The 109,790-nt window shown below is 66.1% G+C and carries 110 protein-coding genes, 1 other RNA gene and 2 pseudogenes (1 of these 113 running past the window's edge); 77 read left to right on the top strand and 36 right to left on the bottom strand.

From position 1 onward, the window contains the following. Positions 1-1,083 precede the first annotated feature (1,083 nt). Positions 1,084-2,031 (top strand): isoaspartyl peptidase/L-asparaginase family protein, encoded by a 948-nt coding sequence (locus AC1DR6_RS15915; RefSeq protein WP_476830227.1) that lies wholly within the window; start codon positions 1,084-1,086, stop codon positions 2,029-2,031. Between the two features lie 74 nt (positions 2,032-2,105). Further along, positions 2,106-3,560, top strand: a complete 1,455-nt coding sequence (locus AC1DR6_RS15920) for an AMP nucleosidase (protein ID WP_476830228.1) — start codon at positions 2,106-2,108, stop codon at positions 3,558-3,560. A 112-nt stretch (positions 3,561-3,672) separates the two neighbouring features. Here the strand turns inward: AC1DR6_RS15920 and ubiB are convergent, their stop codons facing one another. Then, positions 3,673-5,229 carry a 2-polyprenylphenol 6-hydroxylase gene (ubiB, locus tag AC1DR6_RS15925; RefSeq protein ID WP_476830229.1) on the bottom strand — a complete coding sequence of 519 codons (1,557 nt, stop codon included), beginning with the start codon at positions 5,227-5,229 and terminating at the stop codon, positions 3,673-3,675. A gap of 178 nt (positions 5,230-5,407) precedes the next feature. Beyond that, positions 5,408-6,169, bottom strand: a complete 762-nt coding sequence (ubiE, locus tag AC1DR6_RS15930; RefSeq protein ID WP_476830230.1) for a bifunctional demethylmenaquinone methyltransferase/2-methoxy-6-polyprenyl-1,4-benzoquinol methylase UbiE — start codon at positions 6,167-6,169, stop codon at positions 5,408-5,410. 126 nt (positions 6,170-6,295) lie between these two features. Here ubiE and mutM point away from each other — a divergent pair, with 126 nt between their 5' ends. After that, positions 6,296-7,192 carry a bifunctional DNA-formamidopyrimidine glycosylase/DNA-(apurinic or apyrimidinic site) lyase gene (gene mutM / locus AC1DR6_RS15935; RefSeq protein WP_476830231.1) on the top strand — a complete coding sequence of 299 codons (897 nt, stop codon included), beginning with the start codon at positions 6,296-6,298 and terminating at the stop codon, positions 7,190-7,192. A 4-nt stretch (positions 7,193-7,196) separates the two neighbouring features. Here mutM and AC1DR6_RS15940 read toward each other — a convergent pair whose 3' ends face one another. Beyond that, positions 7,197-7,766: a lipocalin family protein gene (locus tag AC1DR6_RS15940; protein ID WP_476830232.1), complete on the bottom strand. Its 570-nt coding sequence runs from the start codon at positions 7,764-7,766 to the stop codon at positions 7,197-7,199. A 192-nt stretch (positions 7,767-7,958) separates the two neighbouring features. On the opposite strand from AC1DR6_RS15940, the gene AC1DR6_RS15945 reads away from it, so the two are divergent. The 9 genes from AC1DR6_RS15945 (at position 7,959) to AC1DR6_RS15985 (ending at position 21,621) form a co-directional block, all read left to right on the top strand. Continuing rightward, the gene (locus tag AC1DR6_RS15945) at positions 7,959-8,732 is read left to right on the top strand and encodes an enoyl-CoA hydratase (RefSeq protein ID WP_476830233.1); all 774 of its coding nucleotides are present in this window, start codon (positions 7,959-7,961) and stop codon (positions 8,730-8,732) included. A 121-nt stretch (positions 8,733-8,853) separates the two neighbouring features. Then, on the top strand, positions 8,854-9,846 hold the full coding sequence (locus tag AC1DR6_RS15950) for a threo-3-hydroxy-L-aspartate ammonia-lyase (RefSeq protein ID WP_476830234.1): 993 nt from the start codon (positions 8,854-8,856) through the stop codon (positions 9,844-9,846). Between the two features lie 202 nt (positions 9,847-10,048). Next, positions 10,049-10,315, top strand: coding sequence for a 30S ribosomal protein S20 (rpsT, locus tag AC1DR6_RS15955; RefSeq protein WP_076439953.1), 267 nt, complete (start codon positions 10,049-10,051; stop codon positions 10,313-10,315). 780 nt (positions 10,316-11,095) lie between these two features. Continuing rightward, positions 11,096-12,616, top strand: a complete 1,521-nt coding sequence (dnaA, locus tag AC1DR6_RS15960; protein ID WP_476830235.1) for a chromosomal replication initiator protein DnaA — start codon at positions 11,096-11,098, stop codon at positions 12,614-12,616. A 270-nt stretch (positions 12,617-12,886) separates the two neighbouring features. Continuing rightward, positions 12,887-14,002 (top strand): DNA polymerase III subunit beta, encoded by a 1,116-nt coding sequence (gene dnaN, locus AC1DR6_RS15965; RefSeq protein WP_476830236.1) that lies wholly within the window; start codon positions 12,887-12,889, stop codon positions 14,000-14,002. A gap of 13 nt (positions 14,003-14,015) precedes the next feature. Further along, entirely contained in the window at positions 14,016-15,140 is a 1,125-nt protein-coding gene (gene recF, locus AC1DR6_RS15970) for a DNA replication/repair protein RecF (RefSeq protein ID WP_476830237.1), read from the top strand. Between the two features lie 39 nt (positions 15,141-15,179). After that, positions 15,180-17,018, top strand: a complete 1,839-nt coding sequence (gene recQ / locus AC1DR6_RS15975; RefSeq protein ID WP_476830238.1) for a DNA helicase RecQ — start codon at positions 15,180-15,182, stop codon at positions 17,016-17,018. Positions 17,019-17,292: 274 nt separating this feature from the next. Continuing rightward, on the top strand, positions 17,293-19,731 hold the full coding sequence (gene gyrB / locus AC1DR6_RS15980) for a DNA topoisomerase (ATP-hydrolyzing) subunit B (protein ID WP_476830239.1): 2,439 nt from the start codon (positions 17,293-17,295) through the stop codon (positions 19,729-19,731). A gap of 267 nt (positions 19,732-19,998) precedes the next feature. Beyond that, on the top strand, positions 19,999-21,621 hold the full coding sequence (locus AC1DR6_RS15985) for an ABC-F family ATP-binding cassette domain-containing protein (RefSeq protein ID WP_476830240.1): 1,623 nt from the start codon (positions 19,999-20,001) through the stop codon (positions 21,619-21,621). 125 nt (positions 21,622-21,746) lie between these two features. On the opposite strand, the gene AC1DR6_RS15990 is transcribed toward AC1DR6_RS15985, so the two are convergent. The 4 genes from AC1DR6_RS15990 to AC1DR6_RS16005 form a co-directional block, all read right to left on the bottom strand. After that, on the bottom strand, positions 21,747-22,676 hold the full coding sequence (locus AC1DR6_RS15990; protein ID WP_476830241.1) for a glutaminase: 930 nt from the start codon (positions 22,674-22,676) through the stop codon (positions 21,747-21,749). A gap of 67 nt (positions 22,677-22,743) precedes the next feature. Further along, complete coding sequence (locus AC1DR6_RS15995) at positions 22,744-23,937, bottom strand: diguanylate cyclase domain-containing protein (RefSeq protein WP_476830242.1); 1,194 nt, start codon at positions 23,935-23,937, stop codon at positions 22,744-22,746. A 137-nt stretch (positions 23,938-24,074) separates the two neighbouring features. Further along, the gene (locus tag AC1DR6_RS16000) at positions 24,075-24,869 is read right to left on the bottom strand and encodes a class I SAM-dependent methyltransferase (RefSeq protein ID WP_476830243.1); all 795 of its coding nucleotides are present in this window, start codon (positions 24,867-24,869) and stop codon (positions 24,075-24,077) included. Positions 24,870-25,017: 148 nt separating this feature from the next. Then, on the bottom strand, positions 25,018-25,773 hold the full coding sequence (locus tag AC1DR6_RS16005; RefSeq protein ID WP_476830244.1) for a Crp/Fnr family transcriptional regulator: 756 nt from the start codon (positions 25,771-25,773) through the stop codon (positions 25,018-25,020). Between the two features lie 216 nt (positions 25,774-25,989). Here AC1DR6_RS16005 and AC1DR6_RS16010 point away from each other — a divergent pair, with 216 nt between their 5' ends. Beyond that, positions 25,990-26,271 carry a hypothetical protein gene (locus tag AC1DR6_RS16010; RefSeq protein ID WP_476830245.1) on the top strand — a complete coding sequence of 94 codons (282 nt, stop codon included), beginning with the start codon at positions 25,990-25,992 and terminating at the stop codon, positions 26,269-26,271. A 138-nt stretch (positions 26,272-26,409) separates the two neighbouring features. Beyond that, complete coding sequence (locus tag AC1DR6_RS16015) at positions 26,410-27,321, top strand: transglutaminase family protein (protein ID WP_476830246.1); 912 nt, start codon at positions 26,410-26,412, stop codon at positions 27,319-27,321. 43 nt (positions 27,322-27,364) lie between these two features. Here AC1DR6_RS16015 and AC1DR6_RS16020 read toward each other — a convergent pair whose 3' ends face one another. The 3 genes from AC1DR6_RS16020 to AC1DR6_RS16030 are packed head-to-tail and all read right to left on the bottom strand — an operon-like array spanning position 27,365 to position 29,788. After that, entirely contained in the window at positions 27,365-29,017 is a 1,653-nt protein-coding gene (locus AC1DR6_RS16020) for a histidine kinase dimerization/phosphoacceptor domain -containing protein (RefSeq protein WP_476830247.1), read from the bottom strand. Then, positions 29,017-29,577 carry a sigma-70 family RNA polymerase sigma factor gene (locus tag AC1DR6_RS16025; protein ID WP_476830248.1) on the bottom strand — a complete coding sequence of 187 codons (561 nt, stop codon included), beginning with the start codon at positions 29,575-29,577 and terminating at the stop codon, positions 29,017-29,019. The genes AC1DR6_RS16020 and AC1DR6_RS16025 overlap by 1 nt, the downstream gene beginning before the upstream one ends. After that, positions 29,564-29,788 carry a NepR family anti-sigma factor gene (locus tag AC1DR6_RS16030; protein ID WP_476830249.1) on the bottom strand — a complete coding sequence of 75 codons (225 nt, stop codon included), beginning with the start codon at positions 29,786-29,788 and terminating at the stop codon, positions 29,564-29,566. The genes AC1DR6_RS16025 and AC1DR6_RS16030 overlap by 14 nt, the downstream gene beginning before the upstream one ends. Before the next feature lie 204 nt (positions 29,789-29,992). Between AC1DR6_RS16030 and AC1DR6_RS16035 the strand changes: the two genes are divergently transcribed. Further along, positions 29,993-30,787, top strand: coding sequence for a response regulator (locus tag AC1DR6_RS16035; RefSeq protein WP_476830250.1), 795 nt, complete (start codon positions 29,993-29,995; stop codon positions 30,785-30,787). Between the two features lie 58 nt (positions 30,788-30,845). On the opposite strand, the gene AC1DR6_RS16040 is transcribed toward AC1DR6_RS16035, so the two are convergent. Then, the gene (locus AC1DR6_RS16040; protein WP_476830460.1) at positions 30,846-31,058 is read right to left on the bottom strand and encodes a hypothetical protein; all 213 of its coding nucleotides are present in this window, start codon (positions 31,056-31,058) and stop codon (positions 30,846-30,848) included. Between AC1DR6_RS16040 and AC1DR6_RS16045 the strand changes: the two genes are divergently transcribed. The 3 genes from AC1DR6_RS16045 (at position 30,981) to AC1DR6_RS16055 (ending at position 33,191) form a co-directional block, all read left to right on the top strand. Beyond that, the gene (locus AC1DR6_RS16045; protein WP_476830450.1) at positions 30,981-31,703 is read left to right on the top strand and encodes an extensin-like domain-containing protein; all 723 of its coding nucleotides are present in this window, start codon (positions 30,981-30,983) and stop codon (positions 31,701-31,703) included. The genes AC1DR6_RS16040 and AC1DR6_RS16045 overlap by 78 nt on opposite strands. Before the next feature lie 363 nt (positions 31,704-32,066). Then, positions 32,067-32,567 carry a DUF992 domain-containing protein gene (locus AC1DR6_RS16050; protein ID WP_476830251.1) on the top strand — a complete coding sequence of 167 codons (501 nt, stop codon included), beginning with the start codon at positions 32,067-32,069 and terminating at the stop codon, positions 32,565-32,567. 294 nt (positions 32,568-32,861) lie between these two features. Further along, positions 32,862-33,191: a response regulator gene (locus AC1DR6_RS16055; protein ID WP_476830252.1), complete on the top strand. Its 330-nt coding sequence runs from the start codon at positions 32,862-32,864 to the stop codon at positions 33,189-33,191. 46 nt (positions 33,192-33,237) lie between these two features. Here AC1DR6_RS16055 and AC1DR6_RS16060 read toward each other — a convergent pair whose 3' ends face one another. Continuing rightward, positions 33,238-34,086, bottom strand: a complete 849-nt coding sequence (locus AC1DR6_RS16060) for an SDR family NAD(P)-dependent oxidoreductase (protein ID WP_476830253.1) — start codon at positions 34,084-34,086, stop codon at positions 33,238-33,240. A 166-nt stretch (positions 34,087-34,252) separates the two neighbouring features. Here AC1DR6_RS16060 and AC1DR6_RS16065 point away from each other — a divergent pair, with 166 nt between their 5' ends. After that, the gene (locus tag AC1DR6_RS16065; protein ID WP_476830254.1) at positions 34,253-36,469 is read left to right on the top strand and encodes a protein-disulfide reductase DsbD family protein; all 2,217 of its coding nucleotides are present in this window, start codon (positions 34,253-34,255) and stop codon (positions 36,467-36,469) included. A gap of 68 nt (positions 36,470-36,537) precedes the next feature. Here AC1DR6_RS16065 and AC1DR6_RS16070 read toward each other — a convergent pair whose 3' ends face one another. Beyond that, complete coding sequence (locus AC1DR6_RS16070) at positions 36,538-37,743, bottom strand: penicillin-binding protein activator (RefSeq protein ID WP_476830255.1); 1,206 nt, start codon at positions 37,741-37,743, stop codon at positions 36,538-36,540. A gap of 183 nt (positions 37,744-37,926) precedes the next feature. On the opposite strand from AC1DR6_RS16070, the gene rsmI reads away from it, so the two are divergent. The 3 genes from rsmI to gshB all read left to right on the top strand — a co-directional run bounded on the left by rsmI (position 37,927) and on the right by gshB (position 40,237). Then, entirely contained in the window at positions 37,927-38,835 is a 909-nt protein-coding gene (rsmI, locus tag AC1DR6_RS16075; RefSeq protein WP_476830256.1) for a 16S rRNA (cytidine(1402)-2'-O)-methyltransferase, read from the top strand. Beyond that, on the top strand, positions 38,832-39,227 hold the full coding sequence (locus AC1DR6_RS16080) for a YraN family protein (protein WP_476830257.1): 396 nt from the start codon (positions 38,832-38,834) through the stop codon (positions 39,225-39,227). Before rsmI ends, AC1DR6_RS16080 begins: the two co-directional genes overlap by 4 nt. A 71-nt stretch (positions 39,228-39,298) precedes the next feature. Further along, complete coding sequence (gene gshB / locus AC1DR6_RS16085) at positions 39,299-40,237, top strand: glutathione synthase (RefSeq protein ID WP_476830258.1); 939 nt, start codon at positions 39,299-39,301, stop codon at positions 40,235-40,237. 1 nt (position 40,238) lies between these two features. On the opposite strand, the gene AC1DR6_RS16090 is transcribed toward gshB, so the two are convergent. Continuing rightward, positions 40,239-41,018, bottom strand: coding sequence for a HesA/MoeB/ThiF family protein (locus AC1DR6_RS16090; protein ID WP_476830259.1), 780 nt, complete (start codon positions 41,016-41,018; stop codon positions 40,239-40,241). Positions 41,019-41,167: 149 nt separating this feature from the next. Here AC1DR6_RS16090 and AC1DR6_RS16095 point away from each other — a divergent pair, with 149 nt between their 5' ends. From AC1DR6_RS16095 to AC1DR6_RS16145, 11 genes are all read left to right on the top strand, one after another. Then, on the top strand, positions 41,168-42,169 hold the full coding sequence (locus AC1DR6_RS16095) for a BMP family lipoprotein (RefSeq protein WP_476830260.1): 1,002 nt from the start codon (positions 41,168-41,170) through the stop codon (positions 42,167-42,169). Positions 42,170-42,189: 20 nt separating this feature from the next. Then, entirely contained in the window at positions 42,190-42,927 is a 738-nt protein-coding gene (locus tag AC1DR6_RS16100) for an MBL fold metallo-hydrolase (RefSeq protein WP_476830261.1), read from the top strand. Beyond that, positions 42,924-44,465 (top strand): ABC transporter ATP-binding protein, encoded by a 1,542-nt coding sequence (locus tag AC1DR6_RS16105; protein WP_476830262.1) that lies wholly within the window; start codon positions 42,924-42,926, stop codon positions 44,463-44,465. The genes AC1DR6_RS16100 and AC1DR6_RS16105 overlap by 4 nt, the downstream gene beginning before the upstream one ends. Beyond that, a complete protein-coding gene (locus tag AC1DR6_RS16110; protein ID WP_476830263.1) occupies positions 44,465-44,890 on the top strand; it encodes a VOC family protein in 426 nt (141 codons plus the stop codon). The genes AC1DR6_RS16105 and AC1DR6_RS16110 overlap by 1 nt, the downstream gene beginning before the upstream one ends. Continuing rightward, the gene (locus tag AC1DR6_RS16115) at positions 44,887-45,987 is read left to right on the top strand and encodes an ABC transporter permease (RefSeq protein WP_476830264.1); all 1,101 of its coding nucleotides are present in this window, start codon (positions 44,887-44,889) and stop codon (positions 45,985-45,987) included. The genes AC1DR6_RS16110 and AC1DR6_RS16115 overlap by 4 nt, the downstream gene beginning before the upstream one ends. 157 nt (positions 45,988-46,144) lie before the next feature. Further along, positions 46,145-47,119, top strand: coding sequence for an ABC transporter permease (locus tag AC1DR6_RS16120; RefSeq protein WP_476830265.1), 975 nt, complete (start codon positions 46,145-46,147; stop codon positions 47,117-47,119). Position 47,120: 1 nt separating this feature from the next. Beyond that, positions 47,121-47,531: a cytidine deaminase gene (locus AC1DR6_RS16125; RefSeq protein ID WP_476830266.1), complete on the top strand. Its 411-nt coding sequence runs from the start codon at positions 47,121-47,123 to the stop codon at positions 47,529-47,531. A 36-nt stretch (positions 47,532-47,567) separates the two neighbouring features. After that, positions 47,568-48,380 carry a purine-nucleoside phosphorylase gene (locus tag AC1DR6_RS16130; protein WP_476830267.1) on the top strand — a complete coding sequence of 271 codons (813 nt, stop codon included), beginning with the start codon at positions 47,568-47,570 and terminating at the stop codon, positions 48,378-48,380. 2 nt (positions 48,381-48,382) lie between these two features. Further along, the gene (gene deoC / locus AC1DR6_RS16135; RefSeq protein WP_476830268.1) at positions 48,383-49,159 is read left to right on the top strand and encodes a deoxyribose-phosphate aldolase; all 777 of its coding nucleotides are present in this window, start codon (positions 48,383-48,385) and stop codon (positions 49,157-49,159) included. Then, positions 49,159-50,484: a thymidine phosphorylase gene (gene deoA, locus AC1DR6_RS16140; protein WP_476830269.1), complete on the top strand. Its 1,326-nt coding sequence runs from the start codon at positions 49,159-49,161 to the stop codon at positions 50,482-50,484. The genes deoC and deoA overlap by 1 nt, the downstream gene beginning before the upstream one ends. Then, positions 50,481-51,422, top strand: a complete 942-nt coding sequence (locus tag AC1DR6_RS16145; protein WP_476830270.1) for a 2-hydroxyacid dehydrogenase — start codon at positions 50,481-50,483, stop codon at positions 51,420-51,422. Before deoA ends, AC1DR6_RS16145 begins: the two co-directional genes overlap by 4 nt. Before the next feature lie 4 nt (positions 51,423-51,426). Here AC1DR6_RS16145 and nth read toward each other — a convergent pair whose 3' ends face one another. Then, positions 51,427-52,149, bottom strand: a complete 723-nt coding sequence (gene nth, locus AC1DR6_RS16150; RefSeq protein ID WP_476830271.1) for an endonuclease III — start codon at positions 52,147-52,149, stop codon at positions 51,427-51,429. Between the two features lie 20 nt (positions 52,150-52,169). On the opposite strand from nth, the gene AC1DR6_RS16155 reads away from it, so the two are divergent. Beyond that, positions 52,170-52,697, top strand: a complete 528-nt coding sequence (locus AC1DR6_RS16155; protein ID WP_476830272.1) for a DUF2244 domain-containing protein — start codon at positions 52,170-52,172, stop codon at positions 52,695-52,697. Positions 52,698-52,891: 194 nt separating this feature from the next. Further along, positions 52,892-53,788, top strand: a complete 897-nt coding sequence (locus AC1DR6_RS16160; protein ID WP_476830451.1) for a methylated-DNA--[protein]-cysteine S-methyltransferase — start codon at positions 52,892-52,894, stop codon at positions 53,786-53,788. A 3-nt stretch (positions 53,789-53,791) separates the two neighbouring features. On the opposite strand, the gene AC1DR6_RS16165 is transcribed toward AC1DR6_RS16160, so the two are convergent. Beyond that, positions 53,792-55,495, bottom strand: coding sequence for a hypothetical protein (locus AC1DR6_RS16165; protein WP_476830273.1), 1,704 nt, complete (start codon positions 55,493-55,495; stop codon positions 53,792-53,794). Positions 55,496-55,587: 92 nt separating this feature from the next. Continuing rightward, complete coding sequence (locus AC1DR6_RS16170; protein ID WP_476830274.1) at positions 55,588-56,766, bottom strand: fumarylacetoacetate hydrolase family protein; 1,179 nt, start codon at positions 56,764-56,766, stop codon at positions 55,588-55,590. Between the two features lie 209 nt (positions 56,767-56,975). On the opposite strand from AC1DR6_RS16170, the gene ugpB reads away from it, so the two are divergent. The 5 genes from ugpB (at position 56,976) to AC1DR6_RS16195 (ending at position 62,178) form a co-directional block, all read left to right on the top strand. Next, positions 56,976-58,301, top strand: a complete 1,326-nt coding sequence (gene ugpB / locus AC1DR6_RS16175; protein ID WP_476830275.1) for a sn-glycerol-3-phosphate ABC transporter substrate-binding protein UgpB — start codon at positions 56,976-56,978, stop codon at positions 58,299-58,301. A gap of 159 nt (positions 58,302-58,460) precedes the next feature. Beyond that, positions 58,461-59,342 (top strand): sn-glycerol-3-phosphate ABC transporter permease UgpA, encoded by an 882-nt coding sequence (ugpA, locus tag AC1DR6_RS16180; RefSeq protein ID WP_476830276.1) that lies wholly within the window; start codon positions 58,461-58,463, stop codon positions 59,340-59,342. 151 nt (positions 59,343-59,493) lie between these two features. Continuing rightward, on the top strand, positions 59,494-60,243 hold the full coding sequence (locus tag AC1DR6_RS16185) for a creatininase family protein (RefSeq protein ID WP_476830277.1): 750 nt from the start codon (positions 59,494-59,496) through the stop codon (positions 60,241-60,243). After that, positions 60,243-61,091, top strand: a complete 849-nt coding sequence (gene ugpE / locus AC1DR6_RS16190; RefSeq protein ID WP_476830278.1) for a sn-glycerol-3-phosphate ABC transporter permease UgpE — start codon at positions 60,243-60,245, stop codon at positions 61,089-61,091. Before AC1DR6_RS16185 ends, ugpE begins: the two co-directional genes overlap by 1 nt. 7 nt (positions 61,092-61,098) lie before the next feature. Then, a complete protein-coding gene (locus tag AC1DR6_RS16195) occupies positions 61,099-62,178 on the top strand; it encodes a sn-glycerol-3-phosphate import ATP-binding protein UgpC (protein ID WP_476830279.1) in 1,080 nt (359 codons plus the stop codon). A 112-nt stretch (positions 62,179-62,290) separates the two neighbouring features. On the opposite strand, the pseudogene AC1DR6_RS16200 reads toward AC1DR6_RS16195, so the two are convergent. The 5 genes and pseudogenes from AC1DR6_RS16200 to rph all read right to left on the bottom strand — a co-directional run. Next, positions 62,291-62,587 (bottom strand): annotated as a pseudogene (locus AC1DR6_RS16200) (type II toxin-antitoxin system VapC family toxin); the annotation flags it as partial. Then, positions 62,584-62,817, bottom strand: coding sequence for a type II toxin-antitoxin system Phd/YefM family antitoxin (locus AC1DR6_RS16205; RefSeq protein ID WP_476830280.1), 234 nt, complete (start codon positions 62,815-62,817; stop codon positions 62,584-62,586). The gene AC1DR6_RS16205 and the pseudogene AC1DR6_RS16200, both read right to left, overlap by 4 nt. Before the next feature lie 56 nt (positions 62,818-62,873). Next, the gene (hemW, locus tag AC1DR6_RS16210; protein ID WP_476830281.1) at positions 62,874-64,073 is read right to left on the bottom strand and encodes a radical SAM family heme chaperone HemW; all 1,200 of its coding nucleotides are present in this window, start codon (positions 64,071-64,073) and stop codon (positions 62,874-62,876) included. Further along, the gene (gene rdgB / locus AC1DR6_RS16215; protein WP_476830282.1) at positions 64,070-64,717 is read right to left on the bottom strand and encodes an RdgB/HAM1 family non-canonical purine NTP pyrophosphatase; all 648 of its coding nucleotides are present in this window, start codon (positions 64,715-64,717) and stop codon (positions 64,070-64,072) included. Before rdgB ends, hemW begins: the two co-directional genes overlap by 4 nt. Positions 64,718-64,860: 143 nt before the next feature. After that, complete coding sequence (rph, locus tag AC1DR6_RS16220; RefSeq protein WP_476830283.1) at positions 64,861-65,577, bottom strand: ribonuclease PH; 717 nt, start codon at positions 65,575-65,577, stop codon at positions 64,861-64,863. 145 nt (positions 65,578-65,722) lie between these two features. Here rph and hrcA point away from each other — a divergent pair, with 145 nt between their 5' ends. The 3 genes from hrcA (at position 65,723) to AC1DR6_RS16235 (ending at position 67,786) form a co-directional block, all read left to right on the top strand. Then, on the top strand, positions 65,723-66,808 hold the full coding sequence (gene hrcA / locus AC1DR6_RS16225; RefSeq protein ID WP_476830284.1) for a heat-inducible transcriptional repressor HrcA: 1,086 nt from the start codon (positions 65,723-65,725) through the stop codon (positions 66,806-66,808). A 32-nt stretch (positions 66,809-66,840) separates the two neighbouring features. Further along, positions 66,841-67,461 (top strand): ankyrin repeat domain-containing protein, encoded by a 621-nt coding sequence (locus AC1DR6_RS16230; RefSeq protein WP_476830285.1) that lies wholly within the window; start codon positions 66,841-66,843, stop codon positions 67,459-67,461. A gap of 64 nt (positions 67,462-67,525) precedes the next feature. Then, the gene (locus AC1DR6_RS16235; RefSeq protein WP_476830286.1) at positions 67,526-67,786 is read left to right on the top strand and encodes a DUF3297 family protein; all 261 of its coding nucleotides are present in this window, start codon (positions 67,526-67,528) and stop codon (positions 67,784-67,786) included. Positions 67,787-67,919: 133 nt separating this feature from the next. Here AC1DR6_RS16235 and AC1DR6_RS16240 read toward each other — a convergent pair whose 3' ends face one another. Both AC1DR6_RS16240 and AC1DR6_RS16245 read right to left on the bottom strand, forming a co-directional pair. Then, positions 67,920-68,453, bottom strand: coding sequence for an N-acetyltransferase family protein (locus AC1DR6_RS16240; protein ID WP_476830287.1), 534 nt, complete (start codon positions 68,451-68,453; stop codon positions 67,920-67,922). Continuing rightward, entirely contained in the window at positions 68,450-69,049 is a 600-nt protein-coding gene (locus AC1DR6_RS16245; RefSeq protein WP_476830288.1) for a helix-turn-helix domain-containing protein, read from the bottom strand. The genes AC1DR6_RS16240 and AC1DR6_RS16245 overlap by 4 nt, the downstream gene beginning before the upstream one ends. Positions 69,050-69,196: 147 nt before the next feature. Here AC1DR6_RS16245 and lepA point away from each other — a divergent pair, with 147 nt between their 5' ends. From lepA to tam, 3 genes are all read left to right on the top strand, one after another. Then, positions 69,197-71,002 (top strand): translation elongation factor 4, encoded by a 1,806-nt coding sequence (lepA, locus tag AC1DR6_RS16250; protein WP_476830289.1) that lies wholly within the window; start codon positions 69,197-69,199, stop codon positions 71,000-71,002. An 81-nt stretch (positions 71,003-71,083) separates the two neighbouring features. Beyond that, positions 71,084-71,845: an SDR family NAD(P)-dependent oxidoreductase gene (locus tag AC1DR6_RS16255; protein WP_476830290.1), complete on the top strand. Its 762-nt coding sequence runs from the start codon at positions 71,084-71,086 to the stop codon at positions 71,843-71,845. Positions 71,846-71,926: 81 nt separating this feature from the next. Continuing rightward, a complete protein-coding gene (tam, locus tag AC1DR6_RS16260) occupies positions 71,927-72,709 on the top strand; it encodes a trans-aconitate 2-methyltransferase (protein WP_476830291.1) in 783 nt (260 codons plus the stop codon). Here tam and AC1DR6_RS16265 read toward each other — a convergent pair. Genes AC1DR6_RS16265 through AC1DR6_RS16275 form a run of 3 tightly spaced genes read right to left on the bottom strand, consistent with a single transcriptional unit; the run spans position 72,706 to position 75,240 of the window. Continuing rightward, positions 72,706-73,470, bottom strand: coding sequence for an ABC transporter ATP-binding protein (locus AC1DR6_RS16265; protein ID WP_476830292.1), 765 nt, complete (start codon positions 73,468-73,470; stop codon positions 72,706-72,708). The two genes, tam and AC1DR6_RS16265, sit on opposite strands and share 4 nt — an antisense overlap. Then, positions 73,458-74,210, bottom strand: coding sequence for an ABC transporter permease (locus tag AC1DR6_RS16270; protein WP_476830293.1), 753 nt, complete (start codon positions 74,208-74,210; stop codon positions 73,458-73,460). Before AC1DR6_RS16270 ends, AC1DR6_RS16265 begins: the two co-directional genes overlap by 13 nt. A gap of 4 nt (positions 74,211-74,214) precedes the next feature. After that, positions 74,215-75,240, bottom strand: a complete 1,026-nt coding sequence (locus tag AC1DR6_RS16275; protein WP_476830294.1) for an ABC transporter substrate-binding protein — start codon at positions 75,238-75,240, stop codon at positions 74,215-74,217. Positions 75,241-75,398: 158 nt separating this feature from the next. Between AC1DR6_RS16275 and AC1DR6_RS16280 the strand changes: the two genes are divergently transcribed. The 6 genes from AC1DR6_RS16280 (at position 75,399) to AC1DR6_RS16305 (ending at position 79,644) form a co-directional block, all read left to right on the top strand. Beyond that, on the top strand, positions 75,399-75,866 hold the full coding sequence (locus AC1DR6_RS16280) for an Lrp/AsnC family transcriptional regulator (RefSeq protein ID WP_476830295.1): 468 nt from the start codon (positions 75,399-75,401) through the stop codon (positions 75,864-75,866). Between the two features lie 68 nt (positions 75,867-75,934). Then, the gene (locus tag AC1DR6_RS16285; RefSeq protein WP_476830296.1) at positions 75,935-77,209 is read left to right on the top strand and encodes a phosphopantothenoylcysteine decarboxylase domain-containing protein; all 1,275 of its coding nucleotides are present in this window, start codon (positions 75,935-75,937) and stop codon (positions 77,207-77,209) included. Positions 77,210-77,211: 2 nt separating this feature from the next. Beyond that, on the top strand, positions 77,212-77,685 hold the full coding sequence (gene dut / locus AC1DR6_RS16290) for a dUTP diphosphatase (RefSeq protein ID WP_476830297.1): 474 nt from the start codon (positions 77,212-77,214) through the stop codon (positions 77,683-77,685). Then, on the top strand, positions 77,682-78,128 hold the full coding sequence (locus AC1DR6_RS16295) for an RrF2 family transcriptional regulator (protein WP_476830298.1): 447 nt from the start codon (positions 77,682-77,684) through the stop codon (positions 78,126-78,128). Before dut ends, AC1DR6_RS16295 begins: the two co-directional genes overlap by 4 nt. A gap of 95 nt (positions 78,129-78,223) precedes the next feature. Then, entirely contained in the window at positions 78,224-79,195 is a 972-nt protein-coding gene (gene cysK, locus AC1DR6_RS16300) for a cysteine synthase A (protein ID WP_476830299.1), read from the top strand. Continuing rightward, positions 79,192-79,644: a GNAT family N-acetyltransferase gene (locus tag AC1DR6_RS16305; protein ID WP_476830300.1), complete on the top strand. Its 453-nt coding sequence runs from the start codon at positions 79,192-79,194 to the stop codon at positions 79,642-79,644. The genes cysK and AC1DR6_RS16305 overlap by 4 nt, the downstream gene beginning before the upstream one ends. A gap of 7 nt (positions 79,645-79,651) precedes the next feature. Here AC1DR6_RS16305 and AC1DR6_RS16310 read toward each other — a convergent pair whose 3' ends face one another. From AC1DR6_RS16310 to AC1DR6_RS16320, 3 genes are all read right to left on the bottom strand, one after another. Next, positions 79,652-80,518 carry a VOC family protein gene (locus tag AC1DR6_RS16310; protein ID WP_476830301.1) on the bottom strand — a complete coding sequence of 289 codons (867 nt, stop codon included), beginning with the start codon at positions 80,516-80,518 and terminating at the stop codon, positions 79,652-79,654. 121 nt (positions 80,519-80,639) lie between these two features. Next, positions 80,640-81,875 (bottom strand): NAD(P)/FAD-dependent oxidoreductase, encoded by a 1,236-nt coding sequence (locus AC1DR6_RS16315; protein ID WP_476830302.1) that lies wholly within the window; start codon positions 81,873-81,875, stop codon positions 80,640-80,642. Beyond that, on the bottom strand, positions 81,875-82,924 hold the full coding sequence (locus AC1DR6_RS16320; RefSeq protein ID WP_476830303.1) for a YihY/virulence factor BrkB family protein: 1,050 nt from the start codon (positions 82,922-82,924) through the stop codon (positions 81,875-81,877). Before AC1DR6_RS16320 ends, AC1DR6_RS16315 begins: the two co-directional genes overlap by 1 nt. A gap of 161 nt (positions 82,925-83,085) precedes the next feature. Between AC1DR6_RS16320 and AC1DR6_RS16325 the strand changes: the two genes are divergently transcribed. Beyond that, on the top strand, positions 83,086-83,787 hold the full coding sequence (locus AC1DR6_RS16325) for an outer membrane protein (RefSeq protein WP_476830304.1): 702 nt from the start codon (positions 83,086-83,088) through the stop codon (positions 83,785-83,787). Between the two features lie 117 nt (positions 83,788-83,904). Here AC1DR6_RS16325 and recR read toward each other — a convergent pair whose 3' ends face one another. The 4 genes from recR to ffs all read right to left on the bottom strand — a co-directional run bounded on the left by recR (position 83,905) and on the right by ffs (position 87,052). Then, positions 83,905-84,510 carry a recombination mediator RecR gene (gene recR, locus AC1DR6_RS16330; protein WP_476830305.1) on the bottom strand — a complete coding sequence of 202 codons (606 nt, stop codon included), beginning with the start codon at positions 84,508-84,510 and terminating at the stop codon, positions 83,905-83,907. 150 nt (positions 84,511-84,660) lie between these two features. Beyond that, on the bottom strand, positions 84,661-84,981 hold the full coding sequence (locus tag AC1DR6_RS16335) for a YbaB/EbfC family nucleoid-associated protein (RefSeq protein WP_476830306.1): 321 nt from the start codon (positions 84,979-84,981) through the stop codon (positions 84,661-84,663). Positions 84,982-85,017: 36 nt separating this feature from the next. Further along, positions 85,018-86,880: a DNA polymerase III subunit gamma/tau gene (locus AC1DR6_RS16340; RefSeq protein WP_476830307.1), complete on the bottom strand. Its 1,863-nt coding sequence runs from the start codon at positions 86,878-86,880 to the stop codon at positions 85,018-85,020. Between the two features lie 75 nt (positions 86,881-86,955). After that, an RNA gene (gene ffs / locus AC1DR6_RS16345) (signal recognition particle sRNA small type) lies at positions 86,956-87,052 on the bottom strand. A 245-nt stretch (positions 87,053-87,297) separates the two neighbouring features. Between ffs and rpmH the strand changes: the two genes are divergently transcribed. The 21 genes and pseudogenes from rpmH (at position 87,298) to AC1DR6_RS16450 (ending at position 103,456) form a co-directional block, all read left to right on the top strand. Continuing rightward, on the top strand, positions 87,298-87,432 hold the full coding sequence (gene rpmH / locus AC1DR6_RS16350) for a 50S ribosomal protein L34 (protein ID WP_054210375.1): 135 nt from the start codon (positions 87,298-87,300) through the stop codon (positions 87,430-87,432). Between the two features lie 54 nt (positions 87,433-87,486). Next, a complete protein-coding gene (gene rnpA / locus AC1DR6_RS16355) occupies positions 87,487-87,915 on the top strand; it encodes a ribonuclease P protein component (RefSeq protein ID WP_476830308.1) in 429 nt (142 codons plus the stop codon). A gap of 36 nt (positions 87,916-87,951) precedes the next feature. Then, complete coding sequence (gene yidC, locus AC1DR6_RS16360) at positions 87,952-89,847, top strand: membrane protein insertase YidC (RefSeq protein ID WP_476830452.1); 1,896 nt, start codon at positions 87,952-87,954, stop codon at positions 89,845-89,847. 185 nt (positions 89,848-90,032) lie between these two features. Beyond that, positions 90,033-90,664 (top strand): annotated as a pseudogene (locus AC1DR6_RS16365) (CatB-related O-acetyltransferase). A gap of 22 nt (positions 90,665-90,686) precedes the next feature. Further along, positions 90,687-91,340, top strand: coding sequence for a ribosome biogenesis GTP-binding protein YihA/YsxC (gene yihA / locus AC1DR6_RS16370; protein WP_476830453.1), 654 nt, complete (start codon positions 90,687-90,689; stop codon positions 91,338-91,340). Positions 91,341-91,523: 183 nt separating this feature from the next. Then, positions 91,524-91,853 carry a DUF423 domain-containing protein gene (locus tag AC1DR6_RS16375; protein ID WP_476830309.1) on the top strand — a complete coding sequence of 110 codons (330 nt, stop codon included), beginning with the start codon at positions 91,524-91,526 and terminating at the stop codon, positions 91,851-91,853. 160 nt (positions 91,854-92,013) lie between these two features. Beyond that, positions 92,014-92,910: an acetylglutamate kinase gene (argB, locus tag AC1DR6_RS16380; RefSeq protein ID WP_476830310.1), complete on the top strand. Its 897-nt coding sequence runs from the start codon at positions 92,014-92,016 to the stop codon at positions 92,908-92,910. Positions 92,911-93,151: 241 nt separating this feature from the next. Further along, entirely contained in the window at positions 93,152-93,907 is a 756-nt protein-coding gene (locus tag AC1DR6_RS16385) for a pyrimidine 5'-nucleotidase (protein WP_476830311.1), read from the top strand. Positions 93,908-94,020: 113 nt separating this feature from the next. After that, positions 94,021-95,217 carry an O-succinylhomoserine sulfhydrylase gene (gene metZ, locus AC1DR6_RS16390; protein WP_476830312.1) on the top strand — a complete coding sequence of 399 codons (1,197 nt, stop codon included), beginning with the start codon at positions 94,021-94,023 and terminating at the stop codon, positions 95,215-95,217. A 266-nt stretch (positions 95,218-95,483) separates the two neighbouring features. Then, positions 95,484-96,071 carry an imidazoleglycerol-phosphate dehydratase HisB gene (gene hisB, locus AC1DR6_RS16395; RefSeq protein ID WP_476830313.1) on the top strand — a complete coding sequence of 196 codons (588 nt, stop codon included), beginning with the start codon at positions 95,484-95,486 and terminating at the stop codon, positions 96,069-96,071. Then, positions 96,071-96,559: a DUF2628 domain-containing protein gene (locus tag AC1DR6_RS16400; RefSeq protein WP_476830314.1), complete on the top strand. Its 489-nt coding sequence runs from the start codon at positions 96,071-96,073 to the stop codon at positions 96,557-96,559. The genes hisB and AC1DR6_RS16400 overlap by 1 nt, the downstream gene beginning before the upstream one ends. Continuing rightward, positions 96,556-97,212 (top strand): imidazole glycerol phosphate synthase subunit HisH, encoded by a 657-nt coding sequence (gene hisH / locus AC1DR6_RS16405; RefSeq protein ID WP_476830315.1) that lies wholly within the window; start codon positions 96,556-96,558, stop codon positions 97,210-97,212. The genes AC1DR6_RS16400 and hisH overlap by 4 nt, the downstream gene beginning before the upstream one ends. Next, a complete protein-coding gene (gene hisA, locus AC1DR6_RS16410) occupies positions 97,200-97,937 on the top strand; it encodes a 1-(5-phosphoribosyl)-5-[(5-phosphoribosylamino)methylideneamino]imidazole-4-carboxamide isomerase (RefSeq protein ID WP_476830454.1) in 738 nt (245 codons plus the stop codon). Before hisH ends, hisA begins: the two co-directional genes overlap by 13 nt. A 3-nt stretch (positions 97,938-97,940) precedes the next feature. Beyond that, positions 97,941-98,315, top strand: a complete 375-nt coding sequence (locus tag AC1DR6_RS16415) for a hypothetical protein (RefSeq protein ID WP_476830316.1) — start codon at positions 97,941-97,943, stop codon at positions 98,313-98,315. Then, a complete protein-coding gene (locus tag AC1DR6_RS16420) occupies positions 98,312-98,599 on the top strand; it encodes a hypothetical protein (RefSeq protein ID WP_476830317.1) in 288 nt (95 codons plus the stop codon). Before AC1DR6_RS16415 ends, AC1DR6_RS16420 begins: the two co-directional genes overlap by 4 nt. Continuing rightward, positions 98,596-99,360 (top strand): imidazole glycerol phosphate synthase subunit HisF, encoded by a 765-nt coding sequence (gene hisF / locus AC1DR6_RS16425; RefSeq protein ID WP_476830318.1) that lies wholly within the window; start codon positions 98,596-98,598, stop codon positions 99,358-99,360. The genes AC1DR6_RS16420 and hisF overlap by 4 nt, the downstream gene beginning before the upstream one ends. 163 nt (positions 99,361-99,523) lie before the next feature. Further along, a complete protein-coding gene (locus tag AC1DR6_RS16430; RefSeq protein ID WP_476830319.1) occupies positions 99,524-99,859 on the top strand; it encodes a phosphoribosyl-ATP diphosphatase in 336 nt (111 codons plus the stop codon). Between the two features lie 91 nt (positions 99,860-99,950). Next, positions 99,951-100,928 (top strand): type I pantothenate kinase, encoded by a 978-nt coding sequence (gene coaA / locus AC1DR6_RS16435; RefSeq protein ID WP_476830455.1) that lies wholly within the window; start codon positions 99,951-99,953, stop codon positions 100,926-100,928. A 143-nt stretch (positions 100,929-101,071) separates the two neighbouring features. Continuing rightward, complete coding sequence (locus AC1DR6_RS16440; RefSeq protein WP_476830320.1) at positions 101,072-101,518, top strand: YqaA family protein; 447 nt, start codon at positions 101,072-101,074, stop codon at positions 101,516-101,518. 67 nt (positions 101,519-101,585) lie between these two features. Further along, the gene (locus tag AC1DR6_RS16445) at positions 101,586-101,936 is read left to right on the top strand and encodes a RidA family protein (RefSeq protein WP_476830321.1); all 351 of its coding nucleotides are present in this window, start codon (positions 101,586-101,588) and stop codon (positions 101,934-101,936) included. Positions 101,937-102,088: 152 nt separating this feature from the next. After that, positions 102,089-103,456 carry a coiled-coil domain-containing protein gene (locus AC1DR6_RS16450; protein WP_476830322.1) on the top strand — a complete coding sequence of 456 codons (1,368 nt, stop codon included), beginning with the start codon at positions 102,089-102,091 and terminating at the stop codon, positions 103,454-103,456. 6 nt (positions 103,457-103,462) lie between these two features. On the opposite strand, the gene AC1DR6_RS16455 is transcribed toward AC1DR6_RS16450, so the two are convergent. Further along, positions 103,463-104,611 carry an aminotransferase gene (locus AC1DR6_RS16455; RefSeq protein ID WP_476830323.1) on the bottom strand — a complete coding sequence of 383 codons (1,149 nt, stop codon included), beginning with the start codon at positions 104,609-104,611 and terminating at the stop codon, positions 103,463-103,465. 285 nt (positions 104,612-104,896) lie between these two features. Here AC1DR6_RS16455 and AC1DR6_RS16460 point away from each other — a divergent pair, with 285 nt between their 5' ends. The 3 genes from AC1DR6_RS16460 (at position 104,897) to AC1DR6_RS16470 (ending at position 109,161) form a co-directional block, all read left to right on the top strand. Beyond that, complete coding sequence (locus AC1DR6_RS16460; protein ID WP_476830324.1) at positions 104,897-106,381, top strand: cobyric acid synthase; 1,485 nt, start codon at positions 104,897-104,899, stop codon at positions 106,379-106,381. 160 nt (positions 106,382-106,541) lie between these two features. Beyond that, on the top strand, positions 106,542-107,138 hold the full coding sequence (locus AC1DR6_RS16465; protein WP_476830325.1) for a TetR family transcriptional regulator: 597 nt from the start codon (positions 106,542-106,544) through the stop codon (positions 107,136-107,138). Positions 107,139-107,196: 58 nt separating this feature from the next. After that, positions 107,197-109,161: an SDR family NAD(P)-dependent oxidoreductase gene (locus AC1DR6_RS16470; protein WP_476830326.1), complete on the top strand. Its 1,965-nt coding sequence runs from the start codon at positions 107,197-107,199 to the stop codon at positions 109,159-109,161. Here AC1DR6_RS16470 and AC1DR6_RS16475 read toward each other — a convergent pair. Continuing rightward, on the bottom strand, positions 109,085-109,790 hold the 3' portion of the coding sequence (locus AC1DR6_RS16475; protein ID WP_476830327.1) for an NAD-dependent epimerase/dehydratase family protein. The gene runs 224 nt beyond the window's last position; the window shows 706 of its 930 coding nt (coding positions 225-930); the start codon falls outside the window, past its right edge; the stop codon is at positions 109,085-109,087. The genes AC1DR6_RS16470 and AC1DR6_RS16475 overlap by 77 nt on opposite strands.

Below are 109,790 nucleotides of genomic sequence, written 5' to 3' on the forward strand. Positions count from 1 at the left end.
GGTTGACCCGGTGCGGGGGCCACGGCCGGCGGCGCGGCATTGGGAGCCGGCGCGGCAGGAGGCACGGCCGGGCGGGCATTCGGCGCCGGGGCGCCTGCGGGCGGCGCCACAGGGGCCGCACCGGGTGCGGCTGGCGCGGGGTGTGGAGCCGGAGCGCCGGCCGGCGGAACCGGTGGGGTTGCCCTCTGTTCGAGGGCAGGTGGCGTGGGGCGTTGCGCGGGGGCACCAGCCGGCGGAACCGGGACTGCGTGCGGCTCGGGAGCCGGCGGCGTCGCCCTGTTGGCGGGCGGCTGCGCGGGCACGGGAGGCCGTTCCGGCTGAGGACGCGCAGGCACTTCAGGACGCACGGGCTGAGGAGCCGCAGCCGGCGGCTCCGCGCGGGGCGGAACCGGCGCGGCAGGACGTTCCACGGGAGCCTGACGCGGTGCGACGGGGGCTTCGGGCCGCTCGGGCCCCGGTGCGCCTGGACGCATCTGGGGAGCGCGCGGCGCTTCGGGTGCCACAGGGCGCTCAGGTGCGACGGGCCGCTCCGGAGCGGCTGGGCCGGGGCGCCCTGGCTGGCCGGGCAAACCGGGCTGGCCGCCGGCACCGGGACGTCCCGGTTGACCGGGCTGTCCGGGCTGACCCTGATGCGGGGCGGCCGGGCCGCGCGGCGGACCGGCAGGCTGCTCGCGCTCCTTGTCCTTCTCGCCCGGCGCCGGTGCCTGGGCGAGCTGCGTGCCCAGCGGCGTCAAAGCTTGCCCGGTCTGAGACAGGACAAGGGCCGGCAGAACCGTTCCGACCAGCAACCAGCTTTTCGTGCGCATCCGATATCCATTCCTTGTTGCGACGTGGCGGCTATCAGGGTCCCGGCGGCCTGAACCCGCGATGAAGCAAAAACGGCGGGAATCGGGCACGGTTCCCATAGGGAATGTAAATGACGGTTTGCGTTCTGGGGCGGACGTCCTGCTGCAAACCGAGTGAGAGGGGGGTGGCATGCCGCCGAGGGCCTGCTAAAAGCCGCGCCTTCCGGCTTCCGTCGGACAAGCCGGCTCGGCGGCGGCCACGGCGCACCGTAAAGACAAAGTTCAAGGCTCAATTCGAATGACACTCGCTCTTGCGATCCACGGCGGCTGCGGCACCTTGCCCAAGTCGGAGATGACCGAAGCCGAATGGGCGCAGGCGCGCTCCGACCTCGCCACCTCCCTGCGGGCAGGCTGGGCGATCCTGAGCAAGGGCGGGCCAGCCGTGGACGCCGTCGAGGCGGCGGTGCGGGTGATGGAGAATTCGCCGCATTTCAACGCCGGCCATGGCGCGGCCTTCAACAGCGATGGCGAGCATGAGCTCGATGCCTCGATCATGGACGGGGCGACGCTGGCCGCCGGTGCGGTCTGCGCCACCAAGCGCATCAGGAACCCCATCGTGGCCGCCAAGGCGCTGATGCTGCGTGGCGACGCGCTGCTGCTGACAGGCGCCGCGGCGGATATCTTCGCCGAGCATGAGGGCATCGATACCGTCGAGAACGACTATTTCTCGACCGAGCGCCGGCGCAAGAACCTGTCCTCGATGAAGATCCGCGAACTTGTCGGCAGCGCAGCGGGCGCAAGCGAGGCCGAGAAGCACGGCACGGTCGGTGCCGTCGCTTGCGACGCCCAAGGCCATCTCGCCGCCGCGACCTCGACCGGCGGTTACACCAACAAGCCAGCGGGCCGCGTCGGCGATTCGCCGATCGTCGGTGCCGGCACCTATGCCCGCGATGGCCGCGTTGCCGTGTCCGGCACCGGCAAGGGCGAGTACTTCATCCGTTACTGCGTCGGCCACGAGATCGCTTCGCTGATCGCCTATAAGGGCCTCTCGCTCGCGCAGGCCACGCAGGAGGTTCTGGGTGAGCTTTCGGCGCACAAGATCGGCGCGGGCCTGGTCGCGATCGACGCGGACGGCACGGTCGTCGCGCCCTACAACACCGAAGGCATGTATCGCGGCTGGGTGACGCCGGACGGGCTCGTCCATGTCGCGACCCATGGCGACATCGAGATGTCCGGGCAGGCGTAAGCCCTCCGGCGCGCCGGTTGTCAGAGCCGCTCGCGGGCGTCTAGAACGGCGCCAGCAGAAGGATACCGACGCCGATGACCTTCGAAACCGCCGTAACGCCTGAGGCCGCCGTCGATCGGCTCGAACGCCTCTACGACGAAGCGCGCGGGGCGTTGCGGGCCGATCTGCAGCGCTTCTTCGAAACCGGGACGCCGCCTACGGCGGAAGAACGCGAGCGCTATCGCTACCCGATGCTGAGGGTGACCTATGAGCCCTCGAAGCTGCCCGAGGCGACGCGGCGGGGCTATGCGAAGTTCGCCGCGCCGGGTGTCTATTCGACGACGGTGACCCAGCCGGCCGAGTTCCGCGCCTATCTGCTCGACCAGCTCGAGCCGCTCGTCGCCGAATACGGCGCGACGATCGAGACCGGCATCAGCGAGCAGGAAATCCCCTACCCCTACGCGCTCGAAGGCGGCGACGAGCTCGGCCGAGGTCAGGTGACGGCGGCGCAGCTCGCGCGCTATTTCCCGACGCCGCTGCTCTCGCTTGTCGGCGATGAGGTCGCGGACGGCTCCTATGAGCTGATCGAGGGCGAGCCGCGGCCGCTCGCGTTGTTCGATGCCGTGCGTGTCGATTATTCGCTGCGCCGGCTGGTGCACTACACCGGCACCGACTGGCGCGCCGTGCAGCCCTGGGTGCTACTGACCAACTATCACCGCTATGTCGACCAGTTCGTGCGGCTGGGCCTGGCCGAGATCGAAGCCGGCACGGCCGAGGCGCTGGTCGCGCCCGGCGGCATCCGCATCGACCGCGAAGGGCTCGATGTCTCGGCCGCCGAGCGGGTCATGTCGGCGCCTTGGCACCGCTTCCAGATGCCAGCCTATCACCTGATCCGCGCCAATGGCGAAGGCGTCACGCTGGTGAATATCGGCGTCGGGCCGTCGAACGCGAAGAACATCACCGACCATCTTGCGGTACTCCGGCCAAATTGCTGGCTGATGGTCGGGCATTGCGGGGGCTTAAGGCAGACGCAGATCATCGGCGACTACGTCCTCGCCCATGCCTATCTCCGGCAGGACCACATCCTTGACGAGCTGGTGCCGCCGGATGTGCCGATCCCGGCGCTGGCGGAAGTGCAGGTCGCGTTGCAGCAGGCAGCGGCCGAAGTCACCGGCGAGCAGGGCGACCGGCTGAAACAGCGGCTGCGCACCGGCACCGTGGTGACGCAGGACGACCGCAACTGGGAGCTGCAATGGACGAAGGAGCGGCGCCGGATCAACCTGTCGCGCGCCATCGCCGTCGACATGGAATCGGGCACCATCGCCGCGCAGGGTTATCGCCTGCGGGTGCCCTACGGCACACTGCTCTGCGTCTCCGACAAGCCGTTGCATGGCGAGATCAAGCTGCCGGGCGCGGCCAACGCCTTCTATGAGCGCGCCGTCGGCGAGCACCTGCGGATCGGGCTCGCGGCGCTTGAAAAGCTTAAGGAAGCCGGCGCGACGATCCATTCGCGTAAGCTCAGGAGCTTCGACGAGCCGCCGTTCCGATGATCAGGGTACGTCATGCTCGGGCTTGACCCGAGCATCTCAGGCCGGAAAGCGCACCCTGTCCTGCGAGAGCTTCTCGGGTCGAAGCTGCGCTTCACCCGAGAATGACGGGCAATCACCCGAACACGCCGTAAGCCACCAGTGCCGCGATCACCCACAGCGCGATTGCGCTCCAGCGGTTGCCGCGTCCCTCCGCCCGGCCGATCGCCGCGATGCTGCGTTCGTCGAGCGCAAAGCCGTGGCGCGAGGCGTCCTCGAGCTGGCCAAGCACGCGTTCGGCCCGGCCGATCGTTTCCGGCAGGACGGCCAGCGAACCCAGCAGCGAGCGGGCGCCGCGTCCGGCATCCTGCAACCGGCCCAGGGGACCGAGGTTCTGCGTGATCCATTCTCGAACGACCGGATCGGCCGTGCCCCACATGTCGAGATGCGGGTCGAGCGAGCGGGCGACGCCCTCGACCACCACCATCGTCTTTTGCAGCATGACGAGCTCGGTGCGCGTCGCCATGTCGAACATGCCGGTGATCTCGAACAGCAGGGTCAGGACCTTGGCCATCGAGATCTGGTCGGCACGCTTGTCGTGGATCGGCTCGCCAACGGCGCGGATCGCCTGGGCGAAATCCTCGACATCGTGGTGGGCCGGGACATAGCCGGCCTCGAAATGCACCTGCGCGACGCGGCGATAATCGCGGGTGATGAAGCCGAGCAGGATTTCCGCGAGGAAGCGCCGCTCCTTCAGGCCGAGCCGCCCCATGATCCCGCCATCGACCGCGACGAGCCGGCCTTGCGCATCGACGAACAGGTTTCCCGGATGCATGTCGGCGTGGAAGAAGCCGTCGCGGATCGCGTGCTTCAGGAAGGACTGGATGATGTTGCGCGCGAGTTCGGGCAGGTCATGGCCTGCCGCGCGCAAGCCCGCGATGTCGGAGAGGCGCACGCCGTCGATCCACTCGTCGACCAGCATCTCGCGGGCGGTGAGCTGCCAATCCGGCTCCGGCACGCGGAAATCGGCATCCTCGCGGGTGTTCTCGGCGAATTCGGAGAGGGCGGCGGCCTCCAGCCGGAGGTCCATCTCCATCGTCACGGAGCGCGCCAGCGTCTCAACCACGCCGGTCATGCGCAGGCGGCGCGCCTCGGCCGAGCGCTGCTCGGCCAGCTCCGCGCCGAAACGCATCGCGCCGAGATCGCGATTGAAACGGTCGCGGATGCCGGGGCGCAGGATCTTGACCGCGACTTCGCGCCCATCCTTCAGCCGCGCCCGATGCACCTGCGCGATCGAGGCGGCCGCGACCGGCTCGCTGAATTCCGGAAAGATCGTCTCCAGCTTTACGCCATGGGCGGCTTCGACGATGGCGCGCGCCTGCGCCATCGGGAAGGGCGGCATCCGGTCCTGTAAGGCCGACAGGTCCTGCGCGATCTTCATGCCGACGACATCGGGCCGCGTCGCCAGGAACTGGCCAAATTTGACGTAGGAGGGTCCGAGCCGGGACAGCGCCGTCGCGAGCCGCTTGGCCGAGGAGCCGGCGCCGCGCCGCTCGATCAGCCGGCCGAGCCTGATCATGCCGCGTGCCAGCGGCGGCAGCACGGACGGGTCGACCAGCGACAGAGCGCCTTCGCGGGCCAGCACGAAGCCGACCCGGGCGCCGCGCATGAGGTGGAAAAGGGAGGAGATCATGCGGGGACGGCCTCGGACGTCGTGAGCACGGCATTCTCCCCCGCAGCCCTCATCCTGAGGAGCGCCGCAGGCGCGTCTCGAAGGATGCTAAAGGAGGTACAGGAGCAAGCTGGACCATCCTTCGAGACGCGCCCCTGCGGAGCGCTCCTCAGGATGAGGGCTGTGACGAAATCTCCGCTCACAGCTTCCAGCCGGAATGCAGCGCCACAACGCCACCCGTCATCGGCGTGTATTTGGCCCGCCGGAAGCCGGCATCCTCGATCATGCCGGCGAACACGCTCGGCTTGGGGAATTTGCGGATCGATTCCACCAGATACTGGTAAGGCTTGGCCTCACCCGTCACCATGCGGCCCATGGGCGGGATCACATTGAAGGAATAGGCCTCGTAGACCTTGTCGAGCAGCGGAACGTCGACATGGCTGAATTCGAGGCACAGAAAGCGTCCGCCACGCTTCAGCACGCGGTAAGCCTCAGCCAGCGCCTTGTCGATACGCGGCACGTTCCGGATGCCGAAGGCGATGGTGTAGCAGTCGAAATGGTTGTCCGGCAGGCCGAGCTCCTCGGCATTGCCCTGGACGAAGCGGATGCGGTCGTCGTCGGGGAAACGCTTGTCCGCGCGCTCGCGCCCGACGCGCAGCATGTCGGCGTTGATGTCGAGCACGGTGACGTCGGTCAGTGGCCCACCGGCCTCCAGCGCGGAAAACGCGACATCGCCCGTACCGCCGGCTACGTCGAGATGATGGAAAGGCCGATCCCTGGCCGGGTTGATCGCGGTCAGCAGCGCGCTTTTCCAGACGCGGTGGAGACCCGCCGACATCAGGTCGTTCATCAGGTCGTAGCGGCCCGCGACCTTGTGAAAGACGTCGTCGACCTTGGCCTGCTTTTCGGCGAGCTTCACGGTCTCGAAGCCGAAATGGGTCGTATCGGGAGTTGCTGTCACGATCGGGGCGGCCTTGTGCACATCTGACTTGTTTTCGCCTGAGCCGATGCATAGCCAAAGGCGGCGGGCTTGTCGCGGGCCCTCTCGACGCAGGCTTTACAAGCCGGCCCTACAGGACAATCAAGGATGCCCGAACTCCCCGAGGTCGAAACCGTCCGGCGCGGGTTGGAGCCTGCCATGCTCGGCGAGCGCTTCGCTCGTGTCGAGCTGCGACGGCCCAACCTGCGCTTTCCGCTGCCCGAGCGTTTCGTCGAGCGCCTGACCGGGCGGCGCGTCGAGGCGCTGTCGCGGCGGGCGAAATATCTGATCGCCGACCTCGACGATGGCGAGGCGCTGATCATGCATCTGGGCATGAGCGGGCGCTTCGTCGTCGAGGCGCCCGGCACCCCCCCGGTCGAACCCGGCGCCTTCTATAACGAGATCGGCCGGCACCTGATCCACGACCATGTCGTGTTCGAGATGGGGAGTGGCGCGCGCATCACCTATAACGACGTGCGCCGCTTCGGCTTCATGGACCTGGTTCCGCGCGCCGAGCTGGCCACCTCGAAGCATTTTGCTGGAATGGGGATCGAGCCGCTCGGCAACGAGCTTTCCGGCGAGACGCTGGCCCGGCTGTTCGCGGGCAAGTTCGCGCCGCTGAAGGCTGCCTTGCTCGACCAGCGACTCGTGGCGGGGCTGGGCAACATCTATGTCTGCGAAGCGCTCTTCCGTGCCGGGCTCCACCCGGAAGCGGAAGCCGGGACGATCGCCACCGCGACGGGCCGCCCCCGCGAGAAAGCCCACGAACTGGCCCGGATCATCCGCGAGGTGCTGGAGGAGGCTGTCGCCGCCGGAGGCTCGACCTTGCGCGATTTCGCCCATGCGGATGGATCACTCGGCTATTTCCAGCATCGCTTCAAGGTCTATGACCGCGAAGGCAAACCGTGCGTGACGCCCGGCTGCGGCAGGTTGGTGAAGCGCCTGGTCCAATCAGGCCGCTCCACCTTCTATTGCGAGAACTGCCAGCCCAAAAGGCCGCGCTAGAGACTCAGCGTCGCGGTTGCTCCGGGAATTCGAGCTTGGAGACGTCGTAGCCGAGCGCGGCGGCGCGGGCGACGAGGCGCTTGCGCTGGCCCATGCCGATCTGCGGATCGCGGGCGAAGATATACAGGTCCTTGAACTCCGGATCGGCCGAGATGAACCAGCTGTAGTCGTCGGCGCGGTCCAGCACCCAATAATCGCGCTGCACCGGGACGACGCCATAGAGCTTATAATCGACGCGCAGCTTCGCGTTGAAGCCGGGGTCGAGGATCATGCCGGGACCACCGACCGTCTTCAGCTCACCGGCGGGGCTGCCCTTCCGGCAGGAATCGAGGACATCGATGCCGCCCTTGCGGTCCGGCCCGTATTCGGTCGCGCCGGCGACGCAGCCATCGGTGATGGCCATGGGGCGGCGCGCGATTTCTCGCCAGGTGCCGGAATAGAGGCGCGTAACATCGACGCGCTTGCGCGGCTCGGGCGCCTTGCTCGCGCTTGTCATGGTGTTTCCGGGCAGATTGGCACCAGCGCATCCGGCCAGCGCAATCGCCGTCGCGGCAGCGATCAGAATGGATTTCACGAGCGGCCTCCGTTTCGGAGAGCCGCCGAGATGCCGGCTCTTTAGAAGGCAATACGCACGGCTCCGTCCGGCGGATCCATGGCCCCTTCTCAGGCATGATCGGCTTTGCCCATCCCGGATTTCGCGGCCTCCCGTGGACTTGGCCCGTGCCGCCCCGCTAAAGCTGACGGCACAGATCATCGGGAGGCCGCCATGGGCTATGAGACCATTCTCGTCGAGACGAAGGGCAAGGTCGGGGTCATCACGCTGAACCGCCCGCAGGCGCTGAATGCGCTGAACGGCCAGCTGATCGGCGAGGTCAATGCGGCGTTGGATGGGTTCGAGGCGGATATCGGCATCGGCTGCATCGTCATCACCGGCTCGGAAAAAGCCTTCGCCGCCGGCGCCGACATCAAGGAAATGCAGAGCCGAACCTTCCCCGGCACCTATCTCGACGACAAATTCGCCGATTGGGACCGCATCGGGCAGCGCCGCAAGCCGATCGTCGCGGCGGTGGCGGGCTTCGCATTGGGTGGCGGCTGCGAGCTCGCCATGATGTGTGATTTCATCATCGCCGCCGATAACGCGAAATTCGGCCAGCCCGAGATCAATCTCGGCGTCATTCCGGGCGCCGGCGGCTCGCAGCGCCTCACCCGCGCGGTCGGCAAGGCCAAGGCGATGGATCTGTGCCTGACCGGCCGGATGATGGACGCTCAGGAGGCCGAGCGCTCCGGCCTCGTCGCGCGCATCGTGCCGCTGGCGGAGCTGATGACCGAGACGCTGAAGGCGGCCGACGCCATCGCCGCGAAGTCGCTGCCGGCCGCGATGATGGCGAAGGAGGCCGTCGACCGGGCTTTCGAGGTCACGCTGCATGAGGGGTTGCGCTTCGAGCGCCGGATCTTCTCCTCGCTGTTCGGCACGCCCGATCAGAAGGAAGGCATGGCCGCCTTCGTCGAGAAGCGGAAGCCGGAATTCCGCAACAGCTGAGCTGATGATCGGGCGCTGCTCGCGACCGATCAATCCCATGCATGGCGGAGACGCCGATCTTTGACTTGAACACGGCGCGGTCCTGCCGGCACGATGCGCCATCAGAAGCAGGACGAACCGCATGACCGCCGCCAACAGCCTCGAAGCGCCAGAGGGCCTGACGCTTCCGACCTATGCCGATGTCGAGAGCGCCGCTACGCGCCTCAAGGGCGTCGCGCATCATACGCCGGCGCTGAGCTCGGCGACCGCCAACCGGCGCACGCAGGCGAGCCTCGTCTTCAAGGCCGAGAACCTGCAGCGCATGGGCGCCTTCAAGTTTCGCGGGGGCTACAACGCGATCGCCATGCTCTCGCCCGAGCAGAAGAAGGCCGGCGTGCTGACCTTCTCCTCGGGCAACCATGCCCAGGCGATCGCTTATGCCGGCAAGCTGCTCGGCGTGCCCACCACCATCATCATGCCGGAGGATGCGCCGACCGCGAAGGTCGAGGCGACGCAAGGCTACGGCGGCGAGATCGTCCGCTATGACCGCTACACCCAGGACCGGCTCGAGATCGGCAACCGCCTTGCCGCCGAGCGGGGCCTGACGCTGATCCCGCCCTTCGACCATGCCGGCGTCATCGCCGGCCAGGGCACGGCGACCAAGGAGCTGATCGAGGATGCCGGCCCCTTCGACATCCTGCTGGTCTGCCTCGGCGGCGGCGGGCTGCTGGCGGGCGCGGCGCTCGCCGCCAAGGCCCTCAATCCCGATTGCCGCGTCTTCGGTGTCGAGCCGGAGGCCGGCAATGACGGGCAGCAATCGCTGCGCAGCGGCAAGATCGTGAAGATCGGCGTGCCCAAGACCATCGCGGACGGTGCGCAGACGGCCTTTCTCGGAGACCTGACCTTCCCGATCATCCAGCGCGATGTCGAGGACATCCTGACCGTCAGCGATGCCGAACTCGTCGACACCATGCGCTTCTTCGCCGAGCGGATGAAGCTGGTCGTCGAGCCGACCGGCTGTCTTGCCGCGGCGGCGGCCCTGACGGGCAAGGTGCCGGTGGCGGGCCAGCGCGTCGGCGTTATCATCAGCGGCGGCAATGTCGATCTGGCGAGCTTCGCACGCTTCATCGCCTGAGGTCGTTTGCGCCAGCGGCGCGATTTCCGGCTCGGGCGGCTCAATCCGGCGTTGACGCCCCGGCCCTGAGCGATTATAGCCCCTCCACTCGCGACGGCCTGCGAAAGCTTGTCCGTCGCGTCCGCTTTTTAATCAAACAGCGTTCAGGTTCCCCGGCAATGACGCCAGGCGCGGGGACGCGGTGAAGACGAGGACGTATTCGATGGCCAATACGACGTCGGCCAAGAAGGCTACGCGCAAGATCGCCCGCCGCACCGAGGTCAACAAGGCGCGCCGTTCGCGGATGCGCACCTTCCTGCGCAAGGTCGAGGAGGCAATCGCCTCCGGCGACAAGAGCGCCGCGGCCGAGGCCCTGAAGGCCGCGCAGCCGATCATCATGCGGGCTGCGCAGAACGGCGTGGTTCACAAGAACACCGCCTCGCGCAAGGTCTCGCGCCTGGCCCATCGCGTCGGCGCGCTGGCCTCCTGAACCGACCCATTTGCCGCCTCGGCGGCTTTCGAAAACCCGGCCTCGCGGCCGGGTTTTTTTCGTTGGCTTCAAGCCCACTGTGGCGCCAGCGCCACAACGCCGACAGGACGATCCGAGGCTCATTCTCAAGCGGATTCAGCAAGCTTTCCACGCCGTTAGGCGCTTGACTCTCCGGGCTGTTTCGGGGCGCCCGGATGGCCTCCCAAGGGGACTCTGCCGCTCAAAAAAAGGCTAAGTTTTTCATTATCTTAGTGGGCAAAGCATTTTGGAAAGCGGAATCGCGGCGACTCTGCGGCAGCGATAGGCCCTGGCGGAAAAAAAAGATTCGCGGGCGGGACAAGCCAGCGAACTAAAGAAAATCTTAAGTTCCCCAACCTTTTGCACGCTTCCCGCAGCGGTTGCGGGGTGAGGCGCGGAGCCCGACTCCCGGACTGTCGCGGAGTGGGCTGTTGCAGCCCGTCGAGGGCGCCCTGTAAGGTCTTTTTATCGCCGGGCGGGCAGAGATGGCCGCGGCGGCGTATTCCAGAGATTTGCGGTGTTTTGGCTCGCGACCATGGAGGTTGGAGGATGCGGCTCTTTGTCTTTCTGAGTTGAGATGAAGTGCGGCGTCGTCCAAGGGCGAGCCTTCCAAGCGTAATCGACAGAGTAGGGTCAGGAGACCTGCGCAACCGCAAGGCGGCGCCGGACGCGACCCTTATTGACCGGACAACAGTGCCGGGACGGTGGCCGCCTTGCGGCCGCCTCTCCCAAGGCGCGCATGTAAAGCAGATGGGGCGATTGATGTTCGAGCGGCATGAATTCGGAGAGATGGTCGAGGCGACGCCGGTGGTGGTGACGATTGTCGACGACGCCGCACCGGCCCGCGCCGACGAGGCCTCTTCCAAGGACGCCTGGGAGCGTGTCCGTCGCCGCCTTCGGGCCGAACTGGGCGAGGATGTGTTCTCGAGCTGGTTCGCGCGTCTCGAACTCGCCGGCATCCTGGAAGGCGTGGCCTATCTGAGCGTGCCGACCCGTTTCCTCAAAAGCTGGCTCGAGGCGCATTACGCCGACCGGCTGCGGCTGAACTGCGCAGCCGAGCTGCCCGCGCCCAACGGCGTGATGCTGTCGGTCAGGCAGGTCGCTCGCGACGGCGCCGCATCGGCCATGGCGGAAAGCCCGTTTCGGGGCCGGACCGCACCGGCCGCAATGCCCGCCAAGGCGGAGGCTTCGACGCTCGCCGCTCTGCCCGGCGGCCAGGCCGGTGACCGCGATACGGTCGATGCCTGCGGCACCGCGCTCGACAATCGGATGAGTTTCCAGAGCTTCGTCGTCGGCAAGTCGAACCAGCTCGCCTTCGCGGCGGCCGAGCGCATCGCCGCAGCGCCCGCCGGCCAGAGCCCGTATAATCCGCTCTACATCCACGCCGGCGTCGGCCTCGGCAAGACGCATCTGCTGCAGGCGATCGCTCAGGAAGCGCGCCGCCAGGGCAAGCGCGTCGCCTATTTCACCGCCGATCGCTTCATGTACGGCTTCGTCGCGGCGCTGAAATCGCAGACCGCGCTCGCCTTCAAGGAGAAGCTGCGCGGCATCGACCTGCTCGTCGTCGACGATGTGCAGTTCATCCAGGGCAAATCAATCCAGCAGGAATTCGGCCACACCATCAACGCGCTGATCGACGCCGGCAAACAGATCGTCGTCGCCGGCGACCGTCTCGCCAACGATCTGGAGGCGCTCGACGAGCGCATTCGTTCGCGGCTCGGCGGCGGCCTGATGGTCGAGGTGGGCGATCTCGACGAGACGCTGCGCGCCACGATCCTGGGTGGCCGGCTTCAGGCGCTGCAGAACAAGCATTCAAGCTTTCAGGTCAGCCCCGATGTCGTCGCCTATGTCGCCCGCGTCGTCGCCACCAACGGGCGCGATCTCGACGGCGCCGCCAACCGGCTGCTCGCCCATGCCACGCTTTCGGGACAGCTGGTGACGCTTGAGACGGCCGAGGCCGCGATCCGCGACCTGGTGCGCACCCGCGAGCCGCGCCGCGTCAAGATCGAGGACATCCAGAAGCTCGTCGCGACGCGCTACAATGTAAGCCGCGCCGACATCCTCTCCGAGCGCCGCACCGCCGCCGTGGTGAAGCCGCGCCAGATCGCGATGTATCTCGCCAAGTCGCTGACTCCGCGCTCCCTGCCCGAAATCGGCCGCCGCTTCGGCGGGCGCGACCACACCACGGTTCTGCATGCCGTGCGCAAGATCGAGAAGGCGATCGGCGAGGACCGTTCGCTTCACGACGAGGTCGATCTGCTGAAGCGCATGCTGCAGGAGTGAGCGCGCGCTCAGCGTCGCGGGAGCGCGAGCCCCGTCGTCTTTGCGAGCGAAACGAAGCAATCCAGTATCATGGAACTCTACGTCCCCTGGATGGCTTCGCTTCGCTCCCAATGACGCTGTCTGGTGGCATGGAAACGGGCCCCCGGACGTTTGCGTGGGCAACTGGCCCTCCGGCCCTTGCGCCGCTGGCGTGCGTCCTGCAATGTCGCGGGCCCTTCCGTTGCCCGCGGCCTTCAAGCCCGGCGCCATCACCCAGAAGACTCAGAGATTATGAAGGTCACGGTCGAACGTTCCACGCTGCTGAAGTCGCTCGGCCACGTGCATCGCGTGGTGGAGCGCCGCAACACGATCCCGATCCTGTCCAACCTGCTGCTCAGCGCCGGCGAGGGCGGCCTTCGCCTGAAGGCGACTGACCTCGACATCGAAGTGGTCGAAACGATCGCGGCGGACGCAGCCGAGCCCGGCGCCACCACCGTCCCGGCCCATACGCTGTACGATATCGTTCGCAAGCTGCCGGACGGTGCGCAGGTCTCGCTCGAAACCACCGGCGACACTGGGCTCGTGCTGCGCTCGGGCCGTTCGCGCTTCCAGCTGCAGACGCTGCCGGAAAGCGATTTCCCCGACATCACGGCAGGCGAAATGGCACATCGCTTCGCGCTGCCGGCCGGCGAGCTGAAGCGCCTGATCGACAAGACCCAGTTCGCGATCTCGACGGAGGAGACGCGCTATTACCTGAACGGCATCTACCTCCACACCATCGAGGTCGAGGGAAAGCCGGTGCTGCGTGCCGTCGCGACCGACGGACACAGGCTTGCCCGCGTCGACACCGCAGCCCCGCAGGGTTCCGTTGGGATGCCCGGCGTGATCGTGCCGCGCAAGGCCGTCGCCGAAATCCAGAAGCTGCTGGAGGATGGCGAGAGCGAGGTCACCGTCGAGCTGTCCGCCACGAAGATCCGCGTCGCCACCGCCGCCGTCGTCCTGACCTCGAAGCTGATCGACGGCACCTTCCCCGATTATCAGCGCGTCATTCCAAGCGGCAACGACAAGCGACTGGTCGTCGACCGGAGCGAATTTTCCGCGAGCGTCGATCGGGTCTCGACGATCTCGTCCGAGCGCGGCAGGGCGGTGAAGCTTTCCATGGCCGATGGACGCATGACGCTGTCCGTCACCAACCCCGATTCCGGCTCGGCGACGGAAGAGGTCGAGGTCGAATACGAGGCAAGCCCGCTCGATATCGGCTTCAATGCCCGCTATCTGATGGACATCGCAGCCCAGCTCGACGGCGACACGGCTTTGCTGAAGCTCGCCGACCCCGGTTCGCCGACCGTGATCCAGGATCGTGAAGGCGCATCCGCGCTCTACGTGCTGATGCCGATGCGCGTCTGAGGACACCTTAGTCGTGACAGCCGTCCATCGGCTGATCTTGCAGGATTTCCGTTCCTACGAGGCCCTCGATCTTCCCATCGAGGGCCAAATCGTTGCGCTGGTCGGCGAAAACGGAGCCGGAAAGACCAATATCCTCGAAGCGCTCTCGCTGTTCGCGCCGGGCCGTGGCCTGCGCCGCGCCGAGCTGACCGCGATGGCGCGCCAGGGCGGGGACGGCTCGTTTGCGGTGTCGGTGACGCTCGCCGACGAGGCGGGCCGGCTCGGCGTCGGCCTGAGCCCTCCGGATCCTGAGGGACGGCGCGCGCGACTGACACGGATCGACGGGGAGCCGGCGGGGTCCGCCATCGCCTTCAGCGAATATCTGCGGCTGGTCTGGCTGACGCCGGATCTCGACGGGTTGTTCCGGGGCGCGGCCGGCGACCGCCGCCGCTTTCTCGACCGGCTGGTTCTGGCGATCGACCCCGGCCATGCCACGCGCTCGAACGCGCTCGAACGGGCCTTGCGCTCGCGCAACCGCATTCTCGAGGAGAGCTCGGGCCAGGCCCAGTGGCTCGATGCGATCGAGCGGGAGATCGCCGAACTCGGCATCGCGGTTGCCGCCGCACGCGCCGAAACCGTGGCACGGCTGACCGGCATCATCGCCGAGACGCAGGACGCCGCTTCGCCCTTTCCCCATGCGTCGATCGCCTTGTCCGGCGAGATCGACGATCTGGTCGCGCGCTTGCCCGCAGTCGATGCCGAGGATGCCTATCGCGATCTGCTGCGTCACGGCCGTCATCGCGACCGGGCGGCCGGGCGCACGCTGGCCGGCCCGCAGGCCTCCGATCTCAACGTCCGCCATGGACCGAAGGACATTCCCGCCGGCCTCGGCTCGACCGGGGAACAGAAGGCGCTGCTGATCGGCCTTGTGCTTGCCCATGCGCGGCTGGTTGCGGCGATGAGCGGTCTGAAACCCCTCGTGCTGCTCGACGAAATCGCCGCCCATCTCGATCCGAAACGACGCGCGGCGCTTTACGAAGGCCTGACCGGCCTCGGCTGCCAGATCTGGATGACCGGGGCGGATGCGGCCTTGTTCGGCGACCTGCCGCCCGGTTCGCAGCGTGTTCGGGTTGAGGCGGGCGGCGCCGTCATCGAATAGACTGGCCATGGCCGCGATCCTGCGGCACACCCTCAGCCCATGTCCTCACCTCGCGAATCAGACGCCCGCGCGGTCCTGAAATCCGTTTTCGGCTATGATGATTTCCGCCCCGGCCAATGGGAGGTGATCGAGGCCGCCTTGTCGGATCGCGACGTCTTCGCGGTGATGCCGACGGGCTCCGGCAAGTCGATGTGCTACCAGCTGCCAGCGCTGGTCGCGGGCGGTTTGACAGTGGTCGTCTCGCCGCTGATCGCCTTGATGCGCGACCAGGTCGGGCAGCTCGTGCGCGCCGGCGTGCAGGCAGCCTCGCTCAACTCGATGAACACCGAGGCGGAGGCTGCGCAGGCCTGGGACCAGCTCAATGCCGGCACCTTGCGCCTGCTCTTCGTCTCGCCGGAGCGGCTGGCGGGCGAGGGTCTCGTCGCCCGGCTCAAGCGCCTGGGCGTGACGCGGCTCGCCATCGACGAGGCGCATTGCGTCTCGCAATGGGGCCATGATTTCCGCCCGGAATACCGTCTGCTGGCCAAGGCGCGCGACGCTCTGGGCGGAGTTCCCGTCACGGCGCTGACCGCGACAGCCGACCGCCAGACGCGTAACGACATCGCTCAGCAGCTCTTTCCGCAGCCGCCGCATCTGGTGCTGCATTCCTTCGACCGGCCGAACCTGAAGCTTTCCTTTGCGCCGAAGGATCAGCCACGCCGGCAGATCGACGACTTCCTGCGCCGGCACCGTGGCGGCTCGGGCATCGTCTATTGCGCCTCGCGCACCAAGACCGAGCGGCTGGCCGAGGGCCTGCGCGAAAAGGGCTGGAACGCGCTGCCCTACCATGCCGGGCTGGACCAGACCGAGCGCAACCGCAACCAGGACGTCTTCCTGCAGGAGGACGGGGTTGTCGTCTGCGCCACGATCGCCTTCGGCATGGGCATCAACAAACCCGATGTCCGCTTCGTCGTGCATCACGACATGCCGAGCTCGACCGAGGGCTATTATCAGGAGATCGGTCGCGCCGGCCGCGACGGCCTGCCTGCGGATACGCTGACGCTCTACGGCGCGGACGACATGGCGCTCCGGCGCCGGCAGATCGACGAGAAGGCGATCGACGACGAACGCCGCGCCATCGAGCACAAACGCCTTAATGCGATGATCGATTTGTGTGAAAACGCGCTCTGCCGCCGCTCGGCCCTGCTGGCTTATTTCGGCGAGCAGGTCGCAACCTGCCGTCACGGGCAGGCGGCGTTGCGCTGCGACCTCTGCGGAGAAGGCGCCGCTTCCCTCGCCGATGTCACGCTCGATGCGCGCAAACTGCTCTCGGCGGTGATCCGTACCGGCCAACGCTTCGGCGCCGGTCATCTCGCCGACATCCTGACCGGCACCACCACGGATGCGGTGCGCCGCCAGAACCATGACGGGCTGAAGACCTTCGGCGTCGGTCAGGACAAGCCTAAATCCTCGTGGATGGCGCTCACCCGCAAGCTCTTCGCAGCCGATGCTCTCGCGGAAGCCAGCACCGAGCATGGCGGCTTCCGCCTGACGCCCAAGGGCGAGGACATCCTGTTCGGACGCGAGAACATCGCGCTGCGTGCCGATCCGCAGGCGCCGGCGCGCGCCCGCCGCTCCGACCGCGAGGCGGCTCGCGCCGACGGGTTGGACGAGGGCACCGCGGCGCTGTTCGAGCATCTGCGCAAGCTTCGCCTCCAGATCGCGCGGGAAGAGGGTGTGGCGGCCTACATCATCTTCACCGACCGGACCCTGATCGCGATGGCGCGCGAGCGGCCGGCGGGCCTCGACGAGATGCGCCGCATCGACGGCGTCGGCGAGCGCAAGTTGACGCAATATGGCGAGGCCTTCATCGAGGCGATCGGCGAATTCGCCGGGTAAGCACACAGTCATTGCGACCCCTCGGGTCCTGCCTTCGGCATGCTCAAGGACAGGCTCCGCGAAGCAATCCAGGAGGACGAGGTGCGACGCTCAGCCCAGCCCCCTGGATTGCTTCGTCGCTTCGCTCCTCGCAATGACGATGATGCCATGCCAAAAAGCGCATTCCTCGCGCACGCACGCGTAGGCGCGTGAAAAAGACATCGTTTGCGCGTATATTCGCGGTTCGAATCAAGAATAATCGCGGGCGCTCGCTCGCCCGCTTGGGAAGTGTTTCATGACCGACGCCGCGCCGACGCCCCAGCCCGACGACTACGGCGCCGATTCCATCAAGGTCCTCAAGGGTTTGGACGCGGTTCGGAAGCGCCCGGGCATGTATATCGGCGACACCGACGACGGCTCGGGCCTGCACCACATGGTCTATGAGGTCGTCGACAACGCCATCGACGAGTCGCTTGCCGGCCATGCCAATCTCGTCACGGTGACGCTGAACGCCGATAGTTCGGTCACCGTGACCGATAACGGACGCGGCATCCCGACGGATATCCACACCGAGGAAGGCATCTCGGCGGCCGAGGTCATCATGACCCAGCTCCATGCCGGCGGTAAGTTCGACCAGAACTCCTACAAGGTCTCGGGCGGCCTGCACGGCGTCGGCGTCTCGGTGGTGAATGCGCTCTCGACCTCGCTGAAACTGCGGGTCTGGCGCGGCGGGCGCGAGCACTTCATCGAATTCCACCACGGTGTCGCGATCGCGCCGCTGGTCGCCGTCGGCCCCCAGGGCGACAAGCGCGGCACGGAGGTGACCTTCACCCCCTCGCAAGAGACCTTCACCATGGTGGAGTTCGACTACAAGACGCTGGAGCGGCGCCTGCGCGAGCTCGCCTTCCTGAACTCGGGCGTGCGCATCGTGCTGACCGATGCCCGCCATGCCGAGGTCGTCCGCGAGGAGCTGATGTATGAGGGCGGCGTCGAGGCCTTCGTGCGCTATCTCGACCGGGCCAAGACCGGCGTACTCGACAAGCCGATCACGCTCTCCTCGGAGAAGGATGGCATCACCGCCGATGTCGCGCTGTGGTGGAACGACAGCTACCACGAGAACGTGCTGTGCTTCACCAACAATATCCCGCAGCGCGATGGCGGCGCCCATCTGGCGGGCTTTCGCGCCGCGCTGACGCGCCAGATCACCGGCTACGCCGAAAGCTCAGGCATTTCCAAGAGGGAGAAGATCTCGCTCACCGGCGATGATTGCCGCGAGGGACTGACCGCGATCGTCTCGGTCAAGGTTCCCGATCCGAAATTCTCCTCGCAGACCAAGGACAAGCTGGTTTCGTCCGAGGTGCGGCCGGTCGTCGAGAACATCGTCAACCAGGCGCTGTCCGAGTGGCTCGAGGAGCATCCGGCCGAGGCCCGGCTGATCGTCGGCAAGGTCGCGGAAGCGGCCATGGCGCGCGAGGCCGCCCGCAAGGCGCGCGACCTGACCCGCCGCAAGGGCGCACTGGATATCGCCTCGCTGCCGGGCAAGCTGGCCGACTGCCAGGAGCGCGACCCCGCCAAATCCGAACTGTTCATCGTCGAGGGCGACTCCGCCGGCGGCTCGGCCAAGCAGGGCCGTGCCCGCGAATATCAAGCCGTGCTGCCGTTGCGCGGCAAGATCCTCAACGTCGAGAGGGCGCGCTTCGACAAGATGCTGTCGTCGGAGCAGGTCGGCACGCTGATCACAGCGCTGGGCACCGGCATCGGTCGCGGTGCGGCCGAGCAGGGCGGGTTCAACCTCGCCAAGCTGCGCTACCACAAGATCATCATCATGACCGATGCCGACGTCGACGGCGCCCATATTCGCACCCTGCTGCTGACCTTCTTCTTCCGGCAGATGCCGGAGCTGATCGATGCCGGGCACCTCTTCATCGCGCAGCCGCCGCTCTACAAGGCGGCGCGCGGCAAGAGCCATGTCTATCTCAAGGACGAGCGGGCGCTCGAGGAGTACCTGATCGATTCCACCATCGACGGCGCGATCTTCCGCACCAGCGGCGGCGCCGAGCGTGGTGGCGCGGATTTGAAATCGCTGATCGAGGAAGCGCGCAACGTCCGCAACACGCTGGCGCAACTGCATTCGCGCTATGACCGGCGGGTGGTCGAGCAGGTGGCGATCGCCGCCGCGCTGCACCCGGTCAGCGAAGACAATGAGGCGCAGGCGAACGAGGCGGCCGTGAAGGTCGCGAAGCGGCTCGACCTGATCTCCGACGAGCTGGAGCGCGGCTGGGAGGGCAAGGTCGTCGATAGCGGCTTTGTCTTCACCCGGATGGTGCGCGGCGTGAAGCAGGCGGCGACGATCGATGTCGGTCTGCTCGCCAGCGCGGAGGCGCGCCGGCTCGATGCCGCCGCGGTCTCGCTGCAGGAAGCCTATTCCAAACCGGGGACGCTGAGCCGCAAGGGCGATTCCTTTGCGATCAACGGGCCGAGCGACCTGTTCGACGCCGTCTTCGCCATCGGCAAGAAGGGCGTCGCGATGCAGCGCTACAAGGGGCTGGGCGAGATGAACCCGGAACAGCTCTGGGAGACGACACTGGACCGCGACGTGCGCTCGCTGCTGCGGGTCAAGATCGACCAGAACGACGAGGCCGACGACCTGTTCGTCAAGCTGATGGGCGATGTCGTCGAACCGCGCCGCGAATTCATCCAGACGAATGCGCTGAACGCAACGGTCGATATCTGAGCGAAGACGGGCTTTCGCCCGACGACGAGTCGTAGCCTTTCCTCGCTCGCCGTCATCGCGTAGAGGGCTGTCTCATCAGTTCGGCCTCTACCCGTCATTGCGAGGAGCGAAGCGACGAAGCAATCCAGAAGGACCGGGTGAGCGTCAGACCCAGTCCTCCTGGATTGCTTCGCGGAGCCTGTCCTTGAGCCTGCCGAAGGCAAGACCCGAGGCTTGCAATGACGGGTTCGGCATCCCCAAGGTTCCCCCCAAGGTCTCCCACACGTCATGATCCGTCTCGAAAACATCAGCAAACAGAACGGCAAGCAGATCGTCTTCATCGAAGCGTCGGCAGGGTTGCTGAAGGGCGAGAAGGTCGGGCTCGTCGGTCCCAACGGCGCCGGCAAGACCACGCTGTTCCGGATGATCACCGGCGAGGAAGCGCCCGACGAGGGTGTAGTCTCGACCGATCGCGGCATCACCATCGGCTATTTCAGCCAGGATGTCGGCGAGATGACCGGGCGCAGCGCCGTCGCCGAGGTGATGGACGGGGCTGGGCCGGTCAGCACGGTCGCGGCCGAACTCGCCGAGCTCGAAGCGGCGATGGTGGACCCCGCGCGGGCCGACGAGATGGAAGAGATCATCACCCGCTATGGCGAGGTGCAGGGGCGCTTCGAGGAACTCGACGGCTATGCGCTCGACGGCCGGGCGCGCGAGGTGCTTGCGGGCTTGGGCTTCAGCGAAGAGATGATGGAAGGCGATGTCGGCGGGCTTTCCGGCGGCTGGAAGATGCGCGTCGCGCTCGCCCGCATCCTGCTGATGCGGCCCGACGCCATGCTGCTCGACGAGCCCTCGAACCATCTCGACCTCGAAAGCCTGATCTGGCTGGAATCCTTCCTCAAGAACTATGACGGCGCCGTGCTGATGACCTCGCATGACCGCGAGTTCATGAACCGCATCGTCGGCAAGATCATCGAGATCGATGGCGGCGCGCTGACGAGCTATTCCGGCGACTATGAATTCTACCAGCAGCAGCGGGCGCTGGCCGAAAAGCAGATGCAGGCGCAGTTCGAGCGCCAGCAGGCGATGCTCGCCAAGGAGATCGCCTTCATCGAGCGCTTCAAGGCGCGCGCCTCGCACGCCGCGCAGGTGCAGAGCCGGGTGAAGAAGCTCGACAAGATCGAGCGCGTCGAGCCGCCGCGTCGTCGCCAGACCGTCGCCTTCGAGTTTCAGCCGGCGCCGCGCTCCGGCGACGACGTCGTCAGCATCAAGGACGTGCACAAGAGCTATGGCAGCCGCAGCATCTATGATGGGCTGAACTTCCAGATCCAGCGCAAGGAGCGCTGGTGCGTGCTCGGCGTCAACGGTGCCGGCAAGTCCACCCTGCTGAAGCTCGTCACCGGCACGACGGAGGCCGATGCCGGCACGGTTCAGATCGGCGCCAGCGTCAAGCTCGGCTATTTCGCCCAGCATGCGATGGAGGTGCTGGACGGCGAGCTCACTGTGTTCGAGGCGCTGGAAGACCGTTTTCCGCAGGCCGGCCAAGGCTCGTTGCGCTCGCTCGCTGGCTGCTTCGGCTTTTCGGGAGACGATGTCGAGAAGCGCTGCCGCGTGCTGTCGGGTGGCGAGAAGGCGCGGCTCGTCATGGCGATGATGCTGTACGACCCGCCGAATTTTTTGGTGCTGGACGAGCCGACCAACCATCTCGACATCGCGACCAAGGAGATGCTGATCACCGCACTCTCGCAATATGAGGGCACGATGCTGTTCGTCAGCCACGACCGGCATTTTCTGGCCGCGCTGTCGAACCGCCTGCTGGAGCTGACGCCCGAGGGCATCCATGCCTATGGCGGCGGCTATACCGAATACGTCGCCCGCACCGGGCAGGAAGCGCCGGGTTTGAGAAGTTGATCGAAAAATGCCGTCATTCTCGGGCGAAGTGAAGCGCAGACCCGAGAATCTCTGGCAAGAGGAGGTTCTGGATCCCCTCCGGCATGAGATGCTCGGGTCAAGCCCGAGCATGACGAGCCCTCTTCCTACCCCGCAAACACCGACCAGCCGGTCGCGTCCGCCAGCCGCTCCAGCGCCAGCGTTCCGAGCAGGGAATTGCCGTTGGCGTTGAGGCCCGGCGACCAGACCGCGATCGCCGCCTTGCCCGGCGCGATGGCCAGGATGCCGCCGCCGACACCGGATTTCCCCGGCAGGCCGACGCGAAAGGCGAAATCCCCGGACGCGTCGTAATGGCCGCAGGTCAGCATCAGCGCGTTGATGCGCCGGGCGCGCTGGGCCGAGACGACGCGCGAGCCGCCCGGTTCATAAGCACCGCCATGCATCAGGAAGCGGCCGGCCATTGCGAGCTGGCGGCAGCTCATCGCGATGGCGCATTGGTGGAAATAGACACCCAGCGTCAGCTCCGGGGCATGCGCGATGTTGCCGAAGGACTTCATGTAGTTGGCGAGCGCGATATTGCGGAAGCCGGTCACCTGCTCGGCATGCGCAACCGCCTCATTGATAGCGATGTCGTCGTCATCGGCCAGATAGCGTACGAAGCGCAGTAATTCGCCAATGGCGACGCGCGGCTGATGTCCGGCCAGATTGACGTCGCAGACGACGATCGCTCCGGCGTTGATGAAGGGGTTGCGCGGCACGCCCTGCTCGCGTTCGAGCTGGACGATGGAGTTGAAGGCCGAGCCGGAAGGCTCCCGGCCGACACGGCGCCAAAGTGTGTCACCGACCTTGCCGAGCGCCTGCGTCAGCGCAAAGACCTTCGAGACGCTCTGGATCGAGAAGGGCTCGTCGCTGTCACCCGCCTGGTGAACATGGCCGTCGGCCATGACGACGCAGATGCCGAAGCGGCTGGGGTCGATTCCGGCAAGTGGCGGGATATAGCTCGCGACCTCGCCGCGCTCCGGCGCCTCGCGCATCTCGTCCGCAATAGTGCGGACCAACTCAGCGATATCCGCCAACACCCTGCTCCCGCCGCCGCGAAGTCGGCAGAGGCAAGCCTTATCGCGCTGCCGAGGTCAAGCGGCGTCAATGCAGCTGGTGCAGCCCCGGGCCGGAGCCATGCTGACCGAGCCGGATGTTCTGCCCGGCGATGACGCAAAGCGACTTGCCGCGCGATTTCGCCTGGTAGAGAGCGGCATCCGCGACATTCATCAGCCCGGCAAGGTCGGTGCCGTGGTCAGGGGCCAGCGCGATGCCGACCGAGGCGCCGATCGCGATGACGAGGCCGTTGTCGAGTTCGTAGGGCAGCGAAATCTCGCCCACGAGCCGCTCGCCAAGCTTCTGCAATTGCGACTGCTCGGCCTGTTCGGTCAGCACGACGAATTCGTCTCCGCCGATGCGCGCCGCCACGTCCGTGCTGCGCACAAGCCCGCGCAGCCGCTCGGCGACCAGTTGCAGAAGCGCGTCTCCGGCCATGTGGCCATGGCCGTCATTGACAGTCTTGAAGCCGTCGAGGTCGAGATAGATCAACGCCAGCCGCCTGCCCTCGGCCACCGGCTCGAAACGGGCCTGGAATGCCCGGCTCAGGCCGGCGCGGTTCGACAGGCCGGTGAGCATGTCGTGGCGGGCATGAAAGGCGTTCTCGCGCTCGGCCCGCATGGTCGAGATCAGCATGCCGTTGAGCTTGTAGGCGGCGACCGTCATGCTGAAGAGGTAAAACGGGATCTGCATGAAGGTCACCAGCATGATCGGCTGGTCGACGAAGGCGGCCGCAAGGCAGCAAGGGCCGAGCGTCAGCGCGATCATGATGCCGGCCATGCGCGGCGCGCCGAAATTACGGAAGCAGATGCCGCCGACCATCGCGGCGGCCGACAGGCAGGCCAGCGCCGCCGCGACCCAGTCGCCGCTCGTCAGGCTGAGAAAGGTCCCGGCACCGATACCGGTCGCCCAGGCGATGCCGAGCCAAAGGTAGAGGTCGGTCGGCGTCGAGCGGCCTTGCTCGGCTCGGCTACGCGCGGTGGCGAGCACGAACAGACGCGTGAAGCAGCACAGAACCTCGAAGGCGCACCAAAGCTGAAAGGGCAGTGTCGGAATGCGCCAGGCGATCAGGAAGGAGACCGCCAGCGAATTGAGAACGCCGCCGGCAAAGATCGGGAGCGTGCCGAACAAGCTGCCGATCAACGCCGTGCGAATGTCGAGCGGGACATCCGGGCCGGCGTCGACCAGCCAGCGCGTCGCGCGCCAGCGTGGCAGGCTGAACCGCAGGGTTGAACCACTCATAGGCCGGTCGAACTCCATGCCGACGAACAGGCAAGCTATCGGTCTGATCGGCCGCGAGGTCTTAACCGGCTTCGGTTACGATTCCGTATTGATCGGTGGTTGCATTGTCACGCAGAAGACCGCGTGAGCCGTGTGCGTCACTTCGCCTGGCGATAGACCCAGACACGGGCCGGCGGGATATTGCGCAGGACCCAGTCGGACACGAAAGCCTTGAGCCCCGAGCCGCGCCGCGGGATCGGCGAGATCACCGAATAGGTGAACTGGATGAAGGGCGCGCCTTCCACCAGCAGCGGGAAGGCTTCGCGCGCCAGGGCACCGCGCGTCGCGGGCGGGCGATTGAACAGCGGCAGGCTGGAGACGACCGCGATCGCTTTTTCAGGGAGATGGCCTGCAAGCGTTTCCGCGAGCGCATAGGCGTCGCCCTCCACGACAGTGGCGCGTGGAAAGCGCTTGCGCAGCAGATCGCAGAACTCCGGGCTGTATTCGACCAGAACCAGCCGGGCCTCGTCGATACCGCGCTCGATCAGCGCCTCGGTGACGGGGCCGGTGCCGGGGCCGATCTCGATGACGGGACCGGGTTGCTCGGGATCGACGAAGGAGGCCATGCGGCGCGCCAGCGCCGGCCCCGACGGCGTCACCGAACCGGTCCTGCGCGGATCGTCGATCCAGGATCTGATGAAGCGCGCCTCGTCGCCGAGCTTGGCCTTGGCCTCGCTGACGCGGTTGCGCAGCTTTTGCGTCTTGCTGCGGACTTCGCTTTCAACCTTGTAGCGGACGGCGGCGACCTTGAGCTTGGCTTCCGCGACGCTGTCGACGAGATCGGCGGCGGTCATACGGACCTCACCTTCGAGCCGGCTGGCGACACGCGACTGCCCGAGGCGAGCCGCGATCGAAACCGCGCGCGGAGGACGATGTCGTGTCGTCGAAGCCATGCTACCTCTTTGGCACGCGAGGAACGGGCGCGGCGAGCATGGCTCCCGGCCCATCGCGGCTTTGCTCGTCTTGCGACGTTACCGGCCCGGCATATGGGGTCAAGCCGGCCGCGCCAAGTCTTTTTGCGGCGCTCACGTCCCGCCAGCGTCAGATCAAGGGCCGCGGAGCCTTCGGTTGATCGTAGATCGCCGCCATCTGCGTGGTCAGCCGCGGATTGAGGAGGGTCAGACGACCGCCGACGAGCGAAAACAGGCCGGCCTTGCGCAGCCGCGACCAGGTCTTGCTGGTATGGACCAGCGACAGCCCGAGCGCGTCCGCAAGTTCCTGCTGCGAGAGCGGAAACGCGAAGCCGCCCTCGCTGACCAGCTCTAGCGCCTGCGCTCTGTGAAACAGCGTGATCACGAGCGCCGCGATCCGCTCGCCCGCATTACGCTGGCCGACCGAGGTCAGATTGTCGTCGATCATCGACTCTTCGCGCGACCCGAGCCAGGCCAGTTCGTAGGCCAGGCTCGGCATCTTGACGAAAAGGTCCCAGATGCGCTTGCGGGAAAAGGTGCAGAGTTCGACATCCGTCAGCGCCTCGATGCCATGCTCCGCCCCGATCAGCAGCGAAGCCTGAAGGCCGACGAGATCGCCCGGAAGCAGGAAGTTGAGGATCTGCCGGCGGCCATCGGGCAAGGATTTGTAGCGAAAGGCCCAGCCGGAGAAGAGCGTATAAAGCTCCGCATCCTCCTGGCCGGGGTGGATGATGTCGCTGCCCGCCGGCACGAGGCGGTGATCCGTCTTCATCGCCTGGATGAAGCGAACCTCCTCGTCGGACTTGTCCTTGAAGGCCGGCTTCAATCGCAGGGGGCATGCGAGACAGGGCGGACCGGCGCGCCCCGGCCTCATGGTCTGGTTCATCACTGAGAGAAGCCCCCAAGCCGCCGTCTTTCCAAGCGGTGGCACCTGTGTCGCGCCGCGCTATAGCACGTTCCTCAGGGATCCACGAGCAGGCGTCTTCACGCAAAGGAAGCGGCCTGACGATCGTAAAATGCGCGTTCTGGAACCTTTAGCGTTGATGAGGCGTTTTCCTGCCATGAAAGCCGGCCGGGAGGCCGGAAGCTCTGGGAGATCAAGATGCTGAATAACAGCTTCGCTCCGGCCAAGCGTGCCCTGGTGTTCTTCGGCTGCATGGGCGCCGTCGTCGGTGGCCTTACGTTCGGCTCGGATTTCCAGATTTCGACCGACCAGAGCTCGACAACCGTTGCGATCGCTCGCGGCGTCGATCCCACGCCGGGCGTCGCCCAGGTGGCTTCAGTCAATCGTTCGGATCGTACCGAAAGTGCAGCCAAGCGCGCCATCCCGAGCTCCTCGCAGCAGGCGATGGCTGCAGCACCGCAGCCGACCTTCTATCGTTAAGGCGAAATTATTCGCCTAGGCGCGGAACCTTATATCCCTCCGGCGGTTTCATCCCCGCGCATCCTCGCGCATGACTTCAAAGCCGCCATTTGGCGGCTTGTTTTTTGATAGCTTCCCAGCTGTCGTTGCGGAACGATGATGCATCTGCGCATTCGCCATGCCACGACCTATCGCTACGGCCAGCCGGTTGAATTCGGCCCACACCGGTTGATGCTACGGCCGCGCGACAGTTTCGATCTGCGCGTCGTCGATACGGCTCTGACCATCTCGCCTGCAGCGCAGCTGCGCTGGCTGCATGACGCTTATGGCAACCCCGTCGCAATTGCCGAATTCGGCTCTTCTGCCGATACGCTTGAAATCGTCAGCGAACTGACGCTCCAACGGTTCGGCTCCGCTGTTCCCCATGCGCAGCTGGTGCCGGAAGCCGTTTTGAGCGGCATTGCCTATACGGATGGCGAAAGCGCGGTCCTCCAGCCCTATTTCGAGCTTGCGGCAGCCGATCCGGATGGCGTGCTCGACCGTTGGCTTGCGAATTTTCGCTCCCGGATCGGCCAGGGGTCCGGCCATGTTCTGCGCGATCTCGCCCACTCCATCTACGGCGAGCTGAGCTATGCCATCCGATACGACGAGGGTACGCAGCATCCTGCCGATACCGTGATGATGGGGCACGGCTCGTGCCGCGACTATGCCTGGCTGTTCATCGAGCTGGCCAGAAGGCTGGGCTTCGCTGCCCGTTTCGTGACCGGCTATATTCAGGATGTCACGCCTGACGCGTCTGGAGTGGTTTCACCGGTTGGGCTGACGCATGCCTGGGCCGACGTATTCATTCCGGGTGACGGCTGGATCGAATTCGATCCGACCAATGATCTCGTCGCCGACCGTCAGTTGCTCAGGGTCGCGGTGGCACGGGTGCCGGAGGATGCCTCACCTGTCTCAGGGAGTTTTATTGGACCGCCCGGGTCGTTTCTGGGGCTCAGCGTGGGTGTCTCGATCGAACCCATTCCGGGCCCCAGCGAGGAGCCGATCCTCCGCGCGTCGACGGCTGCCTGAGCCGCGTTCGCGACCAAAGCGGCAACGCGGTCGCCAAGTTGCCTCAGCTTTCGTGCCGGACCCGCCAGCGACCGAGCATCCGTCCGTTCGGAGCGGCACTCTGAACCGCCTGGATTTGCGAGAGCAAACCGGCGAACAAGCGCGGTGGCTCGCTGTGCCGGATATCCCTGTCCGCCTCGAGCCCGATCTCGACCGTATCGGCGTCGACATCCTCGACCGTCAGCACAATCGAGACTCCGGGTGTGCTGCGCAGGACACGCGAAGCAACATCGGCCACGACGAAGCCTAGCGGAATGATGCGATCTACCGAGAGCGTCGCCTGCGTCTCGATGTGGCTGCCGATCGCCTGATCGCGCGCCCGGATCAGATTCGAGATCATCGTAACCACATCTTCGAGGAAAACGTCGACCCTGACTGGCTGCATCTCGCCATCGGCAAGTGTGAAGCGATAGGCGGCGGAGAGCACATGGACGCGGCATTCGGCGTCGGCCAACGCCAGCCGCGCCTCGCTTTGATAGTCACGCTTGCTGAGCCCGATATAGCTCTGCACCACCTGCAGACTATTCTTGACCCGGTGATGCAGCTCCCGGACGAGGAAACGATTGTCGTCGAGCGCGGTCTGGAGCCGGCGCTGCCGCACCTCCTGCTCGTCGACCATCGTGTTGAAGGCCTCGGCGACACTCCGGATGTCGCTCGGCATGTCTGGTGCCACCGGCGCCCTGGCGCCGCGTGCCGAAGCGCGCGCACGCGCTGCGGCCTCGATGCCCCGCAGCCAGCGCAGACAATGCTTCTCGAGTGCGCGCAGATAAACCGCGCCGAGTAGCGCCAGCGTGAGAAGCGGCGCCAGCAGCAACATCGCGAACTGGATGCGAGCCGCGCGTTCACGCGTATCATCGAAGCCTGCCACCACATAAAAGCCAGGCTCGGCCACGACGCGCGCCGCATAAGCGCGCTTCGTTCCACTCTTGCCGTAACCCTGCCACCGCCCGCCATCGACCGGTATCTGATTGTCCGGCGGCAGCCAGCTGCTGTCGCCGCCATCGCCGCGGCTTGCGACGACCCCGCCATCGCGAGACACCAGGGCCACTCTCATACCCTGGCCTCCGTTGCCGAGGTCGAAGACGCTTTCGAGAATCTGCGGCTCGATCAGCAGAATTCCGTCCTGGAGGTCGCCCGATTTCGCATCCGGATTTTCGGCATGGACGACGAGATAACGCTGATTTCCTTGAGTGACCTGGCCGTAACGAGCCTGCGCGAGCTCGGTGCCGCTCCAAGGTGCGACCGGCAGCTGCCCACGGAAGCGATCGGCCAGCTCTCGCAGCGGCCCGCGGCCGATCGCCGGATCGCGGCTCGCAACGCAGCTGCGCCCATCAGTCATCCGCAACAGCACAGCCGCATAACCCTGCACCTTGGTCAGGGTGGCGAGCGCGGCCTGATCGCAGGCGTCGCCCGACAGCTTGCTGGCGCTTGTTACAGTCCCGATCGCCAGCAAGGACCGCAGCGCTCCGCGATACCAGACACGGGTCCGGACCGCGAAATCATCCGCCGCCTGCACCTGAGAGGCCGCGATAGCGTCTGTGATGGAGCGATAGGCCGTCGCCGCAGCCAAGGCCGTCACGCAAGCGATAGGCAGCGCGATGGCGATCAGGAGCGCGAGAAGGCGGCCCCTGACAGTGCTGAAACGAGCGAGACGCATCAATATCCGACGGTTTCGGAACCCATTCTCTGTATGGCGGCCGCACTGGTGCGGTCAGGTCCGAGATCGTCGACACTGCCGATCGACAGGAGTTCGGCCAATTTGGTGCGCGCCCGATTGACGCGGCTCTTGATCGTCCCGATTGCCACACCGCAGATCTCGGCGGTTTCCTCGTAGGACAGGCCGGTTGCGCCAACCATGATCAGCACTTCGCGCTGCTCCTCGGGAAGCTTGGCCAGCGCCTTGCGGAAATCGGCGAGGTCGAGGTGACTTTCCTGATTGCCATGCGTCGCCATGCGCTCGGCATAGGTGCCCTCACTGTCCTGCACCTCGCGGCCGCGCTTACGGTAAAGCGAATAATAGGTGTTGCGCAGGATCGTAAAGAGCCAGGCCCGGAGGCTGGTGCCGGGCTCGAACTTTTCGGAATTGCCCCACGCCTTCAGCAGCGTGTCCTGAACCAGATCGTCAGCCAGCTGCATCGAGCCCGAGAGCGAGGCGGCGAATGCCCGCAGATTCGGGATCTCTTTAATCAGGCCGTCCTTGAAATCATTTGCGCTCATCGGACGAAGCTCCGGCTGCGCGCTGTTCGGTCGCTTCAAGCTGCGCCAGCAGCACGAGGAACTTGTCTGGCACCGGCGCACTGATGATGTCGTCGTAATGCGCCTTGAGCGAGCGGCCGATCGACTCCTGCACCCTCGGATCTAGAACCATTTCGAGGTCATCATTGTCTCTTAACCCCGGTTCGGACATCGCTGAATCCGCATTCGTCATGTCAGCCCTCGCGCCGCGCGCCTGCTTTTCCAGCCGATCACGCCAGTTACACCACGGCGAAGCCGACCCAGGGCCGTTATGGCAACACCAATGCGCTCTAATAACAGGGGTTTGCCTAAAAGGTTCCGGAAGCGATAAAAAATAATTCTCTTGTCACGCGCGGTTCCTAAGTCATTATCCCGGCAAGATAAAAAGGACGTCTTCATGTCGATCGCCAAGGAAATCGCGCCCCATCTGCCCTATCTGCGTCGCTTCGCACGCGCGTTGAGCGGCACGCAAGCCAGCGGCGATGCTCATGTCGTCGCGATGCTTGAAGCGCTGGTCGCCGATCCTTCCGGATTCCCGCGCGATGTCGATCCGCGCATCGGTCTCTACCGTGTGTTCCTGAAGCTCTGGTCTTCCACGGGCATCGACAGCAGCCAGCCTGTCGTCGAACTCGGGCAGGCGCCGGCCGAGCGCAACCTCGAGGCGCTCACGCCGCGGCCGCGTCAGGCCTTCCTGCTGCGGACCGTCGAGGGCTTCTCGATCGACGAGGTCGCGGGGATCATGAACCTGTCCGCGAACGACGCGGCGTCGCTGATCCAGACAGCCGGCCAGGAGATCGCCGAGCAGGTCGCCACCGACGTGCTCATCATCGAGGACGAGCCGATCATCGCACTCGACATCGAGACGATGGTTGAGGAGCTCGGCCACACGGTGACGGGTGTGGCGCGGACCCAGCGGGAGGCGATCGCGCTGGTGGCGAAGAAGCGTCCCGGACTGGTGCTCGCCGACATCCAGCTGGCCGATGGCAGCTCCGGCCTCGATGCGGTCAACGAGATCCTGGCCTCGATCGATGTGCCGGTGATCTTCATCACCGCCTATCCCGAGCGTCTGTTGACCGGCGACCGTCCGGAGCCGGCCTTCCTGATCACGAAGCCGTTCCAGCCCGAGGCTGTGAAGGCCGCGATCAGCCAGGCGCTGTTCTTCGATCGGCGTGCCGGCCGCAAGGCGGCCTGAACTGCCCTTAGCTCCGATCCAGCCATTCGAGAACCCGCGATCTTTCGCGGGTTCTTTTTTAGGTCGCCAGGATCGATTGAACGCCGGTCCATCCGCAAGCAACCTCGCTCGCTTTCTTGTTTTGCTGCGCGCCCTCGTCGTCATGCTGGGCTGCGCGGGGTCGCATGCGGGTTTCGCCGAGGCCAGGATAGCGGTGATAGGCGCACCACTCCCGCCGCAGCGGCCAGCCGAACTGGGGCGACGCCTGCCAGATCGACCGGCCAGCGATCAACCGGCCTCTCCGGCGCCGGCCCCCGTATCGGAGCCCCAGCCGCCCCCCGCCTCCTCACCGGCAACGCCGGCGGTATCGAGCTGCCTGGCCGAACTCAAGGCGGTTTCCGGCAACAGGCTGCGCGCGGCAGAGCCGTCTTCGCTGAGCAATGATCCGGCCTGCCGGGTCGAGGAGCCGGTCGTGGTCGAGGCCTTGGCCGCCGGCGCGCAGGGTAGCGCCATCGCCTTGGAGCCGCCTCCAACCTTGAGTTGTGCCATGGCCAAGACGGTGGGAGCCTGGCTCGGCACCACAGCCCAGCCGCTCGCTAAAGGCCATTTCGGCTCGGATCTGACGGCGCTCAGAGTGGGGGGCGGCCAGGAATGTCGGCGGCGGAATCGCAAAGCGGCCGGTCCGGTCAGCGAGCACGCCACCGGGAAGGCGCTCGATATCTTCGCTTTCAGGATTGGCCTGGGCCGGGAGGCCCGCGAAATCTCGGTGGAGAAGCCTGCGCACACAACAGACGGACCGTTCCTGACAGCGATCCGGCAATCAGCTTGCGGGGCGTTCATGACGGCGCTGGGACCGGGCTCGGATCCAGAGCATGCCACTCATCTGCATATCGACATCCAGGAGCGGCGCTCGCGCGCCTCACGCTTTTGCCAGTAGCCCGTCAGCCGATTGAACGAATGTTAGAGACGCATGACCACGACAGGCGGGATCGCGATGTCTCGCGCGGACCTGCGACCACAAGGGCTGGCCGGGCGCGGCGCGCCGCCATGACATCGAGAGCGGCATCCCGCTCCAGGCCGGCGCTGCGCAGATCCTCGAGTTCCCAGAATGGCGGCGGCGAACCGGTCCGGTTCATGGATCGACTGAATACTGGGGTTTCCGCTTGCAGACGACTCACGGCCATTGCCATTCCCATGCCAAGATGAAGCGTCAACTCAAGTCGAGTCCTGTGGTTCCAATGTGCCGGAACCGTGGACATGGTGGGGCGTTCCGTTCCGTTTTCTGGCCAGGAGCATCGAGATGAGCAACAGGCATTCCCGCTTCGGCCTGCCATTGGCGGCATTGGGCTGTCTTCTGACGTTCTCGCTGCCGGCCTGGGCCCAGTCCGGCCCGCCGGCGGGACGGCTGTCCTGCACGATCGGCCCGAATTCGGCCGCCGTGGTGAAGTCGCAGAAGCCGATGGCGTGCCGCTATCATCCGCGGCGCGGCCCCATCCAGTATTACACCGGCACCGTGCGTCAGTTCGGCGTCGATCTCGGTGCGATGCGCGGAACGCGAATGAGCTGGCGCGTCTCCGGTCCTTATGCACGCGCCCCGTTCGGCGCCCTCGCAGGGACCTATAAGACGGCGGAACGGCCTGCCACGGCCGACGGCACCGTCGGGACACCCATCCTGGTCGGCGGGAACGGCAACGCAGTCTCGCTGCGCCCGCTCGCGATGCAGACGCTGCGCGGCGTCAATATTGCCATCGGCGTGACCGAACTCGAGCTGGCTCTGAACACACCGCGCAGGCGCCGCTAGGACAGGCAGCGGCGACGCGAGGGTCCAAAGCGTGAATTTCCCATCGGCCGAGACGGTGACGGGTCGCTCATCGCCGTGAGGCCGATTGGGTGGCCGGTTGTCGTTACGGTTTGATAACTTTGGTGGCGCAGATTCTCAGTTGAATTTGCTACAAATAAAATCCGAAGCGCGTTGCTTCAGGAACATCGCGGGCGATCTCACGTTGAGTTCGCGAATCCCTTGATGGGGAGTGGGACACCATAATCGATGGCCGATATTTGTGTCCTTATCGTCGAAGACGATCCATTTATCGCCATGGATATCGAATCCGCCGTTGCTGAACAGCTCGGCGACCATGCCGAGGTGATCGTTGTGGAGACCGTCGAGGCCGCGCGGCTGGCTGCGAGCCGGAGACTGTCCTGCGCCCTGCTCGACATCGACGTCATCGGCGGGAAAACCTTCGATGTCGCCGATACGCTCCTCAAAACAGGCATCCCCTTCGCTTTCGTTTCCGGCTCGGCGCCTCACGACGTGCCGACGCCATTGCGTTGCGCTCATTTCCTGCGCAAGCCGTTCTCGACGCGGGACATCGCGGCCTTTGTGGTCACCGCGATCGGCGGGTTGCCGGCGAAGACCGCCGCCTGACCACGATACCAGCGTCTGCCTTCGCCGACCCAGTTCCGGTGGCGACTTATCGATCCCCGCTGAATGCCTTGAACGCCGCGCCATAGCCCTCGTGCCAGCGCGACAACGGCGGCCTGTTCTCGATGATGTCTCCCATCGCCCAGGCCATGCGCTTCTGGTCGGTCGCCCGGGTGGTTTCGCCGTCCGGGCACAAGATGTAGAAATCGCCTGCCCCGATCCTTTCGAGCATGAAATCGACGGTCTGCTCCGGCGTCCAGGCGCCTTCGGGTTTCTCGATGCGGCCGCGCGCGGTCAACGGCGTGAAGACGAAACCCGGGATCAGCAGATGCGCGCCGACCCGGCAGCCGGGCGTGTTGCGCAGTTCGTGCTGAAGCGCCTCGGTGAAGACCTTCACGCCCGCCTTGGCGACGTTATAGGCGGGGTTACCGGGCGGGGTGGTGATACCCTGCTTAGACCCGGTGTTGACGATCAGCGCGGGCGCGCCATGGGCGACCATGCCGGGACCGAAAATCTGCGTACCATTGACGATGCCGCCGAGGTTGACCGCAAGCGTCTTCTGCCAGGTCTCGTCGGGACCGAAGACACTGCTTTCGCGCTGGATTCCGGCATTGTTCATCAGCAGATGCACGCCGCCGAACCGGGACGTCACCGCCTCGTGAAGCGCCATGACATCCTCGCGCCGCGAGACATCGGCCGTCAGCGCCAGCACATTCGCCTCGCCGACCAGCGTCGCCAACACCTGGCCGGCAGCGCGTAGCGCTTCGCCGTCGGTGTCGGCGATGGCGACCTTCATCCCAAAGCCCGCAAAAGCGCGCGCGGCGGCAAAGCCGATGCCGGACGCTCCCCCGGTGACCACGGCGACATTGGCGGCGATGAGAGCAGGATGGAGCGTCATGACGATCTCGTGTTGCCGGGCGGCGATGCCGGGGAGGCGGAGATAAGAGGCCGCTCGCGGCGACATCATGACCTGAGCTTGTGCACGCCATGATGGGTGCGGCATGACAGGCGGCCTCACCGGCTTGTCATTGGTATCGGTCCGTAGCTTGAGGCAAGGAAACGGAATGCAGAGGATCGCCGAAGCCCTGACCGTCACTGGAACGGCCTGCGTCACCCCGCGGAGCCGGTTTCTCCGACGCGGCTGGCAAGTGGGGCTGGTCGCGCTCGCCTTGTTGTTGCCGGCGGCATCGGGACGGGCGGCCGAGTCGGAGGCGGTGACATCTCCGCGCGTCGTCGCGACGCTGATTTCCGGCCGCGACGCGGTCACGCCCGGCGAGCGCTTTCGCGTGGCGCTGGTGCAGAAACTCTCGCCGCATTGGCATACCTATTGGCAAAACCCCGGCGATTCCGGCGAGCCGACGAGCCTGCGCTGGTCCCTGCCGCCGGGTGCCACAGCCGGCGAGATCGCCTGGCCGGCGCCCAGCGCGATCCGCGTCGACCCGCTCGTCAATTTCGGCTTCGAGGGCACCGTCGTCCTGCCTATCGAGATCACCGTGCCTGGAGACGCCAAGGTCGGCGAGCCTTTTGCCTTTGAGGCGAAGGCGACCTGGCTTGTCTGCGAGAAGGTCTGCATTCCGGAGGAAGGCTCGTTTTCGCTGAGTCTGCCTGTCGCAGCCTCAAGCCAGGTCGACCCGGTGGCGACGCAGACCATCGAGGCCGCGCTCGCCGCCCTGCCGCAACCGGCCGGTTTTCGCGGTTCGCTGAAAGGCGAGGGAGACGGCCTCTCGCTCGCCTTGCCGGGCCTCCCGGTGGATGCGCAGGATGTCAGGTTCTTCCCGCTTTCGGACACGCTGATCGACCATGCCGGGGAGCAGAGCTTCACGCCGGGCGCTCAACCGGCGCTGGTCCTGGTGCGCTCGGGCGCGTTCAAGCTGGAGCAGCCGGAGATCACTGGCGTTTTGACGTATCGGCAGGGCGGGCAGCGCCGATCGCTGAAGCTGGTGGCCGATGCCGATCCCGCGCTGATCTCTCAGGCGACGACCGCTGCCGAGGCTTCGCGTCCGGCCGTCCTGCGGGTGCCGGTGGCGCCGGAGGGCGCGGATCTGACCTGGCTCACCGCGCTCGCTTTCGCCTTTGCCGGAGGGCTGATCCTCAACCTGATGCCCTGCGTCCTGCCGGTGCTGTTCATCAAGGCTCTGGGCTTCGCGCAGACGGCCCATCGCAGCCGGGCGCAAACGCGCGAGCAGGGACTGCTCTTCCTGTGCGGCGTGCTGCTGACATTCATGCTGCTCGCCGGGGCGGTGATCGCGCTTGGGGCCTTTGGCACCAGCGTCGGCTGGGGTTTCCAGCTGCAATCGCCGCCGCTGGTCATCGGGCTTGCCGTGGTGATGGTGCTGATCGGGCTCAATCTGATCGGAGCGTTCGAGATCGGCGGCTCGGTCGTGGGCGTCGGCGACGGGCTGGCCCGTCAGGACGGTCGGCTTGGCGCGTTCATGACGGGCGTGCTCGCGGTCGTCGTCGCGACGCCCTGCACGGCGCCCTTCATGGGCGCGGCGATGGGCTATGCGATAACGCAAGTTCCCGCAGTCGCGCTGTCGGTCTTCATGGCGCTGGCGCTCGGCTTCGCGCTACCGGTGATGGCTCTGTCCTTTGCGCCCGGACTGTTGCGGCTGGTGCCGAGGCCCGGTCGCTGGATGCTCGTGCTGAAGCAGGGCTTCGCTTTTCCGATGTTCGCCACCGCGATCTGGCTGATCTGGGTTGCGGCCGTGCAGACCGGACCGCAGGGGGTCCTGGCCGCGCTGCTGGCAGTACTGGCAGCCGGTTTCGTGGTCTGGCTCGTTGGCGTCACGCGCGGTCCGCTGCCGCGCCGGGTCTTCGGGACGGCGCTTGCCATCGTGATCGCGCTGAGTGCCGCTTGGTTTACGGTCGAGACCGCCGTGCCGGGGACGAGCTCGGAGGCGCGAGCGGGCGATGTGCAGGCGTGGTCGCCGGAACGGGTGGCGGCGCTGCAGGCGCAGGGCAAACCGGTGTTCGTCAACTTCACCGCAGCCTGGTGCATCACCTGCCTCGCCAATGAGCGCGTCGCCCTCTCGCGGCAGGAGGTCAAGGACACCTTCGCGACGCTCGGCGTGACTTACCTCAAGGGCGACTGGACCAACCGCGATTCGCGCATCGCCCAGGCCTTGGCGGAGCAGGGCCGGGCCGGCGTGCCGCTCTATCTGTTCTACCCCGGCCGCCGCGATGCGCCGCCGGAAATCCTGCCGCAGCTGCTGACCCCCGACAGTGTCGTCGCGGCAGCCGAGCGGGCGGCCGGCAAGGTAAAAGCCGCCGCAGCGCTCTGAGCCGCGCGACATCGCTCCGAAGGCCCTGCCGAAATCAGCGCGAAGCCGTGACGGAGACGGGTCGAACGCTATTGCGAGCGCGGGCCCAGATCGCGCGGGGCGGCGTTGATCGTGACGATCTGACCGTTGCGCATTTCCAGTACCGCCAGACCGCGCTCGACCTGCCCGTCGGCACGGAAGCGGAAGACGCCGTCGGCCCCCGCAAAGCCCGACGCATTGGTCAGCACGGCCTCGGAAAAACGCTGCGACCCTTGCGTGCGGGCCAGCGCTGCCGAAAGCGAAACCGCATCATAGGCCAGCGTCGCGGTGCGCGGCGGCGAGGCGTTGAAACGCTGCTGGTAACGGGCGGCGAAGGCATTGAACCCGGCCGTATCGGGCGAGGCGAACCAGCCGCCGGCGATCGCGGGGATCTGCGCCATGGCATTATCGTTCCAGACGCCGGTGCCGAGCGGCTTGACCTTACGCGGATCGTAACCCGCCTGTTGCAGGGCCTGGCCCAGCGCCGGCATCGCGTCCGCACCGGCCGGCACGAAGAGCGCGTCAGCCTGGCCGAGCGAAGGCATCAGCCGCTGCACGGCGGCCTGCATTGCGGCGGGATCGGCGCCAAAGCGCTCGATCACGGCCACCCGCGCGCCGCGATCCGCGACCGCCTGCTGGAAGGCCGCCTCGACGACCTTGCCATAGGCGGTATCGGGCACCAGCGCCGCGAACGATTTCCGGCCCTGCTGAGCGGCATAGGCGATGACGCGGTTGACGTCGTTCTCGGGCGGGAAGGACAACAGATAGATGCCGCGCGCGGCGACGTTCGAATCGCTGGAAAAGGCGATGACCGGGCGGTTGGCGGCGCGCGCGACCTGCCCCGCAGCCTGCACGGCCGGCGCGAACAACGGGCCGATGACCAGTTCGGCGCCTTCGGCGATGGCCTGCTGAGCGGCGGCCCGCGCGCCTTCGGCGGTTCCGCGATCGTCCTTGACCAGCAGCGTCAGGTCGGCGTTGGGAAATTCGGCGAGCGCCATCTCCGCGGCGTTTCTCATCGCATTGCCGACCATGCCGCCCTGGCCTTCGGCCCCGAGAGGCAAAATCAGCGCAGCCTTGACCTTGCCGGTGCCGATCGTCTGGCCACTCGGCGCGGCCGGCTCGGCGCCGCCGCCAGCCTCGAAACCAGGAACGCCGGAGGTTCCGCCGCCACAGGCGGCCAGCATCAGGCTGAGCGAGCCGGCGAGCAGATGCGACTTCAACCGCAAGGCCGATGCGAAGTGCCGATGGTGCAACACGGACGTTCTCCCGTCGTGGCCGGAGAGACGATTTTGTCTCGACCCGGCATGCTGGCCCGGAGGCCGGTCGTCATCCCCTCGCGGGACTGTCGTGCCAGTGCTCCATGCTATTTTCAAGTTGTTAACTATGGGTTGCGGCATGCTGACGTGGCGCGGGCCGCCGCGCTGTGGCAGCGTCGCACGATGACGACCGCAGGCCCTCCCCGTTCCACCAGCTACGTCGCCTTTGGTCTCAAGGCCGAGGCTGAGCCGCTCGCGCCCGGCCTGCATATCGTCGCGACGCCGATCGGCAATCTACGCGACATCTCGTTTCGGGCGCTGGCGACGCTTGCCGCCGCCGACGGAATCCTGGCCGAGGATACGCGCACCTCGAAGGTGCTGTTGGCGCATTATGGCATCGCGACGCCGCTTTACGCCTATCACGAGCACAATGCCGAGCAGATGCGGCCGAAGATCCTCGGCAAGCTACGCGAAGGCGGCAAGCTCGCGCTGATCTCCGACGCCGGCACGCCGCTTGTCTCCGATCCCGGCTACAAGCTCGTCGCTGAGCTGGTGGCTGAGGGACTGCCGGTAACCGGTATTCCGGGGCCTTCCGCCGTGCTGGCGGCGCTGGTGCTGGCCGGCCTGCCGACCGACCGGTTCTTCTTCGAAGGTTTTCTCCCGCCGAAATCGGCAGGGCGGAAGACGCGTCTGACCGCGCTCGCGGCCATCCCCGGCACGCTGGTGTTCTTCGAATCACCGCGCCGGCTCACCGAGATGCTGGCGGATGCGGCCGCCGTCCTCGGCCCTCGCCCCTCGGCCGTGGCGCGCGAGTTGACGAAATTTCATGAGACCGTGCAGCGCGGCACACTGCCGGAGCTTGCCGCGCATTACGAGGACGACGAGGAGCCGCGCGGCGAGATCGTGGTGATCATCGGACCGCCCGGGGCCGACGCACTGATGCCGAGCGACGACCTGATCGACGAACGCCTGCGCGAAGCGCTCGAGAAGGTCTCGCTCAAGGAGGCGGTGGCGCAGGTCGCGGCCGAGACCGGGCAGCCGCGCCGCAAGGTCTATGCGCGCGCCCTCGAACTCACCCGCGACGCGCCGTGAGCGGGGCCGCCGCCGATCCGGACAGACGCAGCCGCCGGGCCCGCCGCTCGGGCCTGACGGGGCGGCGCGCCGAATGGCTCGCCATCCTTTGGCTGATGGCAAAGGGCTACCGGCTGCTGGAGCGCCGATTCGGCGGCAAGGGCGGCGAGATCGACCTGGTGATGAAGCGTGGCCGCACCGTCGCCTTCGTCGAGGTCAAGGCGCGCGGCCGGCTGGAGGACGCGCTTCACGCGCTCACAGCCGAGAAGCAGCGGTTGGTCGAGCGGCGCATCCGGCAGTGGCTGACGCGCAACCCCTGGGCGGAGGGCCATGATTTGCGGGCCGACGCGGTGTTCATGGCACCGTGGCGGCGGCCGCGCCATGTGCCCGCTGCGTTCGAGCTTGTCCTGTGACGCAGGGCGACCTACTTGCGAGGTTCGCGGCGCCTGTCCGATAAGAACCGGCCGCAACAGGAAGCCTGCCGATGACCCTTTCCGTCGCCATCCAGATGGACCCGATCGAGCGCGTGCGGATCGCCGGGGATACCGGCTTCGCCCTGATGCTGGAGGCACAGGCGCGGGGCCACTCGCTGCACACCTACACGCCTGACAAGCTCTCGCTGCGCGACGGCACCATCACGGCGCGGATGCGGCCTGTCACGGTGCGCGACGTCGAAGGCGATTATTTCACCCTCGGCGACGAGGAAAGGGTCGATCTCTCGACGCTGGACGTGGTGCTGCTGCGGCAGGACCCGCCCTTCGACATGGCCTATGTCACCACCACCCATATGCTGGAGCGAATCCACCCCAAGACGCTGGTGGTCAACAACCCCGCCGAAGTGCGCAATGCGCCGGAGAAGATCCTCGTCACGCATTTCCCCGAGCTGATGCCACCGACGCTGATCACCCGCGACCGCGCCGAGATCGAGGCGTTCCGCGACGAGTTCGGCGAGATCGTGATGAAGCCGCTTTACGGGCATGGCGGCGCGACGGTGTTCAAGACAGGCAAGGGCGACCCGAATTTCGGCTCGCTGTTCGACCTGTTCAGCAACCTCTTCCGCGAGCCCTGGGTGGTTCAGGCTTTCATCAAGGAGGTCTCGGAAGGGGACAAGCGCATCATCCTGATCGACGGCAAGGCGGCCGGCGCGGTCAACCGGGTGCCAGCCGTGGGCGACCTGCGTGCCAACATGGTGCGGGGTGGGGCTGCGCGACCGACCGATCTGTCGAAGCAGGAGCTCGCGATCTGCGAGGCGATCGGCCCCGAGCTCAGCCGTCGCGGCCTGCTGCTCGTCGGCATCGACGTGATCCACGGCAAGCTGACCGAGATCAACGTCACCGCGCCGACCGGGGTGCGTGCGATCAAGAAGCTCGGCGGGCCGGATCTGGCAGCGCAGCTGTTCGACGTGATCGAGGCCAAGCGCTGACTCAGCCGGCGCCGCTGCCGTTCAGCGGGTTCTCCTCGTCCCAGCCATAGCGCAACGTTTCGAAGCGCATGGTCAGCGCGTCGAGCAGCAGCAGCTTGCCGACCAGCGGCTCGCCGAAGCCGGTGATGGCGCGGATGGCCTCCAGCGCCATCAAAGAGCCGATGATGCCCGGCAGCGCGCCGAGGATGCCTGCCTCCGCGCAGGTCGGGATCGTGCCCGGCGGCGGCGCGTCGGGAAAGAGGCAGCGCCAGGTCGGGTTGGGCTGGCCATCCGGGCCGGTCTCATGCGCGCGGATCGTCGTCACCGACCCGTCGAAGCGGCCGAGCGCGCCCATCACCAGCGGCTTGCGCTCGTAAAAGCAGGCATCGGAGACGGCGTAGCGGGTGGCGAAATTGTCGGAGCCCTCGACCACAACGTCATAGAACGCGATCATCGCGCGGGCATTGTGCGGATCGATACGGGTGACGTGCTCCTCGACGATCACCTCCGGGTTGAGGTTGCGCACGAATCGCGCCGCGGCGACGACCTTGTGCGCGCCGATATCCTCGGTCGTGAAAATCGTCTGGCGCTGGAGGTTGGACAGCGAGACGATGTCGTCATCGACGATGCCGATCTTGCCGACACCCGCCGCCGCCAGATACTGGATCAGCGGCGCGCCCAAGCCACCGGCGCCGACCACCAGCACGCGCGCGTTCTTCAACCGCTGCTGGCCCGGCCCGCCGATCTCCGGCAGGACGATATGGCGGGCATAACGCTCGATCTCGTCTTCGCTCAGACTCATGCCCAAGGTTTAGGCCTGCGCGACGGGCCCGGCAATCGCCCTGTCCGATCCGGAACCGGCTAGCGACTTGGCCAGGCTGCCGGCTCGTGCCATCGTAAGCCATCGAGGGGCCGGGCAACGGCGCCCGGCGTCGACAGGGGATCAGTGGCATGCGGTTGGCTTCTTTCGCGGCGGCGTTCGCCGGCGTTGCGCTTTCGGCGATGACGGCTTTCGCGCAGCAGGCGATCAAGCCGGCGGTCGTCTACGACAAGGGCGGAAAATTCGACAAATCCTTCAACGAGGGCGTCTTCATCGGCGCCGATCGCTTCAGGAAGGAGACTGGCGTCGAGTTCCGCGATTTCGAGCCGACCAACGACGCGCAGATCGAGCAGGCTCTGCGCCGCTTCGCGCGGGACGGCAATTCGCCGATCATCGCCGTCGGCTTCAGTCAGGCGACCCCGCTGCAGAAGGTCGCGGCCGAATTTCCCGATCTGAAGTTCACCATCATCGACATGGTGGTTGACCTGCCGAACGTGCAGTCGGTCGTGTTCAAGGAGCAGGAGGGCTCCTATCTCGTCGGGCTGCTCGGGGCGATGGCCTCGAAAAGCGACAAGCTCGGCTTCGTCGGCGGCATGGACATTCCGCTGATCCGCAAATTCGCCTGCGGCTATGTTCAGGGCGTGAAGGCGGCGAAACCGAATGCCGAGATCTTCCAGAACATGACGGGTTCGACGCCCGCCGCCTGGGCCGACCCGGTGAAGGGTGGTGAACTCGCCAAGTCGCAGATCGATCGCGGCGCCGACGTGGTCTATCACGCCGCCGGCGCGACCGGCATCGGCGTACTGCGCGCGGTGACGGACGCCGGCAAGCTCGGGATCGGCGTCGATTCCAACCAGAATTCGCTACACCCCGGCAAAATCCTGACCTCGATGCTGAAGCGCGTCGATGTTGCCGCCTACAACTCGTTCAAAGCGGCGCGCGACGGCAGCTGGAAGCCGGGACTTTCGGTGCTGGGCCTGAAGGAAGGCGGCATCGACTGGGCCTTGGACGACAACAACAAGGCACTGATTACGCCCGAGATGAAGGCCGCCGCGGACAAGGCCAAGGCCGACATCATCGCCGGCACCGTGCAGGTGCACGACTACATGTCGGACCAGAAATGCACGATGTGAGCGGACTGTAGGCTTCCGAGGTGAAGATCACGGTTCTCGGTTCGGGCGACGCATTCGGTTCGGGCGGGCGCTTCAACACCTGCCTGCATGTCGAGACGACCGAGAGCGCGATCCTGCTCGATTGCGGCTCTTCCAGCATGACCGCCCTCAACAAGGCGGGGATTGCGCGCAACGGTCTTTCGGCTGTGCTTTTTACGCATTTCCACGCCGACCATTTCGGAGCCTTGCCGGCCTTTCTCCTCGATGCGCAGCTGATTTCGCGGCGGACGGAGCCTCTGACGATCGCCGGCCCTCGCGGCATCGCGCAACGGACGGCCGCGATGATCGAAGCGAATTTTCCGGGCTGCTCGTCCCTCGACTGGCGCTTCCCGCTGAATTTCATCGAGGTTTCGCCCGGCGATCCCCAGACCATCGCCGGAATAGCGGTCGAAGCGTTCCCAATGGACCATGACCAGCGGGCAGGCCCCTGCCAGGGCTACAGGCTGGCGCATGGCGGCAAGGCCTTCGCCTATTCGGGCGATACCTGCTGGACCGAAAGCCTTCTCCCGCTGGCTGACGGGGCCGATGTCCTCCTGCTCGAATGCTGCACCTGGGACGTCAGACTCCCGGGTCATCTCGACTACCGGACATTGACGGAGAACCGCGCTCGACTTGCGACACCGCGCATCGTGCTGACGCATATGGGTCCATCGATGCTGGAGCGGAGCGAGGCCTTGGCCGAGGAGCGGGCTCATGACGGTCTGGTGATCGCGCCATGAGCACGCACGATCCCGCCATGCCTGCCATCGCGCTCATCGGCATCTCGAAGCGCTTCGGTCCGGTCGCGGCCAACAGGGACGTTTCGCTGGCGGTCGCGGCCGGCTCGATCCACGGCATCGTCGGCGAGAACGGGGCCGGCAAATCGACGCTGATGTCGATCCTGTACGGCTTCTACGAGGCCGATTCCGGCGAGATCCGGATCAAGGGCGTGCCCACGCGCATCCGCTCTTCGGCGGACGCGATCGCAGCCGGCATCGGCATGGTCCATCAGCACTTCATGCTGGTGGAAACCTTGAGCGTGGTCGAGAATATCGTGCTCGGTGCCGAGGACGGTCCGCTGCTCAAAGGAGGGCTGGCCAAGGCCCGCGCCGAGCTTGAGCGGCTGTCGCGGGACTACGGGCTTGCGATCGATCCGGACATGCGTGTCGGCGACCTGTCGGTCGGCTTTCAGCAGCGCGTCGAAATTCTGAAGGCGCTCTACAGAGGCGCGGATATCCTGATCCTGGACGAGCCCACCGCCGTGCTGACGCCGCCTGAGGCCGATCAGCTCTTCGGACTGCTGCGGGCGCTGCGAGACCAGGGCAAGACCGTGATCCTCATCACGCACAAGCTGCGCGAGATCATGGATGTGACCGACCGCGTCTCGGTGATGCGACGCGGCGAGATGGTGGTCCATCTGGACACCGCCGAGACCTCGCCCGCCGCGCTGGCGGAGGCGATGGTCGGCCGGCGCGTGCTGCTACGGGTCGAGAAAACACCTCGGCGGCGCGGCGCGCCGGTGCTTGAAACCGCCGGCCTGTGCTGCCGCGACGAGCGCGGCGCCGAGGTGCTGCACGATGTCGGGCTGACGCTACATGAAGGCGAGATCGTCGGCATCGCCGGCGTCGCGGGCAATGGGCAAAGTGAATTGCTCGAAGTCCTGGCCGGGCTGCTCCAGCCTTCGCGCGGAGTGGTACGGCTCGGCGGCAACATCCTGTCGGCGGCACAGCGCCATCCGGCAGCCCTGCGCCGTCGCGGCCTGATGCATATCCCTGAGGATCGGCATCGCAGCGGGCTCGTCACGACCTTCAGCGCAGCCGAGAACACCATCCTCGGCTATCAGAACGATCGCGCCTACGCCTCCGGCCCGCTGCTTTCTCCGCGACGGATCGAGGCGCATGCCCGCGCGGCCTTCGCGGACTATGATGTGCGCCCGCCGGACCCCGCCCTGAAGACCGCGAAATTCTCCGGCGGCAACCAGCAGAAAATCGTGCTGGCGCGCGAGATCGAGCGGGGCCCCAGGGTGCTGCTCGTCGGCCAGCCGACGCGGGGCGTCGATATCGGCGCGATCGAGTTCATCCACCGCCGTCTGATCGCGCTGCGCGATGCTGGCGTCGCGATCCTGCTCGTCTCGGTCGAGCTGGAGGAGGTGATGGCGCTGTCGGACCGCATCATCGCGATGTGCGGCGGGCGGATCACCGGCGAGCGAGCGGCGGACGCGACCGACGAACGCGATCTCGGCCTGCTGATGGCCGGCGTGACGGACGAGGCGGCGTGATGGATCAAAGGCTGACATTGGTGACGCTGGGCGTGGCCGACCTCGAACGGTCGCGCCGGTTCTATGCCGCGCTGGGCTGGCGCGAGATCGAGCCCCGGCAAAATGGCGTTGCGTTCTTTCAGCTCAACGGCATCGGCCTATCGCTATTTTCGCGGGCGGAGCTGGCAAAAGATGCGGGCTTGGACGACGTTGCGGCCGGCTTTGCCGGAATGACGCTCGCGCATAACCTGCGCAGCGAGGCCGATGTCGACGGGCTTTTTGCCGAGATGGTCGGTGCAGGGGCCACCCCGATCAAGACGCCTCGGAAGGTGTTCTGGGGCGGTTATTCCGGTTATGTCGCCGATCCCGACGGGCATCTTTGGGAATTGGCTCATAACCCGTTCTTCCCGCTCGACGCCGCCGGCAACGTGACGCTCGCCGGATGAGCGCCGCGCCGGTCGATCTGCCGCGCTGGGCCGATACCGCGCTGGTGCCGCTAGTCTCGGTCGCGGCCGCGTTGCTGGTGGCCGGGCTTGTCGTCATCGGCATCGGCGAGAACCCGCTGGAGGCGACGGTCCTGTTGCTGCGCGGCTCGCTCGGCAGCGCCGAGGGCATCGGCTTCACGCTGTACTACACGACGAACTTCATCTTTACGGGGCTGGCCGTCGCTGTCGCCTATCATGCCGGGCTGTTCAATATCGGCGGCGAGGGGCAGGCCACGATCGCGGGAATTTGCGCTGCCATCGCGTGCAGCGCCGTCGGCTCGCTGCCGGGCTTTCTTGCGGCGCCCATTGCGATCCTGGCGGCGGCGGCGGGCGGGGCGGCCTATGGTTTCATCCCCGGCTGGCTGCAGGCCAGGCGCGGAAGCCATGTCGTCATCACCACGATCATGCTGAACTTCGTCGCTGCGACGCTGGTGGTTTATCTGCTCCGAGAGGTCATCGGGAAGACCGGATCGATGCAGCCGGAGACGCCGGATTTTCCGGCATCGGCGATCCTGACCCCGATGCATCTCTGGCTCGCGCCGCTCGGTATCAAGCTGCCGGCGACCCCGCTCAACACCGCCTTCTGGCTGGCACTGGCGTCGCTGCTCGCCGTCTGGGTGCTGATCTGGCGGACGCGGCTGGGTTATGCGATCCGCACCGTCGGCGCCAATCCGCGCGCGGCGGCCTATGCCGGTATTTCGCCTGCCGCTGTCACGATGATCGCCATGGCGATCTCGGGCGCGTTTGCCGGCGGGCTGGCGGTCAACGAGGCGCTCGGCGTGCAGCACAGGCTGGTCCTGGATTTCACCGCCGGCTACGGCTTCGTCGGCATCGCGGTCGCGCTGATGGGCCGCGCCCATCCTATCGGCGTCGGTCTCGCGGCGCTGCTCTTTGGCATCCTTTATCAGGGCGGCGCCGAACTCTCCTTCGACAAGCCGGCCATCACCCGCGACATGGTCGTGGTGATCGGCGGCGTGCTGATCCTGTTCGCGGGCGCGCTCGACGGGCTGTTTCGGTGGGCCGTGGCGCGGGGCTTGCAGCTGTGGCCACGGCGATGAGGCTGCGTCCCTTGTCATTCCGGGGCGGTCCAAAGGACCGAACCCGGAACCTACGACCGGGTAGGTCCGACATCAGCAAATACCTGGCGTCTCATTCCATCGTGGGTTCCGGGTTCTTCGCTTTGCGAAGCCCCGGAATGACAATGGGAGCTGCATGATGGAATGGCTCCAGACCATCGCTGTCGTACTGGATTCGATGGTTCGGCTCTCCATCCCGCTGATCTGCGCGGCGATGGCGGGACTGTGGTCGGAGCGCGCGGGCGTCGTCGATATCGGGCTGGAGGGCAAGATGCTGATCGCGGCCTTTGCGGCGGCGGTGACCGCGTTCGCGACGGGTTCGGCCTGGGCCGGGCTCGCCGCCGGGATCGCGGCGTCGGTGCTGTTCTCGCTGCTGCACGGTTTCGCGTCGATCACGTGGCGCGGCAACCAGATCGTGTCCGGCGTCGCGATCAACATGCTCGCGGTGGGACTGACGGCGATCCTCGGCAATGCCTGGTTCGGCCAGGGCGGACGCACGCCGGCGCTTGAAGGGGCGGCGCGCTTTGGCGAGCTGACCCTGCCGTTCGCGCCCTGGGCGCGCGAGCATGTTCCAACGCTCGGCCTGCTCTATGACGAGGTCGTTTCGGGGCATGGCGCGCCGGCCTATCTGGCACTTGCCTGTGTCGTCTCCACCGCCTGGGTGCTGAAGCGGACGCGCTTTGGCCTGCGTATCCGCGCCGTCGGCGAAAACCCGGCGGCCGTCGATACGGCAGGCATCTCGGTTGCGGGGTTGCGCTATGCGGCCGTTGCGATCTGCGGCGTGCTCTGCGGCATCGGCGGCACTTATCTGGCGGTGGCGCAATCGGCGGGTTTCATTCCGCAGATGACGGCCGGGCGCGGCTTCATCGCGCTCGCCGCCGTGATCTTCGCGAACTGGCGGGCCTGGCCGGCCTTTGCCGCCTGCCTGCTGTTCGGGCTGCTCGATGCTCTTGCGATTCGTTTGCAGGGCGTCAGCCTGCCCGGCATCGGGCTCGTGCCGGTGGAGGCGATCCAGGCCTTGCCCTATGTCATGACGATCATCCTGCTCGCGGGTTTCATCGGCCGCGCGACACCGCCGAAGGCCTCGGGCCTGCCCTATGTCAAGGAACGCTGAGATGGCCTCCGAGCCCGACTTCGAGGCCTTGTTTGAAGCTGCCGCCCGTGTCCAGGCCCAGGCCTACGCGCCCTATTCGCGCTTCAAGGTCGGCGCGGCGATCCTCTCCGAAGACGGCACGATCCATGCCGGCTGCAATGTCGAGAACGCGGCCTACCCGGTGGGCAATTGCGCGGAGGCGGGGGCCATCGCGGCGATGATCGCGACCGGCGCACGCGAAATCCGCGCTGTGCTCGTCTACGGGGACGGGGCGGAGCTGGTGACGCCCTGCGGCGCCTGCCGCCAGCGCATCCGCGAATTCTCCGCGCCCGAGACGCCGGTCGCGATCGCGGGACCGGACGGCATCCGCGCCCGCTTCACGCTGGACGCACTGTTGCCAGTCTCGTTTGGACCCGCCAATTTGCCGCGCTGATTTGCGGACGACCTGCTTTTTTGGAGAGAAGACGTGATGGCGGGTGATCCGGCCTTCGATGCGGCGGTGTCCGCCCTGCAAGCCCACGGGGTCGAGGGGCCGATCGACTGCGCGCTGGTGCTGGGCACCGGGCTCGGCGGAGTCGTCGAGGACGTCGAGAACCCGATCACCATTTCCTATTCCGCCTTGCCCGGCTTCCCGCAAGGCGAGGTTACCGGTCATGCCCGGCAGCTCTGCTACGGCACGCTGTTCGGCCGCAAGGTGTTGATCTATCAGGGCCGGGCGCATTTCTACGAAGGCGGCGATGCCGCCGTGATGCGCGTGCCGCTCGGCATTCTGACCGCGTTCGGCTCGCCGCCGTTGATCCTGACGAATGCAGCCGGCTCGCTGGTGCCGGAGATGGGGCCTGGAAGCCTCGCCCTGATCACCGACCACATCAATCTGAACGGGCCGAACCCGCTGATCGGCGACACCGGCGACGGGCGCTTTGTGCCGATGGTCGACGCCTATGATCCGCTTCTGCGTAGCTGCTTGACGCGCGCGGCCGCCAGCGCAGCGGTACCGCTCGGCGAGGGCGTCTATCTGTGGTTCACCGGGCCGAGCTTCGAAACGCCTGCGGAAATCCGGATGGCGAAGGCCCTCGGCGCCGATCTCGTCGGCATGTCGACAGTGCCGGAGGTGATCCTGGCGCGACGGCACGACATCCGCGTCGCGGCGATCTCGGTCGTGACCAATATGGGGGCCGGCCTGCATGGCGGCGCGCCGCATCACAGCGAGACGCGCGACGTCGCGGGCATGGCGTCGCGTTCCCTGCGCAAGCTGCTGCACGCGTTCCTTTCGGAGCTTTGACGATGCCCGATGCCACCCTGTCCGACACGGCGCTCGCCAGGCGGGCGCTGGGCCTGCTCGACCTGACGGATCTCGCGGAGGACGCGACCGAGGCCGGGGCGCGGGACCTTTGCCACCGCGCGACGACCAGCCCCGTCCCCGTCGCCGCCATCTGCCTGTGGCCGCGCTTCGTCGCCACCGCGCGTGCGGCGCTGGGTGAAAACAGCGCCGTCCGGGTCGCGACAGTCGTCAATTTTCCAGCCGGAGAAACCGCCCTTGCTCCGGTCGTTCTCGAAACCGAGCAGGCGCTCAAGGCCGGCGCCGACGAGATCGACCTTGTCCTGCCTTGGCGCGCTTTTCTTGCCGGCGATGAGGCCATGGCGTCTGCGATGGTGCGCGAGGTCAAGGGCTGTTGTGGTGCCAAGCTGCTGAAGGTCATTCTGGAAACGGGCGAATATCCCGAGCTCGACAGCGTCAGGGTAGCCTCCGAACTCGCCATCGCGGCGGGCGCGGATTTCATCAAGACATCCACGGGCAAGACCGCGCAGGCCGCCAGCATTCCCGCCGCCCGCACCATGTTGGGGGTGATCGCCGCCGCAGGGCGCCCGGTCGGGCTGAAACCCTCGGGCGGCATCCGGACGCTTGCCGACGCGACGAGCTATCTCGATCTTGCTGATGCGATCATGGGACCGGACTGGGCGACGCCCGCGACGTTCCGCTTCGGCGCCAGCGGGCTTTACGGCGCGCTTGTTGCAACGATCGAAGGCGGCGCGCAGCCCACTCGCCCGGAGCACTACTGATGCGACTGACGCAGGAGATCATTGCGGCCAAGCGTGACAGTCACGAGCTGCCCGACGCCGATATCCGCCAGATCATTGCCGGGCTGACCGATGGTTCGGTCAGCGAGGGCCAGGCGGCGGCCTTCGCCATGGCGGTCTATTTCAACGACATGACCGAGAAGGAGCGGGTGGCGCTGACACTCGCCATGCGCGATTCCGGCACCGTACTGCGCTGGGACGACCTGCCGGGTCCTGCGCTCGACAAGCACTCGACAGGCGGCGTCGGCGACACCGTGAGCCTGCCGCTGGCAGCAGCCGTTGCTGGATGCGGCGGCTATGTGCCGATGATTTCGGGGCGCGGCTTGGGTCATACCGGTGGCACACTCGACAAGCTCGACGCCGTGCCGGGCTATGTCACGCAGCCGGACATCGACCTCTTTCGCAAGGTGGTGGGCGAAACAGGCTGCGCGATCATCGGCCAGACCGCCGATCTCGCCCCCGCCGACAAGCGGCTCTATGCCATCCGGGATGTCACGGCGACGGTCGAGACGATCCCCTTGCTAGTCTCCTCGATCCTGTCGAAGAAGCTTGCCGCCGGCCTGCACGGCCTCGCCATGGACGTCAAATTCGGCTCCGGCGCCTTCCTGCCGGATTATGGCAAGGCGCAGGCTCTGGCGCAGGCACTGGTCGGCGTCGCCAATGATGCCGGGCTGCCGACGACCGCGTTGCTGACCGACATGAACGAACCGCTGGCGAGTGTGGCCGGCAATGCGCTCGAGGTCGCCTATGCGCTCGATCATCTGACAGGGCGGCGGCGCGAACCGCGTTTCCATGAGGTCACCGTGGCGCTCGGTGCCGAGATGCTGGTGCTGGGCCGGTTGGCGGCGAATCTCGACGAGGCGCGCCTGCGGATCGAGCAGGCCTTCGCATCAGGCGCTGCGGCCGAGCGCTTTGCCCGGATGGTCGTCGCGCTCGGCGGGCCGGCAGACCTGCTGGAACGGCCAGAGCAGCATCTGGCGCGCGCGCCGGTCGTAAAGCCGGTCCATGCCGGCCGCTCTGGCGCTGTCACCGCCATCGATACGCGCGCGGTCGGTCTGGCCGTCGTTGCGCTCGGCGGCGGAAGGCTGCGCCCGCAGGACCGTATCGACCCGGCCGTCGGACTAACGGAGATGGCCGAGATCGGCATGGAGATCGGGCCCGACCGCCCGCTGGCGATCATTCATGCCCGCAGCGAGGTCGACCATGCCGCAGCGAGCGCGCGCTTGCGCGAGGCCTATCGGATCGGGGAAGCTGGCGAACGCGGCGAATTGATCGCCGCACGGATCACGGAAAGAACACGCGCATGAGTCTGCTTCTGGCCATGCAGGGCTGGCATATCGAGGATTGGCGGGCGCGCTTCCAGGCGCTGCTGCCGGAGATGCCGATCGTCGTGCTCGGCGAACCCTTCGATCGCCGCGCCGTGCACTATGTCGCGAGCTGGAAACATCCGCCGGGCAGCCTGACCGGCTTGCCGAACCTCGCCGCGATCTTCTCGCTCGGCGCCGGCGTCGATTTCCTCTTTGCCGACGAGAAGCTGCCGGATGCGCCGATCGCGCGCGTGGTCGATCCGGATCTGACCACGCGGATGAGCGAATATGTCGTGCTGCATTGCCTGATGTATCTGCGGCAGCAGCACCGCTACATGCGCCAGCAGCAGGCGAAGGCGTGGGAAGACGATCGGCATCAGCCGGCCGCGCGCTCTCTGCGCGTTGGCATCATGGGGCTGGGCGAACTCGGGCTCGACGCGGCGCGCAAGCTGCAGGCGATCGGCTTCACCGTCGCCGGCTGGAGCCGCTCCGCCAAGGCGGTCGAGGGGCTGACGACCTTTTCCGGCGAAGACGGAATGAAGGATTTCCTGGCTCGCACCGACATCCTCGTCAGCCTTCTGCCATTGACGCCTGAGACGCGCGGAATGATCAATGCCGAGCTGATCGGAGCGCTGGCGAAGGACGGGCGGCTGGGGCCCTTCCTGATCAATGCCGGACGCGGCGGCCTGCAGGTCGAGAGCGATATCCTGGCGGCGCTCGACGCGGGCACGCTCAAGGGCGCCACGCTGGATGTCTTCGAGACCGAGCCGCTGCCGGTTGAATCCACCCTCTGGAGTCATCCGGCCGTGACCGTGACCCCGCACAACGCCGCGATGTCGGAGCCGGAAGCGATCGCCACGCTCATCGCCGCGCAGATCCGGCGGCTGGAAGCCGGCGAGCCGTTGCACCATGCGGTCGATCCGGCGCGAGGCTATTGAGGGCTCAGGCCACCCGCTTGTCGGGCGAATCGCAGATATCGTTCAGGATGCAACGGCCGCATTCGGGGCGCAGCGCCTTGCAGGTGTAGCGGCCGTGCAGGATGAGCCAGTGATGAGCGTGGTGGCCGAACTCGGCCGGCACTGCCTTCTCCAGGCCGAGCTCGACCTGCAGCACATTCTTGCCGGGCGCGATCCGCAGGCGGTTCGAGACCCTGAAGACGTGGGTATCGACCGCATGGGTGATCTCGCCGAAGGCGATGTTGAGCACGACATTCGCCGTCTTGCGGCCGACGCCAGGCAGGCTCTCCAGCGCTTCGCGCGTGGCCGGGACCTCGCCGCCGAATTCCGCGATCAGCTTTTCGCTGAGGGCGACGACGTTCTTCGCCTTGGTCCGAAACAGGCCGATCGTCCTGACATAGTCGCGGACCTTGTCCTCGCCGAGCGCGAGCATCTTCTGCGGCGTGTCGGCGACCGCGAAGAGCGGCCGCGTCGCCTTGTTGACGCCGGCATCGGTCGCCTGCGCGGAGAGCACGACGGCAACAAGCAGCGTAAAGGCATTCACCGATTCCAGCTCGCCCTTGGGCTCGGGATCGACGGCGCGGAAGCGCTCGAAGATTTCGCGGATTTCGGCCGGTTTGCGGGCACGCATGGATGATTTCGCGGCGCGCGGCAATGTGATGTTTTTCGCGGGCGCGGCCTTGCGCGGAGGCCTGTTCTGCTGGTCCATCCCGGCGTTATAATGCGCCCATGAACCTCGGCAAGAGCCTCGACGAGGGCAGCGGCGACCCTGCGTCACGCCCGGTCTTCGACGCCACGATCACGCCGCACCGCTCGCTGGGGCAGAACGGCTTCCGGATCGTGATGGCATTGGTGTGCCTGTCGAGCGTTGTCTCGTCGGTCCCGTTCGTCGTTCTCGGTGCCTGGCCTGTTGCGGGGTTCTTCGGGCTCGACGTGCTGGCGCTGTTCATCGCCTTCCACGTCAATTTCCGCCATGCCCGCGCCTTCGAGCGAATCGTCGTGACGCCGCTCGAAATTCTTCTGCGCAAGGTGTCGCATCATGGACGGGAAGCCGTCTGGCGGTTCAGCCCAACCTGGACACGGTTGGAGCGTCAGACCGATCCGGATTACGGCCTGCTCGGGCTGAAACTGGTGTCGCGCGGGCAGAGCGTCACGGTCGCCGGGGCGCTGTCACCGGCGGAGCGGGCGGGCTTCGCCGATGCGCTCGGTTCGGCCCTGGCGGCGGCGCGACGCGGGCCGGATTACGGGCATTCCTGAGGTCTGGCCGGATCTTGCTTGCCAGCTTTCGGGTGGGCGCGGCATGGTCGCCGCCCTAACCTCGCAGCACGATCCAGGTTGCGAGGTTCAACCCAATGACCCTGCTTGCTCAGATGAAGACGACCGCCTCGATGAAAACGGCGATGACCCCGACGCGCTTCTCCAATGCCGTGCTGGCGCGCGCGACCGATGCGATGCCGAGCGAGGCGGATTTCCCGAGCGCATTGCCGGGCTCCGACTATGACACGGTGCGGCGCATCCTGGCCTTCATCACGCATAACTGGCGCGAACAGCCGACGATCGAGGCGATCGCGGAAGCGGCCGGCGCGACGCCGACCGACGTGCATCACCTTTTCCGACGCTGGTGCGGACTGACTCCGAAAGCCTTCCTGCAGGCGATCACGCTCGACCATGCCAAGGGGCTGCTCGCGTCCTCCGCCAGTCTTCTCGATACCGCGCTGGAGGTGGGCTTGTCCGGGCCAGGGCGGCTGCACGACCTCTTCGTCACCCATGAAGCGATGTCGCCGGGCGAATGGAAGACCGGCGGCGGAGGCTTGAGGCTCTCCTATGGCTTCCACGGCTCGCCTTTTGGGGAATCGCTGGTGGTCATCACCGAGCGCGGGCTTGCCGGCCTCGGCTGGGTTTCGACCAGCGTCGATGGCGGCAAGGTCGTCGGCGGCCGGGCGGAGGCGCTGGCCGACATGATGTGCCGCTGGCCGCACGCCGATTATCATTACGATCCGGCGCTGACGGCGCCCTATGCCGCGCGCATCTTCGACCCCAAGGCCTGGGCGGCCGAGACGCCGTTGCGCGTCGTGCTGATCGGCACGGATTTCGAAGTCCGCGTCTGGGAGACGCTGCTGCGGATTCCCGTTGGCAGGGCCACCACCTATGGCGACGTCGCCCAGCGGATCGGCAAACCAAGCGCGGCGCGGGCTGTCGGCATGGCTGTCGGCAAGAACCCGATCTCCTTCGTCGTGCCGTGCCACCGGGTCATCGGGAAGTCTGGCGCGCTCACCGGCTACCATTGGGGGCTGACGCGCAAGCGCGCCATTCTCGGCTGGGAAGCCGGGCAGACCGCCGCCGGCTGAGACCTATCTGCGCAGATACATGTCCCAGCACGGCGCCAGCGCGACCGGGTCGCGGTCGATCAGCGCCCCGGCGAAATGCCGCCGCAAGGCTTCGCGGTTCGGCGTCGGCGGACATTTGGGCACCAGGATCGCGTCCGTTGTAGCCAGTTCGCTCAGCGTGTCGCTCTCGAGCGCGGGCGTGCTGCGCTCCGGATCGGCGCCGATGGGCACGTCGCGGGCCGGCTTCCGGTCGAGCAGCCAATTCATCGGATCGACGAAATCGAGCGTTAAGAAGCCGTTGAGCCGGCGGCGATTCCGGGTTTCCCAAAGATCGATCGCGCGCACGGCCTGCTGCACCTCAAGCAGCCACGTCGCCTGATAGTCGATCTCCGAATAGAGAATGTGGGACGCCATCAGGCCGTGGGAGACGAGGTCGCGATAGCCGGCCTGCTGTGCGGCGTAATGATCGAGCATCCGCGCCGCGCGCTGTGCGATCTCGGCCTTGACGCTGACATGGCCGAGCGTGCCGAGTTCGGGCAGGTCTAGTTTGGTATAGGTCGGCGCCGCCAACAGCACGCGGGCGCTGCGCTCGATATAAATCACCAGAGACGGCAACACCGCCGCCATCAGCAGCACCAATACGACCGGGCGCAGGCGATCGTCGGTGCGGGTCCACCACTGCGCCAGCAACAGCAGAACGATCGGCCAGATGCCGATGAATTCCAGCGAGCCGCTGTTCTGCGTCTCGAAAAAGGCCAGGGCCAGGGAGGCGATGGCAAGCCAGCCGATCGGGCCGTCGGCCAGCAACTGCCAGCCTGAGCGCGTGCGCGGCAGGCCCTCGCGCCAAGCGGCGTAGCCCAGCACCGCGAGCAAAGCCGCCAGCGCTCCGATGACGTTGAACTTGACGGACGCGACGGTCAGGAAGCGCGGCAGCAGGTCGTCGGTGTTGAGCGCGAGCAGCTCGAAGATGTCCGAGACATAAGCCGAGACCAGGCCCGTCGAGACCTCGATGCCGCCCAGCGCCAGAATGGTGAGCGCCGCGGCCGCTGCGACATCGGCAAGGCGCATGCGGCCGACCGCCAATGCATAGCCGACGAGCAGGGTGCCGGTGACCGCGCCGGTGATCTTGACCAGGAACAGCGCCAGCATGAGCGCCGCGACCAGCCCGACCCGCAGGCGCCGCCGCTCGACGAACAGCAGCGTCGCGACCAGCAGATACAGCAACAGCGCCACATGCCGGTTGTAATGCCCGTAGCCGTCGAAACCCGGCGAGGGGTAAAGCGAGTGCAGATTGATCGGCAGCGCCGCGAAGAGCAGGAACGGCAGCAGCAATGCCAAGGCCTGCGAACGGCGGCGCGGCGCCAGATCGCTCATCAGCAGCGCGAGGAGCGGCAGCAGGACCGGCAGGAGTGCCCAGTTAGCCAGCAGCATCGGCTGCGCCTTGGGGAACAACCGGTCCAGTCCTGCGGCAAGGTAATAGCCCAGCGGGCCGACCGGGGCGAAGAAATCGAGACCCGGCGCCTGACCGACCCGAATACGCTGGATCGCGTCGAGATAGACCACCGTATCCCAGGCGTTGGGCCCGAGTGGCAGGCGCAAGGGCAGGCTCAGCGCCACCGCCGCCGCCAGCGCGAATGCAACGATCCAGAGATAGGGATTGCCCACCCGGCGCCAGACGAGGCTGCGCCCAAGCCTCGGCCGTCCCGTGCTGATCTCGCCAATCGCCAATGCGGGCGCTCCTGTTCGAGCGCCCGTTCTGGCAGAGAAAACTTACCAACTGGCTGACGCGGCTGGCAAAATCCGCCGTGATGGAGCCTGCGTCAGAGCACGCCCCGCTTCGCCAGATGGCGCATCAGATGCGAGGCGCCGTAGGTCCAGGGCTCGCATGCGTCGGTGCGCTTCATCCGGTTGACGAGGCTGCCGAGTTCCGGCGCGGCGATGGTGACGATGTCGCCGTATTTGTGGGTGAAGCCGCCGCCCGGCGCATCGCGATCCTTGATCGGCGCGAACATGGTGCCGAGATAGAGCGCCGCCCCGTCCGGATACTGGTGATGCGGGCCGATCATCTGGGCTGCGAGATCGGCCGGGTCGCGGCTGATCCTGGCGATCGAGGACGAGCCTTCCAGTGTGAAGCCGTCCTCGCCTTCGACCGTCAGCGTCACCGTCGTCTGGCGGATATGATCAAGCGTGAAAGCATCGTCGAAAAGGCGGATGAAAGGCCCTACCGCGGCCGCCGCATTGTTGTCCTTGGCCTTGCCGAGCAGCAGGGCGGAGCGGCCCTCGACATCGCGTAGGTTGACGTCGTTGCCGAGCGTGGCGCCGATGATCGTGCCCGACGAGGCGACTACGAGCACGATTTCGGGCTCGGGGTTGTTCCAGCTCGAGGACGGATGCAGACCGGCATCGAAGCCGCTGCCGACCGTCGACATCGCCGGGGCCTTGGTGAATATCTCGGCGTCGGGGCCGATGCCGACCTCGAGATACTGGCTCCAGGCGCCTTGCGCGATCAGCACCTCCTTGAGATGCATCGCCTCGGGCGAGCCCGGCTTCAGCTTCGAGAGATCGTCACCGATAAGCTTGCCGATCTCCTCACGGATCGCGACCGCAGCGGCCGGGTTGCCGCGCGCCTTCTCCTCGATGACGCGCTCCAGCATCGAGACCGCGAAGGTAACGCCGGCCGCCTTTACCGCCTGCAGATCGAGCGGCGAAAGTAACCAGGGTTTCGAAACGTCGCGGGCATCGATGGGGGTGTTGGCCAGGATATCGGCGAGCGATCCGACGATTTCGCCTTTCGCGGCTGCCAAAGACCTGGCCGGGTCGGTCTCTTCGCAAAGATCGCGGCTCGTCGGGAAGCTCGCGGTGACATCGACGAGATCGTTGCCGCGCAGCGTCACGACGGCGGGACCGCCATGATCCGGCCGCCAGACACGGCCGAGCAGCACAGCGGCGGCGGCATCCTTCGGCAGGGTGGCGCCGGGCGAAAGCATGAAAGCGGGCATCGACGAGATCCGGGCAGGCGGGGCACCGAAGCCCCGGGAAACGGAGAACAACCGGTTCGCCTGAAATGCGCAACCCCGTTCACGACGATAGGAGGATTGCGGGAACCGTCATGGATTTGTCATTGAACTGTCGCCCGGGCTTCATGCTAGCTTGCACACCAACAACAAGAACCGCGTGGACGCGAGCCCGCGGAAGGGAGATGACATTCATGACGATCCAGACCCGTATCCTGATGACGGCGGCAGCGTTCGCGCTGGCGGGTGCAACGCCTGCTTTCGCCCAGACCGAAATCCAGTGGTGGCATGCGCTGACCGGCGCCAATAACGACGTCGTGGTGAAGCTCGCGGACGACTTCAACGCCTCGCAGAAGGACTACAAGGTCGTCCCGGTCTACAAGGGCTCCTATCCCGACGCGTTGAACGCCGGCATCGCCGCCTTCCGCGCCGGCCAGGCGCCGCACATCCTACAGGTCTTCGAGGTCGGCACCGGCACGATGATGTCGGCCAAGGGCGCGATCAAGCCGGTCTACGAACTGATGAAGGAAGCCGGCGAAAAGTTCGACGCCAGCGCCTATCTCCCGGCGATCACCGGCTATTATTCGACCGCGAAGGGCGACATGCTGTCCTTCCCGTTCAACTCCTCCTCGATGGTGATGTGGTACAACAAGGACGCCTTCAAGAAGGCGGGCCTCGACCCCGAGAAGCCGCCGAAGACCTGGCCGGAGGTGTTCGACAACGCCAAGAAGCTGAAGGCGGCCGGCTACGACAAATGCGGCTTCTCGAATGCCTGGGCGACCTGGGCGAACATCGAGCAGTTCGGCGCCTGGCACAACATCGCGCTCTCGACCAAGGTCAACGGCATGTCGGGCTTCGACGCCGTGCTGAACTTCAACAAGAGCCCGGCCTTCCTCAAGCACTGGACCAATCTGGTCGAGCTGCAGAAGGACAAGACTTATGACTATTCCGGCCGCACCAACAATGGCGAAGGCCGCTTCACCTCGGGCGAATGCCCGATCTTCCTGACCTCGTCGGGCTTCTACGGCAACGTCGTCGCGAACGCGAAGTTCGCCTGGGGCAATGCGGCGATGCCGTATTATCCGGATGTGCAGGGCGCGCCGCAGAACTCGATCATCGGCGGCGCCTCGCTGTGGGTGATGGGCGGCAAGAAGGCCGAGGAATACAAAGGTGTAGCGAAGTTCTTCACCTTCATCTCGGACGTCGACCGGCAGGCCAAGCTCCACACCGAGTCGGGCTATCTGCCGATCACCAAGGCGGCGTATGAGAAGGTCAAGGCGTCCGGCTTCTACAAGGACAAGCCCTATCTCGAGACGCCGATCCTGGAGCTGACCAACAAGACGCCGACGGACAACTCGAAGGGCCTGCGCTATGGCAGCCTCGTGCAGATCCGCGACATCTGGTCGGAAGAGCTGGAAGCGACGCTGAACGGCCAGAAGTCGCCACAGGCGGCGTTGGACGCAGCAGCCGAGCGCGGCAATCAGATGCTGCGCCAGTTCGAGCGCACCGCGGCGCGGTGAACCCTCCTGTCATTCCGGGGCGGCCCGAAAGGGCCGAACCCGGAACCCACGACGGGGTAGGTCCTTCGGACTGCTCCGCTGACAACTCTCACCCAGTCGTGGGTTCCGGGTTCTTCGCGACGCGAAGCCCCGGAATGACACCCTTAACGTGATAGACCCATGCAGAAGAACGCGTATTTCAGAGGGCTGACGATCCCGCTGCTGCTGCTTTTGCCGCAGCTGGCGATCACCGTCGTGTTCTTCTACTGGCCGGCGACGCAGGCGGTGTGGCAGAGCTTCCTGCTGCAGGATGCTTTCGGCACCTCGACCGAGTTCGTCTGGTTCGAGAACTACCAGCACCTGTTCTCGGACCCCGGCTATCTCAAGGCCTTCATCAACACCGCGATCTTCTCGACCTTCGTCTGCGTGCTGTCGCTCTCGATCGCGCTGCTCTTCGCGGTGATGGCGGACCGGCAGATCCGCGGCGCCGAAATCTACAAGACCCTGCTGATCTGGCCTTATGCGGTGGCGCCCGCCATCGCCGGCGTGCTCTGGCTGTTCATGTTCGATCCGTCGCTCGGCATGCTGGCGCGCGGGCTGCAGTCTCTCGGCATCGCCTGGAACCCTCGCCTCAACGGCAATGATGCGATGTTGCTGGTGATCCTGGCCGCGACGTGGAAGCAGATCAGCTACAATTTCCTGTTCTTCCTTGCCGGCCTCCAGTCGATTCCGAAAAGCGTGATCGAGGCTGCCGTGATCGACGGCGCCAAGCCGATGCGGCGGTTCTGGACGATCGTCTTCCCGCTTTTGTCCCCGACGACATTCTTCCTGCTGACCGTCAACATCGTCTACGTGTTCTTTGATACCTTCGGCATCATCGATTCCGTTACCGGCGGCGGCCCCTCCGGCGCCACCGAGACGCTGGTCTACAAGGTGTTCTCAGACGGCAAGGGCGGCTCCGATCTCGGCGGCTCGGCGGCGCAATCCGTCGTGCTGCTGGTGATGGTGATCGCGATGACGGCGGTGCAGTTCAAGTTCATCGAGCGCAAGGTCAGCTATTGATGGCCTCCGTTCCGGCTTCCGTATCAGCTGCGCCCTCCCCGTCATGGTCGGGCTTGTCCCGACCATCCACGTCTTCGCTGGTCGAAGGTCGTGTTCAAGACGTGGATGCTCGCCACAAAAGCGAGCATGACGGCACGCGGGGATCTCGCCGATGACCAGCGTCCTCTGGATGGACCTCACCGCCGAAGAACTGCGGGCGAAGGCGGCGGCGGATGCCGTGGTCGTGCTGCCGGTCGCTTCTGTCGAACAGCACGGGCCGCATCTGCCGGTCGGCGTCGACACCATCTTGTGCAGCGGCGTCTGCAAGGCTGCGGCCGAACGGGCCGGCGATATCGGCATCGTGGTCACGCCGACCTTGTGGTGCGGCATGGCCGAGCATCACATGGCCTTTGGCGGCACCTTCACCTTTGACATCCCGACCTATCGCGCGGTGCTGCTTTCCCTGCTGAAGAGCATCGAGCGGCACGGCTTCCACCGCGTGCTCATCGTCAACGGCCATGGCGGCAACATCGCCGCGCTGACCGCCTTCCTGCCCGATTTTGCCCGCGAAACGAGCCTGCATATCGAGGCGACGACGTATTTCCTGCTGGCCGAGGCGGCGCTGCCGCCCTTGCTCGAGGACCAGACAGGCGTGCAGCACGCCTGCGAGGTCGAGACCTCGATGATGATGGTGCTGGCGCCGGGCTGCGTGCGCGAAGCCAGGCTTACGGAGGCTCATGGCGCGCGCGATGGCCTGCCGGGGCGACCGACCGTAGCGCGGCACCGCTCGTTCCAGGAGATGACGCAAAGCGGCGTCATTGGCGATGCCCGCCGGGCGAGCCTCGCCAAGGGCCAGGCCTGCCTCGACGCCTGCGCTGATGCGCTCGCCGACTTGCTGCGTGAGATGGGAAGGGCCGGCTGATGGTTGAGGACCGCCGCCTGGGCGACGCGATCGCCTATGTCATCCTAACGATCGGCGTGCTGATCGTCGCCTTTCCGGTCTGGATCACCTTCGTCGCCTCGACATGGGATGCGTCCACCGTGATCAACGGCCAGATGCCGCTCTATCCCGGCCCTTATCTTATCGAAAACTACAGCCGCATCCTGTTCGTCGGCACCTCGGGCACGACGCGCGAGCCGGTCATCGGGATGATGGTGAACTCCTTCATCATGGCGATGGCGATCGCGCTGGGGAAGATCTTCATCTCGGTGCTCTCGGCCTATGCGGTGGTGTATTATCGCTTTCCGTTCCGCATGACGGCGTTCTGGATCATCTTCGTCACGCTGATGCTGCCGGTCGAGGTGCGGATCTTCCCGACCTTCAAGGTCGTCTCCGACCTGCATATGCTCGATACTTATCAGGGGCTCGCCGTTCCGCTGATCGCGTCCGCGACCGGCACGCTGCTGTTCCGGCAGTTCTTCATGACGATCCCGGACGAATTGCTGGAAGCCTCCAAGATCGACGGGGCCGGGCCGTTCAGGTTCTTCAAGGATACGCTGCTGCCGCTCTCGATGACGACGATCGCGGCGCTGTTCGTGATCCAGTTCATCTATGGCTGGAACCAGTATCTCTGGCCGCTGCTGGTGACGACGAAGGACTCGATGCAGACCATCGTCATCGCCATCAAGAAGATGATCGTCACCGCCGACGCGCTGACGGAATGGCAGCTCGCCATGGCCACCGCCATGCTGGCGATGCTGCCGCCCGTCCTCGTCGTCATCGCCATGCAGAGGCTCTTCGTGAAGGGCCTGGTAGAAACCGAGAAGTAGTCCGCGAATGGCCCAGGTCACACTCACAAACGTCAAGAAGGTCTATGCCGGCGGCGTCGAAGCCGTGAAGGGCGTGTCCTTCGACATCCCGGATGGCGGCTTCTGCGTGCTCGTCGGCCCCTCCGGCTGCGGCAAGTCCACTTTGCTGCGCATGGTCGCGGGGCTGGAGACGATCTCGTCCGGCGAGGTCGCGATCGGCGACCGGGTCGTCAACCAGATCGAGCCGGCCGAGCGCGACATCGCGATGGTGTTTCAGAACTACGCGCTCTATCCGCATTTCAGCGTCTACGACAACATGGCCTATGGCCTGCGCAACCTCGGCACGCCCAAGGACGAGATCGACCGGCGCGTGCGCGAAGCCGCGCGCATTCTCGCGATCGAGCCGCTGCTGGAGCGGCGGCCGAAGCAGCTCTCGGGCGGCCAGCGCCAGCGCGTCGCGATGGGCCGCGCCATCGTCCGCAAGCCGCAGGTATTTCTCTTCGACGAGCCGCTTTCCAACCTCGACGCCAAGCTGCGCGTGCAGATGCGCGTCGAGATCAAGAAGCTGCAACGCTCGCTCGGCGTCACCTCGATCTACGTCACCCACGACCAGGTCGAGGCGATGACGCTGTCGGACAAGCTCGTGGTGATGAATGCCGGCCAGGTCGAGCAGATCGGCCTGCCGGCCGATGTCTATCGCAAGCCGGCGAGCAAGTTCGTCGCGACCTTCATCGGCTCGCCGCCAATGAACATCCTGACCGGCACGGTCGACGGCCACGGCATCGTGGCGCTGGGCGACGCGATCCTGGAAGCGCACGACATGCGCGAGGACCTCGCGCCGAACACGGCCGTCGAGGTCGGCCTGCGCCCCGAGGATGTCGAGATCGCCTCGGAAGGCGAGGCCGGTTCACTGCCCTTCGAGGTCGAGTTCATCGAGGAGTTGGGCGCGACGCAGCTCTTCCACGGCAAGCTCGCCGGCCGCGCCTTCGTGATGCAGGCGGCGACCGGCGAGGTCGCGGTGCAGGAGGGGCGGTTGTGGGTGACCGTCGATCCCGCCAAGGTGCATGTCTTCCACGCCGAGACGGGAGCAAGGCTGGGTAAGGGCTAAAATTCCGGATTGGTAGGGCCCACGCTACCAGAGGCGTGACGGCGAAGCCGTCGAAGAGTGCTTCGTTCGAAACCAGCACCATGTCTTCGGCTTGAGCTTGCGCGATCAGAAGGCGGTCGAACGGATCTCTATGCGCGATGTTCATCTCGCCCGCGCGCATCGCGTGATGAATGGTAATGGCCAGTTCGATAAAGCCCTGATCGGCGATGATCGCCTGGAACTCCCGTGCGAGCAGCGAAGCATCCGGCAGCTTGCCGATGCGGAATTTGGTCGCCACCTCCATGGCCGAAGCGGCGCTGACGGCAACGCTGTTATTCTCGTCTCCGATAGCCTCGCGAGCTTGGATGCTGAGCGAACGATCGCCCGCAAGCCACCAGATCAACGCGTGGGTATCGAGCAGCAGCCTCACGCGATATTCCAGTTTTCGATCTCGTCGTCGGGAAGCGGTTCGTCAAATCGCGCGTCGATGGCGATCTTGCCTTTGAGCGCTCCAAAACAACGCTTGCCGATCGGTCTCACGGGCACGAGACGGACCGCCGGCACGGTGCCGCGGGCGATGATGATTTCGGCGCCGTCCAGCGCCTCCGCGATCAGCTTGGACAGATTGGTCTTTGCATCGTGAACCGAGAATTGGGCCATGGCGCCTCCTTAGCTAAGAAATTAGCTAAGTTACGCATTGTGCGCAATAATCCTGTTCAAGCCGCCAGATCGGCCACCAGCGCGTCGAGCAGGAGCGCGCCGTCCGGCGTCGCGGCCAATCGGCCTTCCGGACTGCGGGCCAGCAGCTTCTCGTCGATCAGGTCGGCGACGCGCTTGGCGCTCAGCGAGCGTCCCGATAGCGCCTCGAAGACCTGCGGGTCGATGCCTTCGACCAGGCGAAGCCCCATCAGCAGATATTCGTCGCCCTGCGCCTCGGCGTTCAGCAATTCGTCCTCGACCAGCGCATGACCCTCCACCTCGACGCGGTCGAGCCAGATTTCAGGGCGCTTCTCGGTGGATTGGGCCATGCGGCCTTGCGCCGTCACCAAGCGGCCATGGGCGCCGGGGCCGATGCCGGCATATTCGCCATAGTGCCAGTAGACGAGATTGTGCCGGCATTCGGCGCCGGGCCGGGCGTGGTTGGAGATCTCGTACACCGGGAGTCCGTGCTTCGCGGTGATCTCCTGCGTGATCTCGTAGAGCACCGCTCCCGCCTCGTGATCGGGGATGGCGAGCTTGCCGGCACGGAACAGGCGCTCGAACGCCGTGCCGGGCTCGATGGTGAGCTGGTAGAGCGAGAGATGCTCGGCCGCGTGGCTGATCGCCAGCTCCAGCTCGGCACGCCACAGCGCCGGCGTCTGCGCGGGCGAGCGGGCATAGATCAGATCGAAGGAATAGCGCTCGAAATATTTGCGCGCGATCGCGACGGCCGCCAGCGCCTCTTGCGCGGAATGCATCCGGCCGAGCGCTTTGAGATCGGCATCGTTCAATGCCTGCACGCCGAGCGAAACCCGGTTGACGCCGGCGGCGCGGAAATCGGCGAAGCGCCCGGCTTCGACGCTGGTCGGATTGGCTTCGAGCGAGACCTCGCAATGCGGATCGACAGCCCAGTGCTCGCCGATCGCATCAAGGATCGCGCCGACCGTGCGCCCCTCCATTAGTGAGGGCGTTCCACCACCGAAGAAGATCGAGGAGACCGTGCGGCCGGGCGCCAGCGCGGCGCGATGGGCGATCTCGCGGCGGAAGGCGGCGATATAACGGGCCTGATCCGGCGGCTGCAGCCGGACATGCGAGTTGAAGTCGCAATAGGGGCATTTCGCCAGGCAGAACGGCCAATGCACATACACGGCAAACCCCGCATCCGCGGTGGGATGCGAGGCGGGCGGCCGCTCGGTCAGGGCGGCCGGCACGCTCATGCGGGTTTCCTCAGGCAGGCGGCGGCGAGCGCATAAAAGGCCCGGGCGCGATGCGACAGGCCGGGCGAGCCATCGGCGGGAATGCCGTGCTTCTCCTGCGAGGTCAATTCGCCGAAGGTCTTGTCGTGGCCCTCCGGCAGGAAGACCGGATCGTAACCGAAGCCGCCGGCGCCTTTGGCCTGCTCGGTCACGGTGCCGAAGACACGGCCCTCGAACAGCTCCTGATGGCCGTCCGGCCAGGCGATCACCAGCGCCGAGACGAAATGCGCCCTGCGCTTGTCGGGTGTCAGCGCGCCCCGCTTGGCGAGTTCCATCTGAACGCGCGCGATCGCGGGGGCGAAATCCTTGCCCGGCCCGGCCCAGTTCGCGGAGAACAGGCCGGGCGCGCCGTCGAGTGCATCAATGCAGATGCCGGAATCGTCCGAGAGCGCCGGCAGGCCGCTGGCCCTGGTCGCAGCCACCGCCTTGATCGCGGCATTCTCGGAAAACATCATGCCGTCCTCGACCGGCTCGGGCAGGCCGAGTTCGCCAGCCGAGACCAGCTCGACGCCATACGGCGCCAGCAGCTCGCGCATTTCGCGCAATTTGCCCTGGTTGTGGGTCGCGATCACTACTTTGCCGGTGAGGAGGCGATGGGTGGTCATCGTTTGAGTATCCTATGGACCCTCTTAGTCATCCCGGGCTTGACCCGGGATTCATTCCAGAACGCTCCCGATGGAGGTTCGGGCATGGATCCCGGATCTTCGCTTCGCTACGTCCGGGATGACGCCGTGTTTTATGATTGCCGTTACGCCACAGCCGCTTTCTGCAGCGCCACAAGTTTGCTCACGCCGCCCTTGGCGAGCTTGAGCAAGGCCATCAGCTCCTCCTCGGAGAACGGCGCGCCCTCGGCCGTGCCCTGCACCTCGACGAGGCCACCCGAGCCGGTGATGACGAAGTTGGCGTCGGTCTGGGCGCCGGAATCCTCGACATAATCGAGGTCGAGCACCGGATTGCCAGCGACGATGCCGCAGGAGATCGCCGCGACATGGTCCTTCAGCGGGTTGGTCCCCTTCAGCAGATTGCGGCCTTCCATCCATTTCAGCGCGTCGTGCAGCGCGACCCAGGCGCCGGTGATCGAGGCGGTGCGGGTGCCGCCATCGGCCTGGATCACGTCGCAATCGACGACGATCTGGCGCTCGCCGATCGCGGTGAGATCGACCACAGCGCGCAGGGAACGGCCGATCAGGCGCTGGATTTCCTGCGTCCGGCCCGAAGGCTTGCCGGAGGTGACCTCGCGGCGCGTGCGCTCATGGGTGGCGCGCGGCAGCATCGAATACTCAGCGGTGACCCAGCCCTTGCCGGTGCCGCGCAGCCAGGGCGGACCCTTTTCCTCGACGGTCGCGGCACAAAGCACCTTGGTCTCGCCGAACGTCACCATGCACGAGCCCTCGGCATAGCGCACGACGCCACGTTCGAGCGTGACCTTGCGCATCTCGTCGGCGGCGCGTTTGGAGGGTCGCATGAAGAGGTCCCGATCTTTATGAGAAGACGCGGCTTTTAGGCGCTCCCACCCGGCGGGGCAAGGCGTGCAGGCGCCATGCCCCTTGATTGCCCGCGCGGCATGACGACAATAGGTCCGTCAACGAGGATGAGCCCGTAAAAGGCCGATGAGCGCGCAGACCACCCGCCCGGACCCCGCCAGCAGCCTGATCGAAACCGATCTGCGCTCGCGCGAGATCTTTCGGCAGATCATCGACGGCTATATGACGACCGGCGAACCCGTCGGCTCGCGCAACATCGCGCGGCTGCTGCCGATGGCGCTGTCGCCGGCGACGGTGCGCAACGTCATGACAGACCTCGAACTGGCCGGGCTGATCTACGCGCCGCACACCTCGGCCGGGCGTCTGCCCACCGAGCGGGGACTGCGCTTCTTCGTCGATGCGATGATGGAGGTCGGCAACCTGACCTCCGAGGAGCGCAAGCGCATCGAGGTGCAGATCAAGGCCGCGGCCGGCCAGCGAAGCCTCGACCAGACGCTGACCGAGGCTTCCGCGATGCTGTCGGGCCTCTCGCGCGGGGCTGGCGTCGTGGTGACGACCAAGGCCGACCCCCGCTTGAAGCACATCGAATTCGTCCGGCTCGACCCCGCGCGCGCGCTGGTCGTGCTGGTCTCGGAGGACGGAACGGTCGAGAACCGTCTGCTCGCCTTGCCGCTGGGCCTGCCGGCCTCGGCCCTGACGGAGGCGGCGAACTTCCTGAATGCCCGCGCGCTCGGCAAGACCCTGGGCGAGTTGCGCGGCGAGATCGGGATGCAGCGCGCGGTGATGGAGCGCGAGCTCGACACGCTGACGGCGAAGCTCGTCGAAAGCGGCATCGCGACACAATCGGGCCCCGGCAATGATCGCCATCTGATCGTGCGCGGGCAGGCCAATTTGCTGGAGGATCTCCGGGCGCAGGAGGATCTCGAACGCATCCGCCTGCTCTTCGGCGATCTGGAAACGCAGACCGACATGATCGACCTGCTGACGCGGGCCGAGGAGGGCGACGGGGTGCGAATTTTCATCGGCTCTGAGAACAAGCTGTTCTCGATGTCGGGCTCCTCGATGGTGGCCGCGCCCTTCCGCGACGCCGAGCAGCGCATTGTCGGTGTGGTCGGCATTATCGGGCCGACACGGCTGAACTATGCCCGCATCGTGCCGATGGTGGACTACACGGCCAAGGTCGTCGGGCGCATGCTGGATGGCGGGCGGTGAGGCTCGCCGCCATCGCGCTCGGAGCCTTCTTGATGACAGCAAATGCCGCCAACAGCGCGCCGGCCCTGACTGCCGCGGCCGAAGCGGGTCGCTCCGCCGAGATCGAACGGCTGATCGCCTCCGGCGTCGATCTCGAGGCGCGCGATGGCCAAGGCCGCACCGCACTGCTGCTGGCGGTGGCCGGGAACCATGTCGCGATGGCGAAGGCGCTGCTCGCGGCTGGCGCCAGCCCCAACACGCAGGCCGCCAACCGCGACACGCCCTGGCTGCTGGCCGGTGCTTCCGGCCGGACCGAAATCGTCGCCGCGATGCTGCCGCTGAAGCCGGATCTGGCCTTGCGCAACCGCTATGGCGGCAATGCGCTGATCCCGGCCTGCGAGCGCGCCCATGTCGAGACGGTGAAACTATTGCTCACCAGCGGGATCGAGCTGAACCACGTCAACGACCTCGGCTGGACCTGCCTGCTGGAAATCGTGATCCTAGGCGATGGCGGGCCGCGCCATCAGGAGGTCGCGACGCTGGTGCTCGCCGCCGGCGCCGACCCGAACCTTGCCGACAGGGACGGCGTTACCCCGCTTGGCCATGCCAAAGCGCGCGGGCAAAGCGCGGTGGGACGCCTGATCGAGCAGGCGGGCGGGCGCTTAAGTCGATGAGTTGGCTTTGCGGGCGGAAACCGCTATCGAGCGGCAGGTTTCTCTTCGCATTCAGGCCAGACCCATGTCCGACCAGCTTCCCGACCGTCTCTCCGTCAACCCGGACAGCCCCTTCTATAATGAAGCGGTGCTGGCGCGGGATGTCGGCATCCGCTTCAAGGGCGTCGAGAAGAACAATGTCGAGGAATATTGCGTCTCCGAAGGCTGGGTGAAGGTCGCGGCCGGCACCGCCAAGGACCGCTTCGGCAAGCCGATGACAATCACGCTCAAGGGGCCGGTTGAGCCTTATCTGCGCAGCGAAGGCAGTGAAGCCAAGGAAGACTGAGCTTCTTTCACGCGGCCATTCGGCGTCATTCTCGGGCGCCGCATAGCGGCGACCCGGGAATCTCTTCGAGGATGAGACACCGGAACCTCCCTCTGTGAGAGATGCTCGGGTCAAGCCCGAGCATGACGCCCGCTCACGCCAGATTCTTGAAGAAAAACGTCGAGCCGCATTCGGCGCCGTCCGGCATCAGCGCGTAGCGCGGGATGGTGCCGAGTTCGGTCCAGCCGAGACGGTTGTAGAGCCGGCGCGCGGCGCCGTTCTCGTCGGTGTCGAGCACCAGCAGGTCGCGGCCGTTTTTGCGCGCGATCTCCTCGGCTCGCTGCATCAGCGCCTCGCCAATGCCCTGCCGACGTACCCGGGAATGCACCAGCACCTTGGCGATCTCGGCTCGATGCGGCTGGTTCGGCTTTCCGATCAGGTGAAGCTGCGCCGTGCCGACGACGTCCGCCTCGATGCGGGCGACCAGCAAGACGACCTGCCCCGCCGCGACCGCCGCGATGAGTTCCCGCCAATAGCGCTCGTAATCGGCGGGCGTGTTCCAGGTCATGAAGCCGACCGACGCACCGTTGGCGACGCAATCCCGCAGGATCTCCGTCAAAGCCGGGATAGCGCCCTCGACGGCCATCGCGTCCAGACTGTCGATCGTCGAAGTCGTCGGAGTGGTCATGCGGCGTGTCCTGGAAAAATGCCGCTGCCGGCGGCGAGAATGACGGCATAGCGCACGGTCGCGCTGCCCGGATTGCGGTAAACGATCGGCCCGCGCAGATGCATCTGCAGGCAGTCGCCGGTTGCGAGGTCGTAATGTGCGCCGTCAACCGTGAGGTCGAGGGGCCCCTGAAGCACCCAGATCTGCTGATCGAGAGCCGGCGCGCCTCCGGCGCTGTCCAGACGGACCTCGGCCCCGGCAGGCAGTTCGACCTCGACGATCTCGAAGCCCGAACCGGTGCCGCGCGGCGAAACGTTGCGGCGCAGATAGCCGCTCGCCGGGTCGCGCCAAGCGGGTTGAGCGGCGTGACGGGCGAGCGGGCCGGAGCCGCTTTCCTCCTGCAGCAGTGCCGACAGCGAGAGCCCCAAGGCCGAACCGAGCCGGACCAGCAGGGCGGCGGTCGGGCTCGATTCTCCCCGCTCGACCCGGGAGATCATGGCGCGGCTGATACCGGCGCGCAGCGCGAGTTCTTCGAGCGTCAGATTGTGGTGCTGACGGGCAGCCCGTAGGCGCTCGCCAAGCCGGCGATCCAGATCGGGATTGTCTGCAAAACTCATATGCGAGAATTATTCTTATATCTTGGAATTAGCAAGTCGGGAGAATTGGCCCCGAGGGCCAATTCGCGGCGCGGAGCAACAGGCCGGAGCGGGTGAGGAATACGCCAAACGCTTGGCGATACGCGGCTTCGCTGCTATGGCGCGCGCATGAGCACCCGCAGCATCGACAATATCCGCAACTTCTCGATCGTCGCGCATATCGACCACGGCAAGTCGACGCTGGCCGACCGGCTGATCCAGCAGACCGGCACGGTCGCGGCGCGCGACATGAGCGAGCAGATCCTCGACTCGATGGATATCGAGAAAGAACGCGGCATCACCATCAAGGCCCAGACGGTGCGGCTGGATTACAAGGCGGAGGACGGCAAGGACTACGTCCTGAACCTGATGGACACGCCGGGCCATGTCGACTTCGCCTATGAGGTCTCGCGGTCGCTGGCGGCCTGCGAGGGCTCGCTGCTGGTGGTCGACGCCTCGCAGGGCGTGGAGGCACAGACGCTTGCGAACGTCTATCAGGCGCTGGACGCCGGCCACGAGATCGTCACCGTCCTCAACAAGATCGACCTGCCGGCTGCGGAGCCGGAGCGGATCAAGCAGCAGATCGAGGATGTGATCGGGCTGGATGCCTCGGAGGCCGTGCCGATTTCGGCCAAGACCGGCCTCAACATCGAGGGCGTGCTGGAAGCCATCGTCAAGAGGCTGCCGGCGCCGAAGGGCGACCCCGATGCCTCGCTGAAGTGCCTGCTGGTCGACTCGTGGTACGACGCCTATCTCGGCGTTGTCGTTCTGGTGCGCATCATCGACGGCGTTCTGAAGAAGGGCATGACCATCCGCATGATGCGGGCCAACGCCTCCTACGGCGTCGACCGCGTCGGCGTGTTCAAGCCGAAAATGACCGAGGTCAAGCAGCTCGGCCCCGGCGAGGTCGGCTTCTTCACCGCCTCGATCAAGGAGGTCGCCGACACCGCCGTCGGCGACACCATCACCGACGAGAAGAAGCCGATCGCTGAGCCGCTGCCGGGCTTCAAGCCGGTGCAGCCGGTGGTGTTCTGCGGCATCTTCCCGGTCGATGCGGCCGATTTCGAAGTGCTGCGCGCCGCGATGTCGCGGCTGCGGCTGAACGATGCCAGCTTCTCCTACGAGATGGAGACGAGCGCGGCGCTGGGCTTCGGCTTCCGCTGCGGCTTCCTCGGGCTGCTGCATCTGGAGATCATCCAGGAGCGGCTGGAGCGCGAGTTCAACCTCAACCTGATCTCGACCGCGCCTTCGGTGGTCTACCATCTGAAGCTGCGCGACGGCACGACGCTGGAGCTGCACAACCCGGCCGACATGCCGGATGTGATGAAAATCGAATTCATCGAGGAGCCCTGGATCAAGGCGACGATCTTCACGCCCGACGAATATCTCGGCTCGGTGCTGAAGCTCTGCCAGGACCGCCGTGGCGTCCAGACCGACCTGTCCTATGTCGGCTCGCGCGCCCGTGTCGTCTACGATCTGCCGCTGAACGAGGTGGTGTTCGACTTCTACGACCGCCTGAAGTCGATCTCAAAGGGCTATGCCTCGTTCGACTACCAGATCACGGATTATCGCGAAGGCGACCTCGTGCGCATGTCGCTGCTGGTCAATGCCGAGCCGGTCGACGCGCTCTCGATGCTGGTTCATAACTCGCGGGCCGAGGCGCGCGGACGCGCCATGTGCGAGAAGCTCAAGGAGCTGATCCCGCCGCATATGTTCCAAATTCCGGTGCAGGCCGCGATCGGTGGCAAGATCATCGCCCGCGAGACGATCCGCGCGCTGCGCAAGGACGTGACCGCGAAATGCTATGGCGGCGACGCCAGCCGCAAGCGCAAGCTTCTGGACAAGCAGAAGGCCGGTAAGAAGAAAATGCGCCAGTTCGGCAAGGTCGAAATCCCACAGGAAGCCTTCATCGCCGCGCTCAAGATGGACGATTGAGCTGGCTTATCATCTTTGATCGGGCGGTAAGCGCGTCCCGCGGCGCTTGATCCAAGCTGCGATCGGACGGAAGCTCGCCTGATGACAGCAACGCCGTTCTTCGACGATCTCCGGGGCAAGAGCGCGCTGGTCACGGGCGCCTCAGGCGGGCTCGGCCTGCATTTCGCCCGGCTGCTGGCGCGCCATGGCGTCACGGTGACGCTCGCAGCACGGCGGGTGGAGGCCCTGGCGCAGGCCTGCTCCGCGATTGGGGCCGATGGTGGCAGGGCCGAGGCGCTGGCGCTCGATGTGAGCGATGCCTTGTCCGTTCGTACCGCGCTGGACGGACGATGCTTCGACATCCTGATCAACAATGCCGGCATCAGCGGTAGTGGGCGCGCAGCCGATCTCTCGGAAGGGGATTGGGATGCGGTGATCGACACCAATCTCAAGGGCGTTTTTCTGGTGGCGCAGGCCGTGGCGCGCGGGATGCGCGAGACCGGACAGGGTGGCGCCATCGTCAATATCGCTTCCATTCTCGGAGAGCGGGTCGCGGGCGGCGTCAGCGCCTATGCGGCCTCGAAGGCCGGCGTGATCCAGTTGACCAAGGCGCTGGCGCTGGAATGGGCGCGCGACGGCATCCGTGTGAACGCGCTTTGCCCCGGCTATGTCGAGACCGACATCAACCGCGCTTTCTTCGCGACGGAACCCGGCCAGCAGCTCGTCCGCCGCATTCCGCAGCGCCGCCTCGGCCAGCCGGCAGATCTCGACGGGGCACTGCTGTTGCTGGCCTCCGACGCCGGCGGCTATATCACAGGCGCTTCGCTCGCCGTCGATGGCGGGCACCTCGTCTCCTCGCTGTGAGGTCGCCGTTCTTGCGGCGCGCGACCAGGAGGCCTATCGGGTCGCGTGAGCAAGCAGGCCGGATGTCGAACGGAGAGCGTCATGACCACCGCCCCGGATTGGAACGCCGCGCAATATCTGCGCTTCGAGGATGAGCGTACGCGTCCCTCGATCGACCTGCTGGCCCGCGTGGCGCTCACCGATCCCAAGCGCTGCATCGATCTCGGTTGCGGGCCCGGCAACAGCACGGAGCTGGTCGCTGCGCGTTTTCCGAACGCGGTCGTCGAAGGTCTCGATTCCTCCGCCGATATGCTGGAAAAGGCCCGCAAGCGCATGCCCGGCTCCGACTTTGCCTTGGGCGATGTCGGCACCTGGCTGAGCGAGGGGGCCTATGACCTGATCTTCGCCAACGCCGTGCTGCAATGGCTGCCGGACCACGCGACCCTGTTCCCGCATCTGGTACGCTCGCTGGCGCCGGGCGGCTGCCTCGCCGTCCAGATGCCTGATAATCTCGACCGGCCTTCACATCGCGCGATGCGCGAGGTAGCTGCCGAGGCCCGTTGGGCCGAGACGCTGAAGCCGGCTTTGTCCGCGCGATCGGCCATCGGCTCGTTCGGGGACTATCGGCGCTGGCTGGTCGAAGCCCGCTGCCATGTCGACATCTGGCAAACGACCTATATCCATGCGCTCGACAGCCAGCAGGCGATCGTCGAATGGTTCAAGAGCACCGGCCTGAAGCCCTTCCTCGATCTGCTCGATGCCGACGCGCAGGCAGCCTATCTGGCCCGCTACCTCGCCCGCATCGCGCCGGCCTATCCGGTCGAGAGCGACGGCAAGGTGCTGCTGCCGTTCCCACGCCTGTTCATCGTGGCGACAAAGATCTAGATCGCCGCTCCATCCGTGACGACATCGGCGCCTAGGCCCTGCCGCACGGCGCGGACGATTTCGGCTTCCGCCGCAGCGCCGCGCCGGCGCGGGCGCGCGGCGTCGATGCGATGCTCGGCGATGATCTGGCCGGGCGCGCCCGACAAAATCACCACCCGGTCGGCGAGATAGGCGGCCTCGTCGATATCATGGGTGACGAAGAGCACGGTCTTGCCGGTGCGCTGCCAGACGCGGATCAGCTCGTCCTGCAGGCTTTCGCGCGTCAAGGCGTCGAGCGCCGAGAAGGGCTCGTCCATCAACAGAATCTCGGGCTCGACCGCGAGCGCGCGAGCGAGCGAGACGCGCTGTCGCTGCCCGCCGGAGAGCTGGTGCGGCCAGCGTTGCGCCAGCGAGCCCAGACCGACGAGATCGAGCATCTCCTGCGCCTTCCGCAGGCGCTCAACCCGCGATGTCCGGCCTTCGAGCCCGAAGCCGACATTGCCGATGACCTTGCGCCAGGGCAGCAGCCGCGAATCCTGGAACACCAGCGCCACCGGCCGGCGCGTGCCCTCCTGCGCGTCGATGACGACCTCGCCGGCGCTCGGCCTGGCGAGGCCAGCGATCACGCGCAGCAGAGTCGATTTGCCGACGCCGGAGGGACCGACGATGGCGAGGAACTCGCCCCGCCCGACCGAGAGGTCGAGCTTGCGGAGAACCTCGGTCTGCTCGCCGTCGCGGGTGAAGGTCAGGGACAGGCCCCTGATGTCGATCACGCTTTCCATCGCAGCACCCATTTCTGGAAGGCGACGAAAGCGGTGTCGAGCAGGCCGTAGAGCGCCGCCATCGTCAGCATGTAGACCACCACGATGTCCGTCGCGAGCAGGCTGGAGGCCTGCATCATGCGCTGGCCGACGCCGGCGACGCCGAAGATTTCCGCCGCGACCACCGCCATCCAGGCCTGGCCCAGCGCGGTGCGGAAACCGACGAGGATGCCGGGCATCGCCGCCGGCAGTAAAATCTTGAACAGACGCTGCCAGGGCGAGCGGAAGCCGAACGCATCTGCCACCTCGACGAGGTCGCGGTCGACGCCCCGGATCGCGCCCTGCGCTGCGAAGAAAGCGATCCAGAACACGCCAACGGCGATGATGAAGACCGCTGCGCCGGGCGTGACGCCGAACCAGATGATCGCGAAGGGCACCCAGGCGAGGCCAGGAATCGGCCGCAGCAGACGCACGACCCAGGCGCTCGCCTCCTCGGCGATCCTGGACATGCCGACGAGGACGCCCAACGAGATGCCGAGGCCGGCACCGACGAAGAGGCCGACGAAATAATGCCAGAGCGAGCCGAGGATGGCCGCGAGCCAGGCGCCCGACGAAACCTCCCGCATGAAGGCCTTGGGCAGGACGCTCGGCGGCGGCAGGAAGGCCGGGTTGACCCAGCCGAGATAAGGCGCCGCCTCCCACAGCAGCAGGAAGGCGGCAAGGCCGAGAAAGGCAAGGGCCGGAGCCCGCAATCGCATCACGTTGTCAGCCGCCCGTCTTGATCGCGCGCTCATAGTATTGCGCGTCGAACAGTCCGTCGAACGGCAATTCCTTGTCGAGTGAGCCGAGCTTGACCTGATAGGCCTGCATGGCGCGCGCCGGCTCGATGATCTTGCGCGGGTCGATCTCGAAGACGCTCGCCGGCGAGACCAGCGCCTTGCGGATCAGCTCGGGGTCGACGATGCCCTTCCCCAGCGCGGCGCCGACATGCGGCGCGGCCTTGTCGGGGCTGGCCTTGATCAGGGCGGCCGCCTTGACGAGGCTCGAGACGATCGTCTGCACGGCTTCGGGGTTCTTGGTGGCGAAAGCGCCGGAGACCGCGACGACCGTACCCGGCTGGCCGGGGAAGACCTCCTCGCCGCCGGCGACCAGCTTGATCGCGCTGTTGCGGCTCTGCAGGATCGTCAGCGCCGGCTCGCGCACGCTGCCGCCATCGACGGCGCCCGCCAGAATCGCCTGCTGCGTCGCGTCGATGCCCATTGGCACGATCTCGACATCGGCCTTGTCGACCTTGGCGACCTCCCAGAGCCAATATTGAAGCGTCGTGTTGGGCACCGAACCCGCAGGCTGGGTGGCGAGACGGGCCACCTTGCCGGTCGCAGCCTTGAACGCCTTGAAGGCGGCCGCGGCCTGAACACCCGCCGCGAAGAATTTCGACAGGGACGGCGAAGCGACGACGACGTTTTCGCCGATTGCCGTCGCGGCGACGACGCGGATGTCGATGCCACGCGAACGGGCCACGGCCAGCGGCGCGACGCCTGCGACATAGACGTCGAGGGTGCCCGACGCCAAGGCCTGGATCATGTTCGGGCCGGATTCGAACACGGTGACCGTCGCTTCGACCCCGCCCTGCTTCAGCCAGCCCTCGCCATTGGCGACGAAGAACGGCGCCGTTCCGACGACGGGAATGTAACCGACACGCGCCGGCACGCCTTGCGCCCGTGCGGGCGCGGCGAAGGGCAGCACGGTCGCCGTGGCGGTCGCGGCTGCAAGAAACTGACGGCGATCCATCATCGATCCTTTGGCGGAAACGGCGCCGAGAAGCGCCTTATTGACAGATTGAGAAAAGGATTTTCTATCTGAGTTCAATAGCCGCAGCTCAAAAAGATCGATCTTCTATCGAAATCGATCTGAGAAGAATATTTTTCTAATACTGATGGAATGAACAGATGGATGCCATCGACCGCAAAATTCTCACCGTGCTTCAGGGTGACGCGAACATCTCGATCGCCGAGCTTGCGGACCGGGTCGGGCTTTCCCAGACGCCCTGCTGGAAGCGCATCCAGAAGCTCGAACAGGCCAATGTGATCCTGAAGCGCGTCGCGCTGGTGTCGCCCGAGAAGATCGGGCTCGGCCTCACCGTCTTCGTCCAGATCGAGACGGCGGACCATTCAGGCCCGTGGCTCTCGACCTTCGCCGACACCGTCGCGGCGATGCCGGAGGTGATGGAGTTCTACCGGATGGCCGGTGACGTCGATTATATGCTGCGCGTCGTCGTTGCCGACATGGCGGCCTATGACGGGTTCTACAAGAAGCTGATCGAAACCATCCCGCTCAAGAACGTGACCTCGCGCTTCGCGATGGAACGGATCAAGGCGACGACGGCCTATAAGGTGCCTGATCTGCCGCGTCCCTGAACTCATGACAGGGCACTGTCGCGGATGCTAGGAAGCGTGCAGCCCGACGCCTTGCCCCAGGAGCCGTCTTGTCCGCTTCCCGCTCCATCCTGCTGATCATCGGCGGCGGCATCGCCGCCTATAAATGCCTGGAGCTGATCCGCCGGCTGAAGGATCGCGGCATCGCCTCGCGCTGCATCCTGACCAAGGCCGGCGAGCAGTTCGTGACGCCGCTGGCGGTTTCGGCGCTGGCCGGCGAGCGCTGCTTCACCGACCTGTTCTCGCTGACGGACGAGGCGGATATCGGCCATATCCAGGTCTCGCGCTCGACCGACCTGATCGTCGTGGCACCGGCCACCGCCGATCTGATCGCCAAGATGGCGACGGGACAGGCGAACGACCTCGCCACGACCGCCCTGCTGGCCACCGACAAGCGCGTGCTGATCGCACCCGCGATGAACCCGCGCATGTGGCAGCACCCGGCGACGCGCCGGAACATGGCGCAACTGGAAAAGGACGGCGTGCTCGTTGTCGGCCCCAATAGCGGGGCGATGGCCGAGCGCGGCGAGAGCGGGGTCGGCCGCATGGCGGAGCCCATGGAAATCCTCGCCGCAATCGAGCTGGCACTGGCCGGCGACAAGCCGGAGGCGCCGCGCGCGATCGGCTTTCTCGGCCGGCTGACGGGCGGCGACAAACCCTCCGAGGGCGGGCTGGCCGGGCGGCATGTGCTCGTCACCTCTGGCCCGACGCATGAGCCGATCGACCCGGTGCGCTACATCGCCAATCGCTCCTCCGGCAAGCAGGGCCATGCGATCGCTGCCGCTGCCGCTGCCGCTGGTGCACGGGTGACGCTGGTCAGCGGGCCGGTCTCGATCCCCGATCCGGAGGGTGTCACGACTGTGCATGTCGAATCGGCGCGCGAAATGCTGAGCGCCGTCGAGGCGGCTTTGCCGGCCGATCTCGCGATCTTCGCCGCCGCCGTCGCCGATTGGCGCGTGGCCGATGCGGCGCCTCAAAAAATGAAAAAGGGTGGCGGCGCATTGCCGGCGCTTTCGCTGGTCGAGAACCCCGACATTCTGTCGACGATCGCGCATCGAAACACCGGCCGCCCGGGCTTCGTCGTCGGTTTCGCCGCCGAGACGCAGGCCGTGATCGATCATGCCCAAGCAAAGCTCGCACGGAAGGGCTGCGATCTGATCGTCGCCAACGATGTCGGCGGCACCGGCGTGATGGGCGGCGATGCCAACACCGTGCATCTCGTCACGGCCAGCGGGATCGAAACCTGGCCGACCTTGCCGAAGGACGAGGTGGCGCGCCGGCTCGTCGCGCATCTCGCCGGATTACTGCCGGCAAAGGCGGTTTGAGCATGGTGACGATTTCAGTGCAGCGCCTGCCGCATGGCGCCGACCTGCCGCTGCCGGCCTATGAGAGCGCCGGCGCGGCCGGGCTCGATCTGCGCGCCGCCATCGAAGCGCCCATGACGCTTGCATCCGGGGCTCGCGCGCTGGTGCCGACGGGGCTCGCGATGCAGCTGCCGGATGGATTCGAAGGTCAGGTCAGGCCGCGCTCCGGGCTCGCGGTCAAGCATGGCGTCACCGTCCTCAACACGCCCGGCACCGTCGACAGCGACTATCGCGGGGAGATCAAGGTGGCGCTGATCAACCACGGTGACGCGCCGTTCCAGATCGTGCGGGGTGACCGCATCGCGCAATTGATCATCGCGCCCGTGACGCGTGCGACGCTCAATGAGGCGGCCGAACTGGGTGGAAGCGAGCGCGGAAGCGGAGGATTCGGCTCGACCGGCTTACGCGACGACAGCCACAGGGAGCCGGCACGGTGATGCTGCTGTCGCGGCGGAGCCTGCTCGCCATCGCCGCCGTGGTCGACATCGCGCTGCATGCCCGCCCTCAGCCGGTGTCGGCGAAGCTGCTTTCGGGCCGGCTCGGCCTGCCGCCGCGCCATCTGGAAACCCTGCTGCAGGCCCTGGTTCATGCGGGTATCCTTAGGGGTGTGCGGGGACCGCGCGGAGGCTACGAACTGGCGCGCGAGCGCCGTCGCATCACCGGAGGCGATATCACCCGCGCGGCGATGGCGGATATGTCGGATGATTTCGAAGCTTTGCCGCAATCGGCGCTGATCGACGCGGTCGTCGCGCCCGAGGTCGCCTCGGCCTCCGCCGCTTTTCTGGCCGCGCTCGACGGTGTGACCGTCGAGGAGCTCTGCAAGCGTGCCCGACAAGGCGAGACAGGAATCACCGATCATTCCGACAATTTTACAATCTAGGATGTGATTTAATTCTACTGTTCGACAGGGCCTGTGAATTCGACTAGCTTGCCACCCAGAACATGTTCCCGAGAAGCTGTCCGAGGAGTGACCCCATGGCCGAAGCGCAGACCCCCCAGAAGACACCCGGGCGTGGCCGGATCTACAATTCGATCACCGACACGATCGGCGATACGCCGCTGGTCAGGCTGAACCGGCTGCCGGCGGAACGCGGCGTCAAGGCGACGATCCTGGCCAAGCTCGAATTCTTCAACCCGATCTCGAGCGTCAAGGACCGGATCGGCGTCAGCATGGTCGATGCGCTCGAAGCGTCCGGCGCGCTCAAGCCCGGTGGCACGCTGATCGAGCCGACATCCGGCAATACCGGCATCGCCCTGGCGTTCGTCGCCGCCGCTCGCGGCTATCGGCTGATCCTGGTCATGCCGGAGACGATGTCGCTGGAGCGGCGCAAGATGCTGGCGCTGCTCGGCGCGGAACTGGTCCTGACGCCTGGCCCCGGCGGGATGCGCGGCGCGGTCTCGAAGGCCGAGGAGCTGAAGAACGAAATCCCAGGCGCGATCATCCCGCAGCAATTCGAGAACCCGCACAATCCCGAGATCCACCGCAAGACGACGGCGGAAGAGATCTGGAACGACACGCAGGGCAGCGTCGATATCGTGATCTCGGGTGTCGGCACCGGCGGCACCATCACCGGCGTCGGCCAGGTGCTGAAGGCAAAGAAGCCGGGCGTCAGGATGGTCGCGGTCGAGCCGGAAGATTCGCCGGTGCTGTCGGGCGGGCAAGCCGGTCCGCACAAGATCCAGGGCATCGGCGCCGGCTTCGTGCCCGGCGTGCTCGATCGCAGCGTGATCGACGAGGTTGTCACCGTCGGCAACCAGACGGCGTTCGAGACGGCGCGGGCGCTGGCGAAATATGAGGGCATCCCGGCGGGCATCTCGTCGGGCGCGGCCATCGCGGCGGCGCTGGAGGTCGGCGCCAAGCCGGAAAACGCCGGCAAGACGATCGTGGTGATCATCCCCTCCTTCGCCGAGCGCTATATTTCGAGCGCTCTGTTCGAAGGGCTGTGACCGAAGCCTCCATCCAGATCGTCCGGCTGAGCGAGCAGCTGCCGGACGATTTCGAGGCTTTGCGTAACGAAGCCGGCGCGGAAGCCTATCGCTTCGTCGAGGGACTGCATGGGGAGTGGAAGGCCGGGCATTATCGCGGCATTGACGACCGGTTCGCGCTCTTCGCCGCGTTTCGCGACGGGGAACTGGCCGGGGTCGGTGCGCTGACGCCCGACCCCTACGATCCGGAGCCGGATCTGCTGCGGGTTCGGCATGTCTATGTCAGGCCGCTGCATCGGGCCGCCGGTGCCGGCCGGGCGCTGGCCTCGGCGCTGATCCAGCAGGGGCTTGCGCTGGTGCCGCGCCTCTCGCTGCGCGCTGCCGATGCGCGGGCCGCCCGGTTCTGGGAGGCTGCCGGCTTCAGCGAGACCGCCAGCGGCACCCGCCGCTCGCATCTGCTGACGCGCTGACAAGCCCTCAGCGAACCAGAACGACCCGGTTGTTCCAGGGGTCGGCGATCCCCGTCACGCCGCCCTGCTCCTGCCCGCCTGCCGCCAGAATCCGGTCGCGCATCGCTGCGTAATCGACCTCGGTGCGCGCGACGATCTCGAAACTGTCGAGCCCGGCCTCCTCGGCTCCGCGCGCACCGGCCCCACGGCTGCCCCAGATATTGCCGGCGATATGGTGGTGATAGCCTCCGCTGGCGAGGAAGCTCGCGCCCGGGTAATGCACCGTCACGTCGAAGCCGAGCAGGCCGTGATAAAACGCTTCGGCCGCTGCGGTGTCGCCGACGCGCAGATGGATATGACCCATCGCGGTGCCGGCGGGCATCCCACCATAAGTGCCCTTCGCCGCTTCCGACAAAAGCCGGTCGAGATCGAGACGGTCGGTTGCCATGGCGATGCCGCCATCGGGCCGGCGCGGCCATTGCGCCCGCTCGCGGTCCCGGTAGATCTCGATGCCGTTGCCTTCGGGGTCGGAGAGATAGAGCGCCTCGCTGACCAGGTGATCGGACGCCCCTTCGAGCCGGACCCCGATGTCGGCGGCGTGGCGGAGCCAATCGGCCAGCGCCTGCCGCGAGGGCAGGAGGATCGCGAGGTGGAACAGGCCGCTCGCCGCAGTCGAGCGCACGGCACCGGCCTGCAGGCGCACCAGCACCGTCGTTCCGACGCCCAGTTCGGCACTGTCCGCATCGGCTCGGATCAGGCCGAGCCCGATGCTGTCGCGATAGAAGGCGGTGAGCTTCGCAAGGTCGTGGACGCGCAAGGTCACGGCGCCGATGTGATACGGCGCGTCATGGGCCTCCAGGCCGGCAGGCCTGGCTGCCTCGGCGGTGGCAAGCATCGGAATCGTCCTTTCGCACGCGACTGGCGGGGTCGTCATGGCGAAAGATGGCGTCTCGCGCGGCGTTTGTCGCCACCCCCAACGGAAAGCGCGCGATTGCAGCTCTGCAATACCGAGAGAGCTAGCCCGGGCGGGGGCGGTCGATCGCGAAATGGCGGAACCAGTCCTCCTCGCGTCCCTCGATCAGCGCGGCAAGGATCCGTGACGCCAGGAAACTGAAGGTGATGCCATTTCCGCCGTAACCGTAGGCGGCAAGCATGCGGGGATGGCCCGGCACCTTTCCGATCAGCGGCAGCCCGTCCTCGGTCTGACCGAAGGCGCCCGACCAGCTATGGCCGAGTTGCAGATCGACCGAGGGCAAGAGTTCATGCAGCTTTTCGCGCAAGGCCTCGGTCTTGGCCGTGTCCAGCGCCGCGCGCTGGTCGGGATCGTCGATCTCCTCGTCCTCGCCGCCGAAGATGATGCGTCCATCGGTCGTCGTCCGGCAGTAGACGTAATCCTGCGAGGCTTCCCAGACCAGCGCCGGGCCGGGCCAGAGCCGTTCGGGCTTCTGCGGCACGGTCGCGATCGCCCAGCTCGACGCGACACGGTGCAGATCGTCCTTGACGCAATCGGGCATGACATAGCCCGTCGCGAGCACGATCGCGCCGGCTTCGATCACGCGCCCGCTCTTCAGGGCAACAGTGGCGGAGCGCCCCGAGCCGTCGAAGCTCACCGCCTCCTCCCGCAGCAGGCGCGCACCGCGCTTTATCGCCATCGCGATCAGGCCGTGGCACAGGCTCAGCGGGTCCGCCTCCGCCGAGCCCGGCGAGACGATCGCCGCCGCCCTGTCGAAGCCGAAATGGTTCAGCAGATCGGCGTGCTCGACGAAATCGCCCGGCAGGCCGGCGCGGCGGCGCGCGTCCGCTTCGGCCAGAAGCTCCTTCGGGCCGACGTCGCCAGCCGACAGATAGACAGTCTGCCGGTGCGAGAACCCGCACGGGATGGCAAGCTGCGTGACCAGATCGCCCAGCGATTCCACAGCCTTGAAACTCAAGCGGTAAATCTCGGCCGCATTGTCGAAGCCGTAAAGCCCCGCCAGCTCGGACAGGCGCAGGTCGATCTCCCATTGCAGCATCGCGGTCGAGGCCGCGGTACTGCCGAAGCCTTCGCGCTCGCGGTCGATCAGCACCACGTCCTTGCCCATCGCCGTCAGGTGCTCGGCCATCAGCGCGCCGGTGATGCCTGCGCCGACCACGACGACGTCGCAGCGGGTATCCGCCTCCAGAGTGCGGCCGGGTGGGCGGGCGATGCCGGGCAGCCACGGGCCCTGCCCGTCACGAAGATCATCGTGCCGTGTCGTCTTGGGATCGAGCATCAATCAGCTTTCGGAGGGCCGATCTTGTCGGCCATGGTCGCGCCGCGCAGGCCAAGCGGCTTGGGCCGGCCGGTGGTGGTGTCATGAGCGGTCTGGTGTTCGAGCTCGGCATTGAGCTCGGCGCCGGCGAGCACGATGGTCGCCGAAATCCAGAGCCAGGTCATGAAGACGACGACGGTCGCCAGCGAGCCATAGGCGGCCGTGTAATTGCCGAGCGAACTGACATACCAGGAGAATACGTAGGATGCCCCGGCCCAGAGCAGCGCCGCCACGAGGGCGCCCGGCATCACCCAGATGAACTGCATGCGCTCGCGGCTCGGGCCGATCCAGTAGAGGCAGGCGATCGAGAGCGTGCCCAGGACCAGGAAGGTGGGCCAGCGCACCAGCCGGATCAACCGCTCCAGCTCCGAGTGAAACGGAAATAGGGCGGTGACCACCGGCAAGCTTGCGATGACGACGAGCGCCGTCGTGACCAGCAGCACCCCGCCGACCGTGGTGAACAGCGAGACCATGTTGAGCTTGATGAAGCTGCGCTTTTCGGTCTCGCGATAGATGATGTTGAGCGCGTCGAAGATCGCCTTCACCGCGGCATTCGACGACCAGGTCGCGACGAGGAAGCTGATAAAGAAGGTGAGGGACAGGCTGGCGCCGGACTGGCTGGACAGCCGTATCGCCTGCTCGTGGATGAGGTCGCGCGCGGCCTGCGGAAACATCGTGGTGACCGCGTCGAGCTGTTCGGCGATCGTCACCGGATCGGTGAAGTAGCGGTAGATCGTCACGAGCAGCGAGAGCGCGGGCACGAGCGAGAGCAGCGTGAAGAAAGCGACCGCTCCCGCCAGCGACATCAGGCGATTATCGATGATGTTGCCGATGAATCGCAGCAGCACGTCTTTCCAGCCGAGCCACGGCATCTGCCAGGGCGTCTGCGCCAACCGGCCTCGCTGCGCGGCGCTGCGCTTGCGACCGACATGGTTCGAGACCGCCCCCGAGAGGTAGCCCAGCGCGACACCGAGCCCGGCCGCCCCCGTGATCCGTTTCAGGAAGGCCATCGAACGCCCGGTCCCCATTGCCGCCGCAAGCTTGCGGGCAACAGGGCGCGGACGCAATTGTTCCTTTCGGCCCGCACGCCAGAACCGCCTTAGGCGGTTGTTAACCTTAATGCTTCGTTATCGGCGCAGACGCGAACGCGGCAGCGGCCGATGGAACGATGATGAAAAAGGCGATCACAGCCAGCCTGACGGGCCTTGCGATGGTGTGGGCCGGGGCGGCCGGCGCGGCCGATCTACGCGGCGTCGCGCTGCCGCCGGCACCGGAACTGCCGACCTTCTATTCCTGGACTGGCGTCTATGGCGGCGTCCAGGGCGGATATTCCTGGGGCAGCAACCGGGTGCGCATCGGCTCGACCGGCGGCCCGTTCGCGCCGCTGAGCTTCCGCATCAATGACGACATGGCCTTCGGCGGCGCTCATGCAGGCTTCAACTACCAGACCGGCAATGTCGTGCTCGGCATCGAGGGCGATATCGAGGCGGTCAACAGCCGCAACCGCTTTGACGGCATCGGATTGTCCGGGCGCGTGTCGCAGGATTGGCAAGGTGCGGCGCGCGGGCGCCTCGGCTACGCTTTCGACCGGCTGATGGTCTATGCGGCCGGCGGCGCCTCCTTCACCGAATACGAGCGGCGTGTGTTCTCCGGCGCAGGCTTCGGCGAACGGCTGACGAGCACCCGCACCGGCTGGAATCTCGGCGCCGGCATCAACTTCGCCTTCACCGACCATCTGATCCTTGGCGCGGAATACCGCTACACCGATTTCGGCCGCAACCGCTTCGCCTCGCCCGGCGCCTTCCCCGGGCTGAGCGGCGATCAGGAGCTCACGACACAGAGCGCACGGGCGAGCGTCGCCTACAAGTTCTGAGGAAATCGCTTCCCGTCATTGCGAGGAGCGAAGCGACGAAGCAATCCAGAAGACGGGGCGAAACGGTTCGTCCAGTCCCCTGGATTGCTTCGCTTCGCTCGCAATGACGAGGGTGTATCAAAACCCTGTGCGCTGCCTGATCGCGGCCGCCAGCGTGCCGTCGTCGAGATAATCGAGTTCGCCGCCGACGGGCACGCCATGAGCGAGCTTCGTCACCTTGACCGGCAGGTGTCCGAGCAGATCGGTGATGAAATGCGCCGTCGTCTGGCCGTCGACGGTGGCGCTGAGCGCCAGGATGACCTCCGTGACCGCCGGAGCGGAGGCGCGTGTCACCAGGGCGTCGAGCGAAAGATGCTCGGGCCTGACACCGTCCAGAGCCGAGAGCACGCCGCCCAGAACATGGTAGCGGCCGGCGACCGCGCCGGAACGCTCCAGCGCCCAAAGATCCGAGATGTCGGCGACGACGACGATCAGGCTGTCGTCGCGTCGATGGTCGCCGCACAACCCGCAGGGGTCGGTCGTATCGACGTTACCGCAGGTCGAACACACGACGATGCGCTCACGCGCCACGGTCATCGCCTCGGAGAGCGGGCCGAGCAGCTGCTCCCGCTTCTTGACCAGATGCAGCGCAGCCCGCCTGGCCGAGCGCGGTCCAAGCCCCGGCAGCTTGGCCAGCAGCTGGATCAGGCGTTCGATCTCGGGGCCGGCGATGGCGCGGGGCATGGTGCTACCCTGTCATTCCGGGGCGGCCGCAGGCCGAACCTGGAACCCATGACCGGGTGAGCTTCGTCCTGCCGATGTATTCCATCGCGCGAGCCCCGTCGTGGGTTCCGGGTTCTTCGCTTCGCGAAGCCCCGGAATGACATTGCGTTTTCAAAACAGCTTCATGCCCGGCGGGATCGGCAGGCCCTTGGTGACCTCGCCCATGCGCTCCTGCATGACGCGCTCGGAGCGCGAGCGGGCGTCCGCGCAGGCAGCGACGATCAGATCCTCGAGGATCTCGCGTTCGTCCGGCACCATCAGGCTGGGGTCGATCTTGACGGTCTTGAGAGCGCCCTTGGCCGTCATGGTGACAGCGACCATACCGCCGCCAGCAGCGCCCTCGACCTCGACGGTGTCGAGCTCGGCCTGAAGATCGGCCATCTTCTGCTGCATCTGCTGCGCCTGCTTCATCAGGCCCATCATGTCGCGCATGGTCTAAACCCTCTCGTCAGATTGAAACGGTCGAAATCAGAAATCGACACCGTCGAAATCCGGCTCGGAATCATCGAATAGCGGCTCGTCGCCATTCTGCAGATCATCATCGCCGGCAGGCGCGGCCGCCGCGATCTCGGCGGCGGCGACGGCACGGGGGTCGCGAACATCGACGACGCGCGCGCCGGGAAAGCGCTCCAGAACCGCCTTGACCGCCGGGTGGCCGGCCGCATCGTTTTCGCGCTGGTCTTTCGCGGCGGCGACCTGCTCGCGCATCGTCGCGCCGCCTTCGGCGTTCACAACCGCGACCATCCAGGTCTGTCCGGTCCAGTCTTTGAGCTTGCGCGACAGATCCTGCGCGAGCGTGCGCGAGGCGCCCTCGGCCAGCGAGAACTCGATCCGGCCGGGCTCGAACCTCACAGGGCGGACGTCGCGCTCGAGCGAAATCTTGAGGCCGATCTCGCGATGCTGGGAGGCGAGCGCCACCACGTCCTCGATCGAGGTTACGATCGCCTGCGGGGCTGCGACCGCGCGCGGCGCGGCGACGGGCATCGGATTGGCGCTGGCGAGAATCGGCCGCGCCGCGAGCGCGGTGTTGCCACCGCCGGAAGGCGGGCGGGGCGCGCCGCCATAGCCCCCATTGCCGGCGGGCACCGCGCCCATGCCGTCGCGCAGCAGTTTCAAGGCTTCGTCCGGCGTCGGCAGGTCGGCGGCATGGGCGAGGCGCACCAGCACCATCTCGGCCGCCATAACCGGCCGGTCGGCCTGCTTCACCTCGGCAATGCCCTTCAGCAGCATCTGCCATGTCCGGGCCAGCACGCGGATCGACAGGCGCTGGGCGAAATCCCCGCCGCGCACACGCTCCGCCTGCGAGAGCGTCGCGTCCTTCACCGCATCGGGCACGAGCTTCAGTCGGGTGACGAGATGGCTGAACTCGGCGAGATCGGTCAGCACCACGACAGGATCGGCGCCAGCATCGTATTGCGCGCGCAATTCGCCCAAGGCCGAGGCGATGTCGCCCTTCATCACCGATTCGAACAGATCGATGACGCGCGCCCGGTCGGCGAGGCCGAGCATGGAGCGGATATCGTCGAGCGTGATGCGGCCGGCCGCATGCGCGATGGCCTGGTCGAGGATCGAGAGCGAATCGCGCACCGACCCTTCCGCCGCGCGGGCGACCGCCGCCAGCGCCTCGACCTCGGCATCGACACCCTCGTTGCCGCAGATCCCGGAGAGATGGTTGACCAGCACGTCGGATTCGACGCGGCGCAGGTCGAAGCGCTGGCAGCGCGACAGCACCGTGATCGGCACCTTGCGGATCTCGGTGGTCGCGAAAATGAACTTGGCGTGGGCTGGCGGCTCCTCCAGCGTCTTCAACAGGGCGTTGAAGGCCTGCGTCGACATCATGTGCACTTCGTCGACGATGTAGACCTTGTAGCGGCCGGAGACCGGCGCGTACTGGATGCCCTCGATCAGCTGGCGGACATTCTCGACGCCGTTGTTGGACGCCGCGTCGAGCTCCATCACGTCGATGTGCCGGCCTTCGATGATATCGCGGCAATGGATGCCGAAATCGCGCAGATCCGTCGTCGGCGCGCCGCTGCCGTCGGCCGTCTGATAGTTGAGGGCGCGCGCGAGAATGCGGGCGGTCGTGGTCTTGCCGACGCCGCGCACGCCAGTCAGCATCCAGGCCTGCGGAATACGGCCGGCGGCGAAGGCGTTGGTGAGCGTGCGCACCATCGCGTCCTGGCCGATCAGGTCGCCGAAATGCGCAGGGCGGTATTTGCGGGCGAGCACCCGATAAGGCACCGACGCAGTGGCCGGCGCCGGCGCGGGCGCCGGATCGAAACCGGCGAAGCCGGGCTCGTCTGCGATGGCGGCGTCGGTCATGTCGCTCATGGAAACCGGTTTCGCCAATCGGAAGGCGAGGGTCAATGCCGCCCTTGGCCTTAAGCCATTCAAGCATGCGGCGAAGGTGGGAGGCTGGACGAAGACCCGTTCGGTCTCGTTAGGGCTGCTTCCTTCCGGACCTGACCCAGTTGGCGAGTGAGACGTCCCTCGCCAACCTCCCGCCCGCTATATCGGGGATGTCGCGCCGGAGCGCAAGCCGGCTCCCGGAAGCGCCGCGCCGACGTGCCGCGAAGCTTCGTCGCAGCCGCCGCTGCGGCATTGACTTGGCTCCGGCCATCCGTCATAAGCCCGCCACCTGCGCTGCCGAGAGGCGGCGCCGACCCTTATCGCATACTGGCTCGGTCGGCCCTGCTTCCTTTCGGAGGCTTAAGGCCAGCGCGCCCGACAAGTCCCCGGAGTCGGACGATGAAAAGAACCTATCAACCCAGCAAGCTGGTTCGCAAGCGCCGCCACGGCTATCGTGCCCGCATGGCGACCACCGGCGGCCGCAAGGTCATCGCCGCTCGCCGCGCTCACGGCCGCAAGAAGCTTTCGGCCTGACGCCGACCGGCGCGTGATTTCGACGCGCCTGTTCCGGAAGACTGGCCAATCGCCATGCGCCTCGCCCGTCTGACGCAACGCAAACAATTCCTGGCGGCGGCCGATCACGGCCGCCGCTTTCGTTCGTCGACGTTCCTCGTACAGGTGCGCGATGCAGCGCCCGACGAAGAGCGCGACGGGCTCAAGCTGGGGCTGACAGCCTCGCGCAAGACCGGCAATGCCGTACAGCGCAACCGCATCCGCCGCCGCCTGCGCGCCGCCGCTGCAAAAGCCTTGCAAGACCAGAGCCATCGCTGCTGCGACGTCGTCATCGTCGCGCGCGCCGAGGCGATCGGCACGCCCTTCGAACGGCTCGTCGCCGATCTTTCGGTTGCCATCGACCGGGCAAGGCCGCAAAAGCCGCAGGCCGACCGGCGCCCCGGGCGCGACAGCCGCAAGCCGATCCATTCTTCCGTGCCCTCCTCCTCTGTTTCATCCGCCTGAACCAGCCGGACCAAGCGAGATCCGTTTCCGATCATGATGAAAGAAGACAACCGCAATCTGCTTCTCGCGATCGCCCTGTCGGTCGTGATCCTGCTCGGCTGGCAGTTCTTCTACGCCAAGCCGCAGCTGGAGAAGCAGCAGGAGATTGCCCGGCAAAACCAGCAGACGCAGACGCAAGCTGCGCCCGCCGGAGCGAGCAACCCGGCCGCGACCGCCGCGCCTCCGGGCCAGGCCGCGGGCTCGGCTGCCCCAGGCACGGCGCCCGGCGCGGCAGCGACGCAGGTTTCCGGCACCCGCGAGCAGGCGCTCGCCGCCAGCCCGCGCATCAAGATCGACACACCGAAGATCGCCGGTTCGATCGCGCTGGCCGGTGGGCGCATCGACGACGTTTCGCTCAAGGCCTATCACGAGACGGTCGACGACAGCAGCCCGATCATCGTGCTGCTGTCTCCCGCGGGCGGGCCGAACGCCTATTATTCCGACTTTGGCTGGGTCGCCGCGCCGGGCAGTAATACGCCCGTGCCAAACGCGACGACGCTGTGGACCGCCGACAAGCAGGTCCTGACGCCCGGCCAGCCGGTCACGCTGACCTGGGACAACGGCCAGGGCCTGACCTTCAAGCGCATCGTCAATGTCGACGACAATGCGATATTCCAGGTCCGCGACGAGGTCGAGAACAAGGGCGGCAATGCCGTCACGCTGTTCCCCTATGGACAGGTCGTACGCCAGGGCAAGCCGCACACGCTGGGCTACTACGTGCTGCATGAAGGCCTCGTCGGCTATGTCGGCGAGAAGGACGGCCTGCAGGAATGGACCTACGACAAGCTCGACAAGGAGCCGGCTCTCTCGTCAGGCACCGTCGGCAAGGTCTGGAAGGATGCCGTCGGCGGCTGGGTCGGCATCACCGACAAGTACTGGGCCGCGGCCGTCATTCCCGACCAGTCGCGCAAGTTCGAAGGCCGCTTCTCCTCGGTGCAGACCGGCTCGGAGCGGACCTATCAGGCGGATTTCCTGGGCGAGGCCATCGCGCTCGCGCCCGGCGCCTCGACCGCCTCGCAGTCGCGGCTGTTCGCGGGGGCCAAGGAGGTCGCGGCGATCAACGGCTATGAGGCCAGCCAGCAGATCAAGCGCTTCGACCTGCTGATCGACTGGGGCTGGTTCTACTTCTTCACCAAGCCGCTCTTCGTCGTGCTCGACTGGATCTACAAGCATGTCGGCAATTTCGGCGTCGCGATCCTGATCGTCACGGTGCTGCTCAAGGGCCTGTTCTTCCCGCTCGCCAGCAAATCCTACGCCTCGATGGCGAAGATGAAGGCGATGCAGCCGGAAATGACGGCCATCCGCGAGCGCTACGCGGACGACAAGATGAAGCAGCAGCAGGCTCTGATGGAGCTGTACAAGACGCAGAAGATCAACCCGGTCGCCGGCTGCTGGCCGGTGCTGCTGCAGATCCCGGTGTTCTTCGCGCTCTACAAGATCCTGTTCATCACCATCGAAATGCGGCACGCGCCGTTCTTCGGCTGGATCCACGATCTGGCCGCACCGGACCCGACCAACCTGTTCAACCTGTTCGGGCTGATCCCCTTCACGCCGCCGACCATGCTGCATCTCGGCCTGTGGCCGATCATCATGGGCATCACGATGTTCATCCAGATGAAGATGAACCCGGAGCCGCCTGACCCGGTGCAGAAGATGATGTTCACCTGGATGCCGGTGTTCTTCACCTTCCTGCTCGGCTCGTTCCCGGCCGGCTTGGTGATCTATTGGAGCTGGAACAACCTGCTCTCGGTGACCCAGCAGGGCTTCATCATGAGGAAGAACGGCGTCAAGATCGAACTCTTCGACAACATCAAGGGCATGTTCGGCAAGAAGCCGCCTGCGACCACGGCCGTGGCGGTACCGGGCAAGCCCGCCAACACCAACAAGAAGTAACGGCGAGGGGCGGGTTTCCCGCCCCTTTCCTTTTAACGTCGCTGCAGCGCTACCCAATTCATTGCGGGCGGAGCGAAACTATCCAGGACCGACGGAGCTCTACGTCCTCCTGGATTGCTTCGTCGCTTCGCTCCTCGCAATGACGAGGTCGCAGTGCAACGATGTGTCGCGACGGAACTGCTGCCATGCCCCTGCCCGATCCGAACACCCGCCATCCTATCCCGGGCTGGAAGGGCACGGCCTTTCTCAAGGCGGTGGTCGACCATCCACTGATCGAGGTCGGCGATTACAGCTACTATGACGACTCGCGCGGGCCGGAGCATTTCATCGGTCGCTGCGTGCGCTATCATTTCGACTTCATCGGCGACCGGCTGATCATCGGGAAGTTCGTCGCGATCGCGCAAGGAGCGCAGTTCGTGATGAACGGCGCCAACCATCCGCTCGGCGGCTTCTCGACCTTTCCCTTCCAGATGTTCGGGCTGGGCGATCCCGAGGCTCTCAAGCGGCCCGGCGCCACCCATCGCGGCGACATGGTGATCGGCAACGATGTCTGGATCGGCCGCGAAGCGGTGATCATGCCGGGCGTCGTATCGGCGACGGCGCGATCATCGGGACGCGGGCGCAGGTGACGAAGGATGTGCCTGATTATGCGGTCGTCGCCGGCAATCCGGGACGGATCGTCAAGATGCGCTTTGCGCCGGAGATCGTCGTGGCGCTGTTGGACATCCGCTGGTGGGATTGGGACGCCGAGACAATCGCGCGCAACGTCGCCGCCATTCAGGGCGCCGATATCGACGCGCTGCGCGCAGCCGTATAGGCAGAAGCCCATGACGACATCAATGACCAAGCCTTACGACGCCGAGGAGATCGAAACCGCGCGCAAGCTCTTCGAGGGCTCGTGGGATTTCGTCTGGGCCTCGACCAAGATTGACGACCTGCCGACCATGGTCGGGCAGGAGATCGCCTTCGCCGGGCGCTCCAATGTCGGCAAGTCCAGCCTCATCAATGCGCTGACGCGGCGCAATGCGCTGGCGCGGACCTCGCACACGCCCGGCCGCACACAGCAGCTGAACTTTTTTCGTCAGGTCGACGATGCCGAACGGCTCACCATCGTCGACATGCCGGGCTACGGCTATGCCGCCGTCGGCAAGGAAAAGGTCGCCGCCTGGACGCGGCTGATCCATGATTATCTGCGCGGCCGCTCCAACCTGATGCGCGTCTACGTGCTGATCGACGCCCGTCACGGCATCAAGGATGTCGATGGCGCCGTGCTGGAGACGCTCGACAAGGCCGCCGTCTCCTATCAGGTGGTGCTGACCAAGGGCGACGCGCTGAAACCCGCCGAGCAGCAATTCATGGCGGAGGCGACCTATGACGAGATCAAGCGCCGGCCAGCCGCCTTCCCTGAGGTGCTGCTGACCTCGAGCGAAAAGGGCCTCGGCATTCCCGAGCTGCGTGCCGCGGTCGGCCGGGTTCTGGCCGAGCGGCAGTGAGGATCGCGTGCCCACCGCGTCATGGTCGGGCTTGTCCCGACCATCCAAATCTTCGCCGGTCGAAGGTCGCGTTCAAGGCGTGGATGCTCGCCACAAGGGCTGGCATGACGGAGCCCCACCAGTGCGAGCGGAGCGACGCCTGCCGTGACAGCCACTAAGCTGCATCTCACCCTTGCCGCCCTGATGGGCCTTGCGGGCGTCGCGTTATTGGCGGCGGCCGCGCACATCACCGGCACCGCCAACGTTCAGACCGCCGGGCAGATGCTGCTGTTCCATGCCCCGGTGATCTTCAGCGCGACCGCCGCGCGCAAGGGCGGCCACCTGCACGACCTTCTGGCGCGGATCGCGCTGTCGGCGATCATCGTCGGAGCGATTCTCTTCGCCGCCGATCTGTCGCGGCGCGGTTTTGTGAACGAGGCGTTGTTTCCGCGCGCGGCCCCGATTGGCGGATGGTTCATGCTGGGCGGATGGTTGGGTCTGGCCGTCGCGGCCGTGGCAACGAAGCGCGGCTGATCACCCTGCACATCGGCCTTCCCGAAAACCGCATTCCATTTTTCGGGCCGATGCTCTGCTTATGCCTGCATCGGCTTTTCCGAAAACCGCATTCCACTTTTCGGGCCGATGCTCTAGAAGCGCTCCGCATCTTCCTCGCGGCCGTGCGGAGCTTTGCCGAATGACCGACCTGCCTCAACTCACGCCGTCGCAATCGGCCGATCTGCTCGTCCAGGCGCTGCCGCACATGCAGCGCTACGATCAGGAAATCATCGTTATCAAATATGGCGGCAACGCCATGGGCGACGCCGCCACCGCCGAGGATTTCGCCGAAGACATCGTGCTGCTCGAGCAGTCGGGCCTGAAGCCCGTCGTCTGCCATGGCGGCGGCCCGCAGATCGCCTCGATGCTGAAAAAACTCGGCATCCAGTCCGAGTTCAAGCAAGGCCTGCGCGTCACAGACGAGGCCACCGTCGAGGTCGTCGAGATGGTCCTCGCCGGCTCCGTCAACAAGGAGATCGTCGGCTATATCTCCCGCGAGGGCGGCCGGGCCATCGGGCTTTGCGGCAAGGACGGCAACATGGTCACCGCGCGCAAGGTGACCCGCACCGTGGTCGACCCCGATTCGCGAATCGAGCAGGTGCTCGATCTCGGCTTCGTCGGCGAGCCGGAGACGGTCAATACCGGCGTGCTGGATGCCGTGCTGAAGGCCGAGCTGATCCCGGTGCTGGCGCCGGTCTGCGCCGCGGCGGACGGCCAGACCTACAACGTCAACGCGGACACCTTTGCGGGTGCGATCGCAGGCGCGCTCAACGCCAAGCGCCTGCTGCTGCTGACCGACGTGCCGGGCGTGCTGACCAAGGAAAAGCAGCTGATCCCGGAGCTGACCGTCGAGGAATGCCGCCGGCTGATCGCAGACGGCACGATCTCGGGCGGTATGATCCCGAAGATCGAGACCTGCATCTACGCGCTGGAAAAGGGCGTCGAGGCGGTCGTGATCCTTGACGGCAAGGTGCCGCATGCCGTGCTGATCGAGCTGTTCACCGATACCGGCCACGGCACGATCATCCGGCGTTGAGATCCGGCTCCATCCGCCGTCATCCCGGGCGGAGCGAAGCGCAGACCCGGGATCCATTCCGGAGCATCGACGATGAAGGTTCGGGCATGGATCCCGGATCGGCGCCGCGGAGCCTGTCCTTGGGCCGATCAAAGATCGGACCCGAGGGCGGCTTGTCCGGGATGACCACGCGGAAGACCCATCATTAAACCTCCGCAAACGACTTGCGGCGCCAAATCCGGCTCCCACATCTGCAAGTCCGATGACCACATTTTCCCCGACCATCCTCGCCGAAGCGCCCGCCGCGACCCCGCCCCTCACGGCGGAGGGGTTCGCGCATGTCGACCACTGGATCTTCGATCTCGACAACACGCTCTATTCGCATGAGAGCCGCGTCTGGCCGCAGGTCAACGAGCGCATCACGCTGTTCCTGCAGGAGCTGTTCGGACTCGACGGGCTGTCGTCGCACGCGCTGCGGCAGTATTATTACCACCGCTACGGCACGACGCTGAAAGGGTTGATGGAGGAGCATCAGATCGATCCGGACGCGTTCCTCGATTTCGCCCATGACATCGACCTGACCCTGCTCGAACCCGATCCGGAGCTGGGCTCCGCGCTTGCGGCACTGCCCGGTCGCAAGCTGATCCTAACCAACGGCTCGGTCGGTCATGCGAAAAACGTGGCCGGCAAGCTCGGCATCCTCGACCAGTTCGAGGACATTTTCGATATCGTCCATGCCGGCTTCCTGCCGAAACCCGAGCGCGCGACCTATGAACATTTCCTCGCCAAACATGCGGTCGATCCGGGCCGGGCGGCGATGTTCGAGGATATCGAGAAGAACCTGATCGTGCCGAGCGCTCTGGGCATGAAGACGGTTCTGATCATCCCGAAGACGCCCGATCCATTCCGCGAGGCGTGGGAGCAGGCGGCGATCGAAGCCGGGCACATTCATCATGTCACGGCGGACCTGGCCGGATTTCTCAGGCCGCTTGGACGTTCTGCGGAAAGCTCTGCCTGAAACGGACGGATTTAGCCCGGCGCATCTGTCCAAAGGGAATTTCGTTCTTCTTTACGAACCCGCCGCGGAATGATACCCGTTCCGTTCGGTAAAAAGAACGAATTGGATGTCCCATGTCGGTATTCGATCACGACGCGGCCACGCTGCATCCCGAAACCCGCCTCGTCCATGCCGGCACGATGCGCTCGCAGTTCGGCGAGACCTCCGAAGCGCTGTTCCTGACGCAGGGCCATGTCTATGACAACGCGGCGCAGGCCGAGGGGCGCTTCCTGAACACAGACCCCGGCTTCCAGTATGGACGCCTTGGCAATCCGACGACGGCGATGCTGGAAGCGCGCATGGCCTCGTTTGAGGGTGCCGAGAGTTGTCGGGCCACCGCGACGGGTATGGCCGCCGTGACGGCCGCGCTGATGGCGCCTGTGCGGGCCGGCGACCATGTCGTGGCCGCTAGCGCTCTCTTCGGCTCCTGTCGCTACATCGTCGAGGACCATCTGCCCCGCTACGGCGTCGAGACGACGCTGGTCGAGGGCAGCGACATCGAGGCCTGGCGCAAGGCGGTGCAGCCCAACACCAAGCTGTTCTTTCTGGAGTCGCCGTCGAACCCGACGCTGGAAGTGCTCGATATCGCCGCCATCGCGGTGGTGGCGAAAGAGGCCGGCGCGAAGCTCGTCGTCGACAATGTCTTCGCCACGCCGCTTTACCAGCGCCCGCTCGCACTGGGCGCCGACATCGTGGTCTATTCGGCGACCAAGCATATCGACGGACAAGGGCGCTGCCTGGGCGGGCTGATCCTCGGTGCTAAGGAGCTGATCGAGGGCGATATCCAGCAGTATCTGCGCCAGACCGGCCCGATCCTCTCTCCGTTCAACGCCTGGGTGATGCTGAAGTCGCTGGAGACGCTGCCCTTGCGCGTCGCCAAGCAGGCCGAGAACGCGACCAAGGTCGCCGATTGGCTGGCGGCACAGGCCAAGCCGGTCAAGGTGATCTTCCCCGGTCACAAGAACCATCCGCAGGCCGAGATCATCGCCCGCCAGATGAGCGGCCCTTCCACCATGATCGCCTTCGAGGTACCGGGCGGGAAGGCCGGCGCCTATCGCCTGCTCGACGCCTGCCGGCTGATCCGCATCTCCAACAATCTCGGCGACGCCAAGAGCCTGATCGTCCATCCGGCGACGACGACGCATCAGCGTTTCACGCCCGAGGTGCGCGCCGCGATGGGGGTCAGCGATGGGCTGGTGCGGCTTTCGATCGGGCTCGAGCACCCGGACGACCTGATCGCCGATCTGGAACAGGCGCTGGCGCAGGTTTGAGGCGTTTCAGTCAAGGACCCGGACAGCGCGAGGAACCCTCTCCCGTAGGGAGAGGGCAGGGTGAGGGGTCGGCCATTGGACGCTTTGGCTGTAACCTGACCGCTGCGTTATAGGGTGCTTCGTAAACTGGTTCAGGGGCCTACACCTCACCCCTGCCCCTCTCCTTACAGGAGAGGGTTCTAGCGCCCTTGCCATCGTCCCAGTGGCCATCCCCGCCGGCCCCTGCTAAAGCGAGGCCGTTTTCCAGCGAGCCCTGAGAGGCCAGCATGCGTTCGGGCGAAGTGAAGCGCCGCACCAACGAGACCGATATCGCGGTCTCGCTCCATCTCGACGGCACCGGCAAGGCCGAGATCGCCTCGGGCGTCGGCTTCTTCGACCATATGCTCGACCTGTTCGCCCGCCACTCGCTGATCGACCTCAACGTCGCGGTGAAGGGCGACACGCAGATCGACGACCATCATTCGGTCGAGGATACCGGCATCGCGCTGGGCGAGGCTGTGAAGCAGGCGCTCGGCGACAAGAAGGGCATCCGCCGCTACGCCGATATCCATCTGCCGATGGACGAGACGCTGACCCGCGTCGCGGTCGACGTCTCGGGCCGGCCGTTCCTCGTCTTCCGCACTGAATTCAAGGCACAGAAGATCGGGACGTTCGACACCGAGCTGGTGCGCGAGTTCTTCCAGGCCTTCGCGATGAACGCCGGCATCACCCTGCACATCGAGACGCTTTACGGCGACAACGCTCACCACATCGCCGAGAGCTGCTTCAAGGGGTTGGCGCGGGCGCTGCGGCAAGCGATCGAGGTGGATCCCCGCGAGGGCGGGCGCGTGCCCTCGACCAAGGGTGCGCTCTGATGGCGTTCTATACGGTGATGACGCCGCCTCCGGGTGGGACCGGCGTTAGGGACGGAATCGAGCAGGCGCGGGTCATCCCCGACGCCTTCAGCTGGGGCGCGTTTCTGCTGACGGGCTTGTGGTTGCTCGGCCGCCGGCTGTGGCTGGCGACGCTACTCTTCGCGCTGTTCTGGGGCGCCGTCTGGTTCGTTCATCGCCGCCTCGGCATCCATGACGGCGCGCTGACCCTGCTCTACTGGACCGTCGCGCTGTTCCTCGGTTTCGAGGGCCGCAATTTGTTGGTGCGCAAGCTGACCCGCCAGGGCTGGCAGCTCGCCGATGTGGTCGAGGCCCGCTCGCTGGATGAGGCCGAGCGGCGCTGGTTCGAACGCGCACTGGCAGGGCTTCCAGCCGTGCCGCGCGTCGAGCCTGCGGTCTCACCGCCGCTGCCGCGTTCCACGACGCCCTTGCCGATCATCGGCCTGTTTCCCGAGGCGCGGGGGCGATGAGCCAGTCCGTCGCCATCATCGATTACGGCTCGGGCAATCTCCACTCAGCCGCCAAGGCCTTCGAGCGGGCGGCGCTGGAGGCCGGCATTCCCTCGACCATCCATGTCACCAGCGACACCGAGATCGTGCGCGCGGCCGACCGGATCGTGCTCCCCGGCGTCGGCGCCTTCGCCGATTGCAGGCGCGGGCTCGATGCCGTGCCGGGCATGGTCGAGACGCTGGAAGAGGCGGTGCGGGTCAAGGGACGGCCTTTTCTCGGCATCTGCGTCGGCATGCAGCTCCTGGCCTCGCGCGGGCTGGAATACGCGGTCACCGAAGGGCTCGGCTGGATTCCAGGGGATGTCGCGCTGATCGAGCCTCGGGACGACAGCCTCAAGGTCCCGCATATGGGCTGGAACGTCTTGCACAAGCAGGAGGAGCACCCGCTGCTCGCCGGCATCGAGACCGGTCCGCAGGGACTGCACGCCTATTTCGTGCACTCCTACGCGCTGGTGCCGGAGCGGGCGCAGGATGTGGTGGCGCTGACCGACCATGGCGGACCGGTGACCGCGATGGTGGCGCATGGCAACATCGCCGGCACACAGTTCCACCCCGAAAAGAGCCAGACGCTGGGCCTCAAGCTCATCGCCAATTTCCTGGGCTGGACGCCGTGATCCTGTTTCCCGCGATCGATCTCAAGGAAGGCCGCTGCGTCCGCCTGAAGCAGGGCGATATGACACAGGCAACCGTGTTCAACGACGATCCGGCTGCACAGGCGGCCGATTTCGAGCGACAGGGCTTCCCGTGGCTGCATGTCGTCGATCTTGACGGCGCTTTTGCGGGCAAGCCGATGAATGCGGCGGCGGTGGAGGCGATTCTGGCCCGGGTTTCGTTCCCCGTACAACTCGGCGGCGGCATCCGCGACATGAAGACGGTCGCGGGTTGGCTGGAAAAGGGCATCCGCCGCGTCATCATCGGCACGGCGGCGGTGCGCGATCCCGCCTTCGTGCGCGAAGCGGCGAAGGCCTTTCCGGGCCGGGTCGCGGTCGGCATCGACGCGCGCGACGGCTATGTCGCGGTCGAGGGCTGGGCGGAAACCTCGTCGTTGGCGGCGGCCGATCTCGGCAAGCGCTTCGAGGATGCCGGCGTCGCGGCGATCATCTACACCGACATCGCGCGGGACGGGATGCTGCAAGGTATCAACTGGGAGGGCACGATCGCGCTGGCGCAGGCCGTATCGATCCCGGTCATCGCCTCGGGCGGGCTGGCCTCGATGGCCGACATCGAGCGGCTGCGGGCGCCCGATGCCGCTATTCTCGAAGGGGCGATCACAGGGCGGGCGCTCTATGACGGGCGGATCGACCCGGCGGCGGCACTGGCGCGGCTCGTAGGAACTTAGCTCATGAAGCTCGATCACTTGAAGGCCCTGACAAATCGAGCAGCTGTGGTGAAAGTCAGCACCGCGCTCAATCCGCTTCTGTGGCTAACTGCCGTTGTGACGCCGGCTTCATTGCTAGCCTCGGTTTTCTCATCAGACGCGCTGGTTCGCTCCGTATCTCTTGGCCTTGCAGCTTTACCTGTCATTGTCTCAGCAGCTGCATACTTCATTTTCCTTTTCCGTGACCCCAATCGGTTACAATCGGAAGAGTTTCAGCTTCGGCAGCAAGAGCTTATCCTCTTCCGAAAAGGCGATGATGCCCCCATCTTGATTGATGAGGCCGAAGGCATAACCCAACGTGAGGCCTTAGAACGAGGAGAGAAAGGAACTAAAAGATGAAAACGTTCCTGTTTTCTTTTAGCGTAGCTCAAATTGACCCCGAAATCATCCGCCAGCGACTTAACAATGCGCCAGAGATTAACGATTGGTTAGTTATGACCGGCGGCCTGGTTATCATTAAGTCTTTCTTTGGAACCTCTGACCTAGCGGCGCGGATTCGCGGAAGTTTTCCGGGAATGCAGTTTCTTATGTCCGAAATCAGCCCAACTTCTTGCGATGGATGGCTTCCGCAAACCGCTTGGGACTTCATTAATATTCCCCAGCGCCAAGCTCTTCCTGCATGACCTTGAAAACGCGCATCATTCCCTGCCTCGACGTCAAGGACGGCCGCGTCGTCAAGGGCGTCAAATTCGTGGACCTCGTCGATGCCGGCGATCCGGTCGAGGCCGCCAAGGCCTATGACGCGGCCGGTGCGGATGAGCTTTGCTTCCTCGACATCACCGCCAGCCATGAGGATCGCGGCATTCTCTTCGACGTGGTGACGCGCACGGCGGAGGCCTGTTTCATGCCGCTGACGGTCGGCGGCGGCGTGCGCAAGGTCGAGGATATCCGGGCGCTGCTGCTGGCGGGCGCCGACAAGGTCTCGATCAACACCGCCGCCGTCACAAACCGGGGCTTCGTCAAGGAGGCGGCCGAGAAGTTCGGCGCGCAGTGCATCACGGTGGCGATCGACGCCAAACAGGTCTCGCCCGGCCGCTGGGAGATCTTCACCCATGGCGGGCGGAACGCCACCGGCATCGAGGCTGTCGCCTTTGCCCGCGAAGTCGTTTCGCTCGGCGCCGGCGAGCTGCTGGTGACATCGATGGACAAGGACGGCACGAAATCCGGCTACGACCTCGGGCTGACCCGCGCGATCGCGGATGCGGTTTCGGTGCCGGTGATCGCGTCCGGCGGCGTCGGCGATCTCGAAGATCTGGTCGCGGGCGTGGCACAGGGCCATGCCTCGGCCGTGCTCGCCGCCTCGATCTTCCATTTCGGCACCTACACGATCGGGCAGGCCAAGGCGCATATGGCGGAAGCCGGCCTCCGGATGAGGCTCGTTTAGCCGTGTCTGGGTTCTCCCCGCTCGTCATTCCGCGGCTTTGCGCGGCGAAGAACCTGGACATTGCGACTGGGCGCAAAGCCCATGAACGGGCCGCAAATACCGCGCCAAGTCGTGGGTTCCGGGTTCGCGCTTTTGGCGCGCCCCGGAATGACAGAGGTTCAGCATGACCTTCACTCTCGCCGATCTCGAAGCGCGTGTCGCCGAACGTGCCGCCGCCTCGCCAAACGAATCCTGGACGGCGAAATTGCTGGCGGCCGGCCCGGAGCGCGCCGCCAAGAAATTCGGCGAGGAAGCGGTCGAAGCCGTGATCGCGGCGGTCAAAGGCGACCGAACCGAACTGATCGCCGAGAGCGCCGACGTGCTCTATCATCTTTTGGTCGTGCTCAGGGCCCGCGATGTTGCATTGCAGGATGTGTTGAGCGAGCTTGAAGCGCGCACCGCCCGGTCCGGACTGGCGGAAAAGGCGGCCAGGCCCGGGCAGGGCTCCGCGCCGGCATGATCTTTCCTCGTACCTCGAAGCCTGGATTGCGGGTCGCGTCATGGACCAAGGATTGATCCCGGATCCGGGTTTGAACGCGGGCGAAGACATGATGTCCGACCAGCGCCTCATCTCCACCCCGCCGGAGCGCGATCTCGTCTCGCCCTATCGCTCCTTCTCGCGAGACGAGTGGGCGCATCTGCGCGCCGATCAGCCGCTGACGCTCGCGGTCGACGATTTGACCAAGCTGCAGTCGCTCAACGACCCGATCTCGCTCGACGAGATCGTCGCGATCTACCTGCCGCTGTCGCGGCTGCTTTCGCTTTACGTCGCGGCGACGCAAGGGCTGTTCAAGGCGACCCAGCGCTTCCTGATGGCGGAGGCGGAGGTCAAGGTTCCCTATATCATCGGGGTCGCGGGGTCGGTGGCTGTCGGCAAGTCCACCACCGCGCGCGTGCTCAAGGCGCTGCTCTCGCGCTGGCCGAATACGCCGAAGGTCGAACTCGTCACCACCGACGGTTTCCTGCTGCCCAATGCGGAGCTGGAGAAGCGCGGGCTGATGCAGCGCAAGGGCTTTCCCGAGAGCTATGACGGCTCGGCGATCCTGCGCTTCCTCTCCGACATCAAGGCCGGCAAGCCGCAGGTGAGCGCCCCGGTCTATTCGCACCTCGTCTACGACGTGATGCCCGGCGAGACGGTGACGGTCGAGCGGCCGGACATCCTGATTCTGGAAGGGCTGAACGTCCTGCAACCGAGCCGGATGCCGAAGGACGGCACCGTCATCCCCTTCGTGTCGGATTACTTCGACTTCTCGGTCTATCTCGACGCCGACGAGAACGACCTGCACCGATGGTACGTCAACCGCTTCATGACGCTGCGCCAGACGTCATTCCGCGACCCGCGCTCGTTCTTCCGCAAATATGCCGAGATCGCGGAAGAGGACGCGCTGGCCATCGCCGAAAAGCTCTGGACCGGGATCAACCTGCCAAACCTGCAGGAAAACATCCTGCCGACGCGCCAGCGCGCCAGCCTGATCCTGACGAAGGGCGCCAGCCACCGCATCCAGCAGGTCGCGCTGAGGCGGCTGTAACGATGTTGGCGGCCATCTTCGTCATTGCGAGCGAAGCGAAGCAATCCAGGAGGACTGGGCGACAGCTTATGACCCGGTCCCCCTGGATTGCTTCGTCGCTGCGCTTCTCGCAATGACGGCAGGCCGATCACGCAGCTGATCCGATGGATACGTTCTGGTCGCTGGCCGGGATGGCCGCCGCCGCCTTCATCGCGGCGACGCTTTTGCCGGCCCAGTCGGAGGCGGTCTTCGTCGGCCTTCTCGCTGCCGGCAGCGTCGATCCGATCGCGCTCTTCCTCGTCGCGAGCGTCGCAAACATGGCCGGCTCCGTCTTGAACTGGTGGCTCGGCCTGTTGATCGCGCGCCACGGCGTCGAGCGGCTGCCGAAGCGCATCAGGCCCGACCCGGCCGGTTTCGCGAGGGCGCAGGCGTTGTTTGCGCGCTTCGGCTGGCCTTCCCTGCTGCTCGCCTGGCTGCCTGTTGTCGGCGACCCCCTGACCTTCGTCGCCGGTACGCTGCGCTTTCCGTTCTGGCCCTTCACGCTGCTTGTCCTGATCGGCAAGGCGGCTCGCTATGCAGCGTTATGGGCCGGCTGGTCGGCCATCATGTGAGGCCAGCGATTGCACGACCGGCCTTGCCGGGCTACCAGCGGGGCACCCTTTCCAAGGAGCTTTTCAGATGAGCATTCAGCGTATCCAGCCCGGCCCGCGCATGTCCAAGGCCGTCGTGCATGGCGACACCGTCTATCTCGCCGGGCAGGTCGCGGGCGAGGCCGCCGGCAAGAGCGTCGCCGAGCAGACCAAGGACATCCTCGGTATCATCGACGGGCTGCTGACTGAGGCCGGCACCGACAAGTCGAAGCTGCTGATGGTCAATATCTGGCTCTCCGACATGTCGACCTTCGCCGAGATGAACGCCGAGTGGGACAAGTGGGTCGTCGCGGGCGCCACGCCCGGCCGCGCCACGGTCGAGGCCAAGCTCGCCGCACCCCAGTTCACCGTCGAGATCGCGGTCATCGCCGCGAAGTGACCTTGTCCGATCGCGGAGGCCGGTTGGTCGAAGCGATCGGATCGTTAACAACTCTCTGGTAGCGAACTTACATTTCGTCCGGATCGATCGCGATCCGGACGAATTTATGCGCTCTGGAGGCCACCATTAGCCAGTCCGACGAGATCGCGCCGATGCTGTCACGCGTTGCAGAGCGCTGCAGCGTGCCGCCGGTAGCGCTCGCCGCCATGCTGGCCGACCGGGTGCGGGCCTCGGCCGCAATCAGCGAAGCGCTGCTCGAGCGCAAGGCTTTCGACTTTCTCGCACTGTCCCGCCGGCTGACCCCAGCCTTGCAGGAAGACACGTCCTCGCAGCAGGGCGATATCCGCCAGCTGCGAGAGGCTGCCGCGGGAGCCCTGCTCGCCGGCAGGCTCGGCGAGGCCGACAAGGCCTTGGCGCAGGCGGAACTCCGCGCCATCGACGGCGCGACGGACATGTCCGGCCTGCCTCTCGAAAAGCGCCTCCTCATCGGCGAGAACCGGGCCGACCGTGCGGCGCTTAGCTTTCTGCGGACCAGCATCGAGGCTTATCGCGAAGCCGCCGCCCGCTACGGCGAAGCCTCCGCCCTGATCGGTCTCGCGAACATCGAGCGCAGCCGCGCGGCCGCGCTCGACCAGGCCAGGTCGCTGGCCCGCATCAGCGAGGATTTCGGCGGACGGGAAGGCTTCGACGAGGCCATCGCTGCGCTACGCCGCCTGCTGCAGGGGCTCGACACCCTTTCCGACACTGTCGCTTTCGCCCGTGTCCAAGAGGCCATGGCCGCCGCGCTGGAAGGCCTTGCCAAGATTACCAACGACCCGCAGCTGCGCGATCTGGCGCTGACGCATAGCCGCGCAGGTCTGGAGTATCTGCATCAGGATGAGGATCCCGAGCTCTGGCGCGCGCTGAAGCTGCGCTTCGGGCGGCTGGCGGTCGCGCTCGGCATGACGCAGAAGGACGACGACCTCCTCGAAGAGGCGATCGCGGGCTATGCTAGCCTGCTCGCCGTCTGGTCGCGGGCCGATGAGGAGAAGCGCTGGCTCGAGGCCGAGCACATGATCTCGCGCGCACGGGCGACGCTGGGCAAGCGCAGGATCGACCTCGCCTTGCTGGAGCGCGCCTTCAACGGGCTGAACCGGGTCTCCGCCGCGATCGACCGCGGCCGCGAGCCTTTGCGATGGGCCGAATTGCAGGATCAGATGGGCGGTGTGCTCGCCTCGATGGGCGAGCGCTACAGCGAGCCTGTGGTGCTGGAGGAGGCAATCGCGGCCTTCGACGCGGCGCTGGAAGAACGCCGGCGCGAACGTGCTCCGTTGCTGTGGGCGCGCAGCCGTGCCAACCAGGCCGAGGCCATGCTGTTGCTGGCGCGGCGGACGAAGAGCCGCGACATGGCGCAGCGCGCACTCGGCCAGATGATGGAAGCGACCGATGTCGCCCGTCAGGCCGAGCCCCGCTCGGCTTCGGACTTCCAGGGCCGGTTGGCGGATGCTGGCGCGCTCGTGGAGCGCATGCTGGCGAGCTGACGCCGCTCAGCGGCGATAGCGCTCCGCCAGCCTTTGCAGAGCGCCGTCGAGCGTCTCGTCGCGCTTGGCGAAACAGAAGCGGACGACCGTCCTGACCGCCCCTTGCGCATAAAAAGCGCTGACTGGAATCGCCGCGACGCCGTTTTCCATGACCAGCCGCCGGCAGAAATCGACATCGTCGCTCTCGCCCAGCGGCGCGATATCGACATTCAGGAAGTAGGTCCCGGCCGAGGGCAGCACCGCCAGGCCGAGATCCTTCAGCCCCGTCGTAAAACGGTCGCGCGACCGCTGGAAATCAGCCCGCATGCCCTCGAAATAGCCGTCTTCCTTGCCCAGCCCATACGCCACGGCGGTCTGTAGGTTCGGGGGCGTGGTGAAGGTGATGTATTGATGCGCCTTGGCCAGCACGCGCATGATCGCGGGGGCCGCCATCACGAAACCGACCTTCCAGCCGGTCAGCGAGAAAATCTTGCCGGCGGAGGAGATCTTGACGGTGCGCTCGCGCATATCGGGCCGGCCGATCAGCGGCGTATGGCGTCGGCCATCGAAGACGACATGCTCCCAGACCTCGTCGCAGATCGCGATCGCGTCATGACGCACGCAGAAAGCGGCGAGCAGATCGAGATCGGCTTCGCTGAAGACGGTCGCGGTGGGGTTCAGCGGGTTGTTGAAGAGAACCAGGCGTGTCTTCGGCGAAAACGCCTTGGCCAGCGCCTCCTCGGTCAGACCGAAATGCGGCGGGGTCAGGGTGACGAATTTCGGGATGCCGCCGGCGCGCCGCACCAGCGGGACATAGGCGTCGTACATCGGCTCGAACAGCACGACCTCGTCGCCGGGAGAAACCAGCGCCATCAGCGCGCCCGCGATCGCTTCGGTGGCGCCCGAGGTGACCATGATCTCGCGGTCGGGATCGAGGTCGAGCCCCTGCCAGTGCTTGTAATGCACCGCAACGGCCTGCCTCAGTTCCGGCAGGCCCATCATCGGCGGATACTGGTTCCAGCCCAAGACGATCGCCTCCGCCGCCTTGCGCCGGACATCCTCAGGACCGGGATCATCGGGAAAGCCTTGGCCCAGATTGATCGCGCCGGTCTCGCGCGCGAGCTGTGACATGACCTCGAAGACGCTGGTTTGCAGAGCGGAGAAAATCGGATTCATCGCGCAACGGCTCGGGCGGGCGGACAGGGAGGCCGGCTTTAGCATGGGCCCGGCCGGCTTGGCATCCCGCAACCCGCGCCCAATGGCGCCCAATAAAATATCGAATGATGAATGTTGACATTCATCAGCGGTCAGGCTTTAGTGCCTTGGCCGGCCCATGGCGCCCACCTGATGCGACTTCGCCCCTTTGGCGCAGCAGGTAGACGCGGTGGGCCGGCAAACCATGTCAGGACCCGCCCGGCATTGACGCTGCGCTTTCCGGCCCGATGATTTAAGCAGGAGCCCATGCTCCGCCGCGCCACCCCCGCTCTGATGATCCTCGGTACGGGATCGAATGTCGGCAAATCGCTGATCGTCGCCGGTTTATGCCGGCTCTTTGCCGATCGCGGCCTGAAGGTCAGGCCGTTCAAGCCGCAAAACATGTCGAACAATGCCGCCGCGACGGCTTTCGGCGAGATCGGCCGCGCCCAGGCGCTACAAGCGCGCGCGGCCCGAATCACGCCGCATCCGGACATGAATCCCGTCCTGCTCAAGCCCGAAGGCGAACAAGGCAGTCAGGTCATCCTGCAAGGCCGCGTCGCCGGGCGGCTGGCCTCGCGCGATTTCGCGCGCCGGGGCGACTGGCTGCCGACGGTGCTGGAAAGTTTCGAACGCCTCGGGCATGACGCCGACCTGATCCTCGTCGAGGGCGCGGGCTCGCCAGCCGAGACCAATCTGCGGGCTCGCGATATCGCCAATCTCGGCTTTGCCCGTGCCGCCAATGTGCCGGCCATCATCATCGGCGATATCGATCGCGGCGGCGTCATCGCGAGCCTGGTCGGCACCCATGCGGTGCTCGACGCCGACGACCGCGCCATGATCCGCGGTTTCGCGGTCAATCGATTTCGGGGCGCGGTGGAGCTGTTCCGGCCCGGCGTCGATACGATCACCGCCGCCACCGGCTGGCGCTGCCTCGGCGTGGTGCCATGGTTTTCCGCGGCGAGCCGTCTGCCGGCCGAAGACGGGCTCGACCTCGCGAGCGAGCGCAGGCCCGGCGCGCGTCTCAAGATCGTGGTTCCCGTGCTGCCCGGCATCGCCAATTTCGACGATCTGGACCCGCTGAAGCTGGAGGCCGATGTCGATCTCGGCCTGATCCGGACCGGACAGCCCCTGCCCGGCGATGCCGATCTCGTCATCCTGCCGGGCTCGAAGACGACGCTGCGCGATCTCGCGGCGCTGCGCCAAGAAGGCTGGGATATCGATATCCAGGCGCATCGGCGCCGGGGCGGCCATGTGCTGGGGCTCTGCGGGGGCTATCAAATGCTCGGCCGGGTCGTCCGCGATCCGCTCGGGCTGGAAGGGCCGGCCGGCGAGGCGCCGGGACTGGGCCTGCTCGATGTCGAGACCACGCTCGACCGCGACAAGACGGTGCGCGAGGTCGCGGTCGCCCATCATTCGAGCGCGAGCCATGGCCGGGCTTACGAAATCCATCTCGGACGAACCGAGGGGGCCGATACCTTTCGGGCTCCGTTCAGCGTCGACGACCGGCCGGAAGGCGCGGCAAGCCCGGACGGGCGCGTCGTCGGCAGCTACCTTCACGGGCTTTTCACGTCGGATTCGCTGCGGTCTGCCTGGCTCGGGACGATCGGCGGCGCGCGCCCTGCCGGCGGCCTGAACTATGAGGGCGCAGTGGACGACACGCTGGACGCGCTAGCCCGGCATCTGGCCGAGCATCTCGATGTCGATGCCCTTTTAGGCTTGGCCCTGGAACGCTGCCGCCGTTCGAGCTGAGCCGGCTCGGTTGTCAGCGGGTTGTCAACATCCGTTCAGCCTGGATTCATTCTCAGCGCGCTAAAAACCATAGATAAGACATCATGTTGACGAATGATGAAATTCGTCATAGCGATAATACGCTTCTTTTTTCACCTGCATGCAGAGTAACGGCCGCGTCGTGAGCCAGACCGAACGCGATACCAGGCAGACGATCGTCGACACGGCCGAGCGGTTCTTCCGTGACATCGGCTATCAGAAAACGACTGTAGCGGACATCGCCAAGTCGCTGCGGATGAGCCCGGCGAATGTCTATCGCTTCTTCGATTCGAAGAAGTCGATCAACGAGGCCGTGCTTGATCGCTTCAAGCGCGAGCAGGAAGAGGCGATCATCGCCATCGCCGAGCAGGATCGGCCGGCGGCCGAGCGTCTGCGTGATATTCTGGCGACGTCCTTCCGGCTGAACGCCGCCCGCTTTGCCGGCCATGCCCGCATGCAGGAGATGGTGTGCGCGGCGATGGAGCAAAGCTGGGATGCGATCCTGGCGCATATCGAACGGTTCGACGTGGTGCTGCGCCGTGTGGTGGCCGACGGCGTCGCCCGCGGGGAGTTCCGCGAGATCGACCCGACCCATGCAACCGGCTGCATCCGGGTGGCGATGCTGCGCTTCATGCACCCGCTGCTGATCACCCAGTGCGAGTTCATTCCCGGCCCCTCCTCCGACGAGATGATCGCCTTCGTGTTGCGCGGGCTCGAGGCGCGCTCCGACCATGGCTGAGCGCACCCCGGGCGCGCGCGTTGACAAGCCATGACGGGAGCGGGATACCCCGCCTGACATGGCCATACCGCCCAAGCACAATCTGAAGAAGCTCGCCGTCGTCCTCCATGACCTCGTGGTGACGGCGCTGGCGATCTGGCTCGTCTTCGTCATCCGCTTCGAAGGGTGGCTGCTCGACGAGCATCTGCGCTATCTGCCGCGCTTCCTGCCGTTCTTCGTGGTCTATGCCGGGCTGGTCTACTGGTTTTTCTCACTCTACCGGTCGAAATGGCGCTTCGCCTCGCTTCCCGACCTGTCGAACATCGTCAAGGCCGTCTCGATCCTGACGGTCAGCCTGCTTGCGATCGACTATGTGCTGGTGACCCCGGATCTCTACGGCGGGTTCTATTTCGGCAAGATCTCGATCGCGCTGTATTGGCTTGTCCAGATCTCCCTGCTGGGCGGGCCGCGCCTGGCCTATCGCTATTTCAAATATGCCCGGACCCGGACCTCCGCCGAGCGTGACGCCACCTTGCCGGCGCTGCTCCTCGGTCGCGGCGTCGAGGTCGAAATGGTCATCAGGGCGATGGAGGCCGGCACGATGCGGCGTTTGCGCCCGACCGGTATCCTCTCCCCGCGCCCCGACGATCTCGGCCAGTCGATCCGTGGCGTGCCGGTCCTCGGCCTGCTCTCCGACATGGAACGGGTCGCCGAAGAGGCCACGATCAGGGGCGAGGGCTATCGCCGCATCGTCGCGACGCCGTCCGCGCTTTTGCCGGAGGCGCAGCCCGACAAATGGCTGAAGCAGACGCGCAAGCTCTCCTTGCCGATCTCGCGGATCGAGTCGCCCGGCGAAGGCACGCGCGACACCGATGTCGCGCCGCTCGAGATCGAGGATCTGCTGGTGCGCTCGACCGTCGCGATCGATCGCGTCCGCCTCGGCAGCTTTCTCGCTGGCAAGCGCGTCATCGTCACCGGCGGCGGCGGCTCGATCGGTTCCGAGATCTGCTTGCGTTGCGCCGCGTTCGGAGCCTCCGAACTGCTCGTTGTCGAGGGGTCGGAGCCGGCCCTGTTCCAGATCACCGAACAGCTCTCCGTCAAGGCGGAGCGGACGTTGGTATCGGGCGCGCTCGCCGATGTGCGAGACCGCGAGCGCATCATGCCGCTTTTCGCCGAATTCCGGCCCGACATCGTGATCCATGCCGCCGCGCTCAAGCACGTGCCCTATCTGGAGACGGACTGGAGCGAGGGCATCAAGACCAATATCTTCGGCTCCGTGAACGTCACCGATGCAGCGATCGCGGCTGGCGCCACGACCTTCGTGCTGATCTCGACCGACAAGGCGATCGAGCCGGTCTCGATGCTGGGCGCGACCAAACGCTTCGCCGAAATCTATGCGCAATCGCGGGATGCGGAATTCATCGCAGCGCCGTCCGGCGTGCGCCTCGTCGCGGTCCGTTTCGGCAATGTGCTGGGCTCGGCCGGCTCCGTCGTGCCGAAATTCAAGGCGCAGATCGCGCGAGGCGGGCCGATCACCGTCACCAGCCCAGACATGATCCGCTATTTCATGACCATCCGCGAGGCCTGTGACCTCGTGCTGACCGCAGCCTCGCATACGCGCACGCTTGCAGCGGACGCCGAGCGCGCGGCGGTCTACGTGCTCAAGATGGGCCAGCCCGTGAAGATCATGGACCTGGCCGAGCGGATGATCCGGCTCGCCGGTTATGAGCCGGGCGAGGATATCGAGATCGTCGTCACCGGCGTCAGGCCGGGCGAGCGGCTGAACGAAATCCTGTTCGCGCGCGACGAACCGATGGCCGAGACCGGGCTCGACGGCGTGATGGCGGCCAAGCCGAGCTTCGCGGATCGCGCCCGGATCCAGAGCTGGCTGACGCGTCTGGACGAAGCCATTCACCAGGGCGATCGCGCGGCCGCCGATGCGGTACTAGTCGAGGCGATCCCGGATTTCAGCCGGCGCGGAGAGACGCTGCCAGCCGAGCCAGCGCTGCTTGCGCCTGTTCCGGTGGCTGCCAGCCAGCCCTGAGCAGGCGCTCGGGCCGGGCAATGAGGCTGCCCGCGAGCTTCAGAAACATCTCCTCGCGGCCCGCTGCTCGCGCAAGGCCGCGCAGCCAGCGTTCCGGAACCGGCAACAGGCCGGGAGAGCGACCCAGCCCTTGGCGCAAGGCCGCGATCATGTCCGCGACGCTGATCGGGGCGGGATCGGCGACGACATAGCTGTGACGCGGCGGGCAGCTTTCGCCCAGGGCGAACAGAATGGCGCTGGCGAGGTTTCCCACAGCCAGCAGCGAGCGCGGCGCCCGCAACCCGCCAAGCGGCAAGGGCAGCGGTAGATTTGCCAGACGCAACAGCGCGGCCATGTTGGCCTTGACGCCCGGCCCATAGATCAGGACCGGCCGCAATGCCACCCAGTCGAGGTCGAGTGCGGCAAGGCCCTGCTCGGCCGCGAGCTTCGAACGGCCATAAATGTCACCGGGCGCCGGGACGGCATCCTCGGAGAGCGGGGGACCGTCGAAGGCGCCCGTCAGGGCCTTGATCGAGGAGAGATAGACGAAACGGCGCACCCCTGCAGCTTGGGCGGCACGCGCCAGCGCCAGCGTCGTGTCCGTATTGACACGACGATAGAGCGCCTCGTCGAGGCCGGGCCCGGCATGG

Source organism: Allobosea sp. P5_A5 (genome assembly GCF_056400625.1).

What these genes read in the sequence shown, in the direction of transcription:
- hisB (WP_476830313.1), top strand. Translation starts at nt 95,484, where the DNA reads ATGCGTTCGGGCGAAGTGAAGCGCCGCACCAACGAGACCGATATCGCG.
- AC1DR6_RS16095 (WP_476830260.1), top strand. Translation starts at nt 41,168, where the DNA reads ATGCGGTTGGCTTCTTTCGCGGCGGCGTTCGCCGGCGTTGCGCTTTCG.
- AC1DR6_RS15945 (WP_476830233.1), top strand. Translation starts at nt 7,959, where the DNA reads ATGGGCTATGAGACCATTCTCGTCGAGACGAAGGGCAAGGTCGGGGTC.
- AC1DR6_RS16105 (WP_476830262.1), top strand. Translation starts at nt 42,924, where the DNA reads ATGAGCACGCACGATCCCGCCATGCCTGCCATCGCGCTCATCGGCATC.
- AC1DR6_RS16240 (WP_476830287.1), bottom strand. Translation starts at nt 68,453, where the DNA reads ATGACCACTCCGACGACTTCGACGATCGACAGTCTGGACGCGATGGCC.
- AC1DR6_RS15950 (WP_476830234.1), top strand. Translation starts at nt 8,854, where the DNA reads ATGACCGCCGCCAACAGCCTCGAAGCGCCAGAGGGCCTGACGCTTCCG.
- AC1DR6_RS15920 (WP_476830228.1), top strand. Translation starts at nt 2,106, where the DNA reads ATGACCTTCGAAACCGCCGTAACGCCTGAGGCCGCCGTCGATCGGCTC.
- metZ (WP_476830312.1), top strand. Translation starts at nt 94,021, where the DNA reads ATGTCGGTATTCGATCACGACGCGGCCACGCTGCATCCCGAAACCCGC.
- AC1DR6_RS16265 (WP_476830292.1), bottom strand. Translation starts at nt 73,470, where the DNA reads ATGGAAAGCGTGATCGACATCAGGGGCCTGTCCCTGACCTTCACCCGC.
- AC1DR6_RS16445 (WP_476830321.1), top strand. Translation starts at nt 101,586, where the DNA reads ATGAGCATTCAGCGTATCCAGCCCGGCCCGCGCATGTCCAAGGCCGTC.
- ugpA (WP_476830276.1), top strand. Translation starts at nt 58,461, where the DNA reads ATGCAGAAGAACGCGTATTTCAGAGGGCTGACGATCCCGCTGCTGCTG.
- hisF (WP_476830318.1), top strand. Translation starts at nt 98,596, where the DNA reads ATGACCTTGAAAACGCGCATCATTCCCTGCCTCGACGTCAAGGACGGC.
- rnpA (WP_476830308.1), top strand. Translation starts at nt 87,487, where the DNA reads ATGCGCCTCGCCCGTCTGACGCAACGCAAACAATTCCTGGCGGCGGCC.
- AC1DR6_RS16320 (WP_476830303.1), bottom strand. Translation starts at nt 82,924, where the DNA reads ATGGCCTTCCTGAAACGGATCACGGGGGCGGCCGGGCTCGGTGTCGCG.
- deoC (WP_476830268.1), top strand. Translation starts at nt 48,383, where the DNA reads ATGCCCGATGCCACCCTGTCCGACACGGCGCTCGCCAGGCGGGCGCTG.
- AC1DR6_RS16245 (WP_476830288.1), bottom strand. Translation starts at nt 69,049, where the DNA reads ATGAGTTTTGCAGACAATCCCGATCTGGATCGCCGGCTTGGCGAGCGC.
- tam (WP_476830291.1), top strand. Translation starts at nt 71,927, where the DNA reads ATGACCACCGCCCCGGATTGGAACGCCGCGCAATATCTGCGCTTCGAG.
- AC1DR6_RS16340 (WP_476830307.1), bottom strand. Translation starts at nt 86,880, where the DNA reads ATGAGCGACATGACCGACGCCGCCATCGCAGACGAGCCCGGCTTCGCC.
- AC1DR6_RS16185 (WP_476830277.1), top strand. Translation starts at nt 59,494, where the DNA reads ATGACCAGCGTCCTCTGGATGGACCTCACCGCCGAAGAACTGCGGGCG.
- ugpE (WP_476830278.1), top strand. Translation starts at nt 60,243, where the DNA reads ATGGTTGAGGACCGCCGCCTGGGCGACGCGATCGCCTATGTCATCCTA.
- hrcA (WP_476830284.1), top strand. Translation starts at nt 65,723, where the DNA reads ATGAGCGCGCAGACCACCCGCCCGGACCCCGCCAGCAGCCTGATCGAA.
- AC1DR6_RS16335 (WP_476830306.1), bottom strand. Translation starts at nt 84,981, where the DNA reads ATGCGCGACATGATGGGCCTGATGAAGCAGGCGCAGCAGATGCAGCAG.
- AC1DR6_RS16110 (WP_476830263.1), top strand. Translation starts at nt 44,465, where the DNA reads ATGGATCAAAGGCTGACATTGGTGACGCTGGGCGTGGCCGACCTCGAA.
- AC1DR6_RS16450 (WP_476830322.1), top strand. Translation starts at nt 102,089, where the DNA reads ATGCTGTCACGCGTTGCAGAGCGCTGCAGCGTGCCGCCGGTAGCGCTC.
- AC1DR6_RS16255 (WP_476830290.1), top strand. Translation starts at nt 71,084, where the DNA reads ATGACAGCAACGCCGTTCTTCGACGATCTCCGGGGCAAGAGCGCGCTG.
- lepA (WP_476830289.1), top strand. Translation starts at nt 69,197, where the DNA reads ATGAGCACCCGCAGCATCGACAATATCCGCAACTTCTCGATCGTCGCG.
- yidC (WP_476830452.1), top strand. Translation starts at nt 87,952, where the DNA reads ATGAAAGAAGACAACCGCAATCTGCTTCTCGCGATCGCCCTGTCGGTC.
- AC1DR6_RS16205 (WP_476830280.1), bottom strand. Translation starts at nt 62,817, where the DNA reads ATGGCCCAATTCTCGGTTCACGATGCAAAGACCAATCTGTCCAAGCTG.
- AC1DR6_RS16090 (WP_476830259.1), bottom strand. Translation starts at nt 41,018, where the DNA reads ATGAGTCTGAGCGAAGACGAGATCGAGCGTTATGCCCGCCATATCGTC.
- rpmH (WP_054210375.1), top strand. Translation starts at nt 87,298, where the DNA reads ATGAAAAGAACCTATCAACCCAGCAAGCTGGTTCGCAAGCGCCGCCAC.
- recR (WP_476830305.1), bottom strand. Translation starts at nt 84,510, where the DNA reads ATGCCCCGCGCCATCGCCGGCCCCGAGATCGAACGCCTGATCCAGCTG.
- AC1DR6_RS16470 (WP_476830326.1), top strand. Translation starts at nt 107,197, where the DNA reads ATGGCCATACCGCCCAAGCACAATCTGAAGAAGCTCGCCGTCGTCCTC.
- AC1DR6_RS16230 (WP_476830285.1), top strand. Translation starts at nt 66,841, where the DNA reads ATGACAGCAAATGCCGCCAACAGCGCGCCGGCCCTGACTGCCGCGGCC.
- yihA (WP_476830453.1), top strand. Translation starts at nt 90,687, where the DNA reads ATGACCAAGCCTTACGACGCCGAGGAGATCGAAACCGCGCGCAAGCTC.
- AC1DR6_RS15995 (WP_476830242.1), bottom strand. Translation starts at nt 23,937, where the DNA reads ATGAGTGGTTCAACCCTGCGGTTCAGCCTGCCACGCTGGCGCGCGACG.
- mutM (WP_476830231.1), top strand. Translation starts at nt 6,296, where the DNA reads ATGCCCGAACTCCCCGAGGTCGAAACCGTCCGGCGCGGGTTGGAGCCT.
- AC1DR6_RS16280 (WP_476830295.1), top strand. Translation starts at nt 75,399, where the DNA reads ATGGATGCCATCGACCGCAAAATTCTCACCGTGCTTCAGGGTGACGCG.
- dnaN (WP_476830236.1), top strand. Translation starts at nt 12,887, where the DNA reads ATGAAGGTCACGGTCGAACGTTCCACGCTGCTGAAGTCGCTCGGCCAC.
- AC1DR6_RS16385 (WP_476830311.1), top strand. Translation starts at nt 93,152, where the DNA reads ATGACCACATTTTCCCCGACCATCCTCGCCGAAGCGCCCGCCGCGACC.
- AC1DR6_RS16170 (WP_476830274.1), bottom strand. Translation starts at nt 56,766, where the DNA reads ATGCCCGCTTTCATGCTTTCGCCCGGCGCCACCCTGCCGAAGGATGCC.
- AC1DR6_RS16005 (WP_476830244.1), bottom strand. Translation starts at nt 25,773, where the DNA reads ATGAACCAGACCATGAGGCCGGGGCGCGCCGGTCCGCCCTGTCTCGCA.
- rdgB (WP_476830282.1), bottom strand. Translation starts at nt 64,717, where the DNA reads ATGACCACCCATCGCCTCCTCACCGGCAAAGTAGTGATCGCGACCCAC.
- AC1DR6_RS16310 (WP_476830301.1), bottom strand. Translation starts at nt 80,518, where the DNA reads ATGCTTGCCACCGCCGAGGCAGCCAGGCCTGCCGGCCTGGAGGCCCAT.
- gshB (WP_476830258.1), top strand. Translation starts at nt 39,299, where the DNA reads ATGACCCTTTCCGTCGCCATCCAGATGGACCCGATCGAGCGCGTGCGG.
- AC1DR6_RS16455 (WP_476830323.1), bottom strand. Translation starts at nt 104,611, where the DNA reads ATGAATCCGATTTTCTCCGCTCTGCAAACCAGCGTCTTCGAGGTCATG.
- argB (WP_476830310.1), top strand. Translation starts at nt 92,014, where the DNA reads ATGACCGACCTGCCTCAACTCACGCCGTCGCAATCGGCCGATCTGCTC.
- hisH (WP_476830315.1), top strand. Translation starts at nt 96,556, where the DNA reads ATGAGCCAGTCCGTCGCCATCATCGATTACGGCTCGGGCAATCTCCAC.
- AC1DR6_RS16115 (WP_476830264.1), top strand. Translation starts at nt 44,887, where the DNA reads ATGAGCGCCGCGCCGGTCGATCTGCCGCGCTGGGCCGATACCGCGCTG.
- rsmI (WP_476830256.1), top strand. Translation starts at nt 37,927, where the DNA reads ATGACGACCGCAGGCCCTCCCCGTTCCACCAGCTACGTCGCCTTTGGT.
- AC1DR6_RS16055 (WP_476830252.1), top strand. Translation starts at nt 32,862, where the DNA reads ATGGATATCGAATCCGCCGTTGCTGAACAGCTCGGCGACCATGCCGAG.
- coaA (WP_476830455.1), top strand. Translation starts at nt 99,951, where the DNA reads ATGTCCGACCAGCGCCTCATCTCCACCCCGCCGGAGCGCGATCTCGTC.
- AC1DR6_RS16000 (WP_476830243.1), bottom strand. Translation starts at nt 24,869, where the DNA reads ATGGCTTCGACGACACGACATCGTCCTCCGCGCGCGGTTTCGATCGCG.
- AC1DR6_RS16025 (WP_476830248.1), bottom strand. Translation starts at nt 29,577, where the DNA reads ATGAGCGCAAATGATTTCAAGGACGGCCTGATTAAAGAGATCCCGAAT.
- nth (WP_476830271.1), bottom strand. Translation starts at nt 52,149, where the DNA reads ATGGACCAGCAGAACAGGCCTCCGCGCAAGGCCGCGCCCGCGAAAAAC.
- AC1DR6_RS16315 (WP_476830302.1), bottom strand. Translation starts at nt 81,875, where the DNA reads ATGCTCGATCCCAAGACGACACGGCACGATGATCTTCGTGACGGGCAG.
- AC1DR6_RS16420 (WP_476830317.1), top strand. Translation starts at nt 98,312, where the DNA reads ATGAAAACGTTCCTGTTTTCTTTTAGCGTAGCTCAAATTGACCCCGAA.
- gyrB (WP_476830239.1), top strand. Translation starts at nt 17,293, where the DNA reads ATGACCGACGCCGCGCCGACGCCCCAGCCCGACGACTACGGCGCCGAT.
- AC1DR6_RS16065 (WP_476830254.1), top strand. Translation starts at nt 34,253, where the DNA reads ATGCAGAGGATCGCCGAAGCCCTGACCGTCACTGGAACGGCCTGCGTC.
- deoA (WP_476830269.1), top strand. Translation starts at nt 49,159, where the DNA reads ATGCGACTGACGCAGGAGATCATTGCGGCCAAGCGTGACAGTCACGAG.
- AC1DR6_RS16060 (WP_476830253.1), bottom strand. Translation starts at nt 34,086, where the DNA reads ATGACGCTCCATCCTGCTCTCATCGCCGCCAATGTCGCCGTGGTCACC.
- AC1DR6_RS16430 (WP_476830319.1), top strand. Translation starts at nt 99,524, where the DNA reads ATGACCTTCACTCTCGCCGATCTCGAAGCGCGTGTCGCCGAACGTGCC.
- rpsT (WP_076439953.1), top strand. Translation starts at nt 10,049, where the DNA reads ATGGCCAATACGACGTCGGCCAAGAAGGCTACGCGCAAGATCGCCCGC.
- AC1DR6_RS16195 (WP_476830279.1), top strand. Translation starts at nt 61,099, where the DNA reads ATGGCCCAGGTCACACTCACAAACGTCAAGAAGGTCTATGCCGGCGGC.
- AC1DR6_RS16325 (WP_476830304.1), top strand. Translation starts at nt 83,086, where the DNA reads ATGAAAAAGGCGATCACAGCCAGCCTGACGGGCCTTGCGATGGTGTGG.
- AC1DR6_RS16125 (WP_476830266.1), top strand. Translation starts at nt 47,121, where the DNA reads ATGGCCTCCGAGCCCGACTTCGAGGCCTTGTTTGAAGCTGCCGCCCGT.
- AC1DR6_RS16440 (WP_476830320.1), top strand. Translation starts at nt 101,072, where the DNA reads ATGGATACGTTCTGGTCGCTGGCCGGGATGGCCGCCGCCGCCTTCATC.
- AC1DR6_RS15985 (WP_476830240.1), top strand. Translation starts at nt 19,999, where the DNA reads ATGATCCGTCTCGAAAACATCAGCAAACAGAACGGCAAGCAGATCGTC.
- cysK (WP_476830299.1), top strand. Translation starts at nt 78,224, where the DNA reads ATGGCCGAAGCGCAGACCCCCCAGAAGACACCCGGGCGTGGCCGGATC.
- AC1DR6_RS16035 (WP_476830250.1), top strand. Translation starts at nt 29,993, where the DNA reads ATGTCGATCGCCAAGGAAATCGCGCCCCATCTGCCCTATCTGCGTCGC.
- AC1DR6_RS16015 (WP_476830246.1), top strand. Translation starts at nt 26,410, where the DNA reads ATGCATCTGCGCATTCGCCATGCCACGACCTATCGCTACGGCCAGCCG.
- AC1DR6_RS16275 (WP_476830294.1), bottom strand. Translation starts at nt 75,240, where the DNA reads ATGGATCGCCGTCAGTTTCTTGCAGCCGCGACCGCCACGGCGACCGTG.
- dnaA (WP_476830235.1), top strand. Translation starts at nt 11,096, where the DNA reads ATGTTCGAGCGGCATGAATTCGGAGAGATGGTCGAGGCGACGCCGGTG.
- AC1DR6_RS16460 (WP_476830324.1), top strand. Translation starts at nt 104,897, where the DNA reads ATGCTCCGCCGCGCCACCCCCGCTCTGATGATCCTCGGTACGGGATCG.
- dut (WP_476830297.1), top strand. Translation starts at nt 77,212, where the DNA reads ATGGTGACGATTTCAGTGCAGCGCCTGCCGCATGGCGCCGACCTGCCG.
- hemW (WP_476830281.1), bottom strand. Translation starts at nt 64,073, where the DNA reads ATGAGCGTGCCGGCCGCCCTGACCGAGCGGCCGCCCGCCTCGCATCCC.
- ugpB (WP_476830275.1), top strand. Translation starts at nt 56,976, where the DNA reads ATGACGATCCAGACCCGTATCCTGATGACGGCGGCAGCGTTCGCGCTG.
- AC1DR6_RS16145 (WP_476830270.1), top strand. Translation starts at nt 50,481, where the DNA reads ATGAGTCTGCTTCTGGCCATGCAGGGCTGGCATATCGAGGATTGGCGG.
- AC1DR6_RS16375 (WP_476830309.1), top strand. Translation starts at nt 91,524, where the DNA reads ATGGGCCTTGCGGGCGTCGCGTTATTGGCGGCGGCCGCGCACATCACC.
- rph (WP_476830283.1), bottom strand. Translation starts at nt 65,577, where the DNA reads ATGCGACCCTCCAAACGCGCCGCCGACGAGATGCGCAAGGTCACGCTC.
- AC1DR6_RS16010 (WP_476830245.1), top strand. Translation starts at nt 25,990, where the DNA reads ATGCTGAATAACAGCTTCGCTCCGGCCAAGCGTGCCCTGGTGTTCTTC.
- AC1DR6_RS16050 (WP_476830251.1), top strand. Translation starts at nt 32,067, where the DNA reads ATGAGCAACAGGCATTCCCGCTTCGGCCTGCCATTGGCGGCATTGGGC.
- AC1DR6_RS16120 (WP_476830265.1), top strand. Translation starts at nt 46,145, where the DNA reads ATGGAATGGCTCCAGACCATCGCTGTCGTACTGGATTCGATGGTTCGG.
- AC1DR6_RS16030 (WP_476830249.1), bottom strand. Translation starts at nt 29,788, where the DNA reads ATGACGAATGCGGATTCAGCGATGTCCGAACCGGGGTTAAGAGACAAT.
- AC1DR6_RS16160 (WP_476830451.1), top strand. Translation starts at nt 52,892, where the DNA reads ATGCCGAGCGAGGCGGATTTCCCGAGCGCATTGCCGGGCTCCGACTAT.
- ubiB (WP_476830229.1), bottom strand. Translation starts at nt 5,229, where the DNA reads ATGATCTCCTCCCTTTTCCACCTCATGCGCGGCGCCCGGGTCGGCTTC.
- AC1DR6_RS15915 (WP_476830227.1), top strand. Translation starts at nt 1,084, where the DNA reads ATGACACTCGCTCTTGCGATCCACGGCGGCTGCGGCACCTTGCCCAAG.
- AC1DR6_RS16020 (WP_476830247.1), bottom strand. Translation starts at nt 29,017, where the DNA reads ATGCGTCTCGCTCGTTTCAGCACTGTCAGGGGCCGCCTTCTCGCGCTC.
- AC1DR6_RS16415 (WP_476830316.1), top strand. Translation starts at nt 97,941, where the DNA reads ATGAAGCTCGATCACTTGAAGGCCCTGACAAATCGAGCAGCTGTGGTG.
- AC1DR6_RS16400 (WP_476830314.1), top strand. Translation starts at nt 96,071, where the DNA reads ATGGCGTTCTATACGGTGATGACGCCGCCTCCGGGTGGGACCGGCGTT.
- recQ (WP_476830238.1), top strand. Translation starts at nt 15,180, where the DNA reads ATGTCCTCACCTCGCGAATCAGACGCCCGCGCGGTCCTGAAATCCGTT.
- AC1DR6_RS16155 (WP_476830272.1), top strand. Translation starts at nt 52,170, where the DNA reads ATGAACCTCGGCAAGAGCCTCGACGAGGGCAGCGGCGACCCTGCGTCA.
- AC1DR6_RS16235 (WP_476830286.1), top strand. Translation starts at nt 67,526, where the DNA reads ATGTCCGACCAGCTTCCCGACCGTCTCTCCGTCAACCCGGACAGCCCC.
- AC1DR6_RS16130 (WP_476830267.1), top strand. Translation starts at nt 47,568, where the DNA reads ATGGCGGGTGATCCGGCCTTCGATGCGGCGGTGTCCGCCCTGCAAGCC.